This is a genomic window from Streptomyces sp. NPDC058240 (assembly GCF_042882135.1).
GTDB lineage: Bacteria > Actinomycetota > Actinomycetes > Streptomycetales > Streptomycetaceae > Streptomyces.
On record NZ_JBHVWT010000007.1, the window covers coordinates 1 to 114180 of the forward strand.

General features: G+C 71.6%; 99 protein-coding genes and 3 pseudogenes (1 of these 102 only partly in view). 47 read left to right on the forward strand and 55 right to left on the reverse strand.

What is annotated here, in order from left to right:
• Positions 1-306: 306 nt before the first annotated feature.
• Positions 307-1317: a GlxA family transcriptional regulator gene (locus tag ACFVX4_RS15115; RefSeq protein ID WP_389976490.1), complete on the reverse strand. Its 1011-nt coding sequence runs from the start codon at positions 1315-1317 to the stop codon at positions 307-309.
• A gap of 74 nt (positions 1318-1391) precedes the next feature.
• On the opposite strand from ACFVX4_RS15115, the gene ACFVX4_RS15120 reads away from it, so the two are divergent.
• Entirely contained in the window at positions 1392-1976 is a 585-nt protein-coding gene (locus ACFVX4_RS15120) for a cysteine hydrolase family protein (RefSeq protein WP_389976493.1), read from the forward strand.
• Between the two features lies 1 nt (position 1977).
• On the opposite strand, the gene proC is transcribed toward ACFVX4_RS15120, so the two are convergent.
• The 3 genes from proC to ACFVX4_RS15135 form a co-directional block, all read right to left on the reverse strand.
• Complete coding sequence (gene proC / locus ACFVX4_RS15125) at positions 1978-2787, reverse strand: pyrroline-5-carboxylate reductase (RefSeq protein ID WP_385326220.1); 810 nt, start codon at positions 2785-2787, stop codon at positions 1978-1980.
• Between the two features lie 74 nt (positions 2788-2861).
• Positions 2862-3641, reverse strand: a complete 780-nt coding sequence (locus ACFVX4_RS15130) for an ABC transporter permease (protein WP_389976497.1) — start codon at positions 3639-3641, stop codon at positions 2862-2864.
• Positions 3638-4405, reverse strand: coding sequence for an ABC transporter ATP-binding protein (locus tag ACFVX4_RS15135; protein ID WP_389976500.1), 768 nt, complete (start codon positions 4403-4405; stop codon positions 3638-3640). The genes ACFVX4_RS15130 and ACFVX4_RS15135 overlap by 4 nt, the downstream gene beginning before the upstream one ends.
• 275 nt (positions 4406-4680) lie before the next feature.
• Between ACFVX4_RS15135 and ACFVX4_RS15140 the strand changes: the two genes are divergently transcribed.
• On the forward strand, positions 4681-6225 hold the full coding sequence (locus ACFVX4_RS15140; protein WP_389976503.1) for a SulP family inorganic anion transporter: 1545 nt from the start codon (positions 4681-4683) through the stop codon (positions 6223-6225).
• Here ACFVX4_RS15140 and ACFVX4_RS15145 read toward each other — a convergent pair.
• From ACFVX4_RS15145 to ACFVX4_RS15155, 3 genes are all read right to left on the reverse strand, one after another.
• A complete protein-coding gene (locus ACFVX4_RS15145) occupies positions 6156-6998 on the reverse strand; it encodes a class I SAM-dependent methyltransferase (protein ID WP_389976506.1) in 843 nt (280 codons plus the stop codon). The genes ACFVX4_RS15140 and ACFVX4_RS15145 overlap by 70 nt on opposite strands.
• A 103-nt stretch (positions 6999-7101) precedes the next feature.
• Complete coding sequence (locus tag ACFVX4_RS15150; protein ID WP_389976509.1) at positions 7102-7641, reverse strand: hypothetical protein; 540 nt, start codon at positions 7639-7641, stop codon at positions 7102-7104.
• 78 nt (positions 7642-7719) lie between these two features.
• Positions 7720-8061, reverse strand: a complete 342-nt coding sequence (locus tag ACFVX4_RS15155; protein WP_389976512.1) for an SH3 domain-containing protein — start codon at positions 8059-8061, stop codon at positions 7720-7722.
• Between the two features lie 132 nt (positions 8062-8193).
• Here ACFVX4_RS15155 and ACFVX4_RS15160 point away from each other — a divergent pair, with 132 nt between their 5' ends.
• Positions 8194-10416, forward strand: coding sequence for a serine/threonine-protein kinase (locus tag ACFVX4_RS15160; RefSeq protein WP_389976516.1), 2223 nt, complete (start codon positions 8194-8196; stop codon positions 10414-10416).
• Between the two features lie 70 nt (positions 10417-10486).
• Here the strand turns inward: ACFVX4_RS15160 and ilvD are convergent, their stop codons facing one another.
• From ilvD to ACFVX4_RS15180, 4 genes are all read right to left on the reverse strand, one after another.
• Positions 10487-12337, reverse strand: coding sequence for a dihydroxy-acid dehydratase (gene ilvD / locus ACFVX4_RS15165; protein ID WP_389976519.1), 1851 nt, complete (start codon positions 12335-12337; stop codon positions 10487-10489).
• Between the two features lie 147 nt (positions 12338-12484).
• Positions 12485-13168 carry a TetR family transcriptional regulator gene (locus ACFVX4_RS15170; protein WP_389976522.1) on the reverse strand — a complete coding sequence of 228 codons (684 nt, stop codon included), beginning with the start codon at positions 13166-13168 and terminating at the stop codon, positions 12485-12487.
• Positions 13165-13992: a sugar phosphate isomerase/epimerase family protein gene (locus tag ACFVX4_RS15175; protein ID WP_389976525.1), complete on the reverse strand. Its 828-nt coding sequence runs from the start codon at positions 13990-13992 to the stop codon at positions 13165-13167. The genes ACFVX4_RS15170 and ACFVX4_RS15175 overlap by 4 nt, the downstream gene beginning before the upstream one ends.
• 106 nt (positions 13993-14098) lie before the next feature.
• The gene (locus tag ACFVX4_RS15180; protein ID WP_266417756.1) at positions 14099-15046 is read right to left on the reverse strand and encodes a Ppx/GppA phosphatase family protein; all 948 of its coding nucleotides are present in this window, start codon (positions 15044-15046) and stop codon (positions 14099-14101) included.
• 85 nt (positions 15047-15131) lie between these two features.
• Between ACFVX4_RS15180 and ACFVX4_RS15185 the strand changes: the two genes are divergently transcribed.
• Positions 15132-15983: a hypothetical protein gene (locus ACFVX4_RS15185; RefSeq protein ID WP_389976528.1), complete on the forward strand. Its 852-nt coding sequence runs from the start codon at positions 15132-15134 to the stop codon at positions 15981-15983.
• Positions 15984-16072: 89 nt separating this feature from the next.
• Here the strand turns inward: ACFVX4_RS15185 and ACFVX4_RS15190 are convergent, their stop codons facing one another.
• The gene (locus tag ACFVX4_RS15190; protein ID WP_389976531.1) at positions 16073-17980 is read right to left on the reverse strand and encodes a hypothetical protein; all 1908 of its coding nucleotides are present in this window, start codon (positions 17978-17980) and stop codon (positions 16073-16075) included.
• Between the two features lie 228 nt (positions 17981-18208).
• Between ACFVX4_RS15190 and radA the strand changes: the two genes are divergently transcribed.
• Entirely contained in the window at positions 18209-19621 is a 1413-nt protein-coding gene (gene radA, locus ACFVX4_RS15195; protein WP_389976534.1) for a DNA repair protein RadA, read from the forward strand.
• Between the two features lie 80 nt (positions 19622-19701).
• Positions 19702-20826: a DNA integrity scanning diadenylate cyclase DisA gene (disA, locus tag ACFVX4_RS15200; RefSeq protein ID WP_266417745.1), complete on the forward strand. Its 1125-nt coding sequence runs from the start codon at positions 19702-19704 to the stop codon at positions 20824-20826.
• A gap of 130 nt (positions 20827-20956) precedes the next feature.
• Here disA and ACFVX4_RS15205 read toward each other — a convergent pair whose 3' ends face one another.
• On the reverse strand, positions 20957-21748 hold the full coding sequence (locus tag ACFVX4_RS15205) for a hypothetical protein (protein ID WP_389976537.1): 792 nt from the start codon (positions 21746-21748) through the stop codon (positions 20957-20959).
• Positions 21749-21920: 172 nt separating this feature from the next.
• Here ACFVX4_RS15205 and ACFVX4_RS15210 point away from each other — a divergent pair, with 172 nt between their 5' ends.
• The 6 genes from ACFVX4_RS15210 (at position 21921) to cseC (ending at position 27231) form a co-directional block, all read left to right on the forward strand.
• The gene (locus ACFVX4_RS15210; RefSeq protein WP_389976540.1) at positions 21921-22568 is read left to right on the forward strand and encodes a phosphatase PAP2 family protein; all 648 of its coding nucleotides are present in this window, start codon (positions 21921-21923) and stop codon (positions 22566-22568) included.
• 155 nt (positions 22569-22723) lie between these two features.
• Positions 22724-23626 carry an A/G-specific adenine glycosylase gene (locus tag ACFVX4_RS15215; protein ID WP_389976543.1) on the forward strand — a complete coding sequence of 301 codons (903 nt, stop codon included), beginning with the start codon at positions 22724-22726 and terminating at the stop codon, positions 23624-23626.
• Between the two features lie 174 nt (positions 23627-23800).
• Positions 23801-24415, forward strand: a complete 615-nt coding sequence (locus tag ACFVX4_RS15220; RefSeq protein ID WP_389976546.1) for a SigE family RNA polymerase sigma factor — start codon at positions 23801-23803, stop codon at positions 24413-24415.
• Positions 24403-25137 (forward strand): hypothetical protein, encoded by a 735-nt coding sequence (locus tag ACFVX4_RS15225; protein ID WP_389976548.1) that lies wholly within the window; start codon positions 24403-24405, stop codon positions 25135-25137. The genes ACFVX4_RS15220 and ACFVX4_RS15225 overlap by 13 nt, the downstream gene beginning before the upstream one ends.
• Positions 25138-25144: 7 nt before the next feature.
• On the forward strand, positions 25145-25852 hold the full coding sequence (cseB, locus tag ACFVX4_RS15230; protein WP_389977027.1) for a two-component system response regulator CseB: 708 nt from the start codon (positions 25145-25147) through the stop codon (positions 25850-25852).
• Entirely contained in the window at positions 25849-27231 is a 1383-nt protein-coding gene (cseC, locus tag ACFVX4_RS15235; RefSeq protein ID WP_389976551.1) for a two-component system sensor histidine kinase CseC, read from the forward strand. Before cseB ends, cseC begins: the two co-directional genes overlap by 4 nt.
• A 90-nt stretch (positions 27232-27321) precedes the next feature.
• Here the strand turns inward: cseC and ACFVX4_RS15240 are convergent, their stop codons facing one another.
• Positions 27322-28893, reverse strand: a complete 1572-nt coding sequence (locus ACFVX4_RS15240) for an MDR family MFS transporter (protein ID WP_389976554.1) — start codon at positions 28891-28893, stop codon at positions 27322-27324.
• A 128-nt stretch (positions 28894-29021) separates the two neighbouring features.
• On the opposite strand from ACFVX4_RS15240, the gene ACFVX4_RS15245 reads away from it, so the two are divergent.
• Positions 29022-29654, forward strand: coding sequence for a TetR/AcrR family transcriptional regulator (locus ACFVX4_RS15245; protein ID WP_389976556.1), 633 nt, complete (start codon positions 29022-29024; stop codon positions 29652-29654).
• Between the two features lie 20 nt (positions 29655-29674).
• On the opposite strand, the gene ACFVX4_RS15250 is transcribed toward ACFVX4_RS15245, so the two are convergent.
• Complete coding sequence (locus ACFVX4_RS15250; protein WP_389976559.1) at positions 29675-30385, reverse strand: M23 family metallopeptidase; 711 nt, start codon at positions 30383-30385, stop codon at positions 29675-29677.
• Positions 30386-30850: 465 nt separating this feature from the next.
• Between ACFVX4_RS15250 and ACFVX4_RS15255 the strand changes: the two genes are divergently transcribed.
• Together ACFVX4_RS15255 and ACFVX4_RS15260 are read left to right on the forward strand one after the other, a co-directional pair.
• Positions 30851-31213 carry a trypco2 family protein gene (locus tag ACFVX4_RS15255; protein ID WP_389976562.1) on the forward strand — a complete coding sequence of 121 codons (363 nt, stop codon included), beginning with the start codon at positions 30851-30853 and terminating at the stop codon, positions 31211-31213.
• The gene (locus ACFVX4_RS15260) at positions 31210-34419 is read left to right on the forward strand and encodes an NACHT domain-containing protein (protein ID WP_389976565.1); all 3210 of its coding nucleotides are present in this window, start codon (positions 31210-31212) and stop codon (positions 34417-34419) included. Before ACFVX4_RS15255 ends, ACFVX4_RS15260 begins: the two co-directional genes overlap by 4 nt.
• 84 nt (positions 34420-34503) lie before the next feature.
• Here ACFVX4_RS15260 and ACFVX4_RS15265 read toward each other — a convergent pair whose 3' ends face one another.
• On the reverse strand, positions 34504-37032 hold the full coding sequence (locus tag ACFVX4_RS15265; protein WP_329820414.1) for an ATP-dependent Clp protease ATP-binding subunit: 2529 nt from the start codon (positions 37030-37032) through the stop codon (positions 34504-34506).
• Positions 37033-37460: 428 nt separating this feature from the next.
• On the opposite strand from ACFVX4_RS15265, the gene ACFVX4_RS15270 reads away from it, so the two are divergent.
• Positions 37461-38066: an SCO3374 family protein gene (locus ACFVX4_RS15270; protein ID WP_266417708.1), complete on the forward strand. Its 606-nt coding sequence runs from the start codon at positions 37461-37463 to the stop codon at positions 38064-38066.
• Here ACFVX4_RS15270 and ACFVX4_RS15275 read toward each other — a convergent pair.
• The 10 genes from ACFVX4_RS15275 to ACFVX4_RS15320 all read right to left on the reverse strand — a co-directional run bounded on the left by ACFVX4_RS15275 (position 38045) and on the right by ACFVX4_RS15320 (position 46250).
• On the reverse strand, positions 38045-38380 hold the full coding sequence (locus ACFVX4_RS15275) for an Lsr2 family protein (RefSeq protein ID WP_266417706.1): 336 nt from the start codon (positions 38378-38380) through the stop codon (positions 38045-38047). The genes ACFVX4_RS15270 and ACFVX4_RS15275 overlap by 22 nt on opposite strands.
• Before the next feature lie 157 nt (positions 38381-38537).
• On the reverse strand, positions 38538-39095 hold the full coding sequence (locus tag ACFVX4_RS15280) for an amino-acid N-acetyltransferase (RefSeq protein ID WP_266425720.1): 558 nt from the start codon (positions 39093-39095) through the stop codon (positions 38538-38540).
• Positions 39096-39104: 9 nt separating this feature from the next.
• Positions 39105-39593, reverse strand: a complete 489-nt coding sequence (locus ACFVX4_RS15285) for a BlaI/MecI/CopY family transcriptional regulator (RefSeq protein ID WP_389976570.1) — start codon at positions 39591-39593, stop codon at positions 39105-39107.
• A 109-nt stretch (positions 39594-39702) separates the two neighbouring features.
• Positions 39703-39882 carry a hypothetical protein gene (locus ACFVX4_RS15290; RefSeq protein WP_384970642.1) on the reverse strand — a complete coding sequence of 60 codons (180 nt, stop codon included), beginning with the start codon at positions 39880-39882 and terminating at the stop codon, positions 39703-39705.
• A 48-nt stretch (positions 39883-39930) separates the two neighbouring features.
• A complete protein-coding gene (locus tag ACFVX4_RS15295) occupies positions 39931-40512 on the reverse strand; it encodes a hypothetical protein (RefSeq protein WP_389977030.1) in 582 nt (193 codons plus the stop codon).
• A 138-nt stretch (positions 40513-40650) separates the two neighbouring features.
• Positions 40651-41448 carry a type III pantothenate kinase gene (locus ACFVX4_RS15300; RefSeq protein WP_266417696.1) on the reverse strand — a complete coding sequence of 266 codons (798 nt, stop codon included), beginning with the start codon at positions 41446-41448 and terminating at the stop codon, positions 40651-40653.
• Positions 41448-42491, reverse strand: a complete 1044-nt coding sequence (nadC, locus tag ACFVX4_RS15305; protein WP_389976573.1) for a carboxylating nicotinate-nucleotide diphosphorylase — start codon at positions 42489-42491, stop codon at positions 41448-41450. The genes ACFVX4_RS15300 and nadC overlap by 1 nt, the downstream gene beginning before the upstream one ends.
• Positions 42492-42493: 2 nt before the next feature.
• The gene (locus ACFVX4_RS15310; protein WP_389976576.1) at positions 42494-44236 is read right to left on the reverse strand and encodes an L-aspartate oxidase; all 1743 of its coding nucleotides are present in this window, start codon (positions 44234-44236) and stop codon (positions 42494-42496) included.
• Positions 44233-45297, reverse strand: a complete 1065-nt coding sequence (gene panC, locus ACFVX4_RS15315; protein ID WP_389976579.1) for a pantoate--beta-alanine ligase — start codon at positions 45295-45297, stop codon at positions 44233-44235. The genes ACFVX4_RS15310 and panC overlap by 4 nt, the downstream gene beginning before the upstream one ends.
• Positions 45294-46250 (reverse strand): Rossmann-like and DUF2520 domain-containing protein, encoded by a 957-nt coding sequence (locus ACFVX4_RS15320; protein ID WP_389976582.1) that lies wholly within the window; start codon positions 46248-46250, stop codon positions 45294-45296. The genes panC and ACFVX4_RS15320 overlap by 4 nt, the downstream gene beginning before the upstream one ends.
• 188 nt (positions 46251-46438) lie before the next feature.
• Between ACFVX4_RS15320 and ACFVX4_RS15325 the strand changes: the two genes are divergently transcribed.
• On the forward strand, positions 46439-47629 hold the full coding sequence (locus tag ACFVX4_RS15325) for a threonine aldolase family protein (protein ID WP_389976584.1): 1191 nt from the start codon (positions 46439-46441) through the stop codon (positions 47627-47629).
• On the opposite strand, the gene ACFVX4_RS15330 is transcribed toward ACFVX4_RS15325, so the two are convergent.
• Positions 47626-47910 carry a hypothetical protein gene (locus ACFVX4_RS15330; RefSeq protein WP_389976587.1) on the reverse strand — a complete coding sequence of 95 codons (285 nt, stop codon included), beginning with the start codon at positions 47908-47910 and terminating at the stop codon, positions 47626-47628. The genes ACFVX4_RS15325 and ACFVX4_RS15330 overlap by 4 nt on opposite strands.
• A gap of 106 nt (positions 47911-48016) precedes the next feature.
• On the opposite strand from ACFVX4_RS15330, the gene ACFVX4_RS15335 reads away from it, so the two are divergent.
• Positions 48017-49117: a DUF5937 family protein gene (locus tag ACFVX4_RS15335; protein ID WP_389977033.1), complete on the forward strand. Its 1101-nt coding sequence runs from the start codon at positions 48017-48019 to the stop codon at positions 49115-49117.
• 63 nt (positions 49118-49180) lie between these two features.
• Here the strand turns inward: ACFVX4_RS15335 and ACFVX4_RS15340 are convergent, their stop codons facing one another.
• Entirely contained in the window at positions 49181-49855 is a 675-nt protein-coding gene (locus ACFVX4_RS15340; RefSeq protein WP_389976589.1) for a response regulator, read from the reverse strand.
• 68 nt (positions 49856-49923) lie between these two features.
• The gene (locus tag ACFVX4_RS15345; protein ID WP_389976592.1) at positions 49924-51126 is read right to left on the reverse strand and encodes a sensor histidine kinase; all 1203 of its coding nucleotides are present in this window, start codon (positions 51124-51126) and stop codon (positions 49924-49926) included.
• 96 nt (positions 51127-51222) lie between these two features.
• Between ACFVX4_RS15345 and ACFVX4_RS15350 the strand changes: the two genes are divergently transcribed.
• Together ACFVX4_RS15350 and ACFVX4_RS15355 are read left to right on the forward strand one after the other, a co-directional pair.
• Positions 51223-52266 (forward strand): SAM-dependent methyltransferase, encoded by a 1044-nt coding sequence (locus tag ACFVX4_RS15350; protein WP_389976595.1) that lies wholly within the window; start codon positions 51223-51225, stop codon positions 52264-52266.
• Between the two features lie 10 nt (positions 52267-52276).
• Positions 52277-53419: an NADH-quinone oxidoreductase subunit D gene (locus ACFVX4_RS15355; protein ID WP_389976598.1), complete on the forward strand. Its 1143-nt coding sequence runs from the start codon at positions 52277-52279 to the stop codon at positions 53417-53419.
• Between the two features lie 123 nt (positions 53420-53542).
• On the opposite strand, the gene ACFVX4_RS15360 is transcribed toward ACFVX4_RS15355, so the two are convergent.
• The 4 genes from ACFVX4_RS15360 to ACFVX4_RS15375 all read right to left on the reverse strand — a co-directional run bounded on the left by ACFVX4_RS15360 (position 53543) and on the right by ACFVX4_RS15375 (position 57135).
• Complete coding sequence (locus ACFVX4_RS15360) at positions 53543-54556, reverse strand: hypothetical protein (RefSeq protein ID WP_389976601.1); 1014 nt, start codon at positions 54554-54556, stop codon at positions 53543-53545.
• Positions 54557-54650: 94 nt separating this feature from the next.
• Positions 54651-55637 (reverse strand): ABC transporter substrate-binding protein, encoded by a 987-nt coding sequence (locus ACFVX4_RS15365; RefSeq protein WP_389976604.1) that lies wholly within the window; start codon positions 55635-55637, stop codon positions 54651-54653.
• 114 nt (positions 55638-55751) lie between these two features.
• The gene (locus ACFVX4_RS15370; RefSeq protein WP_389976607.1) at positions 55752-56426 is read right to left on the reverse strand and encodes an ABC transporter permease; all 675 of its coding nucleotides are present in this window, start codon (positions 56424-56426) and stop codon (positions 55752-55754) included.
• Positions 56427-56430: 4 nt separating this feature from the next.
• Entirely contained in the window at positions 56431-57135 is a 705-nt protein-coding gene (locus tag ACFVX4_RS15375) for an ABC transporter permease (protein WP_389976609.1), read from the reverse strand.
• A gap of 129 nt (positions 57136-57264) precedes the next feature.
• On the opposite strand from ACFVX4_RS15375, the gene ACFVX4_RS15380 reads away from it, so the two are divergent.
• A complete protein-coding gene (locus ACFVX4_RS15380) occupies positions 57265-58452 on the forward strand; it encodes an ABC transporter ATP-binding protein (protein WP_389976611.1) in 1188 nt (395 codons plus the stop codon).
• Positions 58453-58488: 36 nt separating this feature from the next.
• On the opposite strand, the gene ACFVX4_RS15385 is transcribed toward ACFVX4_RS15380, so the two are convergent.
• Entirely contained in the window at positions 58489-59613 is a 1125-nt protein-coding gene (locus ACFVX4_RS15385) for an alpha/beta hydrolase (RefSeq protein ID WP_389976613.1), read from the reverse strand.
• Positions 59614-59751: 138 nt separating this feature from the next.
• On the opposite strand from ACFVX4_RS15385, the gene ACFVX4_RS15390 reads away from it, so the two are divergent.
• From ACFVX4_RS15390 to ACFVX4_RS15415, 6 genes are all read left to right on the forward strand, one after another.
• Entirely contained in the window at positions 59752-61593 is a 1842-nt protein-coding gene (locus tag ACFVX4_RS15390) for a phosphatidylglycerol lysyltransferase domain-containing protein (RefSeq protein ID WP_389976615.1), read from the forward strand.
• A gap of 94 nt (positions 61594-61687) precedes the next feature.
• Positions 61688-62485, forward strand: a complete 798-nt coding sequence (gene folP / locus ACFVX4_RS15395; protein ID WP_389977036.1) for a dihydropteroate synthase — start codon at positions 61688-61690, stop codon at positions 62483-62485.
• Positions 62482-62964 (forward strand): nuclear transport factor 2 family protein, encoded by a 483-nt coding sequence (locus ACFVX4_RS15400; protein ID WP_266417642.1) that lies wholly within the window; start codon positions 62482-62484, stop codon positions 62962-62964. Before folP ends, ACFVX4_RS15400 begins: the two co-directional genes overlap by 4 nt.
• Positions 62965-63166: 202 nt before the next feature.
• Positions 63167-63526 (forward strand): dihydroneopterin aldolase, encoded by a 360-nt coding sequence (gene folB / locus ACFVX4_RS15405; protein ID WP_072487082.1) that lies wholly within the window; start codon positions 63167-63169, stop codon positions 63524-63526.
• Entirely contained in the window at positions 63523-64134 is a 612-nt protein-coding gene (gene folK / locus ACFVX4_RS15410; protein WP_266417638.1) for a 2-amino-4-hydroxy-6-hydroxymethyldihydropteridine diphosphokinase, read from the forward strand. Before folB ends, folK begins: the two co-directional genes overlap by 4 nt.
• Positions 64135-64233: 99 nt before the next feature.
• Positions 64234-64716, forward strand: a complete 483-nt coding sequence (locus ACFVX4_RS15415; protein ID WP_389976618.1) for a DUF3180 domain-containing protein — start codon at positions 64234-64236, stop codon at positions 64714-64716.
• Positions 64717-64794: 78 nt separating this feature from the next.
• Here ACFVX4_RS15415 and folE read toward each other — a convergent pair whose 3' ends face one another.
• The 6 genes from folE to dacB all read right to left on the reverse strand — a co-directional run bounded on the left by folE (position 64795) and on the right by dacB (position 72584).
• Positions 64795-65400: a GTP cyclohydrolase I FolE gene (folE, locus tag ACFVX4_RS15420; protein ID WP_093547466.1), complete on the reverse strand. Its 606-nt coding sequence runs from the start codon at positions 65398-65400 to the stop codon at positions 64795-64797.
• Positions 65401-65553: 153 nt separating this feature from the next.
• The gene (gene ftsH / locus ACFVX4_RS15425) at positions 65554-67584 is read right to left on the reverse strand and encodes an ATP-dependent zinc metalloprotease FtsH (protein WP_389976621.1); all 2031 of its coding nucleotides are present in this window, start codon (positions 67582-67584) and stop codon (positions 65554-65556) included.
• Between the two features lie 229 nt (positions 67585-67813).
• Positions 67814-68353: a hypoxanthine phosphoribosyltransferase gene (gene hpt / locus ACFVX4_RS15430; protein ID WP_072487175.1), complete on the reverse strand. Its 540-nt coding sequence runs from the start codon at positions 68351-68353 to the stop codon at positions 67814-67816.
• 98 nt (positions 68354-68451) lie between these two features.
• Entirely contained in the window at positions 68452-69534 is a 1083-nt protein-coding gene (tilS, locus tag ACFVX4_RS15435) for a tRNA lysidine(34) synthetase TilS (protein WP_389976624.1), read from the reverse strand.
• A gap of 198 nt (positions 69535-69732) precedes the next feature.
• On the reverse strand, positions 69733-70866 hold the full coding sequence (locus tag ACFVX4_RS15440) for a zinc-dependent metalloprotease (protein WP_389976627.1): 1134 nt from the start codon (positions 70864-70866) through the stop codon (positions 69733-69735).
• A gap of 215 nt (positions 70867-71081) precedes the next feature.
• Positions 71082-72584: a D-alanyl-D-alanine carboxypeptidase/D-alanyl-D-alanine-endopeptidase gene (dacB, locus tag ACFVX4_RS15445; protein ID WP_389976630.1), complete on the reverse strand. Its 1503-nt coding sequence runs from the start codon at positions 72582-72584 to the stop codon at positions 71082-71084.
• A gap of 86 nt (positions 72585-72670) precedes the next feature.
• Here dacB and ACFVX4_RS15450 point away from each other — a divergent pair, with 86 nt between their 5' ends.
• Together ACFVX4_RS15450 and ACFVX4_RS15455 are read left to right on the forward strand one after the other, a co-directional pair.
• Complete coding sequence (locus tag ACFVX4_RS15450; RefSeq protein ID WP_031090989.1) at positions 72671-73165, forward strand: inorganic diphosphatase; 495 nt, start codon at positions 72671-72673, stop codon at positions 73163-73165.
• Between the two features lie 180 nt (positions 73166-73345).
• Positions 73346-75055, forward strand: a complete 1710-nt coding sequence (locus ACFVX4_RS15455) for a threonine/serine exporter ThrE family protein (protein ID WP_389976634.1) — start codon at positions 73346-73348, stop codon at positions 75053-75055.
• A gap of 79 nt (positions 75056-75134) precedes the next feature.
• Here ACFVX4_RS15455 and ACFVX4_RS15460 read toward each other — a convergent pair whose 3' ends face one another.
• On the reverse strand, positions 75135-75845 hold the full coding sequence (locus tag ACFVX4_RS15460; RefSeq protein WP_266417619.1) for a DedA family protein: 711 nt from the start codon (positions 75843-75845) through the stop codon (positions 75135-75137).
• Positions 75846-76015: 170 nt separating this feature from the next.
• On the opposite strand from ACFVX4_RS15460, the gene ACFVX4_RS15465 reads away from it, so the two are divergent.
• Positions 76016-76381 (forward strand): YbjQ family protein, encoded by a 366-nt coding sequence (locus ACFVX4_RS15465; protein WP_389976637.1) that lies wholly within the window; start codon positions 76016-76018, stop codon positions 76379-76381.
• Between the two features lie 45 nt (positions 76382-76426).
• On the opposite strand, the gene ACFVX4_RS15470 is transcribed toward ACFVX4_RS15465, so the two are convergent.
• Positions 76427-77185 carry a MerR family transcriptional regulator gene (locus ACFVX4_RS15470; RefSeq protein ID WP_389976640.1) on the reverse strand — a complete coding sequence of 253 codons (759 nt, stop codon included), beginning with the start codon at positions 77183-77185 and terminating at the stop codon, positions 76427-76429.
• Between the two features lie 107 nt (positions 77186-77292).
• On the opposite strand from ACFVX4_RS15470, the pseudogene ACFVX4_RS15475 reads away from it, so the two are divergent.
• From ACFVX4_RS15475 to ACFVX4_RS15485, 3 genes and pseudogenes are all read left to right on the forward strand, one after another.
• A pseudogene (locus ACFVX4_RS15475) lies at positions 77293-78609 on the forward strand (ion channel protein).
• A 101-nt stretch (positions 78610-78710) separates the two neighbouring features.
• On the forward strand, positions 78711-79334 hold the full coding sequence (gene wrbA / locus ACFVX4_RS15480; protein ID WP_389976643.1) for an NAD(P)H:quinone oxidoreductase: 624 nt from the start codon (positions 78711-78713) through the stop codon (positions 79332-79334).
• A 72-nt stretch (positions 79335-79406) separates the two neighbouring features.
• Complete coding sequence (locus ACFVX4_RS15485; RefSeq protein WP_389976646.1) at positions 79407-80831, forward strand: glutamate decarboxylase; 1425 nt, start codon at positions 79407-79409, stop codon at positions 80829-80831.
• Between the two features lie 17 nt (positions 80832-80848).
• Here ACFVX4_RS15485 and ACFVX4_RS15490 read toward each other — a convergent pair whose 3' ends face one another.
• The 4 genes from ACFVX4_RS15490 to ACFVX4_RS15505 all read right to left on the reverse strand — a co-directional run bounded on the left by ACFVX4_RS15490 (position 80849) and on the right by ACFVX4_RS15505 (position 84549).
• Positions 80849-81490, reverse strand: coding sequence for a PadR family transcriptional regulator (locus ACFVX4_RS15490; RefSeq protein ID WP_389976649.1), 642 nt, complete (start codon positions 81488-81490; stop codon positions 80849-80851).
• Positions 81491-81508: 18 nt separating this feature from the next.
• Complete coding sequence (locus ACFVX4_RS15495) at positions 81509-82060, reverse strand: DinB family protein (RefSeq protein ID WP_389976652.1); 552 nt, start codon at positions 82058-82060, stop codon at positions 81509-81511.
• Between the two features lie 96 nt (positions 82061-82156).
• Positions 82157-83614, reverse strand: coding sequence for an aldehyde dehydrogenase family protein (locus ACFVX4_RS15500; RefSeq protein ID WP_389976655.1), 1458 nt, complete (start codon positions 83612-83614; stop codon positions 82157-82159).
• Between the two features lie 53 nt (positions 83615-83667).
• Entirely contained in the window at positions 83668-84549 is an 882-nt protein-coding gene (locus ACFVX4_RS15505) for a helix-turn-helix domain-containing protein (protein ID WP_389976658.1), read from the reverse strand.
• Positions 84550-84878: 329 nt separating this feature from the next.
• Between ACFVX4_RS15505 and ACFVX4_RS15510 the strand changes: the two genes are divergently transcribed.
• Positions 84879-85376, forward strand: coding sequence for an ATP-binding protein (locus ACFVX4_RS15510; RefSeq protein ID WP_389976661.1), 498 nt, complete (start codon positions 84879-84881; stop codon positions 85374-85376).
• A gap of 198 nt (positions 85377-85574) precedes the next feature.
• Here the strand turns inward: ACFVX4_RS15510 and ACFVX4_RS15515 are convergent, their stop codons facing one another.
• Entirely contained in the window at positions 85575-85817 is a 243-nt protein-coding gene (locus tag ACFVX4_RS15515) for a DUF397 domain-containing protein (RefSeq protein WP_037690973.1), read from the reverse strand.
• 253 nt (positions 85818-86070) lie between these two features.
• On the opposite strand from ACFVX4_RS15515, the gene ACFVX4_RS15520 reads away from it, so the two are divergent.
• Complete coding sequence (locus tag ACFVX4_RS15520) at positions 86071-86556, forward strand: hypothetical protein (protein WP_389976664.1); 486 nt, start codon at positions 86071-86073, stop codon at positions 86554-86556.
• An 18-nt stretch (positions 86557-86574) separates the two neighbouring features.
• Here the strand turns inward: ACFVX4_RS15520 and ACFVX4_RS15525 are convergent, their stop codons facing one another.
• Together ACFVX4_RS15525 and ACFVX4_RS15530 are read right to left on the reverse strand one after the other, a co-directional pair.
• Positions 86575-88812: an FUSC family protein gene (locus ACFVX4_RS15525; RefSeq protein WP_389976667.1), complete on the reverse strand. Its 2238-nt coding sequence runs from the start codon at positions 88810-88812 to the stop codon at positions 86575-86577.
• 267 nt (positions 88813-89079) lie between these two features.
• Positions 89080-90276 (reverse strand): DUF2786 domain-containing protein, encoded by a 1197-nt coding sequence (locus ACFVX4_RS15530; protein ID WP_389976670.1) that lies wholly within the window; start codon positions 90274-90276, stop codon positions 89080-89082.
• Between the two features lie 105 nt (positions 90277-90381).
• Here ACFVX4_RS15530 and ACFVX4_RS15535 point away from each other — a divergent pair, with 105 nt between their 5' ends.
• The 6 genes from ACFVX4_RS15535 to ACFVX4_RS15560 all read left to right on the forward strand — a co-directional run bounded on the left by ACFVX4_RS15535 (position 90382) and on the right by ACFVX4_RS15560 (position 99621).
• Entirely contained in the window at positions 90382-91257 is an 876-nt protein-coding gene (locus ACFVX4_RS15535) for an ABC transporter ATP-binding protein (protein WP_389976673.1), read from the forward strand.
• Positions 91251-93410: an FtsX-like permease family protein gene (locus ACFVX4_RS15540; RefSeq protein ID WP_389976676.1), complete on the forward strand. Its 2160-nt coding sequence runs from the start codon at positions 91251-91253 to the stop codon at positions 93408-93410. Before ACFVX4_RS15535 ends, ACFVX4_RS15540 begins: the two co-directional genes overlap by 7 nt.
• Positions 93411-93678: 268 nt before the next feature.
• Positions 93679-94683 carry a DUF1259 domain-containing protein gene (locus tag ACFVX4_RS15545; protein WP_389976678.1) on the forward strand — a complete coding sequence of 335 codons (1005 nt, stop codon included), beginning with the start codon at positions 93679-93681 and terminating at the stop codon, positions 94681-94683.
• Between the two features lie 211 nt (positions 94684-94894).
• Positions 94895-96100, forward strand: a complete 1206-nt coding sequence (locus tag ACFVX4_RS15550) for a cytochrome P450 (RefSeq protein WP_389976681.1) — start codon at positions 94895-94897, stop codon at positions 96098-96100.
• A 632-nt stretch (positions 96101-96732) separates the two neighbouring features.
• Positions 96733-97791: a type III polyketide synthase gene (locus ACFVX4_RS15555; protein WP_389976684.1), complete on the forward strand. Its 1059-nt coding sequence runs from the start codon at positions 96733-96735 to the stop codon at positions 97789-97791.
• Positions 97792-97926: 135 nt separating this feature from the next.
• A complete protein-coding gene (locus ACFVX4_RS15560) occupies positions 97927-99621 on the forward strand; it encodes a bifunctional 3'-5' exonuclease/DNA polymerase (protein WP_389976687.1) in 1695 nt (564 codons plus the stop codon).
• On the opposite strand, the gene ACFVX4_RS15565 is transcribed toward ACFVX4_RS15560, so the two are convergent.
• The 3 genes and pseudogenes from ACFVX4_RS15565 to ACFVX4_RS15575 form a co-directional block, all read right to left on the reverse strand.
• Positions 99584-99832 carry a hypothetical protein gene (locus ACFVX4_RS15565; RefSeq protein ID WP_266417564.1) on the reverse strand — a complete coding sequence of 83 codons (249 nt, stop codon included), beginning with the start codon at positions 99830-99832 and terminating at the stop codon, positions 99584-99586. The genes ACFVX4_RS15560 and ACFVX4_RS15565 overlap by 38 nt on opposite strands.
• Positions 99833-100047: 215 nt before the next feature.
• Positions 100048-100662 (reverse strand): annotated as a pseudogene (locus tag ACFVX4_RS15570) (carbohydrate-binding protein); the annotation flags it as partial.
• Positions 100653-101162: pseudogene (locus ACFVX4_RS15575) on the reverse strand (S1 family peptidase); the annotation flags it as partial. The pseudogenes ACFVX4_RS15570 and ACFVX4_RS15575, both read right to left, overlap by 10 nt.
• 194 nt (positions 101163-101356) lie before the next feature.
• On the opposite strand from ACFVX4_RS15575, the gene ACFVX4_RS15580 reads away from it, so the two are divergent.
• Entirely contained in the window at positions 101357-102037 is a 681-nt protein-coding gene (locus ACFVX4_RS15580; protein ID WP_389976691.1) for a phosphotransferase, read from the forward strand.
• Positions 102038-102064: 27 nt separating this feature from the next.
• On the opposite strand, the gene ACFVX4_RS15585 is transcribed toward ACFVX4_RS15580, so the two are convergent.
• On the reverse strand, positions 102065-103291 hold the full coding sequence (locus ACFVX4_RS15585) for a serine hydrolase domain-containing protein (protein ID WP_389976694.1): 1227 nt from the start codon (positions 103289-103291) through the stop codon (positions 102065-102067).
• A 314-nt stretch (positions 103292-103605) separates the two neighbouring features.
• Here ACFVX4_RS15585 and ACFVX4_RS15590 point away from each other — a divergent pair, with 314 nt between their 5' ends.
• From ACFVX4_RS15590 to ACFVX4_RS15610, 5 genes are read left to right on the forward strand one after another with little or no spacing between them, the layout of a single operon-like run.
• The gene (locus ACFVX4_RS15590) at positions 103606-104163 is read left to right on the forward strand and encodes a hypothetical protein (protein WP_389976697.1); all 558 of its coding nucleotides are present in this window, start codon (positions 103606-103608) and stop codon (positions 104161-104163) included.
• Complete coding sequence (locus ACFVX4_RS15595; protein WP_389976700.1) at positions 104160-107555, forward strand: CHAT domain-containing protein; 3396 nt, start codon at positions 104160-104162, stop codon at positions 107553-107555. The genes ACFVX4_RS15590 and ACFVX4_RS15595 overlap by 4 nt, the downstream gene beginning before the upstream one ends.
• Entirely contained in the window at positions 107552-108235 is a 684-nt protein-coding gene (locus ACFVX4_RS15600) for a hypothetical protein (protein ID WP_389976703.1), read from the forward strand. The genes ACFVX4_RS15595 and ACFVX4_RS15600 overlap by 4 nt, the downstream gene beginning before the upstream one ends.
• Positions 108232-108897 carry an RES family NAD+ phosphorylase gene (locus ACFVX4_RS15605; protein ID WP_389976706.1) on the forward strand — a complete coding sequence of 222 codons (666 nt, stop codon included), beginning with the start codon at positions 108232-108234 and terminating at the stop codon, positions 108895-108897. Before ACFVX4_RS15600 ends, ACFVX4_RS15605 begins: the two co-directional genes overlap by 4 nt.
• 56 nt (positions 108898-108953) lie before the next feature.
• Positions 108954-110027, forward strand: a complete 1074-nt coding sequence (locus tag ACFVX4_RS15610; RefSeq protein ID WP_389976709.1) for a macro domain-containing protein — start codon at positions 108954-108956, stop codon at positions 110025-110027.
• A gap of 879 nt (positions 110028-110906) precedes the next feature.
• Here the strand turns inward: ACFVX4_RS15610 and ACFVX4_RS15615 are convergent.
• Both ACFVX4_RS15615 and ACFVX4_RS15620 read right to left on the reverse strand, forming a co-directional pair.
• Positions 110907-113846 carry a hypothetical protein gene (locus ACFVX4_RS15615; protein ID WP_389976712.1) on the reverse strand — a complete coding sequence of 980 codons (2940 nt, stop codon included), beginning with the start codon at positions 113844-113846 and terminating at the stop codon, positions 110907-110909.
• Positions 113847-113848: 2 nt separating this feature from the next.
• Positions 113849-114180, reverse strand: partial view of an HSP90 family protein gene (locus ACFVX4_RS15620; RefSeq protein ID WP_389976715.1) — the 3' end only. It continues 1516 nt past the right edge of the window; 332 of the gene's 1848 nt are visible here — the last part of the coding sequence; its start codon lies off the right edge, out of view; its stop codon occupies positions 113849-113851.

The following is a 114180-nucleotide window of genomic DNA, read 5'->3' on the forward strand; positions in this document are numbered from 1 at the left end:
TTCCAGTTCTTCGCTTTCGCGCTTCCCTTTCCGGCGAGTCCGACTCTATCAGATCCTTTCGGGCCTGATTCCCAGTCAGCGGGGTTTGTCTTCCCAGCTGTTGGGCCGTTCCGACGAGTGAGACTTTAGCGGAATCCTGGGCCCCGACGCTAATCGGGGTCGCGCTCCTTCGAACGCGGATTCCTCATTTCGCAAATGCACACAGAAAGTCCGGCGACAGATGTCGCTGACTAGATGTGGTCACTGCGGAATGGCTGTCCGGGGACCGACCGGAGTCGGCGCTCACGTCGGACAACTCGGAGCACATTACGGATCCGGGCAGGCCGTGTCAACCTCGGGCCGGGTCGGGTCCTGCTGGAAGGCCAGGCGGTAGTCGCGGGGGCTGGTGGAGAGGTGGGTGGCGAAGTGCTGGCGCATGGTGATCTCGCTGCCGAAGCCGGTGCGGCGGGCCACCTCGGGGAGGGGGAGGTCGGTGCGTTCCAGGAGCTTCTGGGCTGCGGCGATGCGTTGGGTGATCAGCCAGCGCAGCGGGGTCGTACCGGTGGAAGCCTGGAAGTGGCGGGCGAAGGAGCGGGGGGACATTGCGGCGTGGGCGGCGAGGTCGGCGACCGTGTGGGGTTCGGCCAGATGGGCCAGGGCGAAGGCCCGTACCGCGGCGAGGGTGTCTGCGTCGCGGTCGGCGCGGGGGGTGGGGTGCTCGATGAACTGGGCCTGGGTGCCGGTGCGGAACGGGGCCGTGACCATCGAGCGGGCGATCGTCGCCGCGGTCTCGGCTCCGTGGGTCGTGCGGACGAGGTGGAGGCAGAGGTCGATGCCGGCCGCGGTGCCTGCCGACGTCCAGATGTTGTCCTCGTGGAGGAAGAGGGCGTCCTGGGTGACCTTCACCTGGGGGTGGCGGGTGCTCAGGAGGTCGGTGAGGTTCCAGTGGGTGACTGCTCGGCGGCCGTCCAGGAGGCCGGCCTGGGCGAGCGTGAAGGCTCCGCCGCACAGGGACGCGATCGGGGTGGCTCGGGCGTGGGCGCGGCGGAGGGCTTCGAGGACCGGGGCGGGGGCCGGTGTCACGTGGTCGTCGAGGCCGGGGACGACGATCAGGTCGGCACGGGCGAGCCAGGCGAGGGTGCGGTCGGGGGTGAGGGAGAGGCCGCCGCGCAGGGCGATGGGGCTCGGTTCCGCGGCGGTGCGGCGCAGGTCGAAGGGCGGGACGCCGCGGTCGGTGCGGTCCACGCCCCAGACCTCCGTGATGACAGAGACGTCGAAGGCACGGATGCCGGGGAAGGCGACGAGCGCGATGCGGGTGGGCTCGGGGGAGGTGGCCACGGTGGCAGTAAAGCATCGATCGATGGCTTTCTGACCTCTGGGGCGTGGGGTCGCCGGACGGCAGGATCGTTCGTATGGAGATCGCAGAGAACGCAGCGCTGATCGTGGTGGACGTGCAGGAGGGCTTCGAGGAGGAGGCGTACTGGGGGCCGCGGAACAACCCCGCGGCCGATCGGAACATCGCGGGGCTGATCGATGCCTGGCAGGCGAGCGGGCGCCCCGTGGTGTTCGTACGGCATGACTCGCTCACGCCTGATTCGCCCTTGCGGGTGGGACAGCCGGGGAACGACTTCAAGGGGTATGTGGAGGAGCGGCGCGGGAAGGGCGGTGGGCCCGAGCTGTTGCTGACGAAGAGCGTGAACTCCGCCTTCTACGGGACGCCGGACCTCGCGGCGTGGCTGGACCGGAGCGGGATCCGGCAGTTCGTGGTGGCCGGGATCCAGACCAATATGTGCGCGGAGACGACGGCGCGGATGGGCGGGAACCTCGGGTACGAGGTGTTCTTCGCGCTGGATGCCACGCACACCTTCGACCTGGCCGGGCCGTGGGGGTGGACGCTGGGCGCGGACGAGCTGGCGCGGGCCACCGCCGTGTCGTTGCACGGCGGTGGGTTCGCGAAGGTGGTGCGCAGTGCGGAGCTGATCGCTGCCGCGGAGTAGGTCAGCCGTTGCCGGAGGCCAGTTCGCGGCTGCGGTCGCGGGCGGCTTCGAGGGCGGCGATGAGGGCGGCTCGTACGCCGTGGTTCTCCAGCTCGCGGATGGCGCTGATGGTCGTGCCGGCCGGGCTGGTGACGGCTTCGCGCAGCTTGACGGGGTGTTCGCCGCTGTCGCGGAGCATCACGGCGGCGCCGATGGCGGCCTGGACGATCAGCTCGTGGGCCTGGGCGCGGGGCAGGCCGAGCAGGATGCCGGCGTCGGTCATCGCCTCGACGAGGAAGTAGAAGTACGCGGGGCCCGATCCGGACAGGGCGGTTGCCGCGTCCTGCTGGGACTCGGGGACGCGGAGAGTCTTGCCGACGCCGCCGAAGATCGCCTCCGCGGCGGCGAGGTGGTCGGTGGTGGCGTGGCTGCCCGCCGAGATGACGGACATGCCCTCGTCGACGAGGACGGGGGTGTTCGGCATGACGCGTACGACCGGGGTGTTCGCGGCGAGGCGGTCCTCGATGAAGGCGGTCGTGATGCCCGCGGCCGCGCTGATGACCAGGCGGTCGGGGGTGACGTGCTCGGCGAGTTCGTCGAGGAGCCGGCCCATGTCCTGGGGCTTGACCGCGAGGATGAGGATGTCGGCGCGCTTGGCGGCTTCGGCGTTGCTGACGGAATCGACGCCGTAGCGGTTGTGGAGTTCCTCGGCGCGCTCGGAGCGGCGGGTGGTGACCAGCAGGTTCGCCGGGCGCCAGCCCGCCCGGATCATGCCGCTGAGCAGGGCCTCGCCGATCTTGCCGGTGCCGAGGACTGCGACTGTCTGGGTCATGTGGTTCACCCTCCGGGCGGTGCTGACGGTTCTCGGTGCTCGGTGCTCGTGTCCGCCATCCTCGCACCGGCCCGTCAGGCGGTGCGGCGGCGGAGCGTGGCGGCGCCGAGGGCGAGGACGAGGAGGGCGCAGCCCGCCACGATCAGGACGTCGTGCACGAAGTCGCCGGTGATGTCGGTGTGGCGGAGGACCTCGTTCATGCCGTCGACGGCGTACGACATGGGCAGGGCGTTCGAGATCGCTTCGAGGACGGGTGCCATCCGGTCGCGGGCGATGAACAGTCCGCAGAGCAGGAGCTGCGGGAAGATCACGGCGGGCATGAACTGGACGGCCTGGAACTCGGACGCTGCGAAGGCGGAGACGAACAGGCCCAGTGCCGTGCCGAGCAGGGCGTCGAGCAGGGCGACCAGGAGCAGCAGCCACGGTGAGCCGGTGACGTCCAGGCCCAGCGCCCAGACCGAGAGTGCGGTGGCCAGGAGGGACTGGACGATCGCGACGGCGCCGAAGGCGAGGGCGTAGCCGGCGATCAGGTCGCCCTTGCCCAGCGGCATGGCGAGGAGGCGTTCGAGGGTGCCCGAGGTGCGTTCGCGCAGGGTGGCGATCGAGGTCACCAGGAACATCGTGATCAGCGGGAAGATGCCGAGGAGCGAGGCGCCGATGGCGTCGAAGGTGCGCGGGCTGCCGTCGAACACGTACCGGAGCAGCGTGATCAGCACGACCGGGATCAGGAGGAGCAGCGCGACGGTACGGGCGTCGTGGGTCAGCTGGCGCAGGACGCGGGCGGCGGTGGCGAGCGTGCGGGCGGGGCTCAGGGGTGGTGCGGCCGGTTGGGGCTGCGGGTGCGGGGTGCTCATCGGACGGTCTCCTGACGGGTGGCGGCTCCGTCGACCAGGTGGAGGAACGCCTCTTCGACGGTGGCGGCGTGGGCGGCGGTGCGCAGCGCCTCGGGGGTGTCGTCGGCGAGGATCTCGCCCTCGCGCATGAGGAGCAGCCGGTGGCAGCGCTCGGCCTCGTCCATGACGTGGGAGGAGACGAGGAGTGTGGTGCCGCGGTCGGCGGCGAGGGTGTGGAAGAGGTTCCACAGGTCGCGGCGGAGTACCGGGTCCAGCCCGACGGTCGGTTCGTCGAGGACCAGGAGTTCGGGGGTGCCGAGCAGGGCCACGGCGAGGGAGACACGGGTGAGCTGGCCGCCGGAGAGGGTGCCGGCCAGCGCGTCGGCGTGGCTGGTCAGATCGACCTCGGCGATCGCACGGGTGACGGCGGAGCGGCGGGCGTCCCGGTGGCGGCGGCCCGGCCGGAGGATCGCCGCGAAGTAGTCGAGGTTCTGTCGGACGGTCAGGTCGGTGTAGACGGACGGGGCCTGGGTGACGTACCCGATGCGCGGGCGGAGGGTGGGATGTCCGGCGGGGCTGCCGAGCACGTCGAGGGTGCCGGTGACCTTGGCCTGGGTGCCTACGACGGCACGCATCAGGGTGGATTTGCCGCAGCCGGAGGGGCCCAGGAGGCCGGTGATCCTGCCGGGTTCGACGGTGAAGTCGAGGTCGCGGAGGACGGTGCGGGTGCCTCGTACGACGGTGAGGCCGCGGGCCTCGATGGCGAAGCCCGGAGAATTCATCATGTGATGAATTTTGATCCTGGCGGTGGCTGTCCGTCAAGGGCGCTGTGCGGTCCGGCCTGTGGGGCGGCGGGGGTCTGTGCGGTGCGGCGAGGTGCGTGCTGTGGGCGCAGGCGGTTGGGGGCGTGATCGGACGGGAGCATTCCACCTCTTTGTGCTTCCGCGACCATCAGCCGGTTCCGGATCCGGGCCGGGCATTCAACTCCCGTAAAGGACAATGAATTTCACCGTCCCTCGGTACCCATGCATCTCCCTGTCCATGACGTGTCCGTCAGTCGATGGAGGTGCTTCTCGTGCGTGGTTTTCCGAACTTCCCTAGCATTCGGCCCTTTCCGATATCGCGAGCCGACTTCGCCGCTTCGCTCGTCGTCTTCCTGGTCGCCCTGCCGCTGTGCGTGGGGGTGGCCGTCGCCTCCGGGGTGCCGGCCGAGCTCGGACTGATCACCGGGATAGTCGGCGGGCTCGTCACGGGCCTGCTCCCGGGCAGCAGTGTGCAGGTCAGCGGGCCCGCCGCCGGACTGACCGTGCTCGTGTACGAGGCGGTGCACAGCTATGGGGTCGGCGCCCTGGGGGTGCTGGTGCTGGCCGCCGGGCTGGTCCAGGCGGGGCTGGGGGTGCTGCGGCTCGGGCGGTGGTTCCGGGCCGTGTCCGTGGCCGTGGTGCAGGGGATGCTCGCCGGGATCGGCCTGGTGCTGGTCGTGGGTCAGCTGTACGTGCTCGCCGATGCGGCGGCGCCCGGTTCCATGGGGCAGAAGCTCGGCGGGCTGCCGCGGCTGGTGCTCGGTACGGGGGTGACGGCCAGCGCGGTCGCCGTCGGGGTCGGGACGCTCCTCGTGCTCACGCTGTGGCCGAAGTGTCGGCGGGCGGCCCGGATGGTGCCCGCGCCCCTGGTGGCGGTGGGACTGGCGGCCGGGGCGACCTGGCTGTTCGACCTGCCCGTGCGGCGGGTGGCGGTGGGCGGGCTGCTGGATGCCGTACGGCCGCCGGAGCCCGGGGACTGGGCGCGGCTCACGGAAGTGGGTGTCATCGGCACCGTCCTCGCGTTCGCGCTGATCGCGTCGGCCGAATCGCTGTTCAGCGCGGCGGCCGTGGACCGGCTGCATGACGGGAAGCGGACGGACTACGACAAGGAGCTGATCGCGCAGGGGGCGGGCAACGCGGTGTGCGGACTGCTCGGCGCGCTGCCGATGACCGCGGTGATCGTGCGCAGCGCGGCCAATGTCCGGGCCGGGGCGAGGACGAAGGCGTCGCGGGTGCTGCACGGGGTGTGGCTGTTGGTCTTCGCGGCTGTGCTGCCGAGCGCCCTCGGGGTGATTCCGGTGGCGGCGCTGGCAGCGGTGCTGCTGCATGCGGGCTTCAAGCTCGTTCCCGTACGGGCGTTGATGCCGCTGTGGCGTGAGCATCGTGGGGAGGCGGTGGTGCTCGTGGTGACGGCGGGGACGATCGTGGCGACGAGTCTCTTCGAGGGGGTGCTGGTGGGTCTGCTGCTGGCCGTCGCCAAGACCGCCTGGGACATCAGTCATGTGCACGTCGAGACGCACGAGGGCGACGACGGGACGTTACGGGTACGGGTGGCGGGCCACGCCACGTTCCTGCGGCTGCCGAAGCTGCTGGACGCGCTGGACGGCCTTCCGCACGACCGGGCCGTCGTGCTGGACCTCACCGGGCTGCACCACACCGACCACGCGTGCGCCGCGGCCCTGGAGGGCTGGGCCGCGGAGCGGGAGGCGCGCGAGGCACTTCGGCGTGCGGATCAGGAGCGCGGTGGGGGTGAGGCCGGGGACGGGCCCGGACGGATCGCCACGCTCAGGTCGACCACGTAACTCTCCTCGACCGTGCCGTCCGGGAAGAGCTCCGCCAGCCGGTCGCGCTCCTCGGTGAGGAATCGGTGCGTGGGTTCCTCACCGAGGACGAGGAAGGCGGAGTGGCTGCCGAGGTTGGCGAGGTGGGTGTCGAGGGACACCCGTCGGGTCCAGGGCACCGTTCGGTTCACGAAGCCGAGCTCGGACGGCAGATGGCGGGAGCGGACGGGCGAGCCGTGGGCGCCCTCGTCGGCACCGAAGAAGCGGCGGAGGCGGGCGTCCTGCTCGGCGATCCAGGGGACGGAGTGGTCGGAGACGTTCCACCAGAGGGCGAGTGCGCCGCCGGGGCGCAGGACGCGCAGGGCCTCGGGGGTGGCGCGGCTCCGGTCGGTCCAGTGCCAGGACTGGGCATATGTGATCAGGTCGGCCGATGCGGTGGCGATGGGGAGGCGGTTGCCGTCGCCGCGCACGATCGGCACGTACGGGAGTGCCCGGTGCAGTTCTTCCGCCATGCCGGGGCCCGGTTCGACTGCGGTGACCCGGGCGCCCCGGTCGTGAAGGAGTCGGGTGGAGATACCCGTGCCCGCGCCGACGTCGATGGTGCGGGCTCCGCGCAGGGGGCGGCCGGCCAGTTCCTCGACGGTGTCGAAGAGTGCGGGCGGGTAGCCGGGGCGGGCCGCGGCGTACTGGGCGGCTGCGCGGTCGAAGGAGAGGGCGCGAGGTGGGGCCGGGGTGGCGGATGAGGAGGTGCGCGACCGGGAATCGGAGTCGGAGTCGGAGTCGGAAGGGAGCATGGGGCCATCGTGGCCCGCACGGGGGCCCTGCGCCGGTGCTCGCGGGTACTTGACCCGGCGCTTGTGGGGCCCTGCGCTCGTGGGGCCCTGCGCTCGTGGGGCCCTACTTGCGCTTGGGTCGCTTTCCCTTGGTGGTCTTGCGGGCCGCCGGGTTCCCGGTGCGGGCCGAGCGGCGCTTCTCGAAGCGGGCCAGGGCCGTCTCGTACTCCGTGCGGCGCAGTTGCTCGCCCGGTGCCTCCTTGAACGTACGGAGGAAGTACGCGATCAGCGAGCCGACGAAGCCGATGGTCTTGAGGCCGCGCAGATTGGCCTCGCGCGCCGGGTCGGCCGGGCGGCGGCTGAAGCCTTCCCACGTCTTGCGGAAGGCGATGGCGCTGCAGATGGCGAACATCAGGACGACCAGGATGCCGACGGCGTTGCCGACGTCGGCGATCTCCAGTCCCTGGAAGGCGAAGCGGAGTACGAAGCAGGCGGCGACCGCGGCCGCGAGGGAGCCGACCGCCGCCCCGACGCGTCGCAGCCCGTAGCCCCCGTCGTGGTCGACCCAGGTCGTACCGAAGAAGAGCAGGGGCTCGGGCTGCGGGCCGGGCGTGGTGGAGCCTGGCGTGGTGCCGGGGCCGGGGGCTTCGCTGTTCTCGCTCACGAGGTCGATTATCCCCGGGTGGTCACGGTCCCGGTCGTCGTCCCCGTCATCCCGGTTGCCGTCCCGTCGCCGTCCCGGTCAGTCGCAGCGCGGCGCGATGTAGCCGTCGCTGCCCGTGTGGACGTAGGCGTCCGCCACGAACTGGCCGTTGGCGATGTTGTCCCAGAGGTTCGAGGTGCCGTACGGGCCGGTGACCCGCTCCCCCGGCTTCTGGCAGTAGACCGGGACCTTCATCCCGTACGGGAGGGTCCTGACGATCCCGTACTTGGTGCCCGGTCCCGTGCGGACGTTGACGCGGTAGCCGGGCGCGATCGGATACCTGGTGACGTCGTCGTTCCCGGCGAGCGTCTCCACGTCCTCGGTGACGTCGGTGACGTCGGCTGCGGCGGTCGTGACGTCGGTGTGCTCATCCATGGCCATGAGGCCCTCCCCCGTCGAGAGATGGTGTGTACGAGGTGTACGACGCGCAGGCTACAAGCCCCGTCCGGATCGCACGCACCATCGACTAGGCTCCGTGCGTCGCGCTTGCGGACGAACACACGGGGGTGGGCGATGCCGCCGCTGCGAGGTACCGGAACCAATCCGGAAGCGGAGCATCCGGAGTACGCCGGGCAGTACCGTCTTGAGGCACGTCTCGGCGCGGGCGGCATGGGAGTCGTGCACCTGGCGCGCTCCGCCTCCGGGCTGCAGCTGGCCGTCAAGGTGGTGCACCAGCAGTACGCGGCGGACCCCGAGTTCAGGGCACGTTTCCGGCAGGAGGTCGGGGCGGCCAGGCGGGTCAGCGGCGCCTTCACCGCATCGGTCGTCGACGCCGATCCGGATGCCGTACGGCCATGGATGGCCACCCTGTACGTGCCCGGCCCCACGCTCGCCGACCAGGTGAAGCGGAACGGGCCGATGGCCCCCGCCGAACTGCGCAGGCTGACGGCGGGACTCGCCGAGGCGCTGCGCGACATCCATCGGGCCGGGGTGATCCACCGCGACCTCAAGCCGAGCAATGTGCTGCTCTCCGACTCCGGGCCCAAGGTCATCGACTTCGGGATCTCCCGGCCGTACGACAGCGATCTGCGCACCGAGACGGGCAAGTTGATCGGCTCGCCGCCGTACATGGCGCCCGAGCAGTTCCAGCGACCGCGCGAAGTCGGGCCCGCCGCCGATGTGTTCGCCCTGGGGGCCGTGCTCGTCCACGCGGCGACCGGCCGGGGGCCCTTCGACTCGGACAGCCCGTACATCGTGGCCTACCAGGTGGTGCACGACGAGGCCGATCTGGCGGGGGTGCCTGCGGACCTGGCTCCGCTGATCGGGCAGTGCCTGACGAAGGACCCCGCCGGGCGGCCCACCCCGGACGAGATCATGACGACGCTGCGCCCGCCCTCGTACGACGCCGCCGCGTTCATACCGTCGCAGCGGCGGCCGGTCACCGCTGCGACCCCCGTCCCGGAGACCGGGGCGGACGCGGGGGCGGCGGCCGACGCGGACACGCATGTGGGCGCGGGCGCGGCGGCGCGGGGCAGGAAGGCGGCCGGGGACGGCGGCGACAGGCGGCGGTGGCTGGCGGCCTCCGCGGCGCTGCTGGCCATGGGGGCCGGCGGGGTGTGGGCCGTCGGCGCGGGGTTCGGCCTCGGCGGCTCGGGCGGGGCCGGTGGGTCGGGCGGGACGAAGGATTCGGCGGAGGCGTTCGCCCCGTGGCGGACGCCGTTTCGGACCGTCGGCAAGGCGACACCGGTCTGTTCCCCGGTGGACGGCTCCGGGGAGTCCGGAAAGGAGGCGTCCGACCGGTCCGCGGCTCTGTACTGCGCGGCGGGCGGTGTCGGTGTCGCCCGGCTGGACCCGGCGGACGGCCGGGTGCTGTGGTCCCGTCGCCCGGCGGGGGGCAGCCCGTCGGTCGGCGTGGTGTCGGTCTCCGGCGGTCTGGTGCACACGGCGGTGCCGGGCGGGAAGCTCCGGGCGTACGACCCCGCCAGGGGCGAACAGGTCTGGGACGCGGACCTCTCCCCGTACCTGGGCACCCCCTTCGACGCGGGTGACACGCTGCTGCTGGTCGCCGAGGACGGCACGACCGAGGCGCTCGACTCCGCGACCGGTGTCTCCCTCTGGCGGCATCCGCTCGCCGGGCACCAGCGCCCGGACTACGCGCTGTACGACGACAGGACCGGGCTGGCCTACGCGTTCGAGCACTCGGCCTACGGGTCCACCACACTGGTCACGGCCGTCGACGCCGCGACCGGGCACACCGCGTGGCAGCGCAGGCTGGACGGGATGCTGACCCCGGTGGGGACCTCGGACGGCGCGCTCGTCCTGACGGCCATGAACGGGGACGCCCAGACCGTCGGGCTCGTCCGCTACGAACCGGGAGCGCGGCGCGTCGTACGGATGGCGCTGCCGTTCCGGATGAATGAACCGGAGGTCGTGCTGGGCGGGGACACCGCCTATCTGCTGGCGCACGGCGGGACGCTGGTCGCCCTCGACACCCGCCCGGCCGACGACGGCGGCAAGACGGTCCGCTGGCAGCTGGAGACCGCTGCCGGGCGGACGTCCGCGCCCGTCCTCGCCACCGGGAACCGGTTGTACTTCTCGACGGCGGACGGGCGGCTGCTGGCCGTGGACACCGAGCACGGGAAGCTGCTGGGGCAGACGGGCCCACGGCTGCGGAACGGGAGGCTCACGTACTCCTCGGTGCTGCCCGCCCCCGTCGCCGCCGGCCGGACCGTCTTCGGGACCGCGCCCGACGGGTCCGTGTTCGCCGTGGACGGACAGGACCCCGCTCGCTGGTGAGCGCGAGCGGGGTCCTCGTCGATCAGCGCGTCGTCCGGGTCGTCGGTCGGCGCGTCGTTCAGCCCGTCGTTCAGCCGAGCTTGGACACGTCGCGCACCGCGCCCCGGTCGGCGCTCGTCGCCATCGCCGCGTAGGCGCGCAGTGCCGCCGAGACCTTGCGCTCGCGGTTCTTCGGCGCGTAGACGCCGTTCAGTGCCTCGCGGCGGGTGGCCAGCTCGGCCTCGGGGACGAGGAGCTCGATCGAACGGTTCGGGATGTCGATCCTGATCCGGTCGCCGTCCTCGACCAGCGCGATCGTGCCGCCCGACGCGGCCTCCGGCGACGCGTGGCCGATGGACAGGCCCGACGTACCGCCGGAGAAGCGGCCGTCGGTCACCAGGGCGCAGCTCTTGCCGAGGCCGCGGCCCTTGAGGAAGGAGGTCGGGTAGAGCATCTCCTGCATGCCGGGGCCGCCGCGCGGGCCCTCGTAGCGGATGACGACGACGTCGCCCTCCTTGATCTCCTTGCGGAGGATCTTATCGACGGCCTCCTCCTGCGACTCGCAGACGACCGCCGGGCCCTCGAAGGTCCAGATCGACTCGTCGACGCCCGCCGTCTTCACGACACAGCCGTCCACGGCGAGGTTCCCCTTGAGGACCGCGAGGCCGCCGTCCTTGGAGTACGCGTGCTCCACGTCGCGGATGCAGCCGCCGGCCGCGTCCAGGTCGAGGGTCTCCCAGCGCTCGGACTGCGAGAAGGCGGTCGCGGAACGCACGCAGCCGGGGGCCGCGTGCCACATCTCGACGGCCTCCGGCGACGGCGAGCCGCCGCGGATGTCCCAGTTCTTGAGCCACTCGGCGAGGGAGTCGGAGTGGACCGAGTGCACGTCCTCGTTGAGCAGGCCGCCGCGGTGCAGTTCGCCCAGGATGGCGGGGATGCCACCGGCCCGGTGCACGTCCTCCATGTAGTACGTGCCGCCGGGGGCGACGTTGGGCGCGACCTTCGACAGGCAGGGGACGCGGCGCGAGACCTCGTCCATGTCGCCGAGGTCGTAGTCGAGCTCCGCCTCCTGGGCCGCGGCCAGCAGGTGCAGGATCGTGTTGGTGGAGCCGCCCATCGAGATGTCGAGTGCCATGGCGTTCTCGAACGCGGCACGGGTGCCGATGGAGCGGGGCAGGACCGAGGCGTCGTCCTGCTCGTAGTGGCGCCTGGTGATCTCGACGACCGTTCGGCCGGCCTCCTCGTACAGCGCCTTGCGGGCGGTGTGCGTGGCGAGGACGGAGCCGTTGCCGGGGAGGGAGAGGCCGAGGACCTCGGTCAGGCAGTTCATCGAGTTGGCGGTGAACATTCCGGAACAGCTGCCGCAGGTGGGGCAGGCGTTCTCCTCGATGCGGAGGATGTCCTCGTCGGAGATGCTCTCGTCGACCGCGTCGCTGATGGCGTTGACCAGGTCGAGCTTGCGGACCGTGCCGTCGACGAGGGTGGCCTGGCCGGCCTCCATCGGGCCGCCGGAGACGAAGACCGTCGGGATGTTGAGGCGCATCGCGGCCATCAGCATGCCGGGGGTGATCTTGTCGCAGTTGGAGATGCAGATCAGCGCGTCCGCGCAGTGCGCCTCGACCATGTACTCGACGGAGTCGGCGATCAGGTCGCGGGAGGGGAGGCTGTACAGCATCCCGGCGTGGCCCATCGCGATGCCGTCGTCGACGGCGATGGTGTTGAACTCGCGGGGCACGGCGCCCGCGGCCTTGATGGCATCGGAGACGATCCGGCCGACCGGGGCCAGGTGCGTGTGGCCGGGGACGAACTCGGTGAAGGAGTTGGCGACCGCGATGATCGGCTTGCCGATGTCCTCGCTCGCTACGCCCGAGGCCCGCATGAGGGCACGGGCGCCCGCCATGTTGCGGCCGTGAGTGACAGTGCGGGACCTCAGCTGGGGCATCGTCTCTCGCTCCTTCGACGTTAAGGACTGTCTCCGAGCGTACGCCTCCGACTCCAAGATCTGGACACAGTGTCCGAAATGCGGGACGAAATGCTCGGTGGGTGGGCGGGGCGACGGCGTGCGCGATTCCGTGGGGCTCGGGGATCCTCAGTCTTCCGTCAGGTAGCGCTGCAGGGTCGGTGCGACCATCTCGATGATCTTCTCGGGGTCCGCCGAGGCCAGCGGTTCCGCCCGGATCACATAGCGGAGCATCGCGATCCCGAGCATGTGCGAAGCCGCCAGTTCCGCGCGGAACGTGGCGTCCGGTACGTCGAGTGCCTCCGCCACGCGTTCCAGGAGCCGGCGCAGGACGAAGCCCCGGAGGACCTTCGCCGCCGCCTCGTGCGTCAGCGCGGATCGCATGATCGCCAGCAGCGGGGCCCTGGACGCCGGGTTCTCCCACACGGAAATGAAGTAGCGGGCCAGCCGCTCCCCCAGGCCGTCCGTGCCGTTGCCGAGGACGGCCGGGAGCACCAGGGCCGGCTCGAAGGAGAGCTCGATCGCGGCCGCGAAGACCTCGTCCTTCGTACCGAAGTAGTGGTGGACCAGGGCGGAGTCGACGCCCGCCGCCTTGGCGATGCCCCGGACCGACGTCTTGTCGTAGCCGCGCTCCGCGAATTCGGTGCGGGCCGCCTCCAGGATGCGGGTGCGCGCGTCGGGGCCGGTGGGGGCGGCGGTACGGGAGGGGCGGCCGCGACGCTTGGGGGCGGGGCCGCCGGTGGGGCCGGTGGGTTCCGAGTGGCCGGCGGGCTCCGTGGGGCCGCCGGTGGGGCCGGTGGGGGCGCCTGTCATGGGCGCGGCGCGCGGATCGGGGACGACGCCAGGTGGAGCCGGGTGAAGGCCAGCGCCTCCGCCAGGTCGGCCTCGCGTTCGGCGGCGGACATGGCGCGGCGGGTGTTGACCTCGATGACGACATGGCCGTCGAAGCCGGTGCGGGCCAGGTGCTCCAGGAGTTCGGCACAGGGCTGGTCGCCCCGGCCGGGCACCAGGTGCTCGTCCTTGTTGGAGCCCTTGCCGTCGGCGAGGTGGATGTGGGCGAGCCGGTCGCCCATCCGCTCGACCATCGCCATGCCGTCGGTGCGGGCCGTCGCGGTGTGCGAGAGGTCCACGGTGAAGTGGCGGTAGTCGTCGTTGGTGACGTCCCAGTCGGGGGCGTACGCGAGCATCTCGCGGTCCCGGTAGCGCCAGGGGTACATGTTCTCGACGGCGAACCGCACATCGGTCTCGTCGGCCATGCGCCAGATCCCGGTGACGAAGTCGCGCGCGTAATTGCGCTGCCAACGGAACGGCGGATGGACGACCACGGTCGTCGCCCCGAGCTTCTCCGCCGCGGCGCGGGCCCGCTGGAGCTTCACCCAGGGATCGGTGGACCAGACGCGCTGCGTGATCAGCAGACAGGGCGCGTGGACGGCGAGGATCGGCACCTGGTGGTACTCCGAGAGCCGTCGCAGCGCCTCGATGTCCTGGCTGACGGGGTCCGTCCACACCATGACCTCGACGCCGTCGTAACCGAGGCGCGCGGCGATCTCGAAGGCCGTCGCCGTCGACTCCGGGTAGACGGAAGCCGTCGACAGGGCGACCTTCGCATCCGGGATGCGCACCACTGGTTCTGCCACTGGGACAGCGTACGGGCAGTGGTACGCCGCGCCGAGGGGTCCCGGCGGAAAGTGAGCAGGGCCATGGCGGACTTCCGGCCACCCGGCGGCACTCGGCCCGGCGCACTCAGCCCAGCGCGGCCCGCTCCGCCGGCAGGTGGTCCAGGCGGCGCAGGATGACGCCCTCGCGCAGCGCCCAGGGGCAGATCTCCAGCTCCTCGACCCCGAACAGATCCATCGCCCCCTCCGCGACCAGCGCCCCGGCGAGCAGCTGCGCGGCCCGGCCCTCGGAGACGCCGGGCAGATCGCCCCGCTGCTCGACGGTCATCGCCGCCAGCTTCGGCACCCACTCCTCCAGCGCCTTGCGAGTGAGGCCGCGCTGCACGTACAGGCCGTCGGCGGAGCGCGCGGCGCCCGCGATCCTGGCGAGCTGCCTGAAGGTCTTGGACGTGGCCACGACATGGTCGGGGCGCCCGAGGCGGGTGAACTCCCCGACGCTGCGGGCGATCCTGGCCCGGACATGGCGGCGCAGTGCCTTCACCTCCGCCGGGTCCGGCGGATCGCCCGGCAGCCACCCTGCGGTGAGCCGGCCGGCCCCGAGCGGCAGCGACACCGCGGCGTCCGGCTCCTCGTCCATGCCGTACGCGATCTCCAGCGAACCGCCCCCGATGTCCAGGACCAGCAGCCGCCCCGCCGACCAGCCGAACCAGCGGCGCGCGGCGAGGAAGGTGAGCCGGGCCTCCTCGGCGCCGCTGAGGACGGCGAGGTCGATGCCCGTCTCGTCGCGCACCCGGGCCAGCACCTGGTCGGCGTTGCTCGCCTCCCGTACCGCGGACGTGGCGAACGGCAGGACGTCCTCGCACCCCTTGTCCTCGGCGGCCTGGAGCGCGTCGGTGATCGTCGCCACGAGCCGGTCCACACCGTCGGGGCCGATCGCCCCGTCCTCGTCGAGGAGTTCGGCCAGGCGGAGCTCCGCCTTGTGCGAATGCGCGGGCAGCGGGCGCGCGCCGGGGTGCGCGTCCACCACCAGCAGATGCACCGTGTTCGAACCGACGTCGAGGACTCCGAGTCTCATACCCGGAACGCTACCGGGACCGCGGACCCGGGCCGACCAGTGATCGGGACCGCGGACTCGGGGCCGGCCGCCTTACTCTTGGCGCGTGCCAAAGACGAAAAAGGCGAAGCCGGGCAAAAACACGAAGAAACAGGGAACGAAGCTGGAGATGCGGCAGCAGGAAGTGAGCGGACCGAACCGGTCCGAGGACGAGACGGGGATCGACTTCGCGCGCGCCTGGGTGGAGTTCCCGGACCCCGCGGACGAGGAGCAGATCTTCCGCTGCGACCTGACCTGGCTGACCTCCAGGTGGACCTGCATCTTCGGCAGCGGCTGCCAGGGCATCCAGGCGGGCCGTGCGGACGACGGGTGCTGCACGCTGGGCGCGCACTTCTCGGACGAGGACGACGAGAAGCGGGTGGCGAGCCATGTCGAACGGCTGACCCCCGATCTGTGGCAGTTCCACGACGTCGGCACCGGGACCGGCTGGGTCGAGGTCGACGACGACGGGGAGCGCCAGACGCGGCGCTGGAAGGGTTCGTGCATCTTCCAGAACCGGCCCGGATTCGCGGCGGGCGCGGGCTGCTCCCTGCACATCCTGGCGCTGCGGGAGGGCAAGGAGCCCCTGGAGACCAAGCCGGACGTCTGCTGGCAGCTGCCGGTCCGGCGTACGTACGACTGGATCGACCGGCCCGACGACACGCGGGTGCTCCAGGTGTCGATCGGCGAGTACGACCGCAGGGGCTGGGGCCCCGGCGGTCACGATCTGCACTGGTGGTGCACCTCGGCGACCTCGGCGCACGGGGCCGGGGAGCCGGTGTACGTCTCGTACCGGCCCGAGCTCACCGAGATGATGGGCAAGGAGGCGTACGAGCGGCTCGTCGAACTGTGCGAGGAGCGGCTGTCCTCGCTGCTGCCGATGGCACCGCACCCGGCGGATCCGGTCGATCCGGCGTGACGACCGGGGCGTGAATCCGGGGCGGGGCGCGGCGGCCGGGGCATGACGGCCGGGCTTGGCGGCCGGGCGCGAGCCCCGTACGGCCCGGTTCAGCCCGTCGTGCCCTGCCCCGGGTCGGTGGGGGTCGTGGAGTCGGACGGGTCCGGGGACGGCGACGGGTGACCGGTCGGGTCCGGGTCCGTCGGTGACGGTGTGGGGTCGCTCGGGTCGGGTGTCGGGTCGGTGGACGGTGTGGGACCCGGCGAGGACGTGGGCGGACCCGACGGGCCGGGGGTGGCGGAGGGTTCGGCCGGGTGCCCCGGGCCGCCGGGCGAGGACGGCGTCGCCCCGTGCCCCCGGATCACCACCGCCGAGCCCGACGGGGCGAGGGCGATGCGCGCGCTCCACGGGCCGGCCGGTTCCTGCCAGTGGTCCACGAGGACGCGGACCGTGATGCTCTCGCCCGCGGCGAGCGTGCCCGAGGAGCGGCTCAGCCGGACCCAGGACGCGTCCGCGCGGGCCGACCAGGCGACGGGCGCGCCGCCCGACGCGGTCAGCCGGATCAGGGTGGTGCCGCCGGACGAGCGGGCCTCGACGGTGAGCCCGCCGACGCCGTCCCGGCCCGGACCCGAGCTGATCACCTCCGCCGAGACGTCCGGGGCGCGGCCGTCCTCGAAGCGGGCGCCGGGCTCGGGTCGGGCATTGCCCGCGTTCTCGTAATGGCCGTCCGCGGTGCCGTCGGGTCCGTACCGGGCATCGGTCTCGGTGGCGGTGACCGACGAGCCCTCGTGGCCTTCGCCGGTCTGCGGGGCGCCGCGGTAGGCGGTCCACAGCGCGATCACCGGGGCGGCGACGACCGTGGCCACCACCGTCGTCGTCACGACCCTGGCCCGCAGCCGGTCCCGGCGCGCGGCGTGGTCCTTCGGGTCCATGGGGAAGCCCGCCCGGTCGAAGCGCGGGCCGCCGGAGCGGTTGCGCTGGGCGTGGACCATCGCGACGTACGCCGAGGGCCGGGGCGCCTCGACGACCGGCAGCGCGGCGGCCGGGGCGACCGCGGCGCCGGGCCACGGGCCCTCGGCCCCGGCCTGTTCGGCGGCCCTGCGGCAACGGGGGCAGTCGTCGACGTGGCGGACGAGTTCGCGGCGCAGGGCGGCGGAGAGCAGGACGCGGTGTTCGCCGGTGAGCCGGGCGACGATGGGGCAGTTGCCGGTCTCGACGACGGCGAGGGCGGCGCGGGTGCGTTCCACCTCGCAGGCCGCGGCGGCCAGGAGCTCACGGGCGGCCGCCGGGTCGAGGCCCAGGACGGAGGCGACGGCGCGCGGGGCGAGGCGGTGGCGGACCGCGAGTTCGAGTGCTTCGCGCTGCTCGGGGGTGGTGCCCGCGGCCTCGGGCCAGGCCAGCTGGGCGAGTTCACGGCGGTGCGCCTCGGCGGCGGCCTCGGTTTCGGGGGCGCGGGCGGGGCCGACGGGGGTGCCGCCCGGCGTGAACCCGGCGGTGGCAGAGGTCTTCGCCGCGACGGCGGGGGGCGTACGGCGTCCCGCGCGCGCCCCCTGGGCGGCCGTTCCGCCCGGCTGCTTGCCCGGAGGCCCGCCCGACCGCCTCGTCTCCTGCTTCGACGGCTTCGACGGTTTCAACGGCGTCGCCTGCTTCGAGGAGAGTCGCCCCGGCTGCTTCCCGGCCTTGTGCCGGTGCGACTGACGGCCCTGTTTCTGCTCGGTGAGCTTGCGCAGGCACATCCATCTGGCCAGCGCGTACAGCCAGGATTTACGTTCCTCCTCGCCCGCCGGGCACCGGCCGCCCTGCCGTTCCGCGATCGCGAGCACACCGCCCAGCGCCTCGGTGGCGGCGTCGTGGTCGCAGAGCACGGAGAGGCAGTAGGTGAACAGGCCGTCGAGATGCGGCTCGTAACGGGCGGGTGGCCGACGCGGCGAAGAGGGCGTGGAGAGGCGGGGCGCACTGCGCCGCGCCCGGTGTGCGCCGGTGATGTGCGTGGGGGGCTCCAGACCGCTGCTCGTCACCTTGCGACCGTAAGCAGCACAGGGCACACCTTTAGCTCCCCTTCAGCACTTTTAACCCTTACGGGTGAACGTATCCCTCAAAAGGGGACAGGAATTTCCGATTCCGCCGGAAGCGCCCCGGCGCTCGCCCGGAAACTCCCCGGCCTCCGGAGGGCGCGCACCCGCCGCGGGCGCCGCCGCCGGACCGCGCCGGGCGGCACTGTCGTACCCCACCTATACGGTTGCGCCATGGCTGCCCGTACGAAAACCGCGAAGGACCGGCCGTCCTACCGCTGCACCGAATGCGGCTGGACGACCGCCAAGTGGCTCGGCCGCTGCCCCGAATGCCAGGCGTGGGGGACGGTCGAGGAGTTCGGCGGCGCCCCCGCCGTGCGGACCACCGCGGCCGGCCGGGTCAGTACCGCCGCGCTCCCCATCGGCCAGGTCGACAGCCGGCAGGCCATCGCCCGGTCGACCGGCGTCGGCGAGCTGGACCGGGTGCTCGGCGGCGGTCTCGTCCCGGGCGCCGTGGTGCTCCTCGCGGGCGAGCCGGGCGTCGGCAAGTCGACGCTGCTGCTGGACGTCGCCGCCAAGGCGGCGAGCGAGGACCACCGCACGCTCTACGTCACCGCCGAGGAGTCCGCGAGCCAGGTGCGGCTGCGCGCCGACCGGATCCGGGCGATCGACGACCATCTGTACCTCGCCGCCGAGACCGACCTGTCCGCGGTCCTCGGCCATCTGGACGCCGTCAAGCCCTCGCTCCTCGTCCTCGACTCCGTGCAGACCGTCGCATCGCCCGAGATCGAGGGGGCGCCGGGCGGCATGGCGCAGGTCCGGGAGGTCGCCGGGGCCCTCATCCGGGCCTCCAAGGAGCGCGGCATGTCGACGCTCCTGGTCGGCCATGTCACCAAGGAGGGGGCGATCGCGGGGCCGCGGCTGCTGGAGCATCTCGTCGACGTGGTGCTGTCCTTCGAGGGCGACCGCCATGCCCGCCTGCGGCTCGTACGGGGCGTCAAGAACAGGTACGGCGCGACCGACGAGGTCGGCTGCTTCGAGCTGCACGACGAGGGCATCACCGGCCTCGCCGACCCCTCCGGGCTGTTCCTCACCCGGCGCGACGAGCCCGTGCCCGGCACCTGCCTGACCGTCACCCTGGAGGGCAAGCGGCCGCTCGTCGCCGAAGTGCAGGCGCTGACGGTCGATTCCCAGATCCCTTCTCCCCGGCGCACCACCTCGGGCCTGGAGACGTCCCGGGTGTCGATGATGCTCGCGGTCCTGGAGCAGCGCGGCCGGATCAGCTCGCTGGGCAAGCGGGACATCTACAGCGCGACGGTCGGCGGTGTGAAGCTCTCCGAGCCCGCCGCGGACCTCGCCGTCGCGCTGGCCCTGGCCAGTGCCGCGAGCGACACCCCCCTGCCCAAGAACCTGGTGGCGATCGGCGAAGTGGGCCTCGCGGGCGAGGTCAGAAGGGTCACGGGGGTCCAGCGCAGGCTGGCCGAGGCACACCGCCTGGGCTTCACGCACGCGCTGGTTCCGACCGACCCGGGGAAGGTCCCGGCCGGTATGAAGGTCACAGAAGTCGCCAACATGGGCGATGCGCTGAGAGTCCTCCCGCGCCGGTCTCGTGTACAGGCCCCCCAGGAGGAGAGCGCACGCCGGTAGACTTTGCCCTGGTCTCGCCCGTCCGTACGAACGGTACGAGGGACGTAAGGGCACCGCAAACCTGTGACCGGAGGAGTGCAGTGGCAGCCAACGACCGGGCAGCATCGCCCGGAAAGTCCGGCCAAGGCACCGGTAATGAGGCGCTGATGCGCGCCTCGCTGAGCGCCGTGGCACCCGGAATGGCGCTGCGGGACGGCCTGGAGCGCATCCTCCGTGGCAACACCGGCGGGCTGATCGTGCTCGGCATGGACAGGACCGTCGAGTCGATGTGCACCGGCGGATTCGTGCTGGACGTGGAGTTCACCGCGACGCGCCTGCGCGAGCTGGCCAAGCTCGACGGCGCGCTGATCCTCGACAAGGACATGACCAAGATCCTGCGCGCCGGCGTGCAGCTGGTGCCGGACGCCTCCATCCCCACCGAGGAGACCGGCACCCGCCACCGCACGGCGGACCGGGTCTCCAAGCAGTGCAACTTCCCGGTCGTCTCGGTCTCGCAGTCGATGCGCCTGATCGCGCTCTACGTGGACGGGGAGCGCCGGGTCCTGGAGGAGTCCGCCGCGATCCTCTCCCGCGCCAATCAGGCCCTCGCCACCCTGGAGCGGTACAAGCTCCGGCTCGACGAGGTCGCGGGCACGCTCTCCGCGCTGGAGATCGAGGACCTGGTGACGGTCCGGGATGTCACGGCCGTCGCACAGCGGCTGGAGATGGTCCGCCGGATCGCGACCGAGATCGCGGAGTACGTGGTCGAGCTGGGCACCGACGGCCGGCTTCTCTCCCTCCAGCTCGACGAGTTGATCGCGGGCGTCGAGCCGGAGCGCGAGCTGGTCGTGCGCGACTATGTGCCGGAGCCGACCGCGAAGCGGTCCCGTACGGTCGCCGAGGCGCTGACCGAGCTCGACGCGCTCTCCCACACCGAGCTGCTCGAACTCGCGGTCGTGGCACGGGCCCTGGGCTACAGCGGCTCGCCCGAGACGCTGGACTCGGCGGTCTCGCCGCGCGGCTTCCGGCTGCTGGCGAAGGTGCCGCGGCTGCCCGGGGCGATCATCGACCGGCTGGTGGAGCACTTCGGCGGTCTGCAGAAGCTGCTCGCCGCCAGCGTGGACGACCTCCAGACGGTGGACGGCGTCGGCGAGGCGCGGGCGCGCAGCGTGCGCGAGGGCCTGTCACGGCTGGCCGAGTCGTCGATCCTCGAACGGTACGTGTAGAGCCGGTACGCGCAGAGCCGGTACGCGCAGAGCCGGTACGCGCCGCAGCGCGCAGGACGATCGGGGCCCGGGAGACCGGGCCCCTCCGGGCCCGCCCCGGCGCTCGCGCGCTCGGTCCTTCGCGAGGACGTCAGTCCTTCGCGAGGACGAACGAGGCGCGCTGCACCGGCTCGCCCGGCGCCTTCGCCTCGACCAGATACGTACCGGGCCCCGCCGTCCCCGCGGGCGGCGTCGCGCACTGCGGGGAGCTCTTCCTGCGGTCCCACTCCACGGTGTGGACGACGGTCTCGCCCGCCGGAACCTTCAGCAGCAGAACGCTCGCGTCGCGCGGGCAGTCCTTGGAGGACCACACCTGGCTGTCGTCGCCGCCGGCCTCGGTGATGGTGAGCACCGCGTTCTTCGGCCCGAGGTCGGCCTTGCAGGTGGTGGCCGAGGTGTTCTTGACGACCAGCTTGAACTTCGGCTTCTCGCCGGGGCTGTAGTTGAGCTCGGTGCTCAGGCTCAACCGCATCGCCGCGGGGGTGCAGTCGGGGAGCGGGGAGGAGGCCGGGACCTGCTGGCCGGCCGTACCGCCGCCGCTCGCGCCGCCGGCTCCGGTGTCCGTCCCGCCGCCCGTGGCGTCACCCGAGCCCGCGCCCGTACCGCCGCCGTCACCGCCGTCACCGCCCGAGTCGCCCGACTCGTCGCGTCCGCCGGGCTGTTGGGTGATGGCCGGGCCCGATCCTCCGGGGCCCGGCGTGATCTCGTGTGCGGGGCGCGACCCGGCAGGCCGGGAGTCGTCCTTGCTCTCCTTGTCCCCGCCCGAGGTGACGACCCATACGATCAGCAGCGCGAGCAGCGCAACGAGCGTCGCCGCTACGGCCCTCCGTCGCCAGTAGATGGTGGAGGGAAGCGGACCGATCGGATTACGCAAAGATCCCACGGCTCAAACTGTACGAGAGATCGGCACCAACTCCCGCCCCACCCGCCGCCCTGGGTCTCAAGTTTTACGGATCATCATCACGGGCGGCCCGTTCCGGCCCTGCACCGCCGCCGAGTTGGCCTCCGGGCATCGCCCGGATGAACTCCCGGTTTCATTGACTACCCTCTGTCACATGGATAGTTCAGTTACGGCCCCGCTCTACCGGGACATCACCGACTTCGCACATGACATGCCGTCATGGGTGCAGCATCTGGCCGAGATATGGACGGAGCTCGGGCTCCTGGTCTTCGGTGTCCTGTTCATCACCGGGTGGTGGCGTGCCCGGAACCAGGGCGACGGCGCCCTGGCGCTGGCGGTGCTCGCGCCCGTCGCGACGGCCTTCGGCTATGTGGCCAGCGAGGTGCTCAAGTCGGTGGTGGACGAGGAGCGCCCATGCAGATCGGTCGTCGGCGCCGCGGCCTCGCTGGTGACCTGCCCGCCGACCGGCGACTGGTCGTTCCCCAGCAACCACTCCGCGATCGCCGGTGCGGCGGCGGTCGCCCTGGCGATCGCCCGGCCCCGGCTGGCCTGGCTCACGGTGCCGATGGCTCTGCTGATGGCCTTCTCCCGGGTCTTCGTCGGAGTGCACTATCCGCATGACGTGGCGGTCGGACTGCTGCTGGGCGCCGTGGTCTCGGCCGTGGTGGTCGCCGTGCTGCGCCGCCCGGCACAGTCGCTCGCCCGGACGGTACGGAGCAGCCGGGCGCCGGTGGCGGCCTGGGCCTCGGGGCCGGGCGAGGCCCCGGCCGGCCGCTCCCGGCATCGGGCCAAGCGGCACTGACGGCTCCGGCCGGGCCCGGCCGGGCCCGCTTGGGCCGGTTGCCGGACCGCCGGGGCGCGGACGGGTGGCGTTATCACCCCAAGGGCCCTCAGGAGGAGCGACACCACCGTACGCGGAACCGTCGTCCGCCCTTCCGTGCCAGGATCGGCGGTGCGATGACTGCCATGACTGCGACACAGACGCCCCCCACCTCCCTCCACTCCCCCGTGATCGGGTGGTTCGACCAGCACGCCCGCGATCTGCCCTGGCGCCGCCCCGAAGCGGGCGCCTGGGGCGTGATGGTGAGCGAGTTCATGCTGCAGCAGACCCCCGTGAACCGGGTCCTCCCGGTGTACGAGCAGTGGCTGGCCCGCTGGCCCCGTCCCGCCGACCTGGCCGCCGAACCGCCCGGCGAGGCGGTCCGCGCCTGGGGCCGGCTCGGCTATCCCCGCCGGGCGCTCCGCCTGCACGGAGCCGCGCAGGCCATAACGGAGCGGCACGGCGGCGACGTACCGAGCGAGCACGGTCAGCTGCTCGCCCTGCCCGGGATCGGCGAGTACACCGCGGCGGCCGTGGCCTCGTTCGCGTACGGGCAGCGGCATGCCGTGCTCGACACGAACGTCCGCCGGGTGTTCGCACGGGCCGCGACCGGGATCCAGTACCCGCCGAACGCGACCACCGCCGCCGAGCGCAAGCTCGCCCGTGCGCTGCTCCCCGAGGAGGACGAGCGGGCCGCCCGCTGGGCCGCCGCGACGATGGAGCTCGGGGCCCTCGTCTGCACCGCGAAGAACGAGGACTGCACCCGGTGCCCGATCGCCGAGCAGTGCGCCTGGCGGCTGGCCGGGAAGCCCGCCCACCAGGGGCCCCCGCGGCGTGGTCAGACCTACGCCGGCACCGACCGGCAGGTCCGCGGACGGCTGCTCGCCGTGTTGCGCGAGGCCATGACGCCGGTGCCGCAGTCGGCGCTGGACGCGGTGTGGGACGAGCCGGTGCAACGTGCCCGCGCGTTGGACGGCCTGGTCGCCGACGGCCTGGTCGAACCGCTGGCCGGGGGGCAGTACCGGCTGCCGCTGAGCTGAGCTCCTCGCCTGCTCCGCTCCCGCTGTTACACAACCGATGGACAGCCGTGCGTCGGCGTATGGCTGCTCCGCACAACCCCGTGACAACAGCTCCGTAGCGTCTTCGACGTCAGCCCGACCGATCGATGGCTGACGGCGGTACTACGGGGATCCACGGGGACGGAGGCGGTTGGAATGGCGCATGGCGAGGTGCTCGAATTCGAAGAGTACGTACGCACTCGGCAGGACGCGCTGCTGCGCAGTGCGCGGCGGCTGGTCCCGGACCCTGTGGACGCACAGGACCTGCTCCAGACCGCCCTGGTCCGTACGTACGGCCGCTGGGACGGCATCGCCGACAAGTCCCTCGCCGACGCCTATCTGCGCCGCGTCATGATCAACACCCGCACCGAGTGGTGGCGGGCCCGCAAGCTGGACGAGGTCCCCACCGAGCAGCTTCCCGACGCGAGTGTCGAGGACGGCACCGAGCAGCGCGCCGACCGCGCCCTGCTGATGGATGTGCTGGGCGTACTGGCTCCCAAGCAGCGCAGCGTCGTCGTGCTGCGACACTGGGAGCAGATGAGTACGGAGGAGACGGCTGCGGCGCTCGGCATGTCTGCCGGTACGGTGAAGAGCACGCTGCACCGTGCGCTGGCACGGCTGCGCCAGGAGCTGGAGAGCCGTGCGGCGGCGAGCAGGGAGGCCCGGCTCCGCGAGGAGCGGGGTCCGGCGGCCGACCACGCTCCGGTACGTGCGCGGGCGCAGGTGGGCAGGCATACGGACGAACGGGGGCGGGAGCGTTGCGCGGCCTGACAGCCAGCGGCGACGGGGACGACCGTGGCGGTGAAAGAGACGACGGTGGCCGCGCGGCCACCGTCAGACGTGGCCGGGTACTGACCGGCTGGGCGGCGAGCGCCACGACCCTGGTCGGGCTCGCCGCCTTCGGGCTGCTCACCGTCAGCTGCTCGACCGGCGGTACCGGCACCCGGGACGAGGGCCCGGCCGGCACCCAGCCCGTCGCCCAGGTCACGCCCAGCGACGAGCCTTCCTCCTCCGCGAAACCCTCCTCGCGGATCGATCCCGTGGCCCTGCTCAAGCACGACCCGAAGGTCAGCGAGCGGGTCAGAACGGATCTGAGGCCCTGCACCGGCTCCGAGTACCCGGTGGACACCTCGTACGGCACCATGACCGGCGGCCCCTCGGCCGATGTCGTGGTGAACGTGATGACCTGCGGCGATTCGGTGGGCGTCGGCACCTATGTGTACCGCCCCCGGAACAATGGCGCGTACGAGAACGTGTTCGCCATCGAGCAGCCCGCGGTCTACGGCACCATCGACCGCGGTGATCTGGTGGTGACGACCCAGGTGTACGAGAAGAAGGACTCGGTCGCGTACCCCTCCGGCGAGGAAGTGATCACCTACCGCTGGGCGGGTAGCCGCTTCAACGAGCACGACCGGGTGCACAACGACTTCAACCGAGCCGTCGGCAGCGGCGGAGCGGCTCTTCCGGGGGCCGCCGAACCGGCGGGGAACTGAGAGCAGCCTGATGGCCGAGACCCACGTCCTGTTCGTCGAGGACGACGACGTCATCCGCGAGGCCACCCAGCTGGCGCTGGAGCGCGCCGGCTTCGTGGTCACCGCCATGCCCGACGGCATGTCGGGCCTCGACGCCTTCCGGGCCGACCGCCCCGACATCGCCCTGCTGGACGTGATGGTGCCGGGGCTCGACGGGGTCAGCCTCTGCCGTCGCATCCGCGACGAGTCGACAGTGCCCGTGATCATGCTGTCCGCCCGCGCGGACTCGATCGATGTGGTGCTCGGCCTGGAGGCCGGCGCGGACGACTACGTCACCAAGCCCTTCGACGGGGCGGTCCTGGTCGCCCGGATCCGTGCCGTGCTGCGCCGTTTCGGCCATGCCTCGGGCGGTCAGCCGGGCAACGGGGAGCCGGAGCCGCAGCCCGTCGGCGGGGTGCTGGTCTTCGGCGATCTGGAGATCGACACCGAGGGCATGGCGGTCCACCGGGGCGGCGAACAGGTGGCGCTGACCCCGACCGAGATGCGGCTGCTGCTGGAGTTCTCCGCGGCGCCCGGCACGGTGCTCTCCCGCGACAAGCTCCTGGAGCGGGTCTGGGACTACGGATGGGGCGGTGACACCCGGGTCGTGGATGTCCATGTGCAGCGGCTGCGCACCAAGATCGGCCAGGACCGGATCGAGACGGTCCGCGGCTTCGGCTACAAACTCAGGCCATGAAGCGGCCGGCCCTGCGGACGGGAGTCCGCTGGAAGATCAGCATCGCGATCGCCGCGGTCTGCGCGCTGACCGCGGTCGCGCTCAGCTTCGTCGTCCACAACGCGGCCCGGGTCTCGATGCTGGAGAACGCCCGCGAGGTCCAGCTGGAGCGGCTGACGTACGCGCAGCTGCTGTACGAGGCGACGAAGACGAAGAAGGCCGACCCCCGGTTCGGCGCCAAGCTCAACGACCCGACCATGCCGCGCAGCCTGCGCGCGGAGACCGCCAGGAACCGGCGCGCCACCCATGTCGAGGAGTCCGCCAAGGGGGTGCCCGACGTGTGGGCGGCGGTGCCGGTCGGCAACGGCGACGTGCTCTCGCTGCACACCCGGTTCGCGGGCCGCAGCTCCACGATCATGCGCGATCTCGACCGGGCGCTGATCATCGGCTCGGTCTCGGTGGTGTTCGGCGGCTGTGCCCTGGGCGTGCTGATCGGCGGGCAGCTGTCGCGCCGGCTGCGCAAGGCGGCGGCCGCGGCGGGCAGGGTCGCGCAGGGCAATACGGATGAACGGGTCAGGGAGGCCGTCGGCGGTGTCGTCCAGGACGAGACCGATGAGCTGGCCGGCGCGGTGGACGCGCTGACGGACGCGTTGAACGCGCGGATCGAGGCGGAGCGCCGGGTCACCGCGGACATCGCGCACGAGCTGCGTACGCCGGTGACCGGTCTGCTGACGGCGGCCGAGCTGCTGCCGCCCGGCCGCCCCACCGAGCTGGTACGGGACCGGGCGCAGGCGATGCGCACGCTCGTCGAGGACGTGCTGGAGGTGGCCCGGCTGGACAGCGCGTCGGAGCGGGCCGAGCTCCAGGAGGTCGCGCTGGGCGAGTTCGTCAGCCGGCGGATCGCGCTGCTGGACCCGGACGTGCGGGTGCGGGTCGTGCACGAGTCCTGGGTCAGCACCGATCCGCGCCGGCTGGAGCGCATCCTCGGCAATCTGCTGGGCAACGCCGCCAAGCACGGCGCCACTCCGGTGGAGGTCACGGTCGAGGGCCGGGTGGTCCGGATCCGCGATCACGGTTCCGGGTTCCCGGCGGCGCTGCTGCGCGAGGGGCCGAGCCGGTTCCGTACCGGAAGCAGCGACCGGGCCGGGCGCGGGCACGGTCTCGGGCTGACGATCGCGGCCGGTCAGGCGCGGGTCCTCGGGGCCCGGCTGACCTTCCGCAACGCGGCGCCGGAAGGGGCGGCCCAGGGCACGGGCGGGGCCATCGCCGTGCTGTGGCTGCCCGAGCACGCGCCGACGAACACCGGCAGCTTCCCGATGCTCCAGGTGTCCGAGCAGCGGGGCCCGGACAGCGACGAGGCGCAGAGCGCGAAGTCGGGCCGCGGGCGGTCCGGCGGCTGAGCCGGATACGGCGGCGGGCTCCGGGGGCCGGATACGACGGGAGGCTCCCGGGGCGTGCGCCCCGGGAGCCTCCTCGTACACCGCGCAGGGTCAGACGGCCTCGGCCTGCTTGGTGACCGGGCCCGCTCCGCGCAGCGGTACCTCCTTGACGAAGACCGAGGCGATCAGGGCGATCAGGCCGACCGAGGCGCCCACGAGGAACGCGATGTGCGTGCCGGAGGACACCGCGAACTGGTAGGCCTCGCGCGCCGCCGTCGGCAGCTTCGCCAGGCTCGCCGCGTCCAGCTGCGCGGACTTCGCGGTGGCCGCCCCGCCGCCGCGGGCCATCATCTCGTCCTGCACCCGCCCGGTGAACAGTGCGCCCATGATCGCGACGCCGAAGGAGCTGCCGAGCGTACGGAAGAGGGTCGTCGCCGAGGAGGCGACCCCCATGTCCTTCATCTCCACGCTGTTCTGCGCGACGAGCATCGTGATCTGCATCAGGAAGCCCATGCCCGCGCCGAGCACCGCCATGTAGACGCCGGAGGTGAACCGCGTGGTGTCGACGTCCATCCGGGAGAGCAGGAAGAGGCCGGTCACCATCAGTGCGGAGCCCACCACGGGGAAGATCTTGTACTTGCCGGTGCTGGTGGTGACCCGTCCGGCGATCAGCGAGACGACCATCATCGCCAGCAGCATCGGCAGGAGCAGCAGACCTGAGTTGGTCGCCGAGGCGCCCTGGACGGACTGCTGGTACAGCGGCAGGAAGAGCACCGCGCCGAACATCACGAAGCCCGCCATGAAGCCGACGACGGACATCAGGGTGAAGTTGCGGTTGCGGAAGATGTGCAGCGGAATGATCGGTTCTGCTGCCTTCGTCTCGACGAAGAGGAAGCCGATGAGCGAGGCGACACCGATCGCGATGAGCTCCATGATCACGGCGGAGTTCCAGTCGTACTCCGTACCGCCCCAGGTGGTCACCAGCACGATCGAGGTGATGCCGAGGGTCAGCAGCCCGGCGCCGAGGTAGTCGACCTTGGCCTGGGCCGCCTTCCGCTTCGGCAGGTGCAGCACGATGGTGACCATGGCGAGGGCGACCGCGCCCAGCGGCAGGTTTATGTAGAAGCTCCAGCGCCAGCCGAGGTGGTCGGTGATGGTGCCGCCGACCAGCGGTCCGCCGATCATGGCGATGGCCATGACACCGGCCATCATGCCCTGGTACTTACCGCGTTCACGCGGCGGGACGAGGTCGCCGATGATCGCCATGACGCCGACCATCAGGCCGCCCGCGCCGAGCCCCTGGACCGCCCGGAAGCCGATCAGCTGGCCCATGTCCTGGGCCATACCGCTCAGCACCGAGCCGATCAGGAAGATCACGATGGACGTGAGGAAGATGCCCTTGCGCCCGTACATGTCGCCGAGCTTGCCCCAGATGGGGGTGGAGGCGGCGGTGGCCAGGGTGTACGCGGTGACGACCCAGGACAGGTGCTCCAGGCCGCCGAGGTCACCGACGATGGTCGGCATGGCCGTGCCGACGATCAGGTTGTCCAGCATGGCGAGCAGCATCGTGATCATCAGGGCGAGCATCACCACCCGGACGCTGCGCTGCTGCGTCTCGGGTTTCCCTGCCGGGCGGTCGACGACTGTTGCCGTCCCGCCCGCCGCCTTCTTCAGATCGGACATCGATCCCCACTCCCCTGTGATCCCCTGTGCGGGCCAGACACTTACTTGCCGCCCGGCTAGTAACTACACTGGGGAAAGTAGACCCCAACTAGCCGGGCGTCAAGTAAGTTTTTTTTAGGGAGAGCTTCATGGGGAGCACGCCGCACCAGCGCCGTGGCAACACGCGCCAGCGCATTCAGGACGTCGCCCTGGAGCTCTTCGCCGAACAGGGCTACGAGAAGACCTCGCTCCGCGAGATCTCCGAGCGGCTGGACGTCACCAAGGCCGCGCTGTACTACCACTTCAAGACCAAGGAAGACATCCTGGTCAGCATCTTCGAGGACCTCAACCGTCCGGTCGAGGAGCTGCTCGCCTGGGGCAAGGAACAGCCGCGCACCCTGGAGACGAAGAAGGAGATCCTCAGCCGCTACAGCGAGGCCCTGATCGGCGCCGCCCCGCTGTTCCGCTTCATGCAGGAGAACCAGGCGGCCGTACGGGACCTGAGCATCGGGGTGCCCATCAAGCAACGCGTCGTCGCCCTGTTCGACCTGATCCAGGAACCCGGCGCGTCACTGACCGACCAGGTGCGCTGCTCCACCGCGCTCTTCGCGACGCACGCGGGCCTGTTCGCCCTCAAGGACCTCGAAGGCGACCCCGAGGAGAAGCGCAAGGCCGTCCTCGAAGTCGCCTTCGAACTGGTCACCCGGGCACACGGCCAGGGGTCCGCGGAGCAACGCGGGCAGGGGTCCGCGGAGCAACGCGGGCAGGGGTCCGCAGAGTAACGCGGGCAGGGGCGTCCGGATCAGACGCGCACGCCCTCCTTGTGCAGGAAGCTGACCGGGTTGACCGCGGAGCCGTAGTCGGCGGTGTGCCGGATCTCGAAGTGCAGGTGCGGGCCGCTGGAGTTGCCGGTGTTGCCGGAGAGCGCGATCTTTTCGCCCGTCCTCACGGTCTCGCCGATGCGCACTTCGATCTTCGACAGGTGGGCGTACTGCGAGTACGTGCCGTTGGCGTGCTTGATCACGACGGCGTTGCCGTACGCGGGACCGTCGCCGCCGCCGTTGGGGCCGGCCTTTACGACGGTGCCGGTGTGCGCGGCCTCGACCTTGGTGCCGATCGGCACGGCGAAGTCCTGGCCGGAGTGCTTGTGCGCCCAGCGGCTGCCGTCGTTGCCGAAGCTCGCGCTCAGCTCGTAGCGGCTCACCGGGGCCTCCCAGCCGTGGGCCTTCTTCAGGGCGGCCTTCTTCGCCGCGGCTGCCTTCTTGACCGCCGCCGCCTTCTTGGCCGCGGCCTTCTCGGCGACCTTGCCCTGCACGGTCGCCTGCTCGGCGACCGATTCGGCCGCGCCGGTGTTGATCAGGTTCACGGAATCCGGGGCGCCCGCCGAGCCGGCCGCGAACGCAGCGCCCGCACCGAGAACCATCGACGTCCCCAGGCCGGCTGCCACGACGGCGCCACGGACACGGGACAGGGACGGGCGGCGGGAGTGCTGGAACGAAACGCGCTTCGACATAAGCGGAGAACCTCCGGAGATGACTGGACCCGGCGCTCCGGCCGGGCTGGCCATTCCTTGGTAACCCGCACCCCGGCCATTGCTCAAACACCCCATCTACGAACAAAAGCCGTATCCGGAGCCCCGGGAATTCGCCGCAGCAGGTTTCGCGCGACGCGCGCCCGAACCCGTCGAAACTCTTGTTTCCGGCCAGGTTTAACCTCAGTTCCAAACCGCTCGAATCGGACAGATCCCAGCGATCCGGGCCCCTGGGTGTCCGGCACCGAAAGCCCCCTCCACCGCAGGGCCGAAGGTCCCCGCGGCGGTCACGGCACCCTCCCCTACCGCGCCTAGTAGGCCCGGAACGGGCTGTGCGCCTTGTCACCGCCGGCGGGCCCGAAGGTTGTCCGTTTCGGGACCTTCGGCCCGTGCGCGGGACAGCCCTTAGGCTGACCCGACGACCAGGCCGACTCCGGGGGACATGCCATGGCCAGTGACGCCGCAGGCACCAGCGACATGGACGGCATCGAACTCGCCGATGCCGTCGAGTCGATCCGCAACCAGCTCATCGACGCCGCGGGCCGCGCCACCGGCCGCCCCGTGGCCTTCGAGGTCGGCGACATCCAGATGGAGTTCACCCTCGAACTCCGCAAGGAGATCAAGGGCGGCGGCAAGGTCAAGGCCTGGGTGGTCGAGGCGGGCGCCGACGCCTCCCGCGCGACCGGCCGCACGCACAAGGTCGCGTTCACCCTGAAGCCGCGCGACGCCGCGACCGGCGGGCCCTGGCAGATCGGCCACGGCAACCAGGGCAGCACCGCCCACTTCGGCGGCGGGGCGGCACGGCCGTGACCACCGCGCCGCCCACCGCGCCCGCGGCGCGCACGGTCGTCGTCCTCGGCGCCGGAACCGTCCAGGGCAGCGGCGCCCTGCTCACCGACCGGCTCGTGCTGACCTGTGCCCATGTGGTCCGGGGCGGCAGCCGGGCCACCGTCGCCCACCCCGGGCGGGCGGACCACGCGACGGCAACGGTCGCCTGGGTCGACCACGACCTCGACGCCGCCCTCCTGCTGACCGCCGACCCGGTGCTCCCGGTCTCCGCGGTGCGGCTCGGCGTCCTCCACTCCGAGCAGGCCGTCTCCGGATGCGAGATCACCGGCTTCCCCGACATCCAGCGGTACGGCCCCGAGCGGCATCTGGAGGCCGACCAGTACACGGCCACCGCCCTGCCGATGGCCGGACACCTGCGCGGACTGCTGGTCTGCGAGCTGGACGGCCCGCCGCCCCCGGGAAACGACTCGGAGCCCCCGTCGCTGCGCGGCATGTCCGGCGGACCGGTCTTCGCCGGGAACGTCCTCATCGGCATCGCCCGGCAGATCCCCCGGCAGCGCGGCGGCCGGCGTGTGGAGTGCGTACCGCTCGCCCCGCTCATCGCCTCGCAGCCCTTCGAGCTCGTCTACCGGCAGACCGGCACGGCACTGCGCCACGAGCAGGTCCACGGCCGCTTCCCCAGGGACGCGCGGTACGAGGAGGAGTACGCGGCGGCGCTCGGGGCCGCGTACCGCCGTACGAAGATCTTCGGCCTCGACGAGCTGGGCCGGCGCGACTCCGAGTGGGATCTGGACACCGCGTACCTGAGCCTGGAGGCCCAGCAGACCTCCGGGCGCGCGGGGCCGTCGCCCATGCGGATCGACACACTGCTCCCGGACCGCCCCCGGGTCCTGCTGCGCGGCGACGCGGGCGCCGGCAAGACCACGCTGCTCTGGTGGCTGGCGGCGCACGCCTCGGCCGGCACGCTGGGCCCGGAGCTGGCCGCGCTCAACGGCCTGGTCCCGTTCGTCGTACCGCTGCGCACCCTGCGCGCCCAGGGCGGTACGTTCCCCGCCCCCGCGCAGCTCCCCGACGCGGCCCGGCTGGTGATCGACGAGGCCCCCGGGGGCTGGGTCGGCCGGGTACTGGAGTCGGGCCGGGCGCTGCTGCTGGTCGACGGTCTGGACGAGGTCCCGCGCGACGACCGCGAGCAGGCGCACGAGTGGCTGTCCCGTCTCCTCGACCGGTACCCGGACATCCGCTGTGTGGCCACGGTGCGCCCGCTGGCCGTCGAGCCGGGCTGGCTGATGTCCCAGGACTTCGACGAGCTGCGGCTGCTGCCGATGCGGGACGAGGACATCGAGGCCTTCGTCGCCGCCTGGCACCGGGCCGCCCGGCTGGACGAGGAGGACCACGAGACGCTCGGCAGGCTGGAACGGGACCTGATCCAGCAGTTCGCCCAGAACCGGACCCTGCGCGATCTGGCCCGTACGCCACTGCTCTGCGCGGTGATCTGCGCCCTGCACCGACGCCGCCAGGGCATCCTGCCGGAGACCCGCTGGAGCCTGTACGACTCGGCCCTCACCATGCTGCTCGGCGACCGCGACAAGCAGCGCAGGATCGATGCCCCCGAGGGCATCACGATGAACGTGGCGGAACAGGCCCAGCTGCTCCAGCGCATCGCGATCTGGCTGGTGCGGGGCGGCCAGTCTGAGCTCCACCGCTCCGCGGCGCTGCACCAGCTGGAACGCGCCCTGCCGGGCATGGAACGGCTGCGCGGCCAGGGCTCGGCCGAGGAGATCCTGACCCATCTGCTGAACCGCAGCGGAGTCCTCCAGGAGCGTACCGACGACGTCTACCAGTTCGCCCACCGCACCTTCCAGGACTTCCTCGCCGCGAAGGAGTTCGTCGAGGGCGACCAGCTGAACGAACTGCTCGGCCGGGCGGGCGCACAGCACTGGTACGACGTCATCCTGCTCTCGGCCGGCCACTGCGGCCGCCGTGAACACCCGCTACTGGTCAACGGACTGCTGGACGCGCGGCCCGGCCCCGCCGACACCGTGACCCGGGACGAAGTCGTCGTCCTGGCCGCGCTCTGCGCGCAGCACGCGACCTGGCTGGACGAGACGACACGGGACAGGGTCCGCACGGCCGTCGGGGCGCTGTTCCCGCCGAAGGACGACGGGGACGTACACCTGCTCGCCCGGCTCGGTCCGGCTGCTCTGGACTTCCTGCCCGACCCGGACCACGTATCCGGCATGAAGCAGGCCGGCCTGTTCATCGACCTGATCAGTGAAATCGGCGGGGCGGAGGCCGTACCGCACGCCCGCCGCTGGGCACTCGCCCACCCGGAACACAGCCACCTGTTCGAGGTGTACTGGAACAGGTATCCGGTACGGGCATACGCCCAGCAGGTCCTTGCCATCTGCGATCTGACGCACGACGCCCTGCAGATCGACGCCCCGGAGAAGCTGGCAGCACTGCGCGACCTGCCGTCCGCCACGAACCTGGAGATCGCCGGGGCCCTCACCGCCGCCGAACTCCACGCCACCCTGCGCGACGGCCCGTGGATCGGACTGGCCTTCCTGCGGAACCCCTGCCTGACCGACCTCTCGTTCCTGACGGACTGCGTCGAGCAGCTCGAGTCCCTGTCACTGAACGACTGTCCCGGCGTACGGGACCTCGGCCCGCTCACCGGGCTCCCCGCGCTGAAGGCGGTCGAGCTCGACATGAGCCATCTCCCCGGCAGTGCACTGGCCGCCACGGCTTCGGGAGCACTGCACTCCCTGTGGCTCAGCCGCCTGACGGCCGAACGGCTCTCCCAGCTGCCCGCCCACCCTGAGCTGAGCACACTGACCATCGAGCAGGCAGCCTCGCTGGAGGTGGACTCGCTCGACGGCTGGACCAACCTGCGCCGGCTCGGACTGGGAACCCGCACCCCGGTCCGACCGCTGCTCGCCGCTCTCCGGCGGGCTCCGCAGGTGATCCACCTCACCCTGCCCCTGTCGTCCGCGACGGAGTTCGCCGGGGAACAGCCCGTGCCTTCCCTCGGCAGCCTGGACCTCTACCTCGACACCGATGTGCTCGAAATGGAACAGATCCCCCGGGTCTTCCCCGCTCTGAAGCGGGTGGTGATCGTTTCGCCCAGGCATGTCGACCACATCGACATTTCCCCGATCCGGGCGATGCCCAACTGCGAGGTGGGGGCCGGCCCCGCAACGATCGTGGGCGACGACCCACCCCGCTGACCCCTCGGCAAAGGGGCTGCCCCGGACCGTTCGCACGGTCCGGGGCAGCCCCTTCTGCTTCTGCTCAGGCGCTCGGGGGCGTCCTCACACGTCCTTCGACATGTTCGGGCCCGCGCCGCCTGCCGCCTGCTCGATCGGGGGGACGTCGGGCAGCGCCGACTTCTCCTCGCCGCGGAAGGTGAAGGTCTTCTCCTCGCCCTCGCCCTCGGTGCCGACGACCACGATGTGACCGGGGCGCAGCTCACCGAAGAGGATCTTCTCGGAGAGGATGTCCTCGATCTCGCGCTGGATCGTCCGGCGCAGCGGCCGGGCGCCCATCACGGGGTCGTACCCCTTCTTCGCCAGGAGCGACTTGGCTTCCGAGCTCAGCTCGATGCCCATGTCGCGGTCCTTCAGGCGCTCGTCCACCTTGGCGAGCATGAGGTCGACGATCTGGATGATGTCTTCCTCGGTGAGCTGGTGGAAGACGACCGTGTCGTCGACACGGTTGAGGAACTCGGGGCGGAAGTGCTGCTTGAGCTCTTCGTTGACCTTGTTCTTCATCCGCTCGTAGCCGGTCTTGACATCACCCTGGGCGGCGAAGCCCAGGTTGAAGCCCTTGGAGATGTCCCGGGTCCCGAGGTTGGTCGTCATGATGATGACCGTGTTCTTGAAGTCCACGACCCGGCCCTGGGAGTCGGTCAGGCGACCGTCTTCCAGAATCTGGAGCAGGGAATTGAAGATATCGGGGTGGGCCTTCTCGACCTCGTCGAAGAGGACGACGGAGAACGGCTTGCGGCGCACCTTCTCGGTGAGCTGGCCGCCCTCTTCGTAACCCACGTAACCGGGGGGAGAGCCGAAGAGGCGGGAAACCGTGTGCTTCTCGCTGAACTCCGACATGTCGAGGGCGATCAGCGCGTCCTCGTCACCGAAGAGGAATTCGGCGAGCGTCTTGGAGAGCTCCGTCTTACCGACACCGGACGGGCCGGCGAAGATGAACGAGCCACCGGGGCGCTTCGGGTCCTTCAGACCGGCTCGCGTACGGCGGATCGCCTGCGAGAGGGCCTTGATGGCGTCCTTCTGCCCGATGACGCGCTTGTGGAGCTCGTCCTCCATCCGCAGCAGACGGGAGGACTCCTCCTCCGTCAGCTTGAAGACCGGGATGCCGGTCGCGGTGGCCAGGACCTCGGCGATCAGCTCGCCGTCGACCTCGGCCACGACGTCCATGTCGCCGGCCTTCCACTCCTTCTCGCGCTTGGTCTTCGCCGCCAGCAGCTGCTTCTCCTTGTCACGGAGGGAAGCCGCCTTCTCGAAGTCCTGGGAGTCGATGGCCGACTCCTTGTCGCGGCGGACGCCCGCGATCTTCTCGTCGAACTCGCGGAGGTCCGGCGGCGCGGTCATCCGGCGGATGCGCATCCGGGAACCGGCCTCGTCGATCAGGTCAATCGCCTTGTCCGGCAGGAAGCGGTCCGAGATGTACCGGTCGGCCAGCGTCGCGGCCTGGACCAGCGCCTCGTCCGTGATGGAGACGCGGTGGTGGGCCTCGTAGCGGTCGCGCAGACCCTTGAGGATCTCGATGGTGTGCGGCAGCGACGGCTCCGCGACCTGGATGGGCTGGAAGCGGCGCTCGAGAGCGGCGTCCTTCTCCAGGTGCTTGCGGTACTCGTCGAGCGTGGTGGCACCGATGGTCTGAAGCTCGCCGCGGGCCAGCATCGGCTTGAGGATGCTGGCGGCGTCGATCGCGCCCTCGGCGGCACCCGCACCCACGAGGGTGTGGAGCTCGTCGATGAACAGGATGATGTCGCCGCGGGTGCGGATCTCCTTGAGGACCTTCTTCAGGCGCTCCTCGAAGTCACCGCGGTAGCGGGAGCCGGCGACCAGCGCGCCGAGGTCGAGGGTGTAGAGGTGCTTGTCCTTGAGGGTCTCGGGCACCTCGCCCTTGACGATGGCCTGCGCCAGTCCCTCGACGACCGCCGTCTTGCCGACGCCGGGCTCGCCGATGAGAACCGGGTTGTTCTTGGTGCGGCGGGACAGCACCTGCATGACCCGCTCGATCTCCTTCTCGCGCCCGATGACCGGGTCGAGCTTGGATTCGCGAGCGGCCTGGGTGAGATTCCGGCCGAACTGGTCGAGCACCAGGGAGGTGGAGGGCGTGCCTTCCGCGGGGCCGCCCGCCGTCGCCGCCTCCTTGCTGCCCGAGTACCCGGAGAGCAGCTGGATGACCTGCTGCCGCACCCGGTTCAGGTCGGCGCCCAGCTTCACGAGGACCTGGGCGGCGACGCCCTCGCCCTCGCGGATCAGGCCGAGCAGGATGTGCTCGGTGCCGATGTAGTTGTGGCCGAGCTGAAGGGCCTCGCGGAGCGAGAGCTCCAGGACCTTCTTGGCCCGGGGCGTGAAGGGGATGTGCCCGGACGGGGCCTGCTGGCCCTGGCCGATGATCTCCTCCACCTGCTGGCGGACCGCCTCGAGCGAAATCCCGAGGCTCTCCAGGGCCTTAGCGGCGACACCCTCACCCTCGTGGATAAGGCCCAGGAGGATGTGCTCGGTGCCGATGTAGTTGTGGTTGAGCATCCGGGCTTCTTCCTGAGCCAGGACGACAACCCGCCGCGCGCGGTCGGTGAACCTCTCGAACATCGTTAATCGCTCCTCAGAGCGGTCAGGCAGTAAGGGGTCGGTCCCCTCCCTGTCCTTCCGCAGCTTAGTCCCGCAAGCGGGGACCGCTCATTCCAACTGCCGACACCGTCCTTGGCCTCCTGCCCCGAACGCTGACAACTTCTCCAACCCGATGGTGCGAGACGATGTTCCCGCAGGCCAGGCAGATACCCCTTTCGCCAGTACGCCGATGGCGAACGTGAGATGCCCGAACCTGCGTGTCGCCCCTCCCCACTAGGGATGTCTTACCCGCAATTACAGACAGTCCATGCGGTGCACGCCGGTTCCCTCCGCTACGGGCGAACATATTGGCGCTCCCGAATGCGTCCCTACGCACCCATCCCGGACACATTGCGCGCCCGCTCGGGGACTCTGCGTAACCCCGGGGCTCTCCGGGCCGTTCTTCCGGCATGGCCATCACCGTCCCGCGTCCCGTGCCGTCGGTCACCGGCGAGCGGGAGAGCGGCGACTGCGCCCGGTGGGCGCAGTGGTACGAACGCGAACTCGGCTGGGCGACGGCGGGCACCGCGCCGGTGCGCTTGCTGACCGGGCTGCGGTTCGATGTGCTCCAGGTTCCCGCGGCCGCCGGTCAGGCGGCGCTGCGGCGGCTGGACCGCACCGGGCCCGTGGCGCTGTCGGGCGCGCGGATGAGCCTGCTGGTGGCGGTGGGAAGCGCCGACGAGCTGCCCGGACTGCTCGACTGGCTGGAGTGGGGAGGCGTCGCCCTCTCCCTGACCGCCATCGGTGCGGGCGGCCGGATCACGGCGCCGGTGCCGCCCGGACGGATGGCGGGCCGGCCGGGGGCCGCCGCATGGCTGCGACCCCCCGGGCCACGACACGAGGAAGGGTCGGAGTTCCCGGCCCTCGCCGGCCTCGGGAGCAGGGGTGGGGGTGCTCCCGATCTCGTACGGCTGGTGGACGCGGTGGCGACGGAATGCCACCGGGCCCGGTTGATGCTTGCCCGGACAGGGCCGTCGACCGTCGGGTCGACAGCTCAGCCGTTGGCCTTCTCGTAAGCTTCGCGGATCTCCGCGGGAACACGGCCACGGTCATTCACATTGTGGCCGTTCTCGCGGGCCCACTTACGGATCTCGGCGGTGTCCTTGTTGCCACCCGTAACGGCGCGGCCCTTGCCACGGCCGGCCGACGCGCGGCCACCCGTACGCCGACCACCCTTGGTGTACGGCTCAAGAAGACCACGGAGCTTGTCCGCGTTGCTCGTCGTGAGGTCAATCTCGTACGTCTTGCCATCGAGAGCGAACGTGACCGTCTCGTCCGCCTCGCCGCCGTCGAGGTCATCGACAAGAAGGACCTGAACCTTCTGTGCCACTGGATTCCCTTTCATCGAAAATGCAGTACGCGGAAAGGAAACCGCTTTTCCCCGGAAAACACAAACCCCCGGGAGAGGTTCTGGATCACGAGAAGACGGGAAACATGCGCGATTCGGACATAGGGTTCCAGCTTCTTGTGGCGGTCGCAGTTGGCGGTCACAGATGCAGAAGCATCCGGCTGTTGCCCAAGGTGTTCGGCTTCACTCGTTCGAGACCCAGGAACTCTGCTACACCCTCGTCGTAGGAACGCAGCAGCTCGCTGTAGACATCTCCGTCGACCGGCGTCTCTCCGATCTCCACGAAGCCGTGCTTCGCGAAGAAGTCCACTTCGAAGGTGAGACAGAAAACCCGCCGCACGCCCAGCCAGCGGGCGGTCTGCAACAACTTGTCCAGCACTTGATGACCGACTCCGGCACCCCTGATGCTGTGATCGACGGCGAGAGTACGCACTTCGGCGAGGTCTTCCCACATCACGTGCAGTGCGCCGCAGCCGATGACACGGGCGTCCTCGTCGCGTTCCGCGATCCAGAACTCCTGGATGTCCTCGTAAAGCGTCACGGTCGCTTTGTCGAGCAGGATGCCTTCGCGTACGTACCCGTCGAGGAGACGGCGGACCGATGCCACATCGCTGGTCCTGGCACGTCGGACTGTGATGGCCGTGTTTATGACCGACGGTTCGGTACGGGAATCGGCGTGCGGAAGCTCTGAGGACATACCCCGACGCTATCGCCCGGCCTCCGGGCCCGCCCCATCGGCCGGATCTCCGGCCGCTTCTCCCACTGGTTCATCGGCCGGTTCACCTGTCGCCGCCTCGGCCGGTTCGCCGGGCGTGGGCCCGGGGGCTCCGGACAGGTTGGGCAGAACGATCCGCATGGCGTCCTGGAGGGCCTCGCGCTGCTCGGCGGACATCATGCCGAAGAAGGCGACAAGAGCGGCCGCGGGGTTGTCGCTGCGCGACCATGCTTCGTTCATCAGTGCGGCCGAGTAGGCGGCGCGGGTGGAGACCGCCGTATATCTATATGCGCGGCCGTCGACTTCCCTGCGCACCCAGCCCTTCTGATGGAGATTGTCCATTACCGTCATGACGGTGGTGTAGGCGATGGAGCGTTCCTGCTGAAGGTCCTCAAGGACTTCCCGCACGGTGACCGGGCGGTTCCATTGCCAGACCCGTGTCATCACGGCGTCTTCCAGATCTCCCAATTGGCGGGGCACAATGTCACTTTAGTGCCAGATGCCTGGAATGACCGGTTTATTTGAGCAGCAAAAGGGCGCACGGCTTCTGGTGAGCCGTGCGCCCTTCGTGTGCTGCGGAGCGCCGGCGTCAGGCGCCGTCGGTCCGCGGTGTCTGCTGGACGGACTCGGCGCGGCCGATCGCCAGGTCCACGGCCGCGTCCTCCTTGGCCTTGTTGGGACCGCCCTGGCTCTTGACGATCGTCACGACGAGGCCGATGAAGAAGGCGGCCATCACCACGGGGGGCACGAGCGCGGATACGTAGTCCATGGCGTCCAGAGTAGCGAGGCCGGTACGGACTTCCGCGCCGCCCCTCCGCTACCCCGCGGCGCGCTCCTCCTGCGGCGGCGCCGGGCGGCGGCGGGGCGGAAAGACCTCCGAGGGCTTCGGCGCGGGGCGCCCGGACGGCCGGGTGGGCCGGGCGGGTGCCGCCGGGGCCTTGGGCCGTTCGGGTTCGGCGTCGGCCGCCCGGCCACCGGGCAGGGCCAGGAGCCGGCTGCGCGGCGCGGGAGTCTTCGCCGACGCGACGCGTCCGGCGAGGCGGGCCTGCACCGACCGCTCCGCCAGCACCTGACAGCGCTCCAGGAGCGCCGCAGCCACCGGCCTGTGGCGCAGGGCGCGCAGCGCGGCGAGGTCGTCGGGGCCGGGGTCGTACCCGCCCGCCAGGGCGTCCTGGAGCAGCTCCAGGTAGCCGCCGACCGAGCCGGGGAGGGCGTTGCGATAGCGGACGAGGTCGGCGAGGAGGAACGTGCGCAGCCGTCCCGCCTCGCCGACCGCCTCGTCCACGGCACCGGCCAGCCGCAGGCAGTCCTGGACGTCCTCGTGCGGCAGGGGCATGGGGTGAAGGGCGATGGCGAGGGCGCGTCGGAGCACACGCAGCTCGTCCGCGCTGAACGCCATGCCGCCGCGTGATCCGTAAGGCGTGGGCATGGAGTGACAATACGCGCTAAATGGACAAAATCGGCTTAACTGGCCGTCGGTGGCGCGGCGGCGGCCCCGCTCCCCGCGAGCCGTTCCCGCAGGTGCGCCGCCTGCCCGCTACAGCCGGGACACGTTCCGCTCGTACACCAGGCGCAGGCCGATGAGGGTCAGCCAGGGCTCGTGCTCGTCGATGACGGAGGACTCGCCCAAAACCATCGGCGCAAGGCCGCCCGTCGCGATGACGGTGACATCCTCGGGGTCGGCAGCCAACTCCTTCTTCATCCGTGCGACGACGCCGTCGACCTGGCCGGCGAAGCCGTAGATGATGCCCGACTGCATCGCCTCGACCGTGTTCTTGCCGATCACGCTGCGCGGCCGGGCCAGCTCGATCTTGCGGAGCTGGGCGCCCTTGACGCCGAGCGCCTCGACCGAGATCTCGATGCCGGGGGCGATGACACCGCCGGTGTACTCGCCCCGGGCGGAGACCGCGTCGAAGGTGGTGGCCGTGCCGAAGTCGACGACGATCGCCGGACCGCCGTACAGGTCGACGGCGGCGACCGCGTTGATGATGCGGTCCGCGCCGACCTCCTTCGGGTTGTCCATCAGGATCGGCACCCCGGTCTTGATGCCCGGCTCGACGAGGACGGCGGGGACATCGCCGTAGTAGCGGCGGGTCACCTCGCGCAGCTCGTGCAGGACGGCCGGGACCGTGGAGCAGATCGCGATGCCCTCGATGCCGTCGCCCAACTCCATGCCGAGCAGCGGGTGCATGCCCATCAGGCCCTGGAGCAGCACGGCGAGCTCGTCGGCGGTGCGGCGGGCGTCGGTGGAGATCCGCCAGTGCTCGACGATCTCCTCGCCGTCGAACAGGCCGAGGACGGTGTGGGTGTTGCCGACATCGATGGTGAGCAGCATCAGACGACGGCCCCGTCGGTGGCGCGGAAGTCCAGGCCGATGTCGAGGATCGGCGAGGAGTGGGTGAGCGCGCCGACGGCCAGGTAGTCGACGCCCGCCTCGGCGTAGGCGCGGGCGGTGTCGAGGGAGAGCCGGCCGGAGGACTCCAGGACCGCGCGGCCGCCGACCAGGGCGACCGCCTCGGCCGTCTGCAGCGGGGTGAAGTTGTCCAGCAGGATCAGGTCGGCACCCGCGTCGAGCACCTCGCGGACCTGCTGCAGGGTGTCGACCTCGACCTCGATCGGTACGTCCGGGAACTCGTCCCGTACCCGCTTGAAGGCCTCGGCCACGCCGCCCGCCGCGATGACGTGGTTGTCCTTGACCAGCGCCGCGTCCGACAGCGACATGCGGTGGTTGACGCCGCCGCCGCAGCGCACCGCGTACTTCTCCATGGCGCGCAGGCCCGGGGTGGTCTTGCGGGTGTCGCGGACCCTGGCCTTCGTGCCTTCGAGCACATCGGCCCAGGCGCGGGTGGCGGTCGCGATGCCGGAGAGCCTGCACAGCAGGTTGAGCGCGCTGCGCTCGCCGGTGAGCAGGTCGCGGGTGCGGGTGGTGACGGTCAGCAGCTTCTGGCCGGGGGCGACCCGGTCGCCGTCCTCGACGTGGCGCTCGACCGCGAACTCGTCCGTGCAGACGATGGACAGGACGGCCTCGGCGACGCGCAGACCGGCCACGACGCCCGCCTCGCGGGCGGTGAAGTCACCAGTGGCCACGGCGTCCTCGGCGACGGTCGCGACGGTGGTGACGTCCACACCGCCGTCGAGGTCCTCCTCGATGGCGACGTGCGCGACGTCCTCGACCTGGACCGGGTCCAGGCCCGCGTCGGCGAGGAGCTGGGCGAGGGCGGGGTCGAGGCCGCACTCCAGCGGGTCGAGCTCGTAGAACTCGTCCCCGCCGCAGCCGCAGCCGTCCCCGCAGCCGCCCGCGGACGGTGCGGGCGCGCCGATCTGGATCAGCGGTACGTCCACGGGTGTGGGGCGCGGATTCTCTTCGGGCGTGCTCACGGTTACGGCTCCTCGGTGACGTCGGCGGGGTGGGTCAGGGGTGCTGCTGCGCAGTCTGGTGCCTGCGTGTGGCGTACGGGCCCGAATGCCTCGGTCTCCGTCCGACGGAGGACCGGTTGACGCTCCGGGGTGAGCCGGACGACGAGGTGGCGGCGCCAGTTCTCGTCGTCGCGCTCGGGCCGGTCCTCGCGCCAGTGGCAGCCGCGGGTCTCCTCGCGCCGCCGGGCGGCGGCGACCAGGACGCGCGAGACGAGCAGCAGGTTGGTGGCCTCCCACGCCTCGACGCCGGGCACCGCGACCTTGGGCTCGTCCGCCTCCACGGCCAGCGCGGCGCTGTCGTGGAGGGCCTCCAGCTCGTCGGCGGCGGTGGCCAGGCTCTCGGCGGAGCGGAGCACTCCGGCGCCCCGGGTCATGATGCGCTGGATCGTGCGCCGGGCCTCCGGGGCGATCAGCGGGGAGGGCGCGCGGTCGTCGCCGGTTTCCGCGGCGCCCGCGCGGGGCCGGTCCTCGACGATGTCCGCCGCGATGCGCTCGGCGAAGACGAGGCCCTCCAGGAGGGAGTTGGACGCCAGCCGGTTCGCGCCGTGCACGCCGGTGCAGGCGACCTCGCCGCAGGCGTACAGGCCGGGCACCGTGGTACGTCCCCGCAGGTCGGTGCGGATGCCGCCGGAGGCGTAGTGCGCGGCGGGGGCGACCGGGATCGGTTCGGTGACCGGGTCGATGCCGTGGGCGCGGCAGGCCGCCAGGATCGTGGGGAAGCGCTGCTCCCACATCTCGGCGCCGAAGTGGCGGGCGTCGAGGTACATGTGCTCGGTGCCGTGCAGTTCCATCCGGCGGGTGATGGCCTTGGCGACGATGTCGCGCGGGGCCAGCTCCGCCAGTTCGTGCTGTCCGTGCATGAAGCGCGTACCGGACGCGTCGACGAGATGGGCGCCCTCGCCCCGTACCGCTTCCGACACCAGCGGCTGCTGGCCCTCGGAGCCAGCGCCGAGGAAGAGGACCGTCGGGTGGAACTGGACGAATTCGAGGTCGGAGACCTCCGCACCGGCCCGCAGCGCCAACGCCACGCCGTCGCCGGTGGAGACCGCCGGGTTGGTGGTGGCGGAGAAGACCTGGCCCATGCCGCCGGTGGCGAGGACCACCGCGGGGGCGTGGACCGCGCCGACGCCGTCGTGCTGGCCCTCGCCCATGACGTGCAGCGTGACGCCCGCGGTACGCCCTTCGGCGTCGGTGAGGAGGTCCAGGACGAGCGCGTTCTCCACGGTGTGCAGGGCGGCTTCGCGGACCGCCTCGACCAGGGCGCGGGAGATCTCGGCGCCCGTCGCGTCGCCGCCCGCGTGGGCGATGCGGCGGCGGTGGTGGCCGCCCTCACGGGTCAGCGCGATGTCGCCGCTCTCCGTGGTGTCGAAGTGGGCGCCGGTCCCGATCAGCCGGCGCACGGCGTCCGGGCCCTCGGTGACCAGGGTCCGGACCGCCGCCTCGTCGCACAGACCGGCGCCCGCGACCAGGGTGTCGTCGAGATGCTGCTCGGGGGTGTCGCCCTCGCCGAGGGCGGCCGCGATACCACCCTGCGCCCAGCGGGTGGAGCCGTCGTCGAGGCGGGCCTTGGTGACGACGACGGTGGCGAGGCCCGCGGCGGCGCAGCGCAGCGCGGTGGTGAGACCGGCCACGCCGGAGCCGACCACCACGACGTCGGCGTCGATGGACCAGCCGGGGGCGGGGGCGGTCAGCCGTATTCCGGTCACGTGGTGGCTCCGAAGGTCAGCGGGATGTTGTCGATGAGGCGGGTCTTGCCGACCCGCGCGGCGATGGCGAGGATCGCCTCACCGGAGGTGCGGTCGTCGGGGATCTCGGTGAAGTCCGCCGGGTCCACGAGCGCCAGGTAGTCCAGGGCGAGCGGGGGCTGCGCGGCTGCCGCGTCGTCGAGGATCAGGAGCGCCGCGGCCCGTACCGCCGAGGGGCCGTCGACCGGGCGGGCCAGGGCCACCGCCTGGGTGTCGGCGGCCGCGCGGGCCTCGCCGAGCGCGGTGAGCGCGGCGGCCCGGCCGGTGGTGGCCGCGGTGGTCTGCGCGCGGGCGTGCAGCGCCTGCTGGGCGGCGAGCCGGTCGCGGGCGGCGAACAGGGCCCGGGACAGGGCGAGGGCGGTGTGCCGTTCCTCCGCGTCCAGGAAGCGGTTGCGGCTGGAGAGCGCGAGGCCGTCCGGCTCGCGGACCGTCTCCACGCCGACGATCTCCACCGGGAAGTTCAGATCGCGCACCATGCGACGGATCAGCGCCAGCTGCTGGGCGTCCTTCTGCCCGAAGAGCGCGACATCGGGGCGGGTGAGGTGGAGGAGCTTGGCGACGACCGTGAGCATGCCGTCGAAGTGCCCGGGGCGCGAGGCGCCTTCGAGCCGCTCGCCCATCGGGCCCGCGGAGATCCGGACCTGCGGTTCGCCGCCGGGGTAGACCTCGTCGACGGACGGCGCGAAGACCGCGTCCGCCCCGGCGGCGCCCGCCACGGCGAGGTCGGCGTCGAGCGTACGGGGGTAGCGGTCCAGATCGGCGGCCTCGCCGAACTGGAGCGGGTTGACGAAGACGGTGGCGACCACCTGGCCGTCGGGGCCCGCCGCCGCGCGTGCGGCGCGGATCAGGGTCGCGTGGCCCTCGTGCAGGGCGCCCATGGTCATGACGACGGCCCGCGGCCCCTTGAGGGGGGCGAACGCGCCGAGCTCGGCCGCGGTACGGAGCAGGGTGGCGGCGGGACCGTGGGACGTGAGCGGTGCGACGGGGCGGGGGGTGCCGGGCCTGCCGGTCGTGTCGGTCATCGGGGCTCCTGTGATCCGGTGCCGCCCGTGGTGCCGGTGCCCGTGCCGTCGGCCAGGACCCCGAGCAGGTCCTCGGCCAGCTCCGGCTTGAGCATGCCGTGGGCGAGCGCGCGGTCCGCGGTGGCGCGGGCCATCGCGACGTATCCGGCCACGGCCTGCGGGGCGTGCCTGCGCAGCTCGCCGATGTGCGCGGCGACCGTACCGGCGTCGCCGCGGGCCACGGGGCCGGTCAGCGCGGCGTCGCCGGAGCGCAGGGCGTTGTCGAGCGCGGCGCCGAGGAGGGGGCCGAGCATCCGGTCGGGGGCGGCGACCCCGGCCGTACGCAGCAGCTCCATCGACTGGGCGACCAGGGTGACCAGGTGGTTCGCGCCGAGGGCGAGCGCCGCGTGGTAGAGCGGACGGGACTCCTCGGCGATCCATTCGGGCTCGCCGCCCATCTCGATGACCAGCGCCTCGGCGGCGAGCCGCAGCTCCTCGGGGGCGGTCACGCCGAAGGAGCAGCCGGCCAGCCGCTGGACGTCGACGGAGGTGCCGGTGAACGTCATCGCCGGGTGCAGGGCGAGCGGCAGGGCGCCGACCCGCAGCGCCGGGTCCAGGACCTTCGTCCCGTACCGCCCCGAGGTGTGGACGATCAGCTGTCCCGGCCGCACCGCACCGGTCTCGGCGAGGCCTTCGACCAGGCCGGGCAGGGCGTCGTCGGGGACGGTCAGCAGCACCAGCTCGGCGCGCGCGAGGACCTCGGCGGGCGGCACCAGCGGTACGTCGGGCAGCAGGGCGGCCGCCCTGCGCACGGACGCGTCGGAGACGCCCGACACGGCGACCGGCCGGTGCCCGGCGAGCTGCAGGGACGCGGCGAGAGCGGGGCCGACACGGCCCGCGCCCACGACGCCGACCGTGAGGCGGGCGGGGCGGTCCCTCGCGTCGAGGGGTTCATGGGGGGCTGTTGCATTCACGCGGCGGGGCCTTCCGTTCCAGTCCGCGGGGGGTACCGGACGATTTCTCTGCATGCTACGCCAGCGTTTCGCCCGGACTCCTGGCCGTCCACAGCCTGTGGGTAAAGTCCGGGCGGGGGCGCGGCCCGGGAGCCGGGCGACCGGAAAACCGTGCGGGCCCGAGCTGCGCGCTGCGTGATGATCGTCCCATGACAGACACAGCAGACCTGGACGGGCAGCCGCGGCCGGAAGCGCGGGAGGAATCCCAGGAGGAAGCGCAGCGGCTGCGCAGGATCAACGCCTGGCACGCGGCCGAACGAGTCCTGATCAGGCCGCCCATGAACCTCTCGCTCGGCGAACGGCTGGCCGCGCTGACGGCCGGGGCCGGGACCGTCACCGATCTCGACCGCCCCGCGGACATCTACGGCAACGGCGTCGTCGCTGAACTGGAGGAGCGGATCGCGGGCCTGCTGGGCATGGAGGCCGCCGCGTTCTTCCCGACCGGGACGATGGCGCAGCAGGTCGCGCTGCGGTGCTGGGCCGGGCGGACCGGCAATTCCACGGTGGCGCTGCATCCCCTCGCCCACCCCGAGGTGCACGAACGCGGCGCGCTGGGGGCGGTGAGCGGGCTGCGTACCGTCCATCCGACGTCCGGGCCCCGGCTGCCCACGGCCCAGGAGATCCGCGACTTCGACGAGCCGTTCGGCACGCTGATGCTGGAGCTGCCGTTGCGCGACGCCGGTTTCGTCCTGCCGACGTGGGAGGAGCTGGAGGCCGTGGTGGCGGCCGCGCGGGAACGCGATGCGGTGGTGCACATCGACGGCGCGCGGCTGTGGGAGTGCGCCCCCCACTTCGGGCGGGAGCTGCCGGAGATCGCGGCGCTCGCGGACAGCGTGTACGTGTCCTTCTACAAGACCCTCGGCGGAATCTCCGGGGCCGCGCTGGTCGGTCCCGGGTCGCTGATCGAGGAGGCCCGCACCTGGCGCCACCGGTACGGCGGGCAGCTCTTCCAGCAGTTCCCCGCGGCGCTCGCCGCCCTGATCGGCCTCGATCAGGAGCTGCCGCAGCTGCCTTCGTACGTGGCGCAGGCGAAGGTGGTGGCCGGGGCGCTGGCCGAGGGCTTCTCGGCGGCCGGCACCGGGTGGTTCCGGGTGCATCCGGAGCCGCCGCACACGCATCAGTTCCAGGTCTGGCTGCCGTACGGGGAGGATGTCCTGACGGAGGCGGGGGTGCGGCAGGCGGAGGAGACGGGCGTGTCCCTCTTCCGTAAGTGGTACCCCGCGGCCGCCGGGCCGCCCGGACTGTCGTTCACCGAGGTGACGGTGGGGCGCGAAGGGCTGGAATGGACGGCTGAGGATGTACGGGACGCGGTGCGGGAGTTCGTGGCGCGGCTGGCCTAGCAGGGGCCTGCCGGGCCGACCGGGGAAGGGCCGGGAGCACCGGAACCGTCGGCTCCGCGGTTTCGGGCGGACCCGGCTCCGCGGCTTCGGGTGAACAGGGACCGCAGCGCCGCCCGTCGGCGACCGCGCGCCGGACGGCCCGCGATCACCGCGTCGAAACGGCGCCGGTCGCGTGCCTCGCGCACCACTTCCCAGTCGTACCGGCCCGGCAGCGGCGGCGGGAGTTCGCCCCGCTGGGCCGCGCGATAGCTGTCGATCATGTGCTGCTGAATGGCGTCCATGGGCCTCAGCGTGGGCCGGTCCCGGCCCGTCCGGCCCGCCGATTGACGACCACCGTCAAATGGCGCGATGCCTTTCGCGGGCACCCCGCACTATGGGGGGGTGAGCGTGCACATCGACATCGCCGGGCTGGCGCCCGACCGCATCGTCTTCGAGACCTCCCCCCTCGCCGAGCTGGGGCTGGCCCTGCATGCCCTCTCCGAGCCGGGGCACCACCCGGGCCTGCACGGCTGGGCGACGGCGACCTCCAGCGCGCTGGACCCCGACCTCGCCGACCGGCTGCACGAGGCCGATTTCCTGTGGCGCCACACGTTCTCGGACATCTTCATGCCGTTCGCCGGGATCCGCGGCGGCAACGGCAGGGCGGGCGCCAACCTCGCCGAGGACCTCGACATCCTCGACCGGCTGGACGACGAACGGTTCGTCGCCGCCGCCCTGGAGTTCACCTGCACCAGCCTGTACGGGCTCGGCGCGCCCTCCCCGCTCAACGACCCGACGATGCGTACCCGCGCCCTGGACATGGCGGCGGCGCGCGGCCCCCGGCAGGTGGAGTTCGCCCAGCAGCTGCTGAGCGATCCGGCCCCGGTGCGCGCCTGGGTGCGGCGCCTGTTCGAGGACTGCGACCGGGCGTTCTTCGCGGACACCTGGTGCCGGGTGCGGGTCCAGCTGGTCGCCGACGCCCGGCACAAGACCGATCTGCTGCGGCGCAAGGGGATCGGCGAGGCGATGGGCGCGGTGTCCACGGCGCTGACCGTCGACGAGGCCGGGACCCGGATCAGCGCCGACAAACTGACCGAGGGCCGCACCAGCGCCGTCGGCCCCGGGCTCACCCTCATCCCGTCCACCTTCGGCTGGCCGCACCTCAACCTGCTGCACGCGCCGGGCTGGCGCCCGGTGATCCACTACCCGGTGCACCAGCCCGAGCTGCCCTCCCCCTCCTCCGTGGAGCTGCTGCAGCTGCGCATGGAGGCGCTGGCCCACCCGATGCGGATGCGCCTCTGCCGCCACCTCGCCCGCTCCCCGCACACGACCGGCCAGCTCGCCGATACGCACGGCATCACGGCCCCCGAGGTCTCCCGGCACCTCTCGGTACTGAAGAAGGCGGGCCTGGTCACCACCCGCCGGCGCGGCCGGTACGTGCTGCACCAGCTGGACCTGACCTCGGTGGCACGGCTCGGCAGCGACTTCCTGGAAGGCATCCTGCGCTGACCGGAAGGCGCCCCGGGCCGAGCCCCGGCTCGGGGCGTCGACCCGGATCAGCGGGCCCGCAGGTCAGACCGCCCCGCCACCGGCCCGGACCAGCCCGGTCTCGTACGCGAGGACCACGACCTGCACCCGGTCGCGCAGGTTCAACTTGGTGAGGATGCGGCCCACGTGCGTCTTCACGGTCGCCTCGGAGAGCACCAGGCGCGCCGCGATCTCGCCGTTCGACAGGCCCTGCGCGACCAGCAGCATCACTTCGCGTTCGCGCTCGGTGAGCTTGGCGATGTCCTTGTGCTGCGGTTCGCTGGTGCCGCTCGGCAGCATCGGGGAGAACCGGTCGAGCAGCCGACGGGTGGTGGACGGGGCGACGACGGCGTCGCCGCTGTGCACGGAGCGGATCGCGGCCAGCAGTTCGGCGGGCGGCACGTCCTTGAGCATGAAGCCGCTGGCCCCGGCCTTCAGCCCGGAGAAGGCGTACTCGTCGAGGTCGAACGTGGTCAGGATGAGCACCTTCGGCGCGTCCGGCTGCGCACAGATGCGCCGGGTGGCCTCGACACCGTCCAGCCTCGGCATCCGCACATCCATCAGCACCACATCGACGGCGGTGGCACGAAGGTTCTCGATCGCCTCCGCGCCGTCGCCGGCCTCGGCCACGACCTCCATGTCCGGCTGGGCGGCGAGCACCATCCGGAAGCCGGTGCGCAGCAGCACCTGGTCGTCGACGAGCATCACGCGGATCGCCATGAGGGGTCCTGTCTCCTGTCCTACGTCTGGTGGGCCCGGTACAACCTCAGGTGGGCCCGGTCCTGCGTCTAGTGGGCCGGCTTGAGCGGCAGCAGCGCGCTGATCCGGAAGCCGCCGCCGGGCCGCGGCCCGGCGTCCAGCGTGCCGCCGACCATGCCGACCCGCTCGCGCATCCCGATCATCCCGTGGCCCGCGCCGTCGGCGCCGCCGTCCTCGTACAGTTCGTGCGCCGCGCCCCGCCCGTCGTCCTCGACCAGCAGTCCGAGCCCGTCGTCGAAGTAGACCAGACGCACGCTGGCCCCCGCGTCCGGGCCGCCGTGCTTGCGGGTGTTGGTCAGGGCCTCCTGCACGATGCGGTACGCGGTCAGCTCGACGCCGCTGGGCAGCGGGCGGGGGGTTCCCTCGATCTTGAAGTCGACGGCCAGGCCGGTCTGTCTGACCTGTTCGATCAGATCCTCGATCTGGTCCACATCGGGCTGCGGGACGTACTCCCCGCTCTCCTGGGCATCGCCCGTCCGCAGCACCCCGAGCAGCCGCCGCATCTCCGCGAGCGCCTGCCTGCCGGTGCTGGAGATGGTCTCCAGGGCCTGCTTGGCCTGGTCGGGGGCCGCGTCCATGACGTACGCCGCACCGTCGGCCTGCACCACCATCACCGACACGTTGTGCGCGACGACATCGTGGAGTTCACGGGCGATACGGGCCCGCTCGGCCGCCACCGCGACCTTCGACTGCGCCTCGCGCTCCCGCTCCAGCCGGGCGGCGCGCTCCTCCAGCTGGCTGAAGTAGGCGCGCCTGGTCCGCATCGAGTCGCCGAGCACCCAGGCGAGCACGAACGGCACGGTCAGCACGACGACGATGAAGATCTCCTCGGCCCAGCCGGTCCGCGGCCCCTCGCCCGGCCAGCGCAGCTTGGACAGACCCGCCGCGCACAGGCTGCAGACCAGCGCGAGCCGGGACGCCCAGCGCTCCCCGACGGTGGCCACGGTGAAGACGATCATCAGCATCGCGAAGTTCATGACACCGGGGCCCACCCCGGTGACCAGCTGCACCACCCCCATCGCGATGGCGAGCAGCAGCATCTTCTCCGGCGCGCGCCTGCGCAACGCGACAACGGCGCAGAGCCCGAGAATGACCGGAACGGCAGCGACGCGCTCCCCCGTGCTTCTCCCCACACCCACAATGGACAGGCCGGAGAGCCCGAGGAGGACGACGGCCCAGAAGCTGTCGACGCCCGTCGGGTGTCTGCGGAGGAAGTCGTAGAGGCGCTGCACGTAACCCAGCGTAGGGACAGGCAAGGGGCGCACGGGTCAGCCGAAGGGCCGATCCGGTTTCTGGGACCGTACTCCCCAAGGTGGAGACTTGGATACGTGACGGATGAGTGGCGTGGGTGGCAGGAGGCGGCAGCGACCGCTTTGTACGGGGACGGGGGGTTCTACCGGAGCCCCGAAGGGCCGGCGGGCCACTTCCGTACCTCCGTCCATGCCTCCCCGCTCTTCGCCTCCGCCGTCGCCCGGCTGCTGGTCGCGACAGCACGGGAACTGGGCACCGGATCGGTCGACCTGGTGGACCTGGGCGCCGGGCGGGGCGAGCTGCTGACGGGGGTGCTCGCGGCGCTCCCGGCCGCGGGCGCCGACGGCCTCGCCGTACGGGCGTACGCCGTGGAGCTCGCCGACCGTCCGCCCGGACTGGATCCCCGGATCGAGTGGTGCGCCGAACCGCCGCCGCGGACGTACGGCCTGCTCTTCGCCAACGAGTGGCTGGACAACGTCCCGACCGAGGTCGCCGAGACCGACGCGGACGGCGTCGACCGGTACGTCCTCGTCCGGACCGAGGACGGTACGGAACGGCTGGGCGAGCCGGTGGCCGGGGCGGACGCCGAGTGGCTGCGCCGCTGGTGGCCGTCGGCCGGACCGGGCGGCCGCGCGGAGATCGGCCGCCCCCGCGACGAGGCCTGGGCACGGGCGGTGGCCACCCTGGCCGGGGGGCTCGCCGTGGCTGTGGACTACGCCCATGCGCGGGAGGCGCGGCCCCCGTTCGGCACCCTGACCGGCTTCCGGGCCGGCCGCGAGGTCCGGCCGGTGCCGGACGGCAGCTGCGACCTCACCTCGCACGTGGCACTGGACGCCTGCGCGGCGGCCGGGGCCGGGGCCGGGACGCCGCCCGAACTGCTGAGCCAGCGCGAGGCGCTGCACCGCCTCGGCGTCAGCGGCGGACGCCCGCCCCTGGCCCTGGCGTCGTCCGACCCGGCCGGCTACGTACGGGCGCTCGCCTCGGCGGGCGAGGCCGCGGAGCTGACGGCCCGGGGCGGCCTCGGCGACTTCGGCTGGCTGATGCAGCGCGGGGGCCGGGAAGCCGCCCCGTCGGCGGACCCGGGCCGGGGCCCGGGACCGGGCCCTCACGCGTTCACGTAATACTGGCCGCATGACGGAGACGACAGTCGGCATCGGCGGCGCGGCGGAGAGCACCGACATGGTGCTCAACATCGGCCCCCAGCACCCCTCCACCCACGGCGTGCTCCGTCTGCGCATCGTCCTGGACGGCGAGCGCATCCAGCACGCCGAGCCGGTCATCGGCTACATGCACCGCGGCGCGGAGAAGCTGTTCGAGGCCCGCGACTACCGGCAGATCGTGATGCTCGCCAACCGCCACGACTGGCTGTCGGCGTTCTCCAACGAGCTGGGCGTCGTGATGGCCGTGGAGCGCATGCTCGGCATGGAGGTGCCGGAGCGCGCGGTCTGGACCCGCACCCTGCTCGCCGAGCTGAACCGGGTCCTGAACCATCTGATGTTCCTCGGTTCGTACCCGCTCGAACTCGGCGGGATCACCCCGGTGTTCTACGCCTTCCGCGAGCGCGAGGAGCTCCAGGCCGTGATGGAGGAGGTCTCCGGCGGCCGGATGCACTACATGTTCAACCGCGTCGGCGGCCTCAAGGAGGACCTCCCGGCCGGGTGGCTCGGCCGGGCCCGGGACGCGGTCGCCTCGGTCCGGTCCCGGATGGACGTCTACGACGACCTGGTGCTCGGCAACGAGATCTTCCGGGGCCGCACCCGCGACGTGGGCGTGCTCTCCGCCGGGACCGTGCACGCGTACGGGGTGTCCGGGCCGATCGCCCGCGCCTCGGGCGTCGATTTCGATCTGCGGCGCGACGAGCCGTATCTCGCGTACGGGGAGCTCCAGGACACCCTGAAGGTGGTCACCCGCACCGAGGGCGACTGTCTGGCCCGCTTCGAGTGCCTGCTGGAGCAGACGCGCAACGCCCTGGACCTCGCGGACGCCTGCCTGGACCGGATGGCCGCCCTGGCGCCCGGACCGATCAACCAGCGGCTGCCCAAGGTGCTGAAGGCCCCCGAGGGCCACACCTACGCCTGGACCGAGAACCCGCTCGGCATCAACGGCTACTACCTGGTGTCCAAGGGCGAGAAGACCCCGTACCGGCTGAAGCTCCGCTCCGCCTCGTACAACAACATCCAGGCGCTCACCGAGCTGCTGCCGGGCACGCTGGTCGCCGACATGGTGGCGATCCTGGGCTCGCTCTTCTTCGTCGTCGGCGACATCGACAAGTGATCGACACGTAGCGGCCGCCGTCCCGGGGCCCGGGACGGCGGCCGCTGCTTCTGCTTCTGCTCCTGCTCCTGCTCCTGCTCCTGCTTCTGCTTCTGCTTCTGCTTCTGCGGAGATCGCGCCGCTCTACGAGATCGCGCTGCGCAGCTCCGCCACGTCCAGCTGCTCGGTCTCGTCGTGCGCGGTCAGGTCGATGACCTCGCCGACGAACCGGTTCCCGGCCGTGCCCGTACGGTGCGCGGCCAGCGCCTCCTCGCCCACCACGTCGGCGAGGTCCTCGTCCTGCACGGACTCGATCGCGGCGCGGGCCTTCTGCGTACCGAAGAAGTCGAAGCTGCCCTGCGGCACCAGGTGGCGGCGGGAAGCCGCGTACGGGGCGACGGCGGTGGCCGGGGCGGTGCGCGCCGGGGGCAGCGCGGCGGACGGCCGGGGCGCGGGCAGGGCGGCCGGCGGGCGCAGGTGCTGCGCGCCGGTCCGGTCCTCGTCCGCGGCGTGCCTGCCCTGCCGCTCCTCCGCCTGCCGGGAGCGCTCCGCGAGATCACGCTTCCTGGCCTGCTCGGCGGTACGGCGCGCCTCCTGGAGCGCCCCGTTGCGCGAGAGGTCCTCCAGCGCCTGGGCGGCCCGCAGATAGGCGGCCGGCGTCGGGGTGCTGCGCGCGGCGGGCAGCTCCCGGGGCGCGGCGGCGGCGGCCTCGATGGCGAGCTGCCTGCGGCCCTCCAGCGCGCTGGCCCGCTCGGTCTCGGCGTTGGCGTACCGGCGCAGCAGTGCGGCGTGCTCCCCGCGCAGGTTGGCGAGCTCCACGCGCTTGCGGCGCAGCTTCGTCTCCAGCCGGGCGCGCAGCTCCCGCGACTCCTCCAGGTCGGCCTCCAGCTCGGCGAGCCGCTCCTCGGCCCGCCACTCGTCACCGGCGCGGGCCCGCGTCAGCTCCGCGACCCGGCGGCCGGCTTCCTGGTCCCAGCTGCGCATCAGATACGCGCCGGTCACGGCGGCCGCCGCCGAGGCGGCCACCAGACCGCGCAGGACCAGGGGCTCGGCGAGCAGCCAGGCGCCTCCGGCACAGAGGACCGAGACTCCGACGACTGCCGACGGCGGAAGGATTCTGTGCAGAGGTGGCGAATGGCGATGACGTCCACGTGGCATGGCCTGAAATTTACCGTGTGTACGGGGCACTTGGGGGGCCGCCCGTCAATCTGTTCCCTGCCGGTTACCTGACGGCCCCCATTCCCCCCGATTCCTACTTCTCGACGAGGCCCTTGGACCGCAGATAGTCCTTGGCGACATCGGCGGGCTTTGCGCGCTCGGCGTCGACCTTGCGGTTCAGTTCCGCGAGATCCTCGGTGGTGAGCGCCTTGGTGAGCTTGCCGAGTGCGTCGGCAATGTCCTGGGAACCGGCGTCCTTGGCATTGAGGACCGGCAGTACGTTGTCGGCGTTCTGGAGCTTCTTGTCGTCCTCCAGGAACACCAGGTCGTAGCTGTCCAGCACCGCGTCCGTGGTGGTGGTGAGGACCAACTGGTCCTTGCCGTCCTTGACTGCCTGCTTGGACTGCGGCGTACCGACTCCCTTGGGGTCTATACCGGTGACATTGATGCCGTACGTCTTCTTCAGACCCGGTGCGCAGAACGGCCGCACCTCGCACTCGTCACCCGCCGCGATCTTCACTTCGGCCTTCGACCTGCCGAGGTCCGAAAGGGTCTTGAGCTTGTTCTTCGCGGCGAATTCCTTGGTCACCGCGAAGGCGTTCTGGTCCACGGCCGCACCGGCCGGGAGCACCTTCAGTCCGCGCGGGGTGGCGAGCTTCTCCAGCGCGGCGACCGTGGCCGCCGTGTCACCGGAGGCTACCGGCGCCTTCTCGGCCTTCTTCGAACCGTTCACCTTGGCATTGAGGAATTCGGCGATCGTCGCGGCGTATTCGGGGACGACATCGATCTCGCCCTTCTCCAGGGACGGCTCGTACAGTTCCCGGTTCGCCACCGTGGTGACCGAGGTGCTGTATCCGGCGTCGCCCAGGATCTGCGCGTACAGCTCCGCGAGCACCTTGGACTCGGTGAAGGAGGCCGCGCCGACGACCAGCGAACCCTTCTTGCCGGAGCCCGCGGCGCCGCCGGAGGATGCCGGGCCCGCCTTGTCCTTCTCCAGGCTGTCGCCGCCGCAGGCGGCCAGCGAGCCGGCCAGCGCCACCATGCCGATGACCGCGCCGGCTATGCGCGAGGTCTTGCTCATTGTCGTTCTCCGTCCACGGCCACGAGGGGCCGTATGAGTCCACAGCAACAGGGTCTGTACGAGATCGGGGTCCGGGGATGGCGGATCGGGTTTCATGTGGCTGTCACGCCGCCGTCATGCCGTCCGGCGGCGGCGCAGCGGTGACAGCAGCCGGTCCAAGCCCACCAGCACCGCCTCCACCAGCAGCGCGAGCACGGCGACCAGCACCGCCCCGGCGACCACCTGCGGGGTGTTGTACGTGTTGAACCCGGCGGTGATGATCCGGCCGAGACCGCCCTGGCCGACCATCGCGGCGATCGTGGCCGTGGCGACCACCTGGACCGCGGCGGAGCGCAGCCCGGTCATGATCATCGGGTAGGCCAGCGGGAGCTCGACCCGGACGAAGAGCTGCCACCCGGACATCCCCATGCCGCGTGCCGCCTCCGTCACCGACCGGTCGACCTCCGTCATCCCGACGTAGGCGTTGGTCAGCAGCGGCGGCACGGCGAACAGCACCAGCGCGATGACCGTCGGCACATATCCGGCGTTGCGCAGCGGCGAGACCATGAAGAGGGCCAGCACCGCGAAGACCGGGATCGCCCGCCCCACGTTGGAGAGGTTGACGGCCAGCGTGCCGCCCTTCCCGATGTGCCCGAGGTACAGCGCGACCGGCAGCGCTGTCGCGCACGCCAGGGCGAGCGCGACGCCGCTGACGTACAGATGCTCACCGAGCCGGTGGGCCGCCCCGCTCTCCCCCGACCAGTTGGCGCCGGTGGTGAGCCAGGTCCAGGCCTCGCCGAGAACTCCCATGGGATCAGACCGCCTTTGCCACGGTGCCCGCGTCCGCGGCACGTATTCGGGTCCAGGGGGTCAGCAGCCGCTGCACACCGAGCAGCAGCAGATCCGCGACGACCGCGAGCAGTACGCACAGGACCGAGGCGGTGAGCACCTGGGCCTTGAAGAAGCTGGGGAGCGCGTCCCCTATGAGATTGCCGAGGCCGCCTCTGCCGATGATCGACCCGACCGTCGTCAGCGCGATCGTCGAGACCGTGGCGATCCGCACCCCCGCCATCAACGCGGGCATGGCCAGCGGCAGTTCGACCTCCCACAGCAGCCGGACCGGCCCGTAGCCCATTCCCTTCGCGGCTTCCTTCGCCTCCTGGGGAACGGCTTCGAGGCCCGCCAGGATGTTCCGCACGAGAATGGTCAGCGAATACAGCACCAGGCCGGTGACCACCAGCGCGGCGGAAAGCCCGAACAGTGGCAGCAGCAGCGAGAACATGGCGAGCGAGGGCACGGTGTAGAGGACCGTCGTCAGTCCGAGCACCGGTCCGGCGAAACGGCGGCTGCGGCGCGCGAACAGCGCCAGCGGAAAGGCCACCAGGAGTCCGATCGCCACCGAGACCGCGGTGATCCAGATGTGCTGGACCGTCGCATCGGTCAACTCCTGGCTGCGGGAACGGAGATACTCCCCGCAGATCCAGTCGTTCGTCACCAGGCAGTTCTGTCCCGCGGCCATCCTTCCCCACCTCCCGGTCACCGCTTCGTACGTATGTCTGGCGAGCCTATCCTCGACCACTGACAATCGCCGGAGCCGTTGTATTTCAGCAACATGTCCTTCACAGAACACGCGCCACAATGGGGAACCATGATCCGTTTCGAGCACGTCACCAAGCGGTACGCGGACGGCACCACCGCCGTCGACGACCTTTCCTTCGAGGTCGCCGAGGGTGAACTGGTCACGCTCGTCGGACCGTCGGGGTGTGGCAAGACGACCACGATGAAGATGGTGAACCGGCTGATCGAACCGACCGAGGGCCGGATATTCGTCGACGGGGACGACATATCCGCCATCGACCCCGTCCGGCTGCGCCGCCGTATCGGTTATGTGATCCAGCAGGTGGGGCTCTTCCCGCACCGTACGATCCTGGAGAACACCGCGACCGTCCCGCATCTCCTGGGCTGGAAACGGGGAAAGGGCCGGGAACGCGCGGCCGAACTCCTCGACCTTGTCGGACTTGATCCTTCCGTTTATGGCGACCGGTATCCGGAACAGCTCTCCGGCGGTCAGCGCCAACGCGTCGGTGTGGCCCGGGCACTGGCCGCGGACCCGCCGGTGCTGCTGATGGACGAGCCTTTCGGCGCGGTCGACCCGGTCGTGCGGGAACGGCTGCAGAACGAATTCCTGAAACTTCAGGAACAGGTCCGTAAAACCGTCCTGTTCGTCACGCACGACATCGAGGAAGCGGTCCGGCTCGGCGACCGGATCGCCGTCTACGGGCAGGGCTCCATCGAGCAGTTCGACTCCCCCGCCACCGTGCTCGGCGCCCCCGCCACCCCCTATGTCGCGGACTTCGTCGGCGCCGACCGCGGCCTCAAGCGGCTCTCCGTGACCCCCATCGAGGAGGGCGACCTCGACCAGCCGCCGGTCGTCCACCTCGACGACTCGCTGGCGCGGGCGACCGAGCGGCTGCGGGCCGAGGGCGCGCGCTGGGCCGTCGTACTGGACGGCCAGGACAATCTGCACGGCTGGATCCCGGCCGACGGCTCCGCCGCCGGGGCCGGGGGCACGGTGCGCGCGCACGCCCGCAGGATGGAGGCGTGGCTGCCCGTCGGCGCCCCGCTCAAGCAGGCGTTCGCCACCATGCTCCAGCACGACGCGGGCTGGATCGCCGTCATCGACGCGGAGAGCACCGGCCGGTTCCTGGGCGTGCTCACCCCGGCCCGGCTGCACGAGGCACTGCGCCGCTCGATCGACGCGGACGCCCAGGACGTCCCGCGCGCCGAGGTGGCGGTCGAGAGCGTGGAGAGCGTCACCAAGGCCGCCACGCGGTGAACCGGGGGCGCCCGGTTCACCGCGTGGCGGCCCGTGTCAGTTCTCGCTGAGCCGGCTGCTCAGCCAGTCCAGCGCCGAAGGGATCTCCCGCCGCCAGGTGTTGAAGTTGTGCCCGCCGCTGTCGAGCACGATCGACGAGACCTGGGCGGGCGACTTCACCTTGGCCATGAACTGCAGCGTGGTGCGGTAGTTCCCCTCGCCATGCTTGGAGGTCGTGACGAGGAAGGACGAATCGGGCTGCTTCGGCATGTGGTCCAGGGTCCACATCAGATCGGCGCGGTCCCGCGCGCTCTGGTCGCCCTGGAAGAGATCGCCGGTCGTCGGGTCCTCGGCCGCCTTGTAGTACGCGGAGAGCCCGACGCTCGCCCCGAACCGGTCCGGGTGGTGGAGCCCGATCTTCAGGGCGCAGTAACCACCGGTCGAATTGCCGATGACGCCCCAGTTACGGGCCAGCTTGCCGACCCGGTACGACTCCGAGATCACCCGCGGCAGGTCCTCGGCGAGGTAGGTCTCGGTCTGCGGCCCGCCCTTCACGTCCACGCACTCGGTGTCCCGCGGCGGCGCGACCGTCGGCCGGAGCATCACCAGGATCATCGGCTGGGCCCGGCCGGCCTTCACCCGTTCGTGTGCCGTACGCGGGTACCGAAGGCTCTTCAGGAGGTTCTCCGAGACGCCCGGGTAGCCGGTGAGCACGACGACCGCCGGGAACTTGCGGTGGGCGAAGGCCGGCTGGAAGTACTCGGGCGGCAGGTACACGTACGCCGAACTCTCGATCTTCGACTGCCGGCCCGCGATCACGACCTTGTCGATCCGCCCGCCCATCGTGGGCCGCGAACCGCCGGGCACGTCCGGCCGCTGGATCCCGACCCGGACGATGTTCTTGGAGGCCAGCGTTCCGGCCGCGTGGTCCGTGACGACACCCAGATCCTGCTTCTGGCCGAACAGGTCGGCCCACGATCCGTAGAAGAGGAAGGAGTTGTTCGCCACCAGGGCCACCGTGACGAAGATCGTCACCTGGGTCGCCAGCAGCAGGCCGACCCTGCCGAACACCGCGGGCACGCTGCGACGGGCCAGCCGGGGCCAGAGCCAGACCGTGACGGCGAAGAACACCACGGCCAGCGCGATGGCCAGAACCAGAAATGTCTTGCTGGTAAGACCCATGGGGTTGAGCTTTCTTGTCTGGAAATTTCCGGCCGGCGGGTGAACCCACGGCCCGGAAGCCTCGTCCTACAGGTCGCACATCGTCCGGAGGGCTACGACCGAAGGACTCAAGAATCTCTCGCGGAACCACGGGAAGCGATGTCTGTCACGCTAGATGGGGATAAATCGGGATCGGTTCCGAGTCCCGTACGCAAGTTCGTACGCGGCCCGCGCCCCGAGTCCGTACCGACGCTGGTCGGTACCGCCTGCACCGCCGTCGGCCTGATCGATGTCGCCGCGGGTGTCTTCCCGCGCTTCCGGCACAGCCGGATGCACACGCTCGCCGAAGTGCTGCCCGGCGCCCTCGGGCCGTTCGCCGCCGCGCTCTCGCTGAGCGCGGGCGTCCTGCTGCTGCTGCTCGCCCACGGCCTCAAGCGGCGCAAGCGGCGGGCCTGGCGGGCCGCCGTCGTGCTGCTGCCGGCCGGTGCGCTGGCGCAGTTCACCTACCGGCACTCGGTCATCGGCACACTCGTCTCGCTGACGCTCTGCCTGCTGCTCATCCGCAACCGCGGCGAGTTCGCCGCGCTCCCCGACCCCAGGAGCCGCTGGCGGGCCCTGGCCAACTTCGTGCTCCTCGGCGCGGGTTCGCTGGCCCTCGGACTGGTCGTCGTCAGCGCGCACCCCGGCCGGGTCGTGGGCAGCCCCAGCGTCGCCGACCGGCTCCAGCACGTGCTGTACGGAATGCTCGGCTTCGAGGGGCCGGTCGAGTACGCCGGCGACACCTCCTGGACCGTGGCGTACTCCCTCGGCGCCCTCGGTCTGCTGACCGCCGTCACCACCATCTACTTCGCCTTCCGCCCCGAGCACCCGGCCGCCGGCCTCACCGAGGACGACGAGGCCCGGCTGCGCGTCCTGCTGGAGAAGCACGGCGGCCGCGACTCGCTCGGCCACTTCGCGCTCCGCCGCGACAAGGCCGTCGTCTTCTCCCCCAGCGGCAAGGCCGCCGTCTGCTACCGGGTCGTGTCCGGGGTGATGCTGGCCAGCGGCGACCCGATCGGCGACGTGGAGGCCTGGCCCGGCGCCATCGAACGGTTCATGGACGAGGCCAGGGCCCACTCCTGGACCCCGGCCGTGATGGGCTGCAGCGAGACCGGCGGCGAGGTCTGGACCCGCGAGACCGGCCTCGACGCCCTGGAACTCGGTGACGAGGCGGTGGTGGACGTCGCGGATTTCTCGCTCGCCGGGCGCGCGATGCGCAACGTACGCCAGATGGTGAAGCGCATTGAACGCCTCGGCTACGAGACCCGGGTCCGGCGCGTGAGCGACATCGGCGAGGCCGAACTGGCCCGCATCCGGCGCGCCGCCGCCGACTGGCGCGGCACCGACAACGAGCGCGGCTTCTCCATGGCGCTCGGCCGGATCGGCGACGCGGCCGACGGGGACTGCGTCATCGCCACCGCGCACAAGACCGACGAGCACACCGCCGACTCCCCCTACGGCGACCTGAAGGCCGTACTCCACTTCGTCCCGTGGGGCCGCGACGGCATGTCCCTCGACCTGATGCGCCGCGACCGCTCCGCCGACCCCGGCATGAACGAGCTGCTGATCGTCGCCGCCCTGCAGGCCTCCGCCCGGCTGGAGGTCCAGCGCGTCTCGCTGAACTTCGCGATGTTCCGCTCGGCGCTCGCCCGGGGTGAGAAACTGGGCGCGGGACCGGTGCTGCGGACCTGGCGCGGACTGCTGATCTTCCTCTCGCGCTGGTTCCAGATCGAGTCGCTGTACAAGTTCAACGCCAAGTTCCGGCCCCGCTGGGAGCCGCGCTTCGTCGTCTACCGCGCCGCCCGCGACCTGCCCCGCATCTCGCTGGCGGCCATGCAGGCGGAGGGCTTCGTGAACCTCGCCCTCCCCCGCCCCTTCGCCCGCCGCTTCCCGGCCCGCCGGCCCCGCCCCTGCGCCCACACCCGGGCGCCGGGCCAGGAAGGGCACGCGCGCGCGGCGTAGCGCCGCTCCGTACGGGGCCTACGCTGGTCGCATGAGTACGTTGCGTGGACGAGGCACGGTCCAGGGCCTGCCGGAGTGGGACCGCTGCGCGGTCATGGGTGTCGTGAACGTGACCCCGGACTCCTTCTCCGACGGAGGCCGCTGGTTCGACACCACGGCCGCGGTCAAACACGGCCTCGACCTGGTCGCCGAGGGCGCCGACCTGATCGATGTCGGCGGCGAGTCGACCCGCCCCGGCGCCAGCCGGGTGGACGCGTCGGAGGAGCTGCGGCGCGTGGTCCCGGTGGTCAGGGGCCTGGCGTCCGAAGGGGTCATGGTCTCCGTGGACACCATGCGGGCCCGGGTCGCCGAGGAGGCGGTCGCGGCCGGGGCCGCCCTGGTCAACGATGTGAGCGGCGGCCTCGCCGACGCCGACATGGTCCGGGTCGTCGCCGCGGCCGGCGCCCCCTTCGTCGTGATGCACTGGCGCGGCTTCAGCGAGTCCATGAACAGCCGCGCGGTGTACGGGGACGTCGTCGCCGAGGTCGCCCGTGAGCTGCGGGAGCGGATGGACGCCGTGATCGCGGGCGGCGTCGCCCCGGAACGGATCGTGATCGACCCCGGTCTCGGCTTCGCCAAGGACGCCTGCCACGACCTCTCCCTGGTCGCCCACCTCGACGAGCTGCGCGCCCTGGGCCGTCCGCTGCTGGTCGCCGCCTCCCGCAAACGTTTCCTCGGCCATGTGCTGGCCGGCGACGGCGCCGCACCGCCGCCCGCCCGCGAACGCGACGCCGCCACCGCGGCGATCTCCGCGCTCTCCGCCCACGCCGGCGCCTGGGCCGTCCGGGTCCACGAGGTACGGGCCACGGCCGACGCCGTACGGGTCGCCCGCGCCGTCGAGGGAGCCGCGTGACCGGGCCCCGCGACGAGCACGCGGAAGCGGCCGCCGACATCGCGGCCGTCGAGCAGGCCAACACCGCCTTCTACGAGGCGATGGAGCGCGGCGACCTCGAGGAGCTCTCCGGGCTCTGGCTGCCGGGCGAGGACCTCACCGTCTCCTGCGTCCACCCGGGCTGGCCGGTGCTGACCGGGCGCGGCGAGGTGCTGCGCAGCTATGCGCTGATCATGGCGAACACCGAGTACATCCAGTTCTTCCTGACCGACGTCGGAGTCTCGATGACCGGCGACACCGCCCTGGTGACCTGCACGGAGAACATCCTCAGCGGCGGCCCCGCGGAGGACGGCAACGCGCTCGGACCGCTGGTCGGCCAACTCGTCGTGGCCACCAATGTGTTCCGGCGCACACCCGATGGCTGGAAGCTCTGGTCGCACCACGGCTCGCCCGTACTGACCGAAACCGGTGAGGAAGAGGACGAAGAGACACCCTCCTGACCGGGTGGTCGAGCGGCTGCACCCCGGAAGGGGATTGGATCCGGGCAGTACGGGTATACGCGGCTACCAGTCCCGTGAGGCCGCGTCCACGGCCCCCACGGGCGAGCACTGTTGGTGCTCGCAGGTAGATTCGAAAGAGGGCACCTTGCCGTCCGCACGCGGCCCCGTGTCTCTACGACCAACGACAGCAGGAGTGATTCGCGTGGATCGTGTCGCGCTGCGCGGCCTCAAGGCCCGTGGGCACCATGGCGTCTTCCCCAAGGAACGGGAAGAGGGCCAGACGTTCATCGTGGACCTGGTGCTCGGCCTCGACACCCGCCCCGCGGCGGCCGCCGACGACCTGACGAAGACCGTGCACTACGGCGTCGTCGCGGAGGAGGTCGTCGAGGTGGTGCAGGGTGAGCCCGTCGATCTGATCGAAACGCTCGCGGAGCGCATCGCCCAGAAGTGCCTCAAGCACGAAGGAGTCGAGGAGGTGGAGGTCGTGGTGCACAAGCCGGATGCGCCGATCACCGTCCCCTTCGACGATGTGACCATCACCATCACCCGGAGCCGAGTATGACTGCGTTTTCCACCGAAGGGCAGAGCGACCCGACCGTACAGCCGGTGCCCGCCTCCGTGGTCGAGCAGGTGGACGCGGCGGACATCACCCTCTCCAACCCCAAGCGTGCCGTGATCTCCCTGGGCTCCAACCTCGGCAACCGCCTGGACACCCTCCAGGGCGCCATCGACGCCCTGGAGGACACCCCGGGCCTGCGGGTCAAGGCCGTCTCCCCGGTGTACGAGACGGAGCCCTGGGGCGTCGCCCCCGGCTCCCAGCCCTCGTACTTCAACGCGGTGATCGTCGTGAAGACGACGCTCCCCCCGTCCTCCCTCCTGGAGCGCGGCCAGGCCGTCGAGGAGGCCTTCGACCGGGTCCGCGAGGAGCGCTGGGGTCCGCGCACCATCGACGTCGACATCGTGGCGTACGCGGACGTCGTCTCCGACGACCCGGCGCTCACCCTCCCCCACCCCAGGGCCCATGAGCGGGCCTTCGTCCTCGCCCCGTGGCACGACATCGACCCCGAGGCCCAGTTGCCCGGCGCCGGCCCCGTCGCGGAGCTGCTGGCCGGGGTCGGCCGGGACGGCGTGCTGCCCCGGGCCGATCTGGAACTCCGTCTGCCCGAGTAGTCGTTAGGCTCAACGGAAACGGATCACCGGCGCCGCGGAACACCGGGCGACGGTGACCACGGCGACATGGATCACTGGCGGCGAAGGGCGGACCACTCGGTGAAGCAACTCAGGCTCGGGGTACTGGCCGGCCTCTTCGCCGCGGCCGTGGTGCTGTCCTGGGCCGGCGCCCGCCTCTGGGACTCCCTGGGCAACCTGCCGGGCGTTCCCCTCGCCGCGCCGGTCGTGCTCGCGGTGATCGCCGTCATCCTGCTGGCGACGGCGCTCTCCATCCGGTCCCGGCTGCGCGCCCAGCGCGAGCGCCGGCCGGGGGCCAAGGGCGTCGAGCCACTGATGGTGGCCCGAGCGGTGGTCTTCGGCCAGGCCAGCGCCCTGGTCGTCTCCCTGGTCTCCGGCATGTACGGCGGCGCCGGTTTCTTCCTGCTCGGCTCCCTCGACATCCCGGCCCGCCGCGACCAGGCGATCTACGCGGGCTTCGCAGTCCTGGCGGGCATCGCGGTGGTCGCCGCGGCCCTCTGGCTGGAGCGCATCTGCAAGCTCCCGGAGGACGAGGACAAGGACAAGAGCTCGGCGCCCGCGTAGGGTCTTTCGTCCGGATCGGGCCGGATCCGGACGAACGGCCCTGGGGCACCGAGCTCTGTCACACGGCTGCGCGGGCGTTCAGCGCGCCATGATCAGGCTCATGGCCTCGGCGCGCGTCGCGGGGTCGCGGAGCTGTCCGCGCACCGCCGAGGTCAGCGTCTTCGCCCCGGGCTTGCGGATACCGCGCATCGACATGCACATGTGCTCGCACTCGACGACGACGATGACCCCGCGCGGCTCCAGGATCTCCATCAGGGACTCGGCGATCTGCGTGGTGAGCCGCTCCTGGACCTGCGGGCGCCGGGCGTAGACGTCGACCAGCCGGGCCAGCTTGGAGAGGCCGGTGATCTTGCCGCTGGTCGCCGGGATGTACCCGACATGCGCGACTCCCCGGAACGGCACCAGATGGTGTTCGCAGGTGCTGAACACTTCGATGTCCTTGACCAGCACCATCTCGTCGTGACCGAGGTCGAACGTGGTCGTCAGGACGTCCTCGGGCTCCTGGTGGAGGCCCGCGAATATCTCCTTGTACGCCCGTGCCACCCGCCCCGGCGTCTCGCGCAGACCCTCACGGTCCGGGTCCTCGCCCACCGCGATGAGGAGTTCACGAACGGCGGCCTCGGCCCTCTTCTCGTCGAACTCGCCGATCGAACCCTGGCCGTCCAGCGTCACCGGGTCGGTCATCTGTGCCTCGTTCCTCTGAGCTGTCACCTGCGCATACCTCCGCACGGGCGTACGAAAAAGCCGCGCCCCCACAGGCTAGAACCTGTGGGGGCGCGGCTTCCATTCCGGGCCCGGTGCGACTCCCGTGAAAGGGGCCACACGGGGGAACGGGGCTCAGCTCTCGGGCCGGTCCTCCGGGACGACCTCGGTGGCCGGGACGGTGTCCGTGGGGACGGCCGTTCCGTTCGCCGTGGTGGCGCCGTTGGTGAGGGCGAGCTCCTTGGGCGAGAGCACCGGGGGCCGCGTCGACGGGGTACGCCGGGCGGAACCGGTCCACGCCGGACGGGCCGGGCGCTTCACGATCGGGGCGAAGATCTCGGCGATCTCCTCCTTGCCGAGCGTCTCCTTCTCCAGGAGCTGGAGAACGAGGTTGTCGAGCACGTCGCGGTTCTCGACGAGGATCTCCCACGCGTCGTTGTGGGCGGTCTCGATGAGCTTCTTGACCTCTTCGTCGACGAGGGCCGCGACCTCTTCCGAGTAGTCGCGCTGGTGGCCCATCTCCCGGCCCACGAAGGGCTCGGTGTTGTCACCGCCGAACTTGATCGCGCCGAGCCGCTCCGTCATGCCGTACTGCGTGACCATCGCGCGGGCCGTTGCGGTGGCCTTCTCGATGTCGTTCGCAGCGCCGGTGGTCGGGTCGTGGAAGACCAGCTCCTCGGCCGCGCGCCCGCCCAGCATGTAGGCCAGCTGGTCGAGCATCTCGTTGCGCGTCGTGGAGTACTTGTCCTCCTCCGGGAGCACCATCGTGTAACCGAGGGCACGGCCGCGGGAGAGGATCGTGATCTTGTGGACCGGGTCCGCCTGGGGGGAAGCCGCCGCGACCAGGGCGTGTCCGCCCTCGTGGTACGCGGTGATCTTCTTCTCCTTCTCGGACATGATCCGGGTCCGCTTCTGCGGGCCCGCCACGACGCGGTCGATGGCCTCGTCGAGCATCTTGTTGTCGATCAGCTTCAGATTGCCGCGCGCCGTGAGGAGCGCCGCTTCGTTCAGCACGTTCGCCAGGTCGGCACCAGTGAAGCCGGGCGTACGACGGGCGACGGCGCCGAGGTCGACGTCCTTCGCGACCGGCTTGCCCTTCTGGTGCACCTTGAGGATCTCCAGACGGCCCAGCATGTCCGGCCGGTCGACCGCGATCTGCCGGTCGAAACGCCCCGGGCGCAGCAGCGCCGGGTCGAGGATGTCCGGCCGGTTCGTGGCGGCGATCAGGATGACGCCGCCCTTCACGTCGAAGCCGTCCATCTCGACGAGCAGCTGGTTCAGCGTCTGCTCGCGCTCGTCGTGCCCGCCGCCCATACCGGCACCGCGGTGCCGGCCGACGGCGTCGATCTCGTCGACGAAGACGATCGCCGGGGCGTTCGCCTTGGCCTGCTCGAAGAGGTCACGGACCCGGCTGGCACCGACACCGACGAACATCTCGACGAAGTCGGAACCGGAGATCGAGTAGAACGGGACGCCCGCCTCGCCCGCGACGGCGCGTGCGAGCAGCGTCTTGCCCGTACCGGGAGGCCCGTACAGCAGGACACCCTTGGGAATCTTGGCGCCGACGGCCTGGAACTTCGCCGGCTCCTGGAGGAACTCCTTGATCTCCTGGAGCTCCTCGACGGCCTCGTCCGACCCCGCCACATCGGCGAACGTCGTCTTCGGGGTGTCCTTGGTGATCAGCTTGGCCTTGGACTTCCCGAACTGCATGACCCGGGAGCCGCCGCCCTGCATCTGATTCATCAGGAACAGGAAGACGACCACGATCAGGACGAAGGGCAGCAGCGAGAGGAGGATCGAGATGAACGGGGACTGCTTCGACGGCGAGACCGTGTAGCCCTTGTCGATCTTGCCGCTCTCGAACTTCTTCTGCAGCGTGTCGGCGAGCTGGACACCCTGGTCGCCGATGTAGCTCGCCTGGAACTTGGTGCCGGACTCGCCCGAGAGCTTCTGGTCCTTCTTCAACTCGATCTTGATGATCTGATCGTCACCGGTGGTCAGCTTGGCCTGCGCCACCTGGTCCTTGCTGATCGCCTGGATCACCTTGCCGGTGTCCACCGATTTGTAGCCGCCCGACGAGCCGACGACTGTCATCAACACGACCACGGCGAGGACGGCCAGCACGATCCACATGACCGGCCCACGGAAGTATCGCTTCACGTCCATCCATACGGGGCGAAGCCGCCCCGTCCCTCCTGCCCGTAGGTAAATGCTGCTGTGAGAAAAGACTGTTCTTCGGACGGTACCCCAGCATTGTCACCCGCGACCGCCGGGGACGTCTGTCAAAGCCCACCTTCGAAGGCTCAACGGCGGGAATCCGGTGAAAGGTTCCCCACTGTCGCCCCCGGTCCGGTCCGGGCACCCCGGGGGCCGGGCGAAGGGCTCCGGGAGGAGGTCAGCCCCCGTAGACGTGCGGGGCGAGCGTGCCGACGAAGGGGAGGTTGCGGTACTTCTCGGCGTAGTCGAGCCCGTAGCCGACGACGAATTCGTTGGGGATGTCGAAACCGACCCACTTGCAGTCGAGCGCGACCTTGGCCGCGTCCGGCTTGCGCAGCAGGGTGCAGATCTCCAGGGAGGCGGGCTCGCGCGAGCCGAGGTTCGACATCAGCCACGACAGGGTCAGGCCCGAGTCGATGATGTCCTCGACGATCAGGACGTGCTTGCCCTTGATGTCGGTGTCCAGGTCCTTGAGGATCCGGACCACTCCGGAGGACTGGGTGCCCGCGCCGTACGACGAGACGGCCATCCAGTCCATGGTGACGGGGGTGGACAGCGCGCGCGCCAGGTCCGCCATCACCATCACTGCGCCCTTGAGGACGCCGACGATGAGCAGGTCCTTGCCCGCGTACTCCGCGTCGATCTTCGCGGCCAGCTCGACGAGCTTCGCGTCGATCTCTTCCTTGGTGAGGAGCACCGACTGAAGGTCGGTGCCCATGTCCTTCTCGTTCACCCGCGTCTCTTTCCTGCCTGCCGGGTCCGGGCTGTTGCCCCGCACCCGTGCGGCCGCTCGCCTGCGTGTCGGCCGCTCATGCTTCAGCTCTGCCGAATGACCAGTCTGCCACCCTGGCGCATGGCTTCGACCCGTCCGGGCAGGTTGATGGCCCGCTGGCCGCGCCAGCCGGTGATCAGACGGTCGACTTCCTCGATGTGCCGGGCGAAGAGCGAACCGGCCGGGGAACCCGCCTCCATGGCTGCCCGGCGCAGGACCCGGCGGCGTACGGCGGGCGGCAGCGCGTACAGCTTGGCGCACTCCAGACGGCCCGCGTCGTCCCGCACGGCGCGGTCGGCCTCGGCGGCCCAGGTGTCCAGCGCGTCGGCGTCGTCGCGGGAGAGCTGGGCGGTACGGGCCAGGGCCTCGACGACCCCTTTGCCCAGCGCCTTCTCCAGAGCCGGCAGGCCCTCGTGGCGCAGTCGGGAGCGGGTGTAGGCGGGGTCGATGTTGTGCGGGTCGTCCCAGACGGGCAGGGACTGGACGAGGCAGGCCTTGCGGGCGGTCTGCCGGTCGAGCTGGAGGAAGGGGCGGCGGTAGCGGCCGGCCGGTCCGGACGCGGCGGCCATGCCGGAGAGCGAGCGGATCCCGGAGCCGCGGGCGAGGCCGAGCAGCACCGTCTCCGCCTGGTCGTCACGGGTGTGTCCGAGCAGGACGGCGGCGGCGCCGTGCCGCTCGGCCGCCGCGTCCAGGGCGGCGTAGCGGGCGTCACGGGCCGCGGCCTCGGGGCCGCCGTCGTGGCCGACCTGCACGGCGACGGACTCGACCGGGTCGAGACACATGTCGGTGAGGCGGTCGACGACCTCGGCGGCGCGGGTGTCGGAGCCGTCCTGGAGGCCGTGGTCGACGGTGATCCCTCCGGCCCGGACGGCGAGTTTGGGGGCCTCGAAGGCGAGGGCGGAGGCGAGGGCCATGGAGTCGGCGCCGCCGGAGCAGGCCACCAGCACCAGCGGGGTGTCGGGGCGTTCGGGGAGTGCGGCGCGCTGCCTGCCCGCACCGGCTTCGGCGAACTCGGGGTGCGGGGTGCGCCGGGTGTGTTCGGCGCTTCGGGTGTGTTCGGTGAGTACGTCGTGGAGTACGCGGCGGACCGCCAGGCGTATCGCCGCGACCGCAGGATGGGGACCCATGTCCGGTGCCCTTCGTGAAGTTCGGGGAGGTGGCTCGAAGTGCCGGACGGGAAGTATGCCGTCACTCAGAGTGCGTCGATGGTGACAGAGACAAGTCGTCCATCGAGCATTGCACGCCTTCCCATGCCCCTACGGTCCCTCGGATGGGTGATTACCGGCGCGTTCTCATCCTGTCGTCCGCCGTCGGAGCGGTCGCGATCAGGACTCTGCCTTACGGTGCACCCTCGCGATCCAGTCCGCCGGCTTCGCGATCTCCGCCTTGGTGGGCAGGGTGTTCGGCGAGGTCCAGACCCGGTTGAAGCCGTCCATGCCGACCTCGTCGACCACGGCCCGGACGAATCGTTCGCCGTCGCGGTACTGGCGCAGCTTGGCGTCGAGGCCGAGGAGCTTGCGCAGCGCCTGGTCGAGTCGGCCGGCTCCGCGCGCCCGGCGCTGCTGGAACTTCTCCCGGATCTCGCCGACGGAGGAGACGACCTCGGGGCCGACGCCGTCCATCACGTAGTCGGCGTGGCCTTCGAGCAGGGACATCACGGCGGTGAGCCGGCCGAGGATCTCGCGCTGGGAGGGCGTCTGGACGAGCTCGACCAGGCTGCGGCCGCCGTCCTCGCCGTCCTCGCCCTCGGGACGGCCCCCGGCCAGGGACTGGGCGGCCTCGCGGAGCCGTTCCAGCACGGTCATCGGGTCGATGTCGGTCTCGTCGAGGAATGACTGGATCTCGCCCTGCAGATGGTCGCGGAGCCAGGGCACTCCGGTGAACTGGGTGCGGTGGGTCTCCTCGTGGAGCGCGACCCAGAGCCGGAAGTCGTGCGGGTCGACCTCCAGTTCGCGCTCGACGTGCACGATGTTCGGGGCGACGAGCAGCAGCCTGCCACCCCCGTCGGCCGAGGCCGGGAACTCGCGGGTGGCCGGGGCGAACGTCTCGTACTGGCCGAGGACCCGGGAGGCCAGGAACGACAGCAGCATCCCCACCTCGACGCCGGTCACCTTGCCGCCGACCGCGCCGAGCACGGCGCCGCCGGGGCCGCCCGCGCGCCGGTCCTGCATCTTGCCCAGCAGCGGGCGGAGCAGTTCGCGGAAGCCTGCGACATTGGCCTTGACCCAGCCGGCCCGGTCCACGACCAGGACCGGGGTGTCCTCCGGTTCGGTCCCCTCCGGGATCATCCGGGTGAAGGAACGGACGTGCTCCTCCGCGGCCTTGGCATGCCGGCGCAGCTCCGCGACGACCTCGCGGGCCTCCTCGCGGCTGATCTCCGGCCCCGGCCGCACAAGTCGGGTCGCGGTCGCGACCGCGAGATTCCAGTCGACCATCTCGGCACCACCGATGCTCGTCATGCGTCAACCGTACGTGCTCGGGTCCGTCCGCGGTGCGGTGTCGACCGGCTCAATGGGTGCGGGCGGCGAGGGCTGTCCGGTGCTCCCCGGCGGATCGGCGCGCGGCGTCGGACGCGGTGCGTCGCAGGGCGGAGGAGCACCCGCGTACCGGGCGTATGCGGGGCGTTCCGACAACGCGGCGAGGCGCCGTGGCCTCGTCGCGCGCCCGCCGGGAATCACCGGACGGCACTCAGGGCGGTGGCGAGGGCGTCGAGGGCGGACTGGGCGTCGGAGGGGGAGGTCGTGCCGGAGGCCAGGAAGGCGAAGGCGAGCAGTCGGCCCTGCCGGTCGACGACCGTCCCCGCGAGGGTGTTCACCCCGGTGAGGGTGCCGGTCTTGGCGCGGATCAGGCCGGTGCCCGCGGACTTGCCGGTGTAGCGGTCGCTGAGCGTGCCGCTGAAACCGGCCACGGGCAGGCCGGTGAGGACGGGGCGCAGTTCGGGGTGGTCCGGGTCGGCCGCGCGGGCGAGGAGGCCGGCCAGCAGTCCGGCGGTGACCTTGTCCTTGCGGTTGAGTCCGCTGCCGTCGGCGAGGTCCGCGCCCTTCAGCGGCAGGCCGAGCTTCTTGAGCTGTGCGGTGACGGCCCGTCGGCCGCCGTCGAAGTCGGCCGGTTCGCCCGCGGCGAGGGCGGTCTGCCGGGCGAGTGCTTCGGCGATGTCGTTGTCACTGTTGGTCAGGGCCCGTTCGACCAGGGCGGAGAGCGGGACCGAGCGGTGTTCGGCGACCTTCCGGGACCCGGCGGCCGGGCGGCCGGGCTTCGGGTCGGCCCCGGTGGCGATCCCGGCGTCGTCGAGGAGCTCCGCGAAGGTACGGGCGGTGTCGCCGGCCGGGTCGTCGCTGCGCGGGGCGGGTCCGCTGTCGGTGCTGTCGAGCCTGCCCTCGTCGGTCATCAGTGCGCTGACGGGCGCGATGTTCTCGTTGGGGCCGATCGGGTGCCGGGCGGGCCCGGAGTAGCGGGAGGTGTCGTACCCGAGGCGGACCTTCTCGACGCCGTGGTCCTTCAGGGCGCGGGCGGTGTCGGTGGCCAGCCTGCGCAGGGCGGCCTTGTCGAGGGTGGGGTCGCCGCCGCCGACCAGGGTGAGGCCGCGGAAGTCCGCGGACGCCCGGACCGTCGTGGCGATGCGGTGGTCGGGGCCGAGGGCGCTCAGGGCGGCGACCGTGGTGGCGATCTTGACGGTGGAGGCGGGCGTCATGGGAGTGCCGGCGCCCTGGCCGTACAACTGCTCGCCGCCGGCGGTGTCGATGACGACGGCGGCGTGCCGGGTGCCCAGGGCGGGGTCCTTCAGCAGCGGGCCGAGAACGGCGCGGAGGGCGTCGGCCGCGCCGTTCGGGCTGGTGCGGGCGTCCGGGGCGGAGTTGTCGACGGCGGAGGAGAGCGCCGCGAGGACGGCCGGGGCGCTGGGTGCGGGCTCCGGTCCGGACGGTGCGGTGGAGTCGTGATGTGCGCCACCTGTACGGTTCCGGGCGGCGGCCCAGTCCGTCTCGGCCTTACGCTGACCCGAGTCCCAGGGGCCGGCGGCAAGGACGACGCCGGCTGCGAGCGCCAGGCCGAGGCCGGCGGAGACGGCGGTGAACTGCCGGTCGTTCAGTCCCTTCGACCTGATCATGGCGGCCCGACGGGTGAGCCTGCTCAGTTTGTCCAGCGGGTTGACCGACGGTCTTTTCACCGGCTCGTCCACCGTTGACCAGCCCCTTTCGCGAGCACACATCTGCGTGGGGGACACTTAATCACCAGTCGTATGTGTTGATCATGGAGGAGCCACCCGTGGAGTTCGACGTCGTTATCGAGATCCCGAAGGGTTCGCGGAACAAGTACGAGGTGGACCACGAGACCGGTCGGATCCGCCTGGACCGTCGACTCTTCACCTCGACCAGCTACCCGGCGGACTACGGCTTCGTCGAGAACACCCTCGGCGAGGACGGCGACCCGCTGGACGCGCTGGTCATCCTGGAGGAGCCGACCTTCCCCGGCTGCCTCATCAAGTGCCGCGCCATCGGCATGTTCCGGATGACGGACGAGGCCGGCGGCGACGACAAGCTGCTGTGCGTGCCGGCCTCCGACCCCCGGGTGGAGCACCTGCGCGACATCCACCACGTGTCGGAGTTCGACCGCCTGGAGATCCAGCACTTCTTCGAGGTCTACAAGGACCTGGAGCCCGGCAAGTCCGTCGAGGGCGCCGACTGGGTCGGCCGCGCCGAGGCCGAGGCCGAGATCGAGGCCTCCTACAAGCGCCTTGAGGCGCAGGGCGGCGCGCACTGACCCGAGGGTCGTGATCCGGTTCCGTTTCCACGGTTCCGGACCTGGAACGGGCGGTACTCCTTCCGAAGGAGTGCCGCCCGTTCCGCATGCCCGCCCGGTCCGCGGGCAGGCCTCTTCGTACCCGTGTCCCGGCCCGTGGCCATACTGGGCACAAGGGCAGCCGACGAGGAGCGAGATCTGGTGGTGGCGGAAAAGGGCGGTCCGGAGGACCAGAAGCCCCAGTCCGACGAGGCGCGCAGCGCCTTCGTCCCGCCGACCGGGGTGGGCAGGCGCGCGTCCGCATCCGAGGACGACCAGCCGACATCGGAATTTGCCATTCCGGCCGGTCTGGCGAACGAACCCCCGGGGCCGGGAACAGGTTCCGCTTCGGGTTCCGGCCCGGGGCCGGGAACGGGTTCGGACACGGCCGGCTCCGCCTTCGCCCCGCCGCGCACCTACAGCGCCCAGCACTCGCCGCCCGCCTTCACCCCGGCACACGGCAGCCCGATGATCCGGCTGACCAAGGAGGCGCCCTGGCAGGACCGGATGCGCACGATGCTGCGGATGCCGGTCGCCGAGCGCCCGGCGCCCGAGACGGTGCAGAAGCCCGACGAGACGGGGCCCGCGGTGCCGCGCGTGCTCGACCTGACGCTGCGTATCGGGGAGTTGCTGCTGGCCGGCGGCGAGGGCGCCGAGGACGTCGAGGCGGCCATGTTCGCGGTGACCCGCAGCTACGGCCTGGACCGCTGCGAACCCACGGTCACCTTCACCCTGCTGTCGATCTCGCACCAGCCTTCGCTGGTCGACGACCCGGTCACGGCGAGTCGTACCGTACGCCGCCGCGCCACCGACTACACCCGGCTGGCCGCCGTCTTCCGGCTGATCGACGACATCACCACCGAGGACGCCGAGGTCTCGCTGGAGGATGCCTACCGGCGGCTGGCGGAGATCCGGCGCAACCGGCATCCGTACTCCGGCTGGGTGCTGACACTGGCCGCCGGCGGTCTCGCGGGGGCGGCGTCGGTGCTGCTCGGCGGTGGTCCGCTGGTGTTCCTGGTGGCGGCGGTCGGCGCGATGCTCGGCGACCGGCTCGCCTGGCTGTGTGCCGGGCGCGGGCTGCCGGAGTTCTACCAGTTCGTGGTGGCGGCGATGCCGCCGGCCGCACTGGGGGTGGCGCTGACCCTCACCCACTGGTCGGACGTACGGCCGTCCGCGGTCATCACCGGTGGGCTGTTCGCGCTGCTGCCGGGGCGGGCCCTGGTGGCGGGTGTGCAGGACGGGCTGACCGGTTTCTACATCACCGCGGCCGCGCGTCTGCTCGAAGTCATGTACTTGTTCATCGGCATCGTCGTCGGCGTGCTGCTGGTGCTGTATCTGGGGCTTCAGCTGGGCGCCCAGCTGAACCCCGAGGCCAGATTCATCGGCCAGGACCGGCCGGTGGTGCAGATCCTGGCGTCGATGGCGCTCTGTTTCGCCTTCGCGATCCTGCTCCAGCAGGACCGGTCCACGGTGCTGGCGGTGACCCTCAACGGCGGTGTGGCCTGGGTGATCTACGGGGCGATGGCCCGCACCGGCAATATCTCGCCGGTGGCGGCGACGGCGACGGCGGCCGGTCTGGTGGGGCTGTTCGGGCAGTTGTTCTCGCGCTACCGGTACACCTCGTCGCTGCCGTTCATCACGGCGGCGATCGGCCCGCTGCTGCCCGGTTCGGCCACGTACTTCGGTCTGCTGGCCGTGGCGCAGGGAAGGGTGAACGCCGGGCTCGCCTCGCTGTCGACCGCGGTGGCCACGGCGCTGGCCATCGCGATCGGGGTGAATCTGGGGAGCGAGATCTCCCGGCTCTTCATGCGGGTGCCGGGAGCGGTCGGCGGGGCGAACCGCCGCGCGGCCAAGCGGACGCGCGGCTTCTGAGAGCCTGTCGGGCGACCTTCGATCGCCCGATCAGAGGTCACCCGACAGGCTCTGCGGCCCGCGGCGGCCGGAGCGTACGTCAGCGCTTGGCGTGCCGGCCGCGCTGGCCGGAGGCCGGGCTGCCCCCGGCGGACGGGCCGGGGCCCTCACCGTGGGACGCCGCTTCCTTCTTCGACTTGGAGCGGGCCCGCAGGAACTCGATCCCGATCGGCACCACCGAGATGAGCACGATCAGGATGAGCATCGCCTCGATGTTCTCGTGGACGAAGTCGATCTTGCCGAGGGCCGAGCCGAGCAGCGTGACGCCGACGCCCCAGAGCACCCCGCCGATGATGTTGAACACGATGAACGAGCGGTAGTTCATCCGGCTCACACCGGCGATGATCGGGGTGAACGTACGCACCACGGGCACGAAGCGGGCCAGGATCAGCGACTTCGGTCCGTACTTCTCGAAGAATTCGTGCGCCTTCTCGACGTTCTCCTGCTTGAAGAGGCGGGAGTCCGGGCGCTTGAAGAGCGATGGGCCGACCTTGCGGCCGAAGAGATAGCCCACCTGGTCACCGATGATCGCCGCCAGTGCCACCAGGAGGCAGACCAGCCAGAGCGGGGTGTCCAGCTGCTTCGTGGTCACCAGCAGACCCGTGGTGAACAGGAGCGAGTCGCCGGGGAGGAAGAAGCCGATCAGCAGTCCGGACTCGGCGAACACGATGAGGAGGACGCCGGGAAGTCCGAAGGTGTTGATCAGATAGTCCGGGTCCAGCCAGCTCGGTCCGAGCGCAAGCGTATTCAAGGGTCCGGGGCTCCTGGATCGATCGATGGCGGCTGCGTGGCCGCCCAAAGCTATCAACGCAGGATGACACCCCCGGGTTCCAGATGGCCCACGCGAGGACGCACACTGGGCCGGCCGGGGATGCACTCCGGATCAACCGGGACAAAGCTGTCCCCAGGAGGTGCCACACGATGGGCATTGAGGATTACGGCGGCGGGCAGACGGCCCAGTCGGACGTCCTGGTCGTCACCACGAACGACGTACCGGGCTACCAGGTGACCCAGGTGATCGGGGAGGTGTTCGGCCTGACCGTGCGCTCCCGCCATCTGGGCAGCCAGATCGGCGCCGGGCTGAAGTCCATGATCGGCGGCGAGCTGAAAGGGCTGACCAAGACCCTCGTCGAGACCCGGAACCAGGCGATGGAACGGCTCGTCGAGCAGGCGAAGGCCCGGGGCGCCAACGCGGTGCTGATGATGCGCTTCGACGTGACCGAGGCGGCCGACGTGGGCACGGAGGTGTGCGCGTACGGCACCGCGGCCGTGATCAGCCGGAGCTGAGCGGGCGCGGCCACGGGGGTGGGGGCGCCCCCACCCCCGTGGCGGTCACGCCAGGCGCCGGGCGTTGGCGTCGATCGCGTCCCGCAGATGCTCGGCCAGGCCCGGCCGCATCGACTCGTAGAACGCGCGGAACCGCGGGTCGGACACGTACATCTCGCCGAGCCCGCGGTGCATCTCGGCGGTGCACTCGTAGAACCACTTGCCGATGTGGAGCCGGTGGGCCTCGGCCAGCTCCATCGCCCGCTCGCCGGTGGCCGGCTCCCCGGCCGCCATCAACGCGTCGTAGGCGGCGCCCCATTCGGCGACCTCCGCCTGCATCCGCTTCCAGTCGTCCTTGGTGTACCCGGCGGCCCGGCGCTGCGACTCGGCGTACGCGGCCGTGCCGCCCCAGCGCCGTTCGGCCTCCTCCGCGTGCTCCTCGGGGTCCTTGCCCCCGAAGACCTCGAACTTCTCCTCGGGCGTGAGGTTGATGCCCATCTTCCGTGCCTCCATGGCTGTTTCGACGGCGTCGGCCATCCTTCGCAGTTCGGCGATCCGGTCGGACAGCAGCCGGTGCTGGCGCCGCAGATGCTCCTGCGGGTCCGCCCGCGGATCGTCGAGCAGTACCGCGATCTCGTCGAGCGGGAAGCCGAGCTCCCGGTAGAACAGGATCTGCTGGAGCCGGTCGAGATCACCGTCGTCGTAGCGGCGGTGCCCGGCCCGGCTGCGCCCGCTGGGCGAGAGCAGTCCGATGCCGTCGTAGTGGTGCAGGGTGCGCACCGTGACTCCGGCGAATCCGGCGACCTGTCCCACGGGGTACTCCATGACTCCCCCGCCCCCTTCTCCGATCGGGTACGTCCCAAGCCTGGGTCCTGACGTGACGTGAGGTGCAAGCCCGAATTGCCGCCGCTCCCGGCGCCATTCGAGGGATTATGTTCCTTTTAGGCCGTTATGGTGAGCCGGTGGCCACCGATTCCTCCGCTCTCGCCGGACCCGCTCCCGAAACCGCGCCCGTGCGCCGGCTACTGCCCGTCATCGTGCCCGCCCTGACCGTCGGGATCCTCTGCGCGCTCGTCCTGCTCGGCATCAGCCTGCTCGCGGAGAAGCTCCAGAACGTGCTCTGGGAGACGCTCCTCGACGCGCTCTCCGTCGGCCGCTACTCCGCGCTCTGGATGATCGTGACGCTCACCGCGAGCGGGCTGGTGGTCGGGCTGCTCATCCGGGCGGTGCCCGGTCACGCGGGCCCCGATCCGGCGACCACCGGGCTGGTCGATCCGCCGCTGCCGCCGGGCGTGGTCCCGGGGCTGCTGCTCGTCACGGTCCTCACCCTGGCGGGCGGGGTCAGCCTCGGTCCGGAGAACCCGATCACGGCCGCCAATATCGCGCTGGCCTTCTGACTGGGCCGCCGCTTCGCGCCCGGCACACCGGCGGCGCTCCGGCTCTCCCTCGCCGCGGCCGGCACCATCGGAGCCCTCTTCGGCACCCCGGTGGCCGCCGCGTTGATCCTCTCCGAAACCCTCGCCTCCCGCGCCGGACCGGGCGCGCTCTGGGACCGTCTCTTCGGCCCGCTCGCGGCGGGCACCGCGGGTGCGCTCACCATGACCCTGCTGGCCCATCCCAGCTTCGACCTGTCGCTGCCGGCCTACACCCGCCCGCACTGGGGCGACCTCCTCTCCTCGGTCGTCATCGCACTGGCCGGGGCGGTGCTCGGCATGCTGGCGGTGTACGCGTTCCCGTACGTGCACCGGCTCTTCCGGGCCCTGAAGCACCCGGTCCTGGCGCTGACCGCGGGCGGGCTGCTGCTCGGTCTGCTGGGGGCGCTGGGCGGCCGTCTCACCCTGTTCAAGGGGCTCGACGAGGTGAAGGAACTCGCCGCCGACCCGAGCGGCTGGTCGGCCGGGCAGTTCGCGGTCATGGCCGTGGTGAAGACGGCCGCGCTGGTGATCGCGGCGAGCTGCGGCTTCCGGGGCGGACGGATCTTCCCCGCCGTCTTCGTGGGTGTCGCGCTGGGGCTCTGCGCCCATGCCCTGGTCCCGTCGGTGCCGGTGGCGCTCGCGGTGACCTGCGGGGTGCTGGGCATTCTGCTGGCCATCACCCGGCAGGGCTGGCTGAGCCCGTTCACCGCGGCGGTGCTGGTCGGCGACGCGACCGTGCTCCCGATGCTGTGCGTCGCCTCGCTGCCCGCCTGGCTGCTGGTGACCGGGCGGCCGCAGATGCAACTGCGCGAGGACGGCGAGCCGCTGCGCTGAGAGGCTGTCGGGACTCCCGCCCGACGCGCCGGATGCCCGACCCTTCCGTATCGTCGCATCCGTATGGATTCGTCCTATCAGGTCCGTCGGAGGTCTCCGCGATGCCCACGCCCGTCAACGTCGCCGTCATCTACTACTCGTCGACCGGAACCATCGCCACGATCGCCAAGGCCATGGCGCAGTACGCCGAGAAGGCCGGTGCCGAGGTGCGGCTGCGCAAGGCCGGTGAGCTCGCCCCGCAAGCGGCCATCGACTCCAACCCGGCCTGGGCCGCCAACGCGAAGGCCACCGCCGACATCACCGAGGCCTCGCCCGACGACATGATCTGGGCGGACGCCGTGATCCTCGGCACGCCGACCCGGTTCGGCAACGTCACCGCCCAGCTCAAGCAGTTCCTCGACACCCTCGGCGGCCTCTGGCAGGCGGGCCACCTCGCGGACAAGGTCTACAGCGGCTTCACCTCCACCAGCACCGCGCACGGCGGCCAGGAGTCCACGCTGCTCGCGCTCTACAACACGGTCCACCACTTCGGCGGAATCCTGGTCGCCCCCGGCTACACGGACCCGTCGAAGTTCGTGGACGGCAATCCGTACGGCACCTCGCACGTGGCCGGTCAGGGCGACATCCCGGTCGGCGAGCAGACCCTGACCGCCACCCGGGTCCAGGCCGAGCGGGTCGTGAAGTTCACCCGGGCCATCAAGGACGGCCTCGCCGCCGGAAGCTGACGGCACCACACACACCGACCGGACCGTCACGCGTCACGAAAGCCGCCGAGAACCGAGAAGGGCTGCCCGCCGATGCCTCTCCACAAGGGTTCGTCCCAGAGCAGGGAACCGTCCGAAGGCCGCCGCAAGCTCGCCTTCAACCCGTTCTACGGGGAGGCCAACCCGGCCGCCGGCATGGAGTCGGCGCCGCCCCGGCACCGGCTGCCCGACGGGCCGATGCCGCCGTCGACCGCGTACGGCCTTGTCCACGACGAGCTGATGCTCGACGGCAACTCACGGCTCAACCTCGCCACCTTCGTCACCACCTGGATGGAACCCCAGGCCGGGGTGCTGATGGGCGAGTGCCGCGACAAGAACATGATCGACAAGGACGAGTACCCGCGCACGGCCGAGCTGGAGCGGCGCTGTGTGGCGATGCTCGCCGACCTCTGGAACGCCCCCGATCCCTCGGCGGTCGTGGGCTGTTCGACGACCGGATCCAGCGAGGCCTGCATGCTCGCGGGACTGGCACTGAAACGCCGCTGGGCGGCCAGGAACGCCGACCGCTATCCGGCGACCGCCCGGCCGAACCTGGTCATGGGCATCAACGTGCAGGTCTGCTGGGACAAGTTCTGCGCCTTCTGGGAGGTCGAACCACGGACGGTCCCGATGGAGGGCGACCGCTTCCACCTCGACCCGCAGGCCGCGGCCGACCTCTGCGACGAGAACACCATCGGCGTCGTCGGCATCCTCGGCTCCACCTTCGACGGTTCGTACGAGCCGGTCGCGGAACTGTGCGCGGCGCTGGACGCCCTTCAGGAACGCACCGGTCTCGACATCCCCGTCCATGTGGACGGCGCCTCCGGGGCGATGGTGGCGCCGTTCCTGGACGAGGACCTGGTGTGGGACTTCCGGCTGCCGAGGGTGTCCTCCATCAACACCTCCGGGCACAAGTACGGCCTGGTCTACCCGGGCGTCGGCTGGGTGCTGTGGCGCTCGCCCGCCGAGCTGCCCGAGGAGCTGGTGTTCCGGGTCAACTACCTGGGCGGCGACATGCCGACCTTCGCGCTGAACTTCTCCCGGCCCGGCGCACAGGTGGTCGCGCAGTACTACACCTTCCTGCGACTGGGCCGGGACGGCTACCGGGCCGTGCAGCAGGCGTCCCGGGACGTGGCCCACGGACTCGCGGAGCGGATCGAGGCGATCGGCGACTTCCGGCTCCTCACCCGGGGCGACCAGCTGCCCGTCTTCGCGCTGACGACCGCGCCGGAGGTGGACGCGTACGACGTCTTCGACGTGTCGCTGCGGCTGCGCGAACAGGGCTGGCGCGTGCCGGCTTACACCTTCCCGGCCAACCGGCAGGACCTGGCGGTGCTGCGGGTGGTGTGCCGCAACGGCTTCTCGTCGGACCTCGCCGAACTGCTGCTGGAGGACATCGGGCTGATCCTTCCCGACCTGCGCCGCCAGCCGCACCCGCTGAGCCGCGACCGGCAGGTGGCGACGGCGTTCCACCACTGAGCGCGATCGGCGCCCGGTCACTCGTCGTCGCCGGGATCCGGGACCCCCGTCGCGTACGGATTGCGCTGCCCGTCGGCGAGCACCCCGACGAAGGGCTCGCCCTCCCCCGCGAAGGTGTACGCCCCGCCCTCGATGCGGGCGATCAGCCCGCGCGTCCACTCGGCCCCGGCATCCGCCGAGTGGACCCACAGCTTCATGATCTCGCCGATGTGGCCGAGCGATTCGGGCCCCGCCTCCGGCACATAGTGCTCGGTGACCGTGGCCCGCCAGGCCGCGAGACCGGCGACCCGCTCCCGGAGCAGCGCGACCGCCTCGGACCGCTCCAGGTCGACGATGCCGCCGAGGGCCGCCGACAGCAGGTCCGGTTTCTGGTCGTACGAGGTGAGCGCCGCGCGCAGCAGCGTGAAGTACTCCGCGTCGCCCCGCTCGGTGATCTCGTACTCGGTACGGGGCGGGCCGCCCGCCGTGCTCGGGGCGGTCTCGTGGACGAGCAGCAGGCCTTGCTTCGCCATCTGCTTCAGCGCGTGATAGACCGACCCGGGCTTGGCGTTGGACCACTCGTGCGCACCCCAGTACTCCAGGTCGTTGCGGACCTGATAGCCGTGCGCCCGGCCGTGCTGGCGCACGGCGCAGAGGACCAGCAGCCGGATCGCGGACATGTCACGCACCCTTTCTATTCAACTTTGATTAGAGTAGCCCCCCGCCTCGGCGACCAGCTCGAACGCGGTACGGCCGTCCAGGGACTCCCGGATGATGTCGGCGTGCCCGGCGTGCCGGGCGATCTCCTCGACGAGATGGGCCAGCAGCCACCTCATCGAGACCCGCCCGTCCTTCGGGAACCAGGGCGTTTCCGGCAGCGGGAAGGTGTCGTCCAGGCTGGGCACCGAGCGGATGAACTCCTCCTCCTCGGCCACGACGCCGTCCCAGAACTTCAGCACCTGCTCCACCGTCTCGTCGCCGACGAGCCGGAAGCCGTCCGCCCAGGTGCTTTCGTTGCGGACGGTCTCGTTCAACCGCTGCTGGGCCATCCGCAGCCAGTTCAGCTCGACCTCGGCGACATGCTTGGCCAGTCCGGAGAGGGAGAGCTCGCTGGCGCTGGGGCGGCTCGCCGCCTGCTCCTCGGTCAGCCCGATCAGGGAGCGCCGGATCGCACCGCGCTGGGCCTCGATGAAGGAGAGGAACATGCCGCGCTCGTCGCCGGGGGCTTCCGAGGGAACGTGAGTGACCATGGTGTCCGCCTTGATGATCCGTGCCGGTTCTTCCTGACACCGACCAAGCTACGGTCCCTTGAGGTCAGCCTCTGTCCTCAACAAGGAAAGGGGCGGTCAGAACGGGAAAGCCGCCCGGCCGTGCTGAATGGAGATCCACTTCTGGGTGGTGAAGGCGTCGACGGTCGCCTCACCGTTCAGCCGGCCGGTCCCGGAGGACTTCTCGCCGCCGAAGGCCACCAGCGGATCGTCCTGGACGGTGGAGTCGTTGACGTGGAACATCCCGCTGACCACGCGCCGCGCGAACCGCACCCCGCGTTCGGCGCTGCGGGTGTGCACGGCGCCGCTCAGCCCGTACGGGGTGTCGTTGGCGATCCGTACGGCGTCGTCCTCGCCGTCGAACGTCACCAGCAGCGCCACCGGGCCGAATATCTCCTGGGACAGCAGCGGGGAGTCCTCGGGGAGCCCGGCGAGCACGGTCGGCTCCACGAGGTTGCCGCGGGTCCGGCCGCGGACGAGCGCGGTGGCCCCGTCGGCGACCGCCTGGTCGACCAGGGCGGTCAGCGCGTCGGCCTGGAAGGTGTTGATGACCGGGCCGATCCGGGTCTCCGGGTCGCGCGGGTCACCGGTCTTCAGCGCGGCCACCCTGGCGGTGAACTTCTCGGTGAACTCCCGCTCGACACGGCGGTCCACCAGGATGCGATTGGCGGCCATGCAGACCTGCCCCTGGTACACGAAGCGGCTGAAGACGGCCGCGTCGACCGCGTAGTCGATGTCCGCGTCCTCCAGCACCACCAGGGCGCTGTTTCCGCTGAGTTCGAGGATGGTCCGCTTGAAGTGCCCGGCCGCGACCGCGCCGACATGGCGGCCGACCCGGTCCGAGCCCGCGAACGAGATCACCTTGGGTACCGGGTGCTCGATGAACGCGTCCCCGATCTCGGCGACATCGGTGATCAGGATGTTGAGCAGCCCGGCGGGCAGTCCGGCGTCCTCGAAGATCTTCGCGATCAGCGCGCCGCCGACGACCGGGGCGTTCTGGTTGGGCTTGACGACGACCGCGTTGCCGAGCGCGAGGGCCGGTGCGACGGACTTCATCGCCACCAGGAAGGGGAAGTTGAAGGGGCTGATCACCCCGATGACGCCGACGGGCCGGCGGTAGAGGCGGTTCTCCTTGCCGTCCGCCAGGGAGGACAGGATGCTGCCCGGCGGGCGCAGCGCCCGATGGATCGCGTCGCGCAGGAATTCCTCGGCGACACGGACCTCGTACTCCGCCTTGACCCGGGTGCCGCCCAGTTCGTCGATGATCGCGTCGACTATGTCGTCGTGCAGTTCCCCGGTGATGCGCAGTGCGCGTTCCAGGACCTCGCGGCGCTCGTACGGTCCGGTGGCGGCCCAGGAGCGCTGGGCGCGCTCGGCGGCGCGGTAGGCCAGGTCGACCTCCTGCGCGGTCGCGATGGTGATCGCGGCGAGTTTCTCCCCGTTGTAGGGGTTGAAATCGATGATGTCCCACGAGCCGGTTCCGGTCCGCCACTCACCGTCGATGTATTGGTCGGCCAGCTCGTAGAAGAAGGACATGCGATCCCTTAACTCAGGTGCAGACTCCGTCGAACCGTCATCGTACTGACGAATCAGGTGAGTTGGAGCAGACCACGGAGCAGATCGCGGCTCTCCTCGGGCCCCGGGCTGTCCTCGTGCAGTCGCGTCATGGCCTTTTCGTACTGAGCGACTTCTTCGGCCTTGTCCAGATAGAGCGCACTTGTCAGCTGCTCCAAATAGACGATGTCCGACAGATCGGATTCCGGGAATCGCAGCATCGTAAAAGAACCGCCCTCTCCGGCATGCCCGCCAAAACTGAAGGGCATGACCTGGAGAGTGATGTTGGGCTGTTCCGACATTTCGATCAGATGCCGCAATTGTGCGCGCATCACTTCACGGTCGCCGTACGGACGGCGCAGCGCCGCCTCGTCCAGCACGGCATGGAAGTGAGGTGCGCGTTCGGAGACGAGGGCCTTCTGGCGCTCCAGTCGCAGCGCCACGCGGCGGTCGATCTCGACGGCGGGCGCGGCACCCATGCCCCGGGCGACGACCGCGTGCGCATAGGCCTCGGTCTGCAACAGGCCGTGGATGAACTGGACTTCGTACACTCGAATGAGCGACGCCGCCCCCTCCAGACCGATGTACGTCTGGAACCAGCCGGGCAGTACATCTCCGTAACTGTGCCACCAGCCCGCCACGTTGGCCTCACGGGCCAGGCCGAGCAGAGCGTCCCGCTCCGCTTCGTCCGTGACTCCGTAGAGCGTGAGCAGGTCCTCGACGTCCCTGGCCTTGAAGCTCACCCGTCCCAACTCCATGCGGCTGATCTTCGATTCGGAGGCCCGGATGGAGTAGCCGGCCGCCTCACGGGTGATGCCGCGCGAGTCGCGCAGCCGCCTGAGCTGCGAGCCCAGCAGGATGCGCCGCACCACCGATCCACTCGACTCGCCTGCCGCCACTGGTCCGGTCCTCCCCATCGCTTCCTGGGCACCGGGGCTCCCCCCTGAACCCCAAGTGCCGGATTCTGCCATCAAAACGCTTCAGCCCGTACTCATTCGATTACGGAAATGAGAAGCCTTCCAGAAGGCTGCGAAAATACACACAGGAAGAAATGACCAAGAACCGGCACGGGTTCGGACAGGTCAGGCGCGTGCACGTGCATCTGCCCTTGCATCTGCCCAACGCATTGGGAACCATGGGGCTCGCGCACCTGCGTGCTCGTTCGTGTTGTGCCGCTGTACCCCCCGCAGTACCGATACAGCCGCGAATCCCGGGAGTGCCTCGCATGGGGACGAATGGATCGACGATGCTCGAGCCGTTACGGCAGGGGCTTCCCCCCATCGATCCCTCAGCCGTCTCCGGATCGGCCACCTGCACACTGCCCGCCCGCTACGAAGCCGTGGGCGGAGCGAGGCGGTTCACCCGGACGACGCTGAACGCATGGGGCCTGGCCGAGCGCTTCGACGATGTCGCGCTGGTGGTCTCCGAACTCGTCACCAACGCCCTGCGGCACGCCCTGCCCTCGGACAGCACCGCACCCGACTCCCAGGACCCGCCCGTACGGCTGCACTTGATGCGATGGAGTTCACGCCTGGTGTGCGCCGTGCGCGACCCCAGCCAGGAGAGCCCGATCGCCTCCGCGGCACCGGACTGCGCCGAATCCGGCCGCGGCCTCTTCCTCGTGGAGTCCTTCAGCGACTCCTGGGGCTGGCACCCTTCCCCGGAGCCGGAGAAACCGAACGCCCCGTCGGCGTCGCGCGGCAAGGTGGTCTGGGCGCTGTTCCGGCTCTCCGACGGCGTGTGACCCGCACGGCTGCGGCTAGGACCTGTCCGACCCTGATCCGCCGGACAGGCCCTAGGCCTCTCGTTCGGATCTGGCCGGACGAGAGGGACTCGGGCCGACGATCCGGGCCGGGCGAAAGGGACTTGGGCCAGCGGCCCAGGCCGGGCGAAAGAGACTTGGGCCGGCGGTCCGGGCCGGACACCGGCTCGCGGGATGCGGTCAGCCGCCCGCTATGAGGTGGTCGAACTCCCCGTCCTTCACCCCGAGCAGCAACGCCTCTATCTCGGCCGGCGTATAGACCAGCGCCGGCCCGTCGGGGTGGCGCGAATTCCGCATCGCCACATCCCCGTCGGGCAGTTTCGCGAACTCCACACAGGAACCCTGGGAGTTGCTGTGTCTGCTCTTCTGCCAGACGACTCCGCGAAGCTCTGTGGCCGCCATGCCGTTGTACACGTGGTGCACAGGACGCTCCCCGAGTTGCAAGGTGCAAGTGTCAACTGTCTCGGATCATAGCTCTGTTCAAATTTCCCTGCATGCGCAGATGCATGCGCGGATGCACGTGCACGCGGGGTGTTCTCGCGATTACAGCTTTACTCCGTATGGAGAGACGCACCGGATGCCGTTTTGGCTCCGTCTACCCCCGGTCGAGCTCCTCATCCCGTCGTATCGCGCTGATAACTTGGCTCGGTCTTTCGTCGACAAGGGGGAATTACAGATGCACGGAGTCATACGCACGGGTGCCGTGATCGCCGCCGGAATCCTCACCGCGGTCGCGCTGAGCGGCTGCAGCAGCGACAGCAAGAAGAGCGACGACCCGGGCGGCGGCTCCGGCGCGGAACAGTCCAGCCCGGCTCACGGCGGTGACGACGGCGGATCCGAGACCAGTACCGCGGCGCTGGAGGGCGGCTGGGCCGGCAAGACCGACGGCAAGGCGGTCGTCCTGTCGGTGGCGTCGGGGAAGGCCGTGCTCGTCACCGAGAAGCACGCCTGCACGGGCACCGTGCAGAACGCGGACAAGGTGACGCTCACGCTGAAGTGCGTCGACGGCGGCGACGACCGCACCACGGGGTCCGTCGAGTCCAACGACGGCAAGACCATCGTGGTGTCCTGGGACAGCGGGGTCGAGGACACCCTGGCCAAGACCGCCCCGGGCGCCCTGCCGTCCGGCCTGCCGGACCTGGAGGGTCTGCCGACCCCCTGACGGCCGCCGCACGGTCCGTCAACCCGCTTGATCCCCGGGCGGGTTCGGGTCCGACTTCTGCTCGGGCTTCTGCTCAGGCTTCGGGTCCGACTTCGACTTCGGCTCCGGCTCCGGCTCCGGCTCCGGCTCCGACTTGGGCTTCCCGTCCAGCCCCCGGGAGAACTCCTCCAGGGCTTCGAGGAGGAGGTGGGCCCCTTCCCGTACGAAGGGGTCCGCCTCGCCCTCGTCCGCGCGCTGCCGTTCGTCCCACTCGGCCAGTGCCTCACGCACCTCGGTCCAGTCCGGAACGCGCCGCTCCCGCACCGCCTTCGCGCCCTGTTCGGTGGCCCGGCGCAGCGCCTCGGCCAGGCGCGCCGCGTCCGGTACGGGGGTGGCGCCGCCGCCCGGCAGGTGGGCCTCCAGCAGCATCGCGGCCCGGCCGAGCTGGGCGAGCGCGTGCTGGGTGTCGTCGGCGGCGGCGCGGGAGAGGCCGCGGTTGCGCACCGGTTCGTGCTGGGCGGTGGCCAGCGCCTCCTGCCAGGCGACGCGGGCCTCGCGGGTGTCGAGCAGCGCGGAACGCACGTCGTCGTGGCCGCGCTCGGCCGGTTCGGCGTACTGGTCGACGACCGAGGCGGCGTACCGCCCGTCCGCCTTCAGCCAGTCGCCGAGCCTGCCGCGGAGCCGCGGGGTCTCCCAGGCCGGGTAGAGGGCGTACGAGATCATCGCGAGGAGGCCGCCCACGAGGGTGAGGACGACCCGTTCGAGCACGGTCTGCGACCAGTTGTCGCCCGCCATACCGAGCAGGAAGACGACATACGCCGAGACGCAGGCCTGGCCGACCACGTACCCGGCGCGCATCAGCAGGTACATCAGCAGGGCGCAGAGCACGGAGAGCATCGCGGCCAGGGCCACACCGGGGTGGGTGGCCTGGACGATCGCAGTGGCGAGCGAGACGCCGACGATCGTGCCGCCGAACCGGGCCACGGAACGCGCGTACGTCTGGGAGAACTCCGGCCGCATCACCATGACGGCGGCCATGGGCGCCCAGTAGCCGTGACCGAACGGCAGCGCGGTGCCGATGAGATAGCCGACGGCCGCGACGACGGACAGCCGGACGGCGTGCCGCAGGATCGGTGACCCCGGGCGCAGCTCCGCGCGCATCGCCTTCGCGATGAGGGGGACCAGCCGCAGCAGGGTGGGGCGGCGGCGGTGCGGGGCGGCGGGTGTCCCGTCCGCGGTGGCCTTGATGGTCTCGGCGGCCTCGGCGGCCCTGGCGTCCTGCTCCTTCGTTCCCTCGCCCTCGGCCGTCTCGATGACGTCGGAGAGCAGGGCGCCGAGCCGGTCGGCGGCGCGCAGCGGCGGGCCGGTGAGGAGCGTTCCGGTGTCCGGGGTCTTCAGCACGGCCACGGCGGACGGGGCGAGCTCGACCGGGTCGCCGTGCCGGATCGCGCGGGCCGCCGAGTCGAGCACCGATCCGGCGGCGGCGAGCAGCTCGCGGACCCGTGCCCGCTCCGGCCCTTCGGACGGCACCCCCAGCGACGGGTCGGCGAGCGAGGCGAGCACCGGTCTGATCCGTTCGGCGATCCTTCGGGAGCCCCGCAGCTCGGGCGGCCGGCGGCGGGCCTGGCGCGGGGTGACCGCGGCCGCGCTGCGGGCCGTCATCAGCGGCACCGGGTCGAAGGGGGCGACCGGGTCGTGGCGCAGCCGGCGGGCGTAGTCGGCCTCGGCGGCCAGCGCGTCGGCGAGCGCGTCGCGCTGGGCGCCCCATCTCCGTACCGGGAACAGGACGATCAGCGCCGCCTGCACCACTCCGCCGAACAGGATCATCGCGGCGTGCACGGCCGAGTTGGCGACGGAGGTGGGCAGGGTGACCGTGACCAGCATGATCGCCACGTTCGACGCCGCGATGATGCCGGCGGTCGGCCCCGCCGCCCAGGCCAGGCCCGCGACGAACGTCCAGAGCACCAGCAGGGCGAGGAACAGCGGCAGCCGGGAGCCGGTGAGATAGCCGAGGAACGTCGACACGGCGAGACTCGCCCCGGAGACCAGGGCGAGCACGGGCCGGGGGCGCCAGCTGCGCTGGAAGGTGGCGATGGCCGCCTGGAACGCGCCGAACGCGGAGCTCGCCGCGACCACGGGCCCGAGGAACGCGAGGCTGATCCCGAGGACGAGAGCGAGACCGGCCGCACCGCGGATCGCGATGAGCGGTTCGAGACGTCGCCGCTCGATCGACAGCCCCGAGCGGGCGGTCTCCTTCAGCGCCCGGAGCCAGCTCATGCCGAGAGCCTAACCGGAATTACCGATTGGCCCGAGTTGTCGTAAATCGGCTCACCGGGCGGTCCCCAGGAACGCCCGGCGGAACACGACCGAACGACAGGGCCTCAGGGCTGTCCCGTAATCCCTGGTGGATCGGCGTGCGGCGTCGGATGCGGTGCATCGCAAGGCGGAGGGACGCCCGAATACTGGATGCATCCGGGCGTTCCGACAACGCGGCAAGGTGCCGTAGCTGTCGTCGCACGCCCGCCAGGGATTACGGGACACCCCTTAGCGGTTCCCGCGTCCGCCGCGGAGCTCCGGACCGTTCCCGCCCATCCGCGCCCGGTCCGCCGCGGCCGTTCCATGGGTCCAGCCGTCCAGGTCCGTGGCGCCCCGGACCCGGGTGGTCGTGGTCTCGGGGAACATCCGCTCGGCGGTGTCCGTGACGGCCATGTCGCGGGCGGCGAGGACCGGGAGCAGATGAGGGGCGCCGTACCCGGCCGATCCGGCCCCGCCCTCCGTCTCGGCCTCGGCGGCCGCGGTGACCCGGGCGGTGTCGGCGGCGAGTCGGCTGCCCAGCCGCTGGGCGTACGCCATCAGGAACGACTGCCGGAATGTCTTGGTCCGCTTGCGTCCGCCGGCCCGCTGGCCCGCCTCCGCCTTCGTCATCGCCACCGTGCCCTGGACCAGCAGGGAGGTGTACAGCAGCTCCACGGCGTCCAGGTCCGCCTCGAAGCCGACCACCGTGGAGAAGCCGAGGTCGCTGTTCCACACCGCACGGCAGCGGTTCGCGGCGGCGACCGCGTCGAGCAGGATCGCCTTCGCCGTCTCGTACGGCGCGTCGACCCCGATCCGGCACGCCCCCGGCGCCTCCTTGCTGTGGGTACGGGCGGCGAGCAGGGCCTCGTCGATGGAGTGCCGGGCCATCAGCTCCTGCGCCTTGGTGGTGAGGGCCTCCGCCTCCTCGGGGAAGCCGGTCGCCTCCGCCTTGGCGAGCAGGGCGCGGATCCGGGTCAGCATCCGGGGCTCGTCGTGCGCGGGCGGCAGCCGGAGCCCGTGCGCGGGGGCGCCCGGCGGGGGCCCGACCGGTTCGATGGCGGGGAGCCGGAGCAGCAGCCGGTACAGGCCGAGGACGGCGGAGGCGTAGGAGAAGCGGTCCGGCCGGTTCCGGGGCGGTGCGGCGGGGAGCCCGTCGAGCTGGGACCGCCAGCGGGGCGGAAGCCGCTCGTACCGCGCGGTCTCCGAGGCGATCAGCCCGGCGGCGAGGCAGGCCGCGGTCTCGTCGAGCTCGCGGCGGACGAGGCGTACGACGTCGGAGGGCTGCCAGCCGCGCTCCCAGGCCCGGCGGACGAACTCCTCGCCGCGCCGGAACAGTTCCGCGTCGGCCGTCGGGTCGGCGGCGAGGAGGGAGGCCCCGGTGTCGAGACCGGCGTCGCCGTCCGAGTAGAGGGCTGCCGCGAATGCCTGGTCGGTCACCGGTTCCATGAGGTCAGGGTAGGCAGGGCGGTGCGCCGGGGTAGGGCTGGCCCTACCTCCCGGACGGGCTCTGGTGGTCGTGATCGCGGAGCGCGGAAACGCTTCGATCGAGGCATGACTTCCTCCCGCGCATCCGTTGCGCCGACGAGTGCCGCCGACGCCGTACGGCTTCGCTCCGTGCGCCGTGCCTACGGCGGGGTCGACGCCCTCGGCGGCATCGACCTCACCGTCCGGGCCGGCACCTTCACCGCCGTCATGGGCCCGTCCGGGTCCGGCAAGTCCACGCTGCTGCACTGCGCGGCCGGGCTCGACCGGCCGACCTCCGGCACCGTCGAGGTCGGCGGGGTGCGGCTGACCGGGCTGAGCGAGCGCCGGCTGACGCTGCTGCGCCGGGACCGGATCGGTTTCGTCTTCCAGGCGTTCAACCTGCTCCCCTCGCTGACGGCCGCCCAGAACGTCGCGCTGCCGCTGCGGCTCGCGGGCCGCCGCCCGTCCCGTACCGAGGTACGGGACGCCCTGGCCCGGGTCGGTCTCGCGGACCGGGCGGGGCACCGGCCCGCCGAACTGTCCGGGGGCCAGCAGCAGCGGGTGGCGCTGGCGCGGGCCCTGATCACCCGGCCCGCGGTGCTCTTCGGCGACGAGCCGACCGGCGCGCTGGACACCGCGACGAGCCAGGGGGTGATGGAGATGCTGCGGGAGCTGGTGGACCTGGAGGGGCAGACGATCGTGATGGTCACCCATGACCCGGTGGCCGCGGCGTACGCGGACCGGGTGGTCTTCCTGGTCGACGGGCAGGTGGCGGACGATCTGACCGGACTCGGCGCCGAGCGGATCGCGGCCTGGATGGCGGCGGGCCGCACCGGCGGACGCGGGAGGGCCGGGGAGCTCGGCGCCACCGGGGGACACGGCGTCACCGACGGACACGATGCCGCCGGAGAACACGGCGTCGCCGGGACCGTCGCGGATCCTGCGTGGGAGGCGTCGTGCTGACCGTCGCCCTGGCTTCCCTGCGCACCCGCTGGACCGCGCTCATCGGCACCTTCGTCGCGCTCGCGCTGGGCGTGGGCCTGATCGCGACCATGGGTCTCGGCCTCGCCTCGACCTTCGACGCCCCGGACCGGGCACCGCTGCGCTTCGCCGCGTCGCCGGTGGTGGTGATGGGCGACGACGCCCTGACCGTGCGGGTGCGGCGCGGGCCGTCCACAACGGAGGTCAGTCGCAGGCTCACTCATCCACACCCTGTGGATATCGAACTCCTGCGCGACCTCCGGGCGCTCGGCCCGGTGACGCGGGACGACGGCGAGGACGCCGTACGCGTTCGGCACGAACCCGACGCCGTGGGTGTGGACGCGCCCGTCGCCGAGGTGCGCCGGGTGGTCGGCGACCGCGCCCTGGTCCTCACCGGGGACGACCGCCGCCGGGCCGACCCGGCCACCGAGCGGGACGCCGAGGGACTGCTGACCGCGAACGTCCTGCTCGGCACCGCGGGCGGCCTCACCGCCTTCGTCTCGGTCTTCGTCGTCGCGTCGACGTTCGCTTTCGCCGTGGCGCTGCGCCGGCGCGAATTCGGACTGCTGCGCACGGCGGGCGCCACGCCGGGCCAGTTGCGGCGGCTGCTGCTGACGGAGGCCGCCGCGGTCGGCACCCTCGCCTCCGCCGCCGGGTGCGTACTGGGCCACCTGGGTGCACCGCTGCTCGCCGGACTGCTCGTCGACCAGGGGATGGCACCGTCCTGGTTCACCATCCGTCCGACCGCCTGGCCGCTCCACGCCGCCTTCTGGTCCGGCCTGGCCGTGGCCTTCGCGGGGGTCTGGGTGGCCTCGCGGCGGGCGGGCAGGACCGGCCCCGCCGAGGCGCTGCGCGAGGCCGATGTCGATACGGGCGTGCTCCCGCCGGTCCGCCGACTGCTGGGCTTCGCCCTGCTCGCGGGGGCCGCGTTCCTGATGGCGAAGTCCCTCGCCACCGACCCGTCCGCACTGCTGAAGCGGAAGACGTACATGACGCAGCCGATGGCCCTGATCACGGCCGTCGCCCTGCTCGCACCGCTGCTCGTGCGCCCGTTGGCCCGGATGGTCCGGCTGCCGGGAGCGACCGGGACGCTGGTGGCCGCGAACACCTCGGCGGCGCTGCGGCGTACGGTCGCGGTGGCCGCTCCGGTGCTGATCACCGTGGCGCTGGCGGGTTCGGTGGCCGGCTCCGCGATGACCGTGTCGGCGGCGAAGGCGGCGGAGGCGCGCGGGCACACCGGGGCCGATCTGGTCGTGACGGGCGAGGAGTTGAGGGTCCGGCCGGTGCCCGGCGCCACGCTGTCCGCCTCCGCGCCGACCGCCGTCCACGTACGCGAGGAGGGCTCCGCCCTCATCACCTCCGAGGCCCGCGCGGTGGACGACACGAAGGCCCTGGCACGGGTCGGGCGGCTGCCGGTGGTGGCGGGCGACATCGGGGACCTGGACGACCGCTCGATCGTGGTGAACGAGGAGTGGGAGCAGCACACGGTGGGCTCGACGGTACGGGTGTGGCTCGGCGACGGGCGGCCGGTCTCCTTGCGGATCGTGGCGGTGCTGGCGCTCGGCACGGGGAACAACGGGGCCTATGTGACCAGGGCGAACGCCCCGGCGGCGGCCGTGGACCGGATCGACGTACGCCTCGCGCCGGGCGCCGACCGCGCTTCGGTCACGGAGCGGCTGCGCGAAACCGGCGGCACGGTGCGGTCGGCGGAGCAGTGGCTGGCCGCGACGTACCCGCGCACGAGTCCGCAGACCCGGACCGGTCTGGCCGTGATCCTGGGGATCGCCCTGGTCTACACCGTGATCGCGCTGGCCAACACGATGCTGATGGCGGGGTCCGTACGCTCCGCGGAGCTGGACGCGCTCCGGCTGGCCGGCGCCACCCGGCCGCGGGTCCTCGCGGTGGTGGCCGGGGAGACCCTGTTCGCGGTCGGGCTCGGGGCGCTGCTCGGCCTGACCGTGGCCGGGGTGCATCTGGCGGGCCTGGCCGCCGCGCTGGCCTCGGTGTCGGCGCCGGTCGTGGTGTCGGTGCAGTGGGCGCTGATGGGCGGTGCGGCGGGGGTGTGCGCGCTGGTCGCGGTGGGGGCGGCGGTGCCGCCGGGGGCGGTGCGCCGTCGCTCGGTGCCGGCGGGCTGAGAGCCTGTCGGGTGACCTCTGATCGGGCGGCCACGCCCTGGCACGCACGCTTCCCGATCGAAGGTCACCCGACAGGCTCCGAGGCACGGCGGCCAGGTGTGGCGGGCGGGGCCGGACGGGAGAACCGGACGGCAGGTCCCGGCGCGACCGTACGGGACCCGGTCGGACAACGCGTTTAGTCCATCCAGCCCCACCCGCTGACGGTGTATCCGCTTTCATTCTTTTGTCAGGATTTCACATGGTTTCATCTCGCCATGGAGGCGATCACATGGTGACCGAGAACCGACAACAGGACACGAGCGCACAGGCGATCACATCACGGCGGCGCGTACTGGCCGCCGCCGCGCTCGCGCCGGTACTGACCGCGGCGGGCCCCGCCGCGGCCCGCACCCTGCCCACCGGGACGACCGGGGCGGGGCACGGGAAGCGGATCAAGCCGGTGCCGACCGGTCTGGACGACTGGGCGGACGTGGCGAAGGCGCTGGGCCGCCGCGGCAACATGCTGCGCGGCACGACCTACCACATGGGCTTTCCCCGGCGGGATCTCCAGGTGGTCTCCGAGGGCGTCGTCGTCACACCGGGGCTCGCGCTGGGCACGCATGTGGCCTTCGTCCGCTACGCCGACGGCTCCACGATGATCATGGGCGACGTGGTGGTCACCGAGCGCGAGCTCCAGCGGGTGACCGACGCCTGGCAGGCGAACGGAATCGAGCAGACCGCGCTCCACAAGCACCTACTCTCCCAGACCCCGGACATCTGGTGGACCCATGTCCACGGACACGGCCACGACGCCGTGGCCCTGGCCCGCGGGCTGCGGGCGGGATTCGACCGCACCGGCACCCCGCCGGCCGTGCCGCCGATGCGGTCGGCCCCGGTCGACCTGGACATCGCCGGGATGGAGGCGGCGCTGGGCACCGCGGGAACCATCGAGGACGGGCTCTACAAGGTCATCTTCGTCCGCCGCGAGACCATCGCGGACGGCCATCTGGTCCTGCCTCCCGGCCTCGGGTCGAGCAGTGCGTTCAACTTCCAGCCGCTGGGCGGCGGCCGGGCCGCGCTCAGCGGCGACTGCGCCATGCTCGCCGACGAGGTCCCGCATGTGCTGAGGGCCCTGCGGCGCGGCGGGATCAAGCTCGTCGAGCTGCACAACCACCATCTGTCGGAGGACCCCCGCCTGTTCTTCACCCACTTCTGGGCGGTGGGCGACGGCGTCGCGCTCGCCCGCGCGCTGCGACCCGCGGTGGACGCCACCGACGTCGTACCGAACAGCTGAGACCGGCCGCACCGGGCGTACGGGGCACGAGGTCCGTGCCGGTCGCCGGACCGCATTGCGCCGGTCCAGCGACCGGCGCCGCCGAATCCGTTCTGCATATGGACCAATCGGCCCGGAGCGGCGCGTGGCCCCGCGGGCGACCGGGCACCCATGGACCGTCCAGCCCGCACATTCCATGAACCACCCGTCAGATCCCCATCTGGAGCTCCGCATGGAACCAGTCGCCGGCGCACGGCACTGCCCGTTCGACTACGCCGAGGCCCTCGAATTCGACCCGGTGCTCAGGCACTTGATGACCGAAGAACCCGTCTCCCGCATCCGCCTCCCGCACGGCGACGGCGAGGCATGGCTCGTCACCGGCTACGACGACGTGCGTACGGTGACCACCGACCGGCGCTTCAGCCGCAGCGCCATCATCGGCCGGAACTTCCCGCGCATGACCCCCGAGCCGATCGTCCAGGACGAGGCGATCAACGTCATGGACCCGCCGGGCAGCAGCCGCCTGCGCAGCCTGATCTCCAAGGGCTTCGCGCCCCGCCACATGGAGCGCATGCAGGTACGCACGCAGCACGTGGTCGACGAGCTGCTGGACCGCATGGAGGAGCACGGCCCCCCCGCCGACCTGTTCGAGCATCTGGCGGCCCCGCTGCCGCTGACCACCATCTGCGAGGTCCTCGACATTCCGGAGGCAGACCGCGCACAACTGCGCGCCCACGCCCGGACCATGATGGACACCACCGTCGAGAACAAGGACGCCGCGGTACGCGCCAAGGCCGATCTCCGCGCCTACTTCGAGACGTTGACCGCCGAGCGGCGCGCGAACCCGGGCGACGACCTGATCAGCGCGCTGGCCACCGCTCGCGACGGGGACGAGATCCTCAACGACCGGGAACTGACCGTCATGGCCATGGTCCTGCTGATCACCGGCCAGGACACCACCACGTACCAGATCGGGAACATCGCCTACACGCTGCTCACCAGGCCCGACGAGCTCGCCATGGTGCGCGACCGCCCCGAGATGCTCCCGCAGGCCATCGAGGAGCTGCTGCGCTTCATCCCCTTCCGCAAGGGCGTCGGCATCCCCCGTGTCGCCACCGAGGACGTGGAGCTGAGCGGGGTGCGGATCCGGGAGGGGGACATCGTGCACGTCTCCTATCTGACGGCCAACCGTGACGGCCGGAAGTTCGACCGCCCCGACGAGCTGGACCTGGAGCGTCAGGGGCCGTCCCACATGACCTTCGGATGGGGCGGGCACCACTGCCTCGGCGCCCCGCTCGCGGCCGTGGAGCTCCAGACCGCCATCGGAACGCTGCTGAAGCGCTTCCCCGCCCTGAAGCTGGCGACACCGGCCGAGGAAGTGCGCTGGAACAAGACATCGATCTGGCGCTATCCCCTCGAACTGCCCGTCACCTGGTGATCCGGGGGCGCGGGTGACTCGCCCGTCGTGGGTGTCTCACCCGTCGTGGCCGTGGCCGACGCCGGGCCGTCATCGATGATGCGCCGGCCCACGGCCGGCGGCAACCCGGAACGCTCCGGGGCGCCGGGCGCTCCGGAGCGTTCCGGCGCGAAGTCCTGCCGCACGGCCCTGCCGCACGCTCGACATGCGGCCCCGATCCGCCTGCCGTAACGTGATCCCGACGGCCACCCCAGCCGTGGCGGATCCGCTTCCGCCCACGAACGGCTAGGGCGTGTTTTAGAAGTAGCGTCGTTCGCCCGGAGGGCGGGTCTCGCGGGGTCTGGCGCGTGCGATCGCAAGGCGCCGGGGCGCCCTCGTAGCGGAGCTACCAGGGCATTTCGGCAACGCGGCGAGCGTGCGTGTCAGACCCCGCGAGACAGACGGGACTTTAGAACACGCCCTAGAACTCAGTCTTCGACGGTCGGCCCGTCCGCGCCCGTTCCAGGGGTACCTGACCCGGCGCCGGAATCCACCAGCGCTCCACGTCCGCGCGACGCCGCGTGTACGGAGCCGCAGTGGCCGTCTCCGGTAGGCGAACGCCCCGGAACCCTTCGGGCCCGGCCGCGTGGACCATGTCCGCTAGGAGGAGTTCCATGGCGGTTCTCTGCAAGCCGGCCATCGCGGTTCCCGAGTACGTCATCACCAACGAGGAAACCCTTGAGCTGGCTCAACGGTTGCACGGCGACCATCCGCAGATCGACCTGGTCCTTCGGCTGATCGAACACACCGGGGTGCAGAAGCGACATCTGATCCAGCCGATCGACAAGGTGTTGCAGCACCCGGGCTTCGACGCCCGCAGCATCACCTACGAGGAGCACACCAAGGCCCGGGTGCCGGCAGTGGTGCGCCAGGCGCTCGACCAGGCCGAACTGGACCCGCAGCAGATCGACTTGATCGTCTACGTCTCCTGCACCGGCTTCATGATGCCGCCGCCGACCGCGTGGCTCATCGGCGAGATGGGCTTCCGGCCGGAGACCCGGCAGCTGCCGATCGCGCAACTCGGCTGTGCCGCGGGCGGCGCCGCCGTCAACCGGGCCCACGACTACTGCACGGCCTACCCCGACGCCAATGTGCTGATCGTGGCCTGCGAGTTCTGCTCACTGTGCTACCAGCCCACCGACCTGGGTGTGGGATCGCTGCTGTCCAACGGGCTGTTCGGCGACGGCATAGCCGCCGTCGTGCTGCGGGGCCGCGGCGGGACGGGAGTACGACTGGAGCGCAACGGCTCGTACATCATCCCGGCCACCGAGGACTGGATCTCGTACGCGGTCCGCTCCACCGGGTTCCACTTCCAGCTCGACAAGCGGGTGCCCGGAACGATGGAGCCCCTCGCACCGGCCCTGGAGGCGGTCGCCGAGGAGAACCAGTGGAACGCCGGCAAGATGGACTTCTACATCATCCACGCGGGCGGCCCACGCATCCTGGACGACCTGAGCCACTTCCTGGACGTGCCGCCCGAGGCGTTCCGCTTCAGCCGCGCCACCCTCACCGAGTACGGCAACATAGCCAGCGCCGTGGTGCTCGACGCCCTGGGCCGCATGTTCGACGAGGCATCGGTTCTCGACGGCCAGCGTGGCCTGATGGCCGGCTTCGGCCCCGGCATCACCGCCGAGATCTCCCTGGGTACCTGGACTTCCGCATCCGATTCCTGACGCCCCCCGCTCACCCGGTCCGCAGAGCCGTCCCCCGGCGTCTGCGGGCCGGGGGACGGCCGTCGCGCCGCCCGGTCACCGTGCCCTCCCGCGCGCCGCACCCCGTTGTCAGTGCCGGGTGCCAGACTCGACGACATGACCGAACGTTGGGCTCTGGCCATGACGGAGACCGGCGGCGCCCTCCTCGCCCCGCTGGCCCCCACCGGCCTGCCCGCCGCCCCGGTCGTGGCCGAACCCGACCTCGTGGCGGCGGTCCGCGCCCGCCCGGACGTCACCCGCTGGGTCTGGCGGTCCACCGCCGAGATCTACCCCCGTCTGCTCGCGGCCGATGTCCCCGTGAGCCGCTGTTACGACATCGAGGTCGCCGAATCCCTCCTCCTCGCCCATGAGGGCCGCCTCGGCGAGCCCCGCTCCGCGGCCGCCGCCCACGCCCGCCTGCGCAACGCCCCCGTGCCGCCCGATCCGCCGCCCCGCTCCGCGGAGCCCGGCTCCCAGTCCTCGCTCTTCGAGCCCCGGTCCGGTGCGCAGCTGCCCTTCGACGACCTGCTCCAGGTCTACGCCGACCAGCTCCGCCGCCACGACACCACCGAGCACCCGGACAGGATGCGCCTGCTCACGGCCACCGAGTCGGCGGGCATGCTGGTCGCCACCGAGATGAACCGGTCCGGCCTCCCCTGGCGCGCCGACGTCCACCGGGACGTCCTCCACGATCTGCTCGGCGAGCGTTACGCGGGCGGCGGCGAACCCCGCAGACTGGCCGAGCTGGCCGACGAGGTGTCGGCCGCCTTCGGCAGACGGGTCCGCCCCGACCTCCCCGCCGACGTGGTGAAGGCCTTCGCGCAGGCCGGCCTCAAGGTGAAGTCCACCCGCCGCTGGGAGCTGAAGGAGCTGGACCACCCGGCGGTGGAACCCCTCATCCAGTACAAGAAGCTGTACCGGATCTGGACGGCACACGGCTGGAGCTGGCTCCAGGACTGGGTGCGCGACGGCCGCTTCCGCCCGGAGTACCAGCCGGGCGGCACGGTCAGCGGCCGCTGGACGACCAACGGCGGAGGGGCGCTGCAGATCCCCAAGGTGATACGGCAGGCGGTCGTCGCCGACGAGGGCTGGCGCCTGGTCGTCGCGGACGCCGACCAGATGGAGCCCCGGGTGCTCGCCGCGATCTCCCGCGACCGCGGCCTGATGGAGGTGGCGGGCCATGACGGCGATCTGTACACGGCGCTGTCGGACCGTGCGTTCCACGGCGACCGGGACCACGCCAAGCTCGCGCTGCTGAGCGCGGTCTACGGCCAGACCTCGGGCGACGGCCTGAAGAACCTGGCCGCCCTGCGCCGGAGATTCCCGCTGGCCGTGGCCTATGTCGACGATGCCGCGAAGGCGGGCGAGGAGGGACGGCTCGTACGGACATGGCTCGGCCGGACCAGTCCCCCCGCGGCCGGGAGCGGGACGGACGAGGAGGCCGGCATCCCGCAGGAGAGCGCCGAACCTCCCTCCGCCGAAAGCGAGTTCACCCCTGGTTACGCATCGTCCAATGCCCGCGCGCGGGGCCGCTTCACGCGCAACTTCGTGGTGCAGGGCAGCGCGGCCGACTGGGCCCTGCTGCTCCTGGCCGCCCTGCGCCAGTCGCTCCGCACCGCCGGTCTCCGGGCCGAGCTGGTCTTCTTCCAGCACGACGAGGTAATCGTGCACTGTCCGCAGGAGGAGGCGGAGGCCGTGGTGGAGGCGATCCGGGCGGCCGGTGAGCTGGCCGGGCGGACCGCCTTCGGCGAGACGCCGGTGCGTTTTCCGTTCACTACGGCGGTGGTGGGGCGTTATTCGGACGCGAAGTAGGTCCCGTCTCCGGCCCCGGAGCGGGCCCGGAAGCCGGTCGTGCGCCCCGGCCAGGACCGGCGCCCGGTCCCTCGTCGAACCCGGCCAGCCCGTGGTCGTAGTGCGCCGGGCGCAGATGCTGATGCCGGTGCCGGGCGTTGAGCAGATGAATGACGAACGCCGCCATCGCGATCATCGCGAGGACGACCACGACCATGACCAAGGTGTCCATGCGATACCGGCCCCCTTCGATGCGCAGGCCGACCCGAGCGGCTCACCTGGAGCCGTACGCATCCAGGCTACTCCGCTGCCCGGCTCCCGGCCTTCGGCAGGAACGCCCCGGCGGGGACCGGGAGCGTGGAGAGGTCCGGGAACGTGGAGAGGTCCGGGCCGGAGAGCGTTCCCGGCCCGGACCCGGCGCGGCGCGTGCCCCGCTTCGCTGCGTGTCTACCCGCGTTCCCACAACGCGGGGACGTTCGGCGGTTCCCATCCGGCCATGGCCGAGTGCGCCTGCAGACAGCGGTAGGCGACGCCACCGTACGTGACGCGGTCTCCCGCGCTGCAGAGCGTTCCGGCTGCCCAGGTGGAGCCGGGCGGGTCGGCGGGCGGGTCGGCGGGCGGGTCGGTCGGGGTCTGGGCGAGGTCGAGGACGAAGTCGAACGTCCCCTCCTTCGCCGATCCGGCGTCCCGGACGTTCATCAGGAGCGCCGGGTCGAAGAGGGCGTCGGTGTTGTTGCGCGGCTCGTCCGGGAAGTACAGCTGGGTGGTCAGGATGCCCGAGCCGGGCGCCTGGACCTTGACGTGGATGTGACGCGTACGCCCCGGGTACAGCCCCGGCACGATCGTGGTCAGGCCGAAGGCTCCCGACTGGTCGGTGAACTGGTGCCCGCGGAAGGCGAATCCGCTCATGTCGTACGCGCCGTTGGTGTCGGCCTGCCAGAAGTCCAGGAGCACTCCGGGGACGGGTTTGCAGGCCCGCCCGAAGGCATAGCCGCTCACGGTCAGCCGGACACCGGACGTACTGCCGGTCACCAGGCTCGTACGGAGCGGGGGGTGCGGGCGGCCTGCACGACGACCCGGTTGCTCGCCACGTCGACGTACCAGACGGGCACGCCCTCGGGGGCCTCGCGCAGCGCCACCCGGTCCAACACGGCCTTGGCCGCGTCGAGTTCGTCCTGACTGTGCTCGACGACGGGCCTGGCACCGGCCTCGCGGATCCGGGCGGCGTCCGAGGCGTCGGTGGTGGCCACGGTCAGGGCCGCGTCGGCACCGCTCACCCGGGCACCGGCGAAGTCCGCGCCGAGGGAGTGCCTCAACCCGGCGGCGACGGCCGCCGCCCGGGTCTCGTGGCCGATCCGGACGCGCGCCTCGGCGGCGGTCAGTCCGAGGTCGCGTCGCATGGCCTCCAGCAGACCGGGCGAGAGCTGCCCGGTCCCCGTGGGGGTGGGGGTGCGGAGGTGGGGAGCCGGATCGGCGAATGCGCTGCCGGTCAGACCTGCCAGCGCGAGCACACCGACGGCCACGGTGGCGGTACACGCGGCCAGGGCACGTCTGCGGAACATGGATCTCTCCACGGAACTCTCCTTGGCTTCGGGGGAATTGCCGCCAAGGTAGCCGCGTACACGTCATCCCCAGGAGATCCCATTCGCCCCCTCACTTCGCGATATGGGGCCCCTGACCAGCGACAACGGGCTCCCTGCTCCGTAGTCGGGCCGCGGACATCCACATACGCCGCCGATCCCCGTAGGTTCGCCCCATGCGAATAGGCGAGCTACTGGGTGCCGGACGATCCGCCGATGTGTACGCACTCGATGAGAAGTGGGTCCTGCGCCGTTACCGCGACGGCATGGACGCCACTCCCGAATGGATGGTCATGTCCTACCTCGGCGCACACGGCTACCCGGTCCCCCGTCTGGGCCCCCGGGACGCGGAGACACCCCCCTGCGACCTGGTGCTGCAACGTCTGACCGGCCCGACGATGCTGGATTCCCTACTGACCGGCGACCTGTCGGCGGCCGACGCGGGCAGCATGCTGGCCGGCCTGCTCGACGAACTCCACACCGTCCCAGCCCGGCTCTCCCCGCACCCCGAGGACCGGATCCTCCACCTCGACCTGCACCCGGGCAACGTGATGCTGACGGACCGGGGCCCGGTGGTGATCGACTGGAGCAACACCAGGGAGGGCGCTCCGGCCACGGACCGGGCCATGTCGTCCCTGATCCTGGCCCAGGTGGCGGTCGACCCCCGGTCCCCCGCTTCGTCGGGCGCCCGCTCCCTGCTGGACGCCCTGGTGCCGCACTTCTCCGCGTCCGGCGGAATCCCCGCCCATCACCTCGCCGAGGCCGCCCGGCGTCGCGCCGCCAACCCGACGATGAGCCCGCACGAGGTGGACCTCATCGGCCGGGCGACGTCCCTGATCGAAGAACTGACGACCTGAGCCCTGATCCGAAGCCCCTCGCCCGGCTCACTGCGTAGCAGGCTGGGCCGGCAGCGAATAGACGTGCTGCGGGGTCACGATGCGGGTGATCGCCTCGCCGAAGAGGGTGCTCGGTTCCGACCCCTGGTGGTCGGTGTCCGTGTTGAGGAGCACGACCAGGGTCGCCTTCGACTCCGGCAGGTAGACGACCAGGGCCTCGTACCCCGGCAGCGAGCCGTTGTGCCCGATCCAGCCATGAGCATTGAAGATGCCCAGGCCATAGCCGGTGTCCGGCAGATTGCTGGGTTCCGTCTTCAGCCGCTCGGCCTGGGTGGCCGGGCTGAGCAGAGTGCCGGTGGCCAGCACCCGGGCCCAGGTGCGCAGGTCGCGCTGGTCGGAGATCGCACCTCCGGCGGCCCATGCCCAGGAGGGGTTCCAGTCCGTGGCGTTCTCGGTCCTGCCGCTCGCCGTCTGGCCGGTGTACCCCTGGGCATGCGGGGCCGGGAACTCCGCGCCGCGCGGCAGGAACGTGTGGTGCATGCCCGCCGGCTCGAAGACATTCCGCCGGAGGTACTCCGCCAGCGGCCGGCCGCTCGCCTTCTCCACGACGAGCCCCAGCAGAATCGCGTTGGTGTTGGAGTACTCGAACTTCTCACCCGGCTGGAACTGCACGGGGTGCTTGAAGGAGTAGCCAAGCAACTCCTGCGGCGTGAAGGGCCGTTGCGGGTCGCTCGTCAGCGCCTTGAAGAAGTCCGGATCCATGGAGTAGTTGAAGAGCCCGCTGCGCATCTCCGCCAGCTCGCGCAATGTGATCCGGTCTCCGCCGGGAACACCCTTCACATACTTCCCGATCGGATCGTCCAGACCGACCTTCCCCCGGTCGACCAGGGTGAGCAGCGCAGTCACCGTGAACGTCTTGGTCACGCTGCCGACCCGCATGTTGAGACCGGTCGACATGGGCGCACCCGAGCTCTTGTCGGCGACCCCGAAGGCACGGACGTAACTCCCCTTGCCGGGAGCCCACAGCCCGACCATGACACCCGGCACCCGCGCATCGCTCCGAACCTGCTGCACCGCCCGGTCCAGCTCCCTGGCCACGGCGGGGGTGAGCTGCGGGAATTCCGCGGAAGCGGCGGGCGATGCGGACGAAGCGGTCGCGGAGGGTGACAGGGTGCCCTCCGACCAGGCAGTCCCCGCCGGCACCGAAACAACCAGCAACCCGGCCGCCGCTGCGGCTGCGGCCCCCCTGCGCAGTCGCCTGTTCGAGCGCATCATGGGCCGACTCCCGTCACGAGAGAACAGAGCTCCACCAGCAGCCTAGGCCGTCGCGACCGACCGGGCGACCCGACGAGCCCGAGGCCGTGGGCGCTCCGCGAGAGCTGCGTGAGAGCTGCGTGAGAGATCAAAAGCGTGCAGGCGGAGTGACCCCGGCAACGGGCCGTATCGCGCATCGGATGCCGTGACTTCGGGCGTATGCCGGTTGTGAACCGGGCGCTCTCTGGGACAGGGCTTCACGCCGCGCGGGCCGTGCTGCTTCGCTGGCAGGGTGAGTGGAGACAGCCAGGTGCGAGCGCCCCGGTCGGGGCAGCGTGGACGTCGGTAACGCGACCGCCGCGGCGGTCGCGCTCATCGGAGTCGTCGGCACGCTGCTGTCCGCCGTGCTGACCCAGCGCGCCGCGGACCGGAGCCGGCAGCGCGAGCACGCGCGCGCGGAGCGACTGCGGGCGCGGCGCAGTGAGGCCGAGGCACGGCACTCGACCTGTGTCGCGCTCAACACGGCCGCCCGCCAGTATCTGGCCGCCCTCACCGACCAGTTCCACGCACTCGGCGGCACCGAGGACCCGGGGCCGGTACGAGACCGGCTCGTCGAGGCCCGCGATCTGCACCGAGAGGTCCACGCGGAGGCCCAGTTGCGGCTGCCGGAGCGGATCCTCGGCATCGCGGACGAGGTCAGCCACGGTCTGGGCGCGCTGTACGGCAGGCTGCTGCGCCTGGCCGACGGGATACCCCGGCCGGGCGACTCGCCGGCCGCCGCGAAGGCCGACATCGACGCGCTGTGGGACCGGCTGCGCACATTGCGGCGGGAGATGCGGGAAGAACTACGGGGACCAGGCAGGGACGACCGGCAGGCCGAGGGGGACGTGTGACCGACCCGGAGACCGAGGAGAACGGGGGCGTCCGGGCGCTGCGCGCCTGGGCGATGGCCGCCACGAAACGGGCGCTGCGGCTGTACCCGCCGGGCTCCCCCGGGGCCGGCCCGGACGTGTACGACGGATCGATCGCCGAACTCGACGAGCTGATGCGTCTGCTGGAGCACGACGCGGAACTGCGTGCCACGGTGACGGTCCAGCTCGGTTCCGTCCTGGCGATGCGTCACCTCGCCAGGGGCGGGGTGCCGGCGGACCGGGAGCGGGCCCGGCGGCTGCTGCGGGAGGCCCGGGACCCGGCGACGGCGACCGGGGCGGCGACGGACGCGGATGACCGGCGATGGGCCGCGCTGTCCCTGCTGTCCCTCGTGCTGCCGGTGCCGCAGAAGGAGGTTCGCCGTGATCAGCCGCCCTCCTTGTCCGGTCTGCTCGACTGGCGCGCCGAGCTGGGTCCTGCGGGGATGGCTGCCGCCGTGGTCGAGATGCGGGAGTTGCTGGACGAGGTCGAGGAGCTGCCGCTGCCGCCGGAGCAGCATGAGCAGTTGCGGCGGACGGGCGCCGTGCTCGCGCAGCTGGCCGGGCCCGAATCCCCCGTCCGCTCCATGCGCGCGTTCATGGAAGCGATGTCCGGTGGGGTCCCGTACGAGGACGAATTGCGGAAGGTGACGGACCTGTTGTCGGACCTGTCCGACCCGCCGGCAGAGCCGGAACCCGCCGCGCGCGCGGAAGCCCCCGCGCCTCCCGGTCCGCCTCCCGGTCCGCCCCCCGGCGGCACCGAGGCCTTCACCGCCATGAACGCCGTCGTCCCCTCACTGTTCGAGGCATTCGCCGCTTTCCGGAGCGGCGATCCGCAGACCCTCGACCAGGCGCTGGGCCGGCTTCGCGACGCGCACGGGCTGATGCCGTCCGGCCATGAGCTGGGACCCCAGCTGGAGATGCTCAGCGCCACCCTGCTCCAGCTGGGGCAGGCGACCGGCGGCAGCCTCCACGACGGGGCGCTCGGCCGTACGGTCATGGAGACACTGGGCGACCGGAACGGTCTGTTCACGCCGGACCCCACGAATCCGATCGACCGCGAATTCGCGGTCCTCCTGCGCGTGGTGCCCCTCAGCGTCCGGCTCCGCACCGCTCACGAGGCGGAGGACGTCGGGGCCGTGCGCGCCATCCACGCCGAACTCGTCGCGCTCGATACGGAGACCCCACGGGACCACAAGCTCCGTTACCTGGTCATGGCGGGTCTCGCCCAGTCCTGCATCACGCTCGGCATGCTGACGGACGACGGCGACATGATGCTGCGCGGCGCCGACTGCTTCGAGCAGGCCACCGCGGCAGCGGACTCGTTGCCCCCGCTCTTCCGGGACCTGGTCGACCAGGCCGGCCTCGGCCCGGACGCCCTGCGCGCCAGGGTCACCAACGACGCGACACTGCTCCGGAACCACGCCCCCGCGCCCTCCGACGCGCCGAGGGGGCAGCAGTGGCTCGCCACGATGTCCCTGGCCCTCAAGTACGGCCTCACCCACGACCCGGCGCATCTCCCCCCGCTCATCGGTGAACTGGAGCGCATCCGCGACGAGATCCGGCAGGGCCGGCAACCCTGGTTCGCCGCGGACGCCCTGTGGCAGCTGGCGGTGGCCTACCGTGCCCGCCGGCACCATACCGAGGACGCGACGGTCCAGGCCGCGGCGACGGACACCGCACTGGAGGCGCTGCACGTACTGGCGGGCGACGTCATTCTCCAGCGCGGCGCCGAACACGGCCTGCTCACGGCACGCTCAGGCGCCGAACGCGGCGTTCGCACCGCCGTCTGGGCCGCTTCGCAGGGCCGCGTGGAGGATGCGCTGGCCGCTCTGGAGCTGGGCCGCGCCCTGGTGCTGCACGCGGCATCCACCTCACGAGCCGTGCCGGAGCTGCTCGAAGCACGCGGGCACGAGGAGCTCGCCGCTGCATGGCGGACCTCCGGCACACGGGATGCCGACGCCGAGGACGGGCCGCCGGGTGAACTGCCGAGCACCCTGCGCCGCCGCGCCCTGGAGGCGCTCGGCCACCGGCAGCAGCGGCTGTTCACCACCCCCACGGTGCACGAGTTGGCGGACGGCCTCGCCGAGGCCGGAGCGGACGCGCTCGTGTACCTGCTTCCCGGCGAGGGCGAGACACCCGGGGTGGGGATCGTCGTGGGCCCGGACCACAGCGTCGGCGTGGGGGGCCTTCCCCTTCTGTCGCACACCGGAAGCGCACCTCTTGAGCGTTACCTCGACGCAGCCGCCGCGCGCTCCCGGCAGCTCGGCCGTCCGGCAGCCGAACAGGCGTGGGAGGAGGCCCTGTCGGAGCTGTGCGGCTGGGCGTACCGCGCGGGGCTCGAAGAGATTCTCCACGCCGTCGAGGGTCGGCTCGACTCCGATGCGCCCGGCCACGACCGCCGTCCGGGCCCCCTCCGTATCGTCCTGGTGCCGTGCGGGCGGCTGGGGGTCGTCCCCTGGCACGCGGCACGCCTGCCCGCGGCGGCGCCGCACGACTACGTCTGCCAGAACGTCGTCATCAGTTACGCGTCGTCCGGCGGCCAGTTGCTGCAGACGATCAAGCGCGCACGGCTCGACCCGGCCGCCGCTCCCGTCCTGATCGCCGACCCCCGGCAGGAGCTGACCCACGCCGAGCGGGAGGCCGCGGCGCTCCACGAGGCCTTCTACCCGCGGGCGCGGATGTACGGCGAGTTCTACGAACCGCCCGTCGAGCCGGTGGCGACCGGCACGCCCGACGAGGTCCTCGCACTGCTCTCCGAGTCCCCCTCGCTGCTGCATGTGGCCTCGCACGGCTCGGCGGGAGTGCGCCCGACGGTGTCGGCACTGCATCTCGCCTTCCCCGACGGCACCGACATGCTGCCGCCCGAGGAGGGCGGTCCCGGGGCCGTACCGGACCTGGGCATGCTGACCGTGACACGGCTTCTCGACCGGCCGTCCGACGAAGCATCCGCCCCGCACGGCCCGTTGGTGGTCCTGAGTGCCTGCGAGACCGACCTCAGCACCCGTGACCACGACGAGGCCCTGACCCTGACGACATCCTTCGTCTCGGGCGGGGCACGCAATGTGGTGGGGTCGCGGTGGACCGCCCAGGACGGAGCCTCGGCGCTGATGATGGCGGTGTTCCACCACTACCTGGCGGTCGAGGGGCAGGGGCCGGCGGACGCGCTCAGGGCCGCACAGCTGTGGATGCTCGACCCGGACCGCAGGAATCCGGGCTCGCTCAGCGGCGGGCTGCTGCGCGAGATCCAGCGCCCGGGACTCGACCGCCTCCCGGTCTGGGCGGCGTTCATCCACCAGGGGCACCCCGGCCCCGGACAGACGACGGCAACGACGGCAGCGACGGCAGCGACGGCATCCGAGGAGGGAGCCGCATGAACCCGGAACAGTTTCTCGACCTGGTCGGCGAGCACTGGGACAGCATCCGCGAGTCGCTCGACGACGAGCAGTACGCACTGTTCCTCGCGCGGCTGGGTGCGCTCGCCGAGACGGCGGTGGAAGACAACAAGTCGGTGCTCAGGGCCCTGAAAGGCGTCAAGTTCGCCCTGATTCCCCTGCCGTTCGACCACCCGGTGCAACTGGCCCTGGACTCCGTCCGGTACGCCGGGGCCGCGACCGTGCCGACGGCCGCCGTGGCCGGTGCGCGGTCACTCCTCGTACGCATCTCGGAGCCGCGGCCCGCGCCGGGGACGGCGGCCATCATCCGTGCGGTGCAGGCCCGCCTGCTGGCGGAGCCCGCGCTCGACCACCCGGTCGTGGACGCCCGTTGCCAGTCGGCGGGCCTCGACGAACCGCCGCCGGAGCTGATCCGCCTCGACGACACCGAGCACGGCGACCGCTACCCGTCCTTCCAGTTCGCCGGTGCGGCCGGCGGGCCGATCCCCGTCGTCCTCCGCGTCAACCGCATCCTCCTCTCCGACACCGACCCCTGGGGCGCCGCGGACTGGTGGCTGAGCGGCAACGTCTGGCTCGGCGGAAAGCCCGCATCGCTGCTCGGGGAACTCCCCGAAGAGCAGTTGGTGGGCGCCGCCACGGCTCTCGTGGAGGGAGACCGATGACCGGAACCCTTCCCCCGTCCGCCTTCGTGCTGCGGCCCAACAGCCGCCTGCTCCCCGCCGGTACGCTGCTGTGGCGGATGCACAGGACGAAGCGGCCGGCCGAGCAGTTCAACCCGATCGCGGTGGACGCCCACTTCGGCGGCAACCGCTTCGACGGAACCGAGTCGGACCCGTACCAGTACCTGTACCTGGCCGACACCCCGGCCACCGCACTGGCCGAAACCCTGCTGCGTTCCCTTGAGTTCGACCAGGACGCCGGGATGCGTCTGATCCCGTACGCCGCGGTCCGGGGCAAGTCCCTGACCCTGCTGCGCACCCGCTGCGAACTCGCGCTGGTCTCGCTGGTCACCGAGGCGGACCTGGCCGCCGTGTGCCAGGATTCGTGGCTGCTCGAAGCGGAGGGCGAGCGCTACGCGAAGACCCGTCGCTGGGCGAGCGAGATCCGGGCCCAGAAGCCCGGGACCATGGGCCTGATCTGGCAGTCCCGGCGCAACCGGCCCCACCTCGCATCGGTCCTCTTCCACGACCGGTGCGCGGGCGAGCCGCTCGCCGCGGTGCCGGGCAACGGCATCCCGGACATGGGCTCCCCGGCCGGTGTGGCGGAGACGAACCAGCTGCTCGCCCCGCTGCGCAGTGCGATCGTGCCGCCCCGTACCAGCTGATCGCCCGTGCCACCCAATCGCTTGTGGCGGCACGCAAGCGGTGCCATCGTGACAACATGCCACTCATTGACCACGAGTCAATTCTGGCGGACCTCAGGCAGGTTCGGCGTGCCGGACCGGTCAGACTGCGCGACCTGACGCTCTCCGCCCTCCGGTGTGCGGCCGCCGCCCGCACACCGGACGGATCGGTCGAGGGACTGCTGCGGCTCGCCGTGGCGCGCATCGACACGGACACCCTGCGGACGGCTGCCGAGTACACCCTCGGCCTGGCACAGGGCACCCGGGACTGGGCGCCCTCGTCACGGCGAAGCCGGGCGGCCCAGGTCTACGGGGTCAGCGTCGAGCGTTTCCGCAAGCACCAGGAACTCGTGGTCCTCGGGCACGTCGCCGACCAGATCGTGGAGCTGGCGGACGGCGGCGCCGCACAGGACTGGAGCGGGTCCTCGCACCGGCACGTGGACGTCCGCGCGGCCGGACGCAGTGTCCGACTCACCCTGCATGTCCACCCGGTCGACCTGCTGCGCAACGTCGACGTGGTGGTCTCGCCGAGCAATACGCACTTCGGGCTGCCCGAACCGTACAAGTCCTCCGTCTCGGCCTCGCTGCGCCGAGCGGGCGCGGTCCAGGGCGTGACCGGCGACGTGCACGACGACCCGGTCCTCGAAGGCCTGCGCAAATGGACCGCCCAGCAGGGCACTTCGGGCCGCCCGGTCCTCCCCGGCACCGTGGCCGCGGCCGACCCCGGCGCCCTCGCGAGCCAGGGGATACGCCGGATCTACCACGCGGCTGTCGCCGTGCCCCGGGCCGGCACCAACGACTACGACGTGCTTCCCGCCGACATCACCCGAGCCACGTCCCGTGTCCTCGCGATCCTCGCGGACGAGCACGACCACTTCACGCCACCGCTGCGCTCGGTGTGCTTCCCGCTGCTCGGCTCGGGACGCGGCGGCCTGCCGTACGAGGTCAGCCTGGCTGCCATGTGGCCCGCCGTGGAGGCGGAGTTGGCCCGGGGCGCGCAGTGGGATCTCCACTTCGTCGTCCGGACCCCGGCCGCCGCCGCGCTCCTCGAACGGCTGCCCACCAGGATCCGCCCGCACCGCGACCAGTCCCCGCCCGGACCTTCCTGTTGACTGGAACCACCAGGGGAATTCCGGCCGTCCACCGGCCGTGGAATTCCCCAGGCTCTTCTTTTCCCTTCGCCTTATGAAGGAGATCAAGAGGAATCCGGAACCCGTGTGCTTCATGTAGGCGTCCGTGGCACTTGCATGCTTCAAAGGTCGACTGGCTCTGCGATCGGAGAGGTAAGGATCATTGATCGGCGAAAATGATCGTGCGTGTCCGGTGTGCGGAACTCCTGACGGGGACGAACCCCGCTGCCCGGACTGTGGATGGCAGATGCACGGCGACCCGGTCCTGGGGGATCCGACCGACGCCGACCGGGAGTCCGCGGCGGCCGTGCTGCGGGCCGCCGAGCACGCCTGGGACATACGGGCGGCGGCGCTGTCGGGGGCGGGCACCGACGGCGGAGGCCAGACGGCGGCGGTGCTGCGGGGCGGCCCCGCGGGGCCCGGCGAAGCGGATCCGGCAGCGCACCGAGCGCGTGGGCGCCGCCCGCGCCGTCGTCCACCTGCTCCAGCGCCACCACGGCCCGGCGGAAGGCCTGGCGGAGCTCCAGGAGCGCGGATTCGGCGTCCGGCCCCTCGCGTCGGGCATCGTTCACGACGATCTCCGTCCTCCCCGGGTGGGCCGACTCGGCGAAGCCGACGTGGAGCCGCCCCGCCGGAACTTCATCGCATCCCCGGGTCCACGCCGACCGGTCGTTCCGGCCCTTTGGCCCTTTGCGATCAAACGGCCGGGCGGCCTCGACGACGGCTCAACCACCATGACGTCACAGCGACTTCACGCCCGGGGCTGTGCCCTTCACGGGCCCGGACGGCCGCTGCCCGCACGTCGGGGCGGCCGGTCACCGCCGGGGCCGGAACGGATTCCTCAGCACCGCGCCCGCCGCGTCACTCCCCGTCGCGCAGCCGGGCCGCCAAGGAGGCCAGCGGCTCGGCCTCCTCGGTCTGGCCCAGGGCGGTCAGGCGGGAGACCGCCGCGTCGAGCCGGTTGAGGGCGGGGGCGGGACGTTCCAGGTAGATGCCCTCCACGGCACCGGCGAGACGGACGCACTCGGCCCACTCGCCGGCGTGCTCCTCCTCCGGTCCCGGCTCGCCGAGCAGGGCGAGGGCCTTCTCCAGGGCGGCCAGGGCGGCATCGCACTCACCGGCGTAGGCATTGACCCGCCCGTGTTCGTAAGCCAGGGCGGTGTCCAGGGAACGGCCGCGGGCCTGGTACTCGGCGGCGCGGGCCTCGTCGGCGATCCGGCCGGCTTCGGCGAGGAGGGCGAGGGCATCGGCCAGGCCGTCGGAGCCCTGCTGCTCGGCCTGGAGGCGGGCGAGTTCGCGCAGGCAGTTGCTGAGCTGCTCATAGCGCGGGGCCCGCGCGTGGGCGGCGAGTGCCTGGTCCACGACCTCGCGGGCCCGGCCGAACTCGCCGGACTCACCGAGGAGTACGGCCGTCTCCGCGGCGATCATGGCGTGGCTCCCCGGGTCGTCGTCCCAGCCGGCCGACTCGGCCGCGAGGGCGACGAACTCCGTCGCGGCGGCCTTCAGGTCCTCCCCCTCGTGCAGCGCGCGGGCGCGGGTCAGGCGCAGTTGAGCGAGGAGCCGGTCGTCCAGCTCTCCGGCGGCGACGTCCGGTTCGGCCAGGAGGGAGTCGAGCAGGGCGATGCAGTCCTCGACGCGGCCCAGGTCGAGGCAGAGCTGGGCCGCGTTGCCGTAGGTGCAGAACGCGTCCGTCCGGCTGCCGCCGCGCAGGTCCAGCTCCGCCGAGCGCGTCAGGTGCCGCAGTGCCTCGTCGGGGCGGCCGAGGCGCATGCAGGCCTCGGCCAGATCACCGTGGAGGCGGGCGGCGTCGACCACGCCGGCCGGCCAGTCGGCGGCCAGTCGCAGGCCCTCGGTCAGGTCCGCGTGCGCGGCCTGCGCGTCCTGGAGTCCGATCTGGAGCCGGCCGCGCAGTCCGAGCGTACGGGGCAGGTGCCAGGCGGGGCCGTGCTCCTTCAGCCGGCCGAGGAGGCCATCGATCCCGGTGACCGCGGCGGGCAGGTCGCCGGAGAGGGCGTACGTGCCGGCCCGCAGCAGCAGGGCGCCGGAGATCTGCCCGACGAGGTCGTGCCGGGTGGCGAACGCGTGCAGCAGGTCCACCTCGGCGAAGACCGGCGCGACGTGCTCCTCGCTCCCCGACGTCTGCAGCCGCATGCCGAGCGCGGTCGCCCGCAGCCGCAGCAGGCGGGCCTCCTGGTACGGGGCGAGGCCGGACGTCTCCTCGTGCAGGCGGACCACGGACGCGTGGGCGGCGGTCAGCGCGGCGGCCTTCTCCTCGGCCCCGTCGGCGCCCTCGCCCTCCGCGGGGATCTCGGCGGCGGCGAACAGGGCGCAGGCGCGGGCGATCGCCGCGTCACCCGGCACTCCGGCGTCGTCGTACAGACCCGCGGCCTCCTCGTGGAGAGCTGCGGCATCGGCGAACTCGTCCTTCTCGCCCGCCCGGGTCGCCTCGTCGGTCAGCAGATCCGCGCGCAGCCGCACGAGCGGGCCCACGGCCGGGTCGTCGGGGTGGGTGTAGTCGCGGGCGGCGACGAGCGTGCGCAGCCGCGCCCAGCAGGCCTGTGCACCCGGGTGCCCCTGCTCGTCCAACTCCCGTGCATGGCGGATGAGTTCGGGCAGCGGCTCCGGGACGGCGGCGGCCGTACGGGCGGCGGGCGCGGCAACCGGGGCGGCCGGGGTCACATCGTCGAGGCCGCGGGTGCGCAGGGTCAGTTCCAGCGCGTCCAGGAGCGGGGCACGGTCGAGGCGTGCCCTGCGGCGGTCGGTGTGGGCCGTGGTTCCGTTGCGGGCGTCGAAGCGGGCGGCGAGGTCGTCGGCGCGACTGCGCACCTCGGCGCGCAGTCCGGCCACCGTCCAGGTGCGGCCCGCGTATCCGGCGGCGGGCAGTTCGCCGTGGCCGAGGTGGTCGACGCGCTGGAGGAGGACCTCCACACCGGTGAGGAAGTCGGACAGGTCCAGCGGCGAGTCCACCTCGTCGAACAGGCTCCGGTTCTCGGCGAGCAGTTCCAGGCCGCGTGCCTCGTTGCCGGTCAGCGCGCAGAACTCCAGGTGCCGGCCGACCTCCCGGGACATCGAGGGGTTGCGGCGGCAGCCGCGGTAGCCGGCGAGGTGCAGCTCGCGGGCCCGGTCGATACGGCCGGTGCGCAGCAGGGGCAGCAGCGCGTGCGAGACGGAGCGGGCCGGCTCCTCCTGGCAGGACTCCTTCCCGGCCAGGACGGGCTCCCAGGCGCCCAGCGCCCGCTCGTCGTCGCCCGCCGCGAGGTGGTGCAGGGCGAGCTCGCCGATCTCGCAGGCCTCGCAGTCGCTGAGCCGGGTCCGGGGGCGGCCCGCCCACAGCTCGTAGGCAAGTATGGTGTCCTCGCCGACGTGGACGGCGAGCTGGAACGCCTGTCCGTAGTAGGGCTGGAGGCCCAGGCCGGCCTTCTCGTACCGTTCGCGCATCTCCGTCAGCCACTGGCGCAGGCTGGCCAGGGGTACCTCGGGCAGCTCGCACAGGGCGCCGGCCACCCACTTGAACCGCCAGAACAGCGTGTGGTGCCGGCGCTCGTCGAAGACATCGGGCTGCTCGTCGAACAGGGTGAGCAGGCGGGCGAAGACGACGGGCGACTTCCGGGGTTCGGAGCCGTAGGTGTACGCCTCGTGGAGTTCGAAGAGCGCGTCGACGAGCGGGGCGGGCTCCGCGAACTGCTCGGCGGCGTCCACGAGTTCCTCGGCGGTGACGGTGCGGGGGCGACCGTAGGGGCGCCGGTCGTTCTCCTGGAGCGCCTGGTACAGCTCGTCGGTGGTCTGGGGTGCGGTCGGCATCGTCAGCTGTCCTTCCGGAGGGCGTGGGCGAGAAGGTCGAGGAAGGAGCGGTTGATGAGGCTCGACTCGGAGGGCCTGAGCGGGCGCCGGGACAGCATCGCGGCCTGCCCGTAGAGGGCTTCGGCGCTGGTACGGGCCAGCTCGGGCTCGTCGATGGCGACGGCGGCGCGGACCAGCGGGTTGAGCTGGTTGAGGATCAGCTGGGCCCGCGGGGCCTCCTGGCGCAGAGCGCCGAGGATGTCGCCCCACAGGCCGCCCTCCTGCTCACGGGCGAGCTGGGAGCGGGTGCGCTCGTGCCGGGCCTCGCGGCTGTCGACGAGGAGGGCGGGGGCGG

Bases quoted from the DNA above. Each gene is read 5' to 3' on its own strand.
- ACFVX4_RS15360 (WP_389976601.1), bottom strand. From the start codon at position 54,556: ATGCCACGTGGACGTCATCGCCATTCGCCACCTCTGCACAGAATCCTT.
- ACFVX4_RS15465 (WP_389976637.1), top strand. From the start codon at position 76,016: ATGGGCATTGAGGATTACGGCGGCGGGCAGACGGCCCAGTCGGACGTC.
- radA (WP_389976534.1), top strand. From the start codon at position 18,209: ATGGCTGCCCGTACGAAAACCGCGAAGGACCGGCCGTCCTACCGCTGC.
- folK (WP_266417638.1), top strand. From the start codon at position 63,523: ATGACTGCGTTTTCCACCGAAGGGCAGAGCGACCCGACCGTACAGCCG.
- ACFVX4_RS15550 (WP_389976681.1), top strand. From the start codon at position 94,895: ATGGAACCAGTCGCCGGCGCACGGCACTGCCCGTTCGACTACGCCGAG.
- ACFVX4_RS15495 (WP_389976652.1), bottom strand. From the start codon at position 82,060: ATGGTCACTCACGTTCCCTCGGAAGCCCCCGGCGACGAGCGCGGCATG.
- ACFVX4_RS15440 (WP_389976627.1), bottom strand. From the start codon at position 70,866: ATGACGAGCATCGGTGGTGCCGAGATGGTCGACTGGAATCTCGCGGTC.
- ACFVX4_RS15560 (WP_389976687.1), top strand. From the start codon at position 97,927: ATGACCGAACGTTGGGCTCTGGCCATGACGGAGACCGGCGGCGCCCTC.
- folP (WP_389977036.1), top strand. From the start codon at position 61,688: ATGGGTGTCGTGAACGTGACCCCGGACTCCTTCTCCGACGGAGGCCGC.
- cseC (WP_389976551.1), top strand. From the start codon at position 25,849: ATGAAGCGGCCGGCCCTGCGGACGGGAGTCCGCTGGAAGATCAGCATC.
- ACFVX4_RS15385 (WP_389976613.1), bottom strand. From the start codon at position 59,613: ATGGGTCTTACCAGCAAGACATTTCTGGTTCTGGCCATCGCGCTGGCC.
- ACFVX4_RS15565 (WP_266417564.1), bottom strand. From the start codon at position 99,832: ATGGACACCTTGGTCATGGTCGTGGTCGTCCTCGCGATGATCGCGATG.
- ACFVX4_RS15155 (WP_389976512.1), bottom strand. From the start codon at position 8,061: ATGGCCATGGATGAGCACACCGACGTCACGACCGCCGCAGCCGACGTC.
- ACFVX4_RS15615 (WP_389976712.1), bottom strand. From the start codon at position 113,846: ATGCCGACCGCACCCCAGACCACCGACGAGCTGTACCAGGCGCTCCAG.
- ACFVX4_RS15325 (WP_389976584.1), top strand. From the start codon at position 46,439: ATGACAGACACAGCAGACCTGGACGGGCAGCCGCGGCCGGAAGCGCGG.
- ACFVX4_RS15545 (WP_389976678.1), top strand. From the start codon at position 93,679: ATGGTGACCGAGAACCGACAACAGGACACGAGCGCACAGGCGATCACA.
- ACFVX4_RS15510 (WP_389976661.1), top strand. From the start codon at position 84,879: ATGCTCGAGCCGTTACGGCAGGGGCTTCCCCCCATCGATCCCTCAGCC.
- ACFVX4_RS15340 (WP_389976589.1), bottom strand. From the start codon at position 49,855: ATGGCGATCCGCGTGATGCTCGTCGACGACCAGGTGCTGCTGCGCACC.
- ftsH (WP_389976621.1), bottom strand. From the start codon at position 67,584: ATGGACGTGAAGCGATACTTCCGTGGGCCGGTCATGTGGATCGTGCTG.
- tilS (WP_389976624.1), bottom strand. From the start codon at position 69,534: ATGGGTCCCCATCCTGCGGTCGCGGCGATACGCCTGGCGGTCCGCCGC.
- ACFVX4_RS15120 (WP_389976493.1), top strand. From the start codon at position 1,392: ATGGAGATCGCAGAGAACGCAGCGCTGATCGTGGTGGACGTGCAGGAG.
- ACFVX4_RS15370 (WP_389976607.1), bottom strand. From the start codon at position 56,426: ATGGGAGTTCTCGGCGAGGCCTGGACCTGGCTCACCACCGGCGCCAAC.
- ACFVX4_RS15505 (WP_389976658.1), bottom strand. From the start codon at position 84,549: ATGGGGAGGACCGGACCAGTGGCGGCAGGCGAGTCGAGTGGATCGGTG.
- ACFVX4_RS15330 (WP_389976587.1), bottom strand. From the start codon at position 47,910: ATGGACGCCATTCAGCAGCACATGATCGACAGCTATCGCGCGGCCCAG.
- ACFVX4_RS15530 (WP_389976670.1), bottom strand. From the start codon at position 90,276: ATGGAACCGGTGACCGACCAGGCATTCGCGGCAGCCCTCTACTCGGAC.
- ACFVX4_RS15250 (WP_389976559.1), bottom strand. From the start codon at position 30,385: ATGTCGAAGCGCGTTTCGTTCCAGCACTCCCGCCGCCCGTCCCTGTCC.
- ACFVX4_RS15365 (WP_389976604.1), bottom strand. From the start codon at position 55,637: ATGAGCAAGACCTCGCGCATAGCCGGCGCGGTCATCGGCATGGTGGCG.
- ACFVX4_RS15180 (WP_266417756.1), bottom strand. From the start codon at position 15,046: ATGAGACTCGGAGTCCTCGACGTCGGTTCGAACACGGTGCATCTGCTG.
- ACFVX4_RS15600 (WP_389976703.1), top strand. From the start codon at position 107,552: ATGAACCCGGAACAGTTTCTCGACCTGGTCGGCGAGCACTGGGACAGC.
- ACFVX4_RS15580 (WP_389976691.1), top strand. From the start codon at position 101,357: ATGCGAATAGGCGAGCTACTGGGTGCCGGACGATCCGCCGATGTGTAC.
- hpt (WP_072487175.1), bottom strand. From the start codon at position 68,353: ATGGGCACCGACCTTCAGTCGGTGCTCCTCACCAAGGAAGAGATCGAC.
- ACFVX4_RS15535 (WP_389976673.1), top strand. From the start codon at position 90,382: ATGACTTCCTCCCGCGCATCCGTTGCGCCGACGAGTGCCGCCGACGCC.
- ACFVX4_RS15295 (WP_389977030.1), bottom strand. From the start codon at position 40,512: ATGGCGTTCAGCGCGGACGAGCTGCGTGTGCTCCGACGCGCCCTCGCC.
- panC (WP_389976579.1), bottom strand. From the start codon at position 45,297: ATGACCGACACGACCGGCAGGCCCGGCACCCCCCGCCCCGTCGCACCG.
- ACFVX4_RS15520 (WP_389976664.1), top strand. From the start codon at position 86,071: ATGCACGGAGTCATACGCACGGGTGCCGTGATCGCCGCCGGAATCCTC.
- ACFVX4_RS15525 (WP_389976667.1), bottom strand. From the start codon at position 88,812: ATGAGCTGGCTCCGGGCGCTGAAGGAGACCGCCCGCTCGGGGCTGTCG.
- ACFVX4_RS15610 (WP_389976709.1), top strand. From the start codon at position 108,954: ATGCCACTCATTGACCACGAGTCAATTCTGGCGGACCTCAGGCAGGTT.
- ACFVX4_RS15500 (WP_389976655.1), bottom strand. From the start codon at position 83,614: ATGTCCTTCTTCTACGAGCTGGCCGACCAATACATCGACGGTGAGTGG.
- ACFVX4_RS15270 (WP_266417708.1), top strand. From the start codon at position 37,461: ATGGCCATCACCGTCCCGCGTCCCGTGCCGTCGGTCACCGGCGAGCGG.
- ACFVX4_RS15255 (WP_389976562.1), top strand. From the start codon at position 30,851: ATGGCCAGTGACGCCGCAGGCACCAGCGACATGGACGGCATCGAACTC.
- ACFVX4_RS15355 (WP_389976598.1), top strand. From the start codon at position 52,277: ATGACGGAGACGACAGTCGGCATCGGCGGCGCGGCGGAGAGCACCGAC.
- ACFVX4_RS15390 (WP_389976615.1), top strand. From the start codon at position 59,752: ATGTCTGTCACGCTAGATGGGGATAAATCGGGATCGGTTCCGAGTCCC.
- ACFVX4_RS15300 (WP_266417696.1), bottom strand. From the start codon at position 41,448: ATGCTGCTCACCATCGATGTCGGCAACACCCACACCGTCCTCGGCCTG.
- proC (WP_385326220.1), bottom strand. From the start codon at position 2,787: ATGACCCAGACAGTCGCAGTCCTCGGCACCGGCAAGATCGGCGAGGCC.
- ACFVX4_RS15555 (WP_389976684.1), top strand. From the start codon at position 96,733: ATGGCGGTTCTCTGCAAGCCGGCCATCGCGGTTCCCGAGTACGTCATC.
- ACFVX4_RS15240 (WP_389976554.1), bottom strand. From the start codon at position 28,893: ATGTCCGATCTGAAGAAGGCGGCGGGCGGGACGGCAACAGTCGTCGAC.
- ilvD (WP_389976519.1), bottom strand. From the start codon at position 12,337: ATGCCCCAGCTGAGGTCCCGCACTGTCACTCACGGCCGCAACATGGCG.
- ACFVX4_RS15470 (WP_389976640.1), bottom strand. From the start codon at position 77,185: ATGGAGTACCCCGTGGGACAGGTCGCCGGATTCGCCGGAGTCACGGTG.
- ACFVX4_RS15145 (WP_389976506.1), bottom strand. From the start codon at position 6,998: ATGCTCCCTTCCGACTCCGACTCCGACTCCGATTCCCGGTCGCGCACC.
- ACFVX4_RS15220 (WP_389976546.1), top strand. From the start codon at position 23,801: ATGGCGCATGGCGAGGTGCTCGAATTCGAAGAGTACGTACGCACTCGG.
- ACFVX4_RS15605 (WP_389976706.1), top strand. From the start codon at position 108,232: ATGACCGGAACCCTTCCCCCGTCCGCCTTCGTGCTGCGGCCCAACAGC.
- ACFVX4_RS15490 (WP_389976649.1), bottom strand. From the start codon at position 81,490: ATGTCCGCGATCCGGCTGCTGGTCCTCTGCGCCGTGCGCCAGCACGGC.
- wrbA (WP_389976643.1), top strand. From the start codon at position 78,711: ATGCCCACGCCCGTCAACGTCGCCGTCATCTACTACTCGTCGACCGGA.
- ACFVX4_RS15210 (WP_389976540.1), top strand. From the start codon at position 21,921: ATGGATAGTTCAGTTACGGCCCCGCTCTACCGGGACATCACCGACTTC.
- ACFVX4_RS15135 (WP_389976500.1), bottom strand. From the start codon at position 4,405: ATGATGAATTCTCCGGGCTTCGCCATCGAGGCCCGCGGCCTCACCGTC.
- ACFVX4_RS15140 (WP_389976503.1), top strand. From the start codon at position 4,681: ATGGAGGTGCTTCTCGTGCGTGGTTTTCCGAACTTCCCTAGCATTCGG.
- ACFVX4_RS15380 (WP_389976611.1), top strand. From the start codon at position 57,265: ATGATCCGTTTCGAGCACGTCACCAAGCGGTACGCGGACGGCACCACC.
- ACFVX4_RS15265 (WP_329820414.1), bottom strand. From the start codon at position 37,032: ATGTTCGAGAGGTTCACCGACCGCGCGCGGCGGGTTGTCGTCCTGGCT.
- ACFVX4_RS15280 (WP_266425720.1), bottom strand. From the start codon at position 39,095: ATGTCCTCAGAGCTTCCGCACGCCGATTCCCGTACCGAACCGTCGGTC.
- ACFVX4_RS15375 (WP_389976609.1), bottom strand. From the start codon at position 57,135: ATGGCCGCGGGACAGAACTGCCTGGTGACGAACGACTGGATCTGCGGG.
- ACFVX4_RS15215 (WP_389976543.1), top strand. From the start codon at position 22,724: ATGACTGCCATGACTGCGACACAGACGCCCCCCACCTCCCTCCACTCC.
- ACFVX4_RS15585 (WP_389976694.1), bottom strand. From the start codon at position 103,291: ATGATGCGCTCGAACAGGCGACTGCGCAGGGGGGCCGCAGCCGCAGCG.
- ACFVX4_RS15130 (WP_389976497.1), bottom strand. From the start codon at position 3,641: ATGAGCACCCCGCACCCGCAGCCCCAACCGGCCGCACCACCCCTGAGC.
- folE (WP_093547466.1), bottom strand. From the start codon at position 65,400: ATGACCGACCCGGTGACGCTGGACGGCCAGGGTTCGATCGGCGAGTTC.
- ACFVX4_RS15160 (WP_389976516.1), top strand. From the start codon at position 8,194: ATGCCGCCGCTGCGAGGTACCGGAACCAATCCGGAAGCGGAGCATCCG.
- ACFVX4_RS15245 (WP_389976556.1), top strand. From the start codon at position 29,022: ATGGGGAGCACGCCGCACCAGCGCCGTGGCAACACGCGCCAGCGCATT.
- ACFVX4_RS15170 (WP_389976522.1), bottom strand. From the start codon at position 13,168: ATGACAGGCGCCCCCACCGGCCCCACCGGCGGCCCCACGGAGCCCGCC.
- ACFVX4_RS15290 (WP_384970642.1), bottom strand. From the start codon at position 39,882: ATGGACTACGTATCCGCGCTCGTGCCCCCCGTGGTGATGGCCGCCTTC.
- ACFVX4_RS15485 (WP_389976646.1), top strand. From the start codon at position 79,407: ATGCCTCTCCACAAGGGTTCGTCCCAGAGCAGGGAACCGTCCGAAGGC.